Origin of the sequence: Streptomyces sp. 378, from assembly GCF_030124145.1 — a bacterium.
In the GTDB taxonomy this organism is placed as follows: Bacteria; Actinomycetota; Actinomycetes; order Streptomycetales; family Streptomycetaceae; genus Streptomyces.
Window position 1 is genome coordinate 1 of sequence record NZ_JASKMS010000028.1, and the last position, 108,461, is coordinate 108,461.

Consider the following 108,461-nt stretch of genomic DNA (forward strand, 5'->3'; position numbering starts at 1 on the left):
CCTTACAGCGCCGATGGTACTGCAGGGGGGACCCTGTGGGAGAGTAGGACGCCGCCGAACAATTCTTGTGAAAACCCCCGCATCTTCGGATGCGGGGGTTTTCTGCGTTTCACGCCTTTCAGGACGGCTGCACCAGCTTGGTGTCGTATGCCAAAATCACTGCCTGAATGCGATCGCGCGAACCCGTCTTCGCGAGGATGCGGCCCACGTGGGTCTTCACCGTCGACTCCGCCAGGTGGAGGCGGGCGGCTATCTCCGTGTTCGTCCAGCCCTGGCCGATGACCGTGAGGATTTCGCGCTCCCGGTCGGTGAGGGAGGCGAGGCGGGAATCGTCGCCTGTGGCGTCCTCCGCGCCGGGGTCGGCCGGGAGATGGTGGACGTAGGCGTCCAGGAGGCGGCGGGTCAGGCTGGGGGCGACCACCGCGTCGCCCGAGGCGACCGCGCGGACGCCGGCGAGGAGTTCCTCGGGCTGCGCGTCCTTCACGAGGAAGCCGGAGGCACCCGCGCGCAGGCCGGCGTAGGCGTACTCGTCCAGGTCGAAGGTGGTGACGATCAGGATGCGGGTGCGATCCCCGGCGGCGGTGATGCGGCGGGTCGCCTCGATGCCGTCGAGGCCGGGCATCCGGATGTCCATGAGGACGACGTCGGGGTGGAGCTCGGCCGCCATGCGGACCGCTTCGCTGCCGTTCGCCGCCTCACCCACGACCGTCATGTCGTCCTGGCTTTCCAGCAGCATGCGGGAGCCGAAGCGCTGGAGTGGCTGGTCGTCGGCGATGAGGACGGTGGTCACTGCGGGTATTCCTCCGGGAGGTGTAGGCGGACGCGCCACCCCCGCTCCGGGTGAGGGCGTGGGCCGGCCTCAAGTGTGCCGCCGTACAGGGCGGTTCGCTCGCGCATTCCGGGTAGTCCGCGACCGTCCCGGGAGGTGCCGGTGGTGTGGCTGCCGTGGCCTGTGTCGGTGATCGTGACGGTGACGGCGGCCTTCTCCTCGTACGACAGGGCTATGTCCGCGGTGGTGTCGGGACCCGCGTGTTTCAAGGTGTTGGTGAGGGCTTCCTGGATGACGCGATAGACGGTGAGCTGGCGGCCCGGGGGGAGAGTGGGGCTGCCGTGGGTGGTGACGCTGACGGGGAGGCCTGCGGCGCGTACGCCGTCGAGGAGCCGGTCGAGGTCGGTGAGACCCGGCTGGGGAGCCAGGTCCGCCTGTTGTTTCTCTTCCTCGCGCAGGACGTCGAGGAGGCGACGGAGTTCGGTGAGGGCCTGGCGGCTGGTGGTGGCGATGGCGTCGAGGGCCTGGGCGGCCCGTTCGGGCGATTTGGCGGCCGCGTACCGGCCGCCGTCGGCCAGGCCGGTGATGACGGAGAGGTTGTGGCCGATGATGTCGTGCATCTCGCGGGCGATGCGGGCCCGTTCGGCGGCGGTGGCGAGCTGGGCCTGCTGGTCGCGTTCGGTCTCCAGACGACGGGCTCGGTCCTCCAGGGCCGCGGTGTAGTTGCGGCGGGTGCGGACCGTGACGCCGATGAGGGCGGCCACCGCGGTGGACATCAGATGCGAGCCGATCTGCTGGTCCCAGCTGCCCTCCCCGTGGCGGAGGACCGAGACGAGGACCGGGGTGATCACCACGGCCGTCGCCCACCACAGGCCGCGCAGGGGGCGGCGCAGGGCGAGATGGTAGACGAGGACCAGTTGGAGCAGGGCCGCCTGGAGGGCGGCGCCGGTCCAGGCGTCGACGAGGGCGAACGGGACCATGAAGGCCAGAGCCACGGCGGGACGGGTGCGGCGCCACAGCAGCGGGACCGAGAGGCCGAGACTCAGGGTGAGGAGCAGCCAGCCGGGCACGTCGAGCTGGTGGGCGTTGTGGCGCCAGCCGCCGCCGGCGTAGTCGATCAGGGCGGCGGTCACCCAGAAACCGGTGAAGTGGAGGTCCCACAGCAGCGGGTGGCGTCGGTCGAAGGCGCGCACCTTGTGCGCGAGGCGCTGGGCGTACTCGGTGAGGGGCTCCGGCGCCCGGTCTTCCGTCACGAGGTCCATCGTGAGGGTTCCGGCGTCCGGCGTCACACGTCTCGGCGGCGCAGGACCAGCGCGGCCGACGCGAGGACCGTCGCCGTCCACAGGACCATGGCCGCCAGGGCGGTGCCCGGGGAGGCCGCTCCGGGCAGGGGGTCGGCCGTGGTGAGGGCTTCCAGGGCCTTGCCGGGGAAGTGGCGGACGGCGTCGTCGACGACGGCGTACGGGAGCATGGCCAGGATCTCCGGGAGGATCATGACGAGGCCGATGAAGGCGCCGATGGCCATGGGGACCGAGCGGAGCAGGGCGCCGATGCCCAGGGCCAGCACGGCGAGGAGGGTGAGACCGGCCGCGTTGCCGGCGAGGGCGCGCAGGACGCCCGGGTCGCCGAGGGAGGCCGCCTGGTCGGTGCCGGAGAGGAAGGACTGGGCCAGGGGGAAGGTGAGGAGGTTCGTCGCCAGGGTGAGGGGGAGGGCGACCGCGGCCAGGACGGCGGCCTTGGACCAGAGGACGGGCAGGCGGCGTGGAACGGCTGTCATGGTGGCGCGGATCTGGCCTGTGGAGTACTCGCCGGCCGTGGCCAGGATGCCCAACACCCCCAGGTTGATCTGGGCGAACTGGGTGCCGAGGAGGACGAAGACGACCGTGTCCATGCCGCCTTCGCCCGTGCCGTCGTAGGCGGCGCCGAGGCCCGCGCCCATGGCGGCGGTGAGGGCGCTGGTGACGGCGAGGGTGTTCCAGGTGGAGCGCAGGGTCCAGAACTTGTGCCACTCGGAGCGCAGGACGCGGGCCGGGGTCACGCGGTAGGGGAGGGCCGCCGTGGTCATGCCGCTGCTCCTTGCGGGGTCGCCGGGTACTCCACCGCGTCCCGGGTGAGGTCCATGAAGGCCTCCTCCAAGGAGGCGGTGGTGGGGGTCAGTTCGTAGAGGGGGATGCCGTGGGCGGCTGCCGTGGTGCCGATGTGCCGGGCGTCCGTGCCGCGGATGTGGAGGGTGCCGGGGGTGCCGGCGGTGATCTCCACGCCGGGGGTGGTGAGGAGGTCCACGAGGGCGGTGGCCTCCGGGGTGACGACCTTGGTGGTGCCGGCGCCGCAGTGGCGTAGGAAGTCGGTGACGGTGGTGTCGGCGAGGAGGCGGCCGCGGCCGATGATGACGAGGTGTTCTGCGGTGAGGGCCATCTCGCTCATCAGATGGGAGGAGACGAAGACGGTGCGGCCCTCCGCGGCGAGGGATTTGAGCAGGTTGCGGATCCAGCGGACGCCTTCCGGGTCGAGGCCGTTGACGGGCTCGTCGAGGAGGAGTGTGGCCGGGTCGCCGAGGAGGGCGGCGGCGATGCCGAGCCGCTGTCCCATGCCCAGGGAGAAGCCCTTGACGCGGCGGTGGGCCACGTCGGTCAGGCCGGTGAGGGCGAGGACCTGCTCGACCCGGGTGCGGGGGATGCCGTGCGTGTGGGCGAGGGCGCGCAGGTGGTGGTGGGCGGTGCGGCCGGGGTGGACCGAGCGGGCCTCCAGCAGGGCGCCGACCTCGGTGAGGGGCGCGGGGTGGGTCGCGTAGGAGCGTCCGGCCACGGTGGCGTGGCCGCGGGTGGGGGCGTCGAGGCCGAGGAGCATGCGCATGGTGGTGGATTTGCCGGCGCCGTTCGGGCCGAGGAAGCCCGTGACGGCGCCGGGGCGGACGGTGAAGGACAGGTCGGTGACGACCGTCCGGTCGCCGTAGCGTTTGGTCAGTTCGTGTGCCGTCAGCATGCTTCGATGCTCGTGGGCACGGGGGCCGCGGGCGTCGGACCGGCGGGGGTAATCGGGGTGAGGGGCGTCGTACCCGGGTACTACCGTGTCCGCATGAGCTATGTGATCCGGTCGGTCCGTGCCGGCGAGTGGCCTGCGGCGAAGGAGCTGCGGCTCGCGGCGCTGCGGGATCCGGTGGCGCACCTGGCGTTCCTGGAGACGTACGAGGAGGCCGCGGCCCGGCCGGACTCGTTCTGGCGGGAGCGGACGGCCGGGGCCGCCGAGGGCGCGGACAAGGCGCAGCAGATCATCGCCGAGGGGCCGGACGGGCGATGGGTGGGGACCCTGACCGTGCTCGTGGAGGAACCGGGGACGACCGACTGGGCCGGGTTTCCGGTGGAGCGGAAGCAGGGGCATGTGGTCGCTGTGTTCGTGCGGCCCGAGGAGCGCGGGAGCGGGCTGACCGAGGTGCTGTTCGACGCGGCGCTGGAGTGGGCGTGGGGGCGGGGCCTTGAGCGGGTGCGGCTCATCGTGCACGAGGAGAACGGGCGGGCGCAGCGGTTCTACCGGCGGGTGGGGTTCCTGCCGAGCGGGGTGACGGTGCCGTTGGGGGACGTCGGGGAGCGGGAGTTGGAGTTCGTCCTCGAGCGCGGCGCTGTGGGAACGCCCTTCTCAGACCGGTAGTTCGTCGTGCGGCCAGCGGGCGCGGCCCTGTTCGCGGGACCGGAGCAGGGCCAGGGTCGGCATGCCCCGGTCCGCTCCGGTGGCCAGCAGCTCCGGGAGTTGGGGAAGCGGGGCCACGGCCGCGACGTCGTCCAGGACGAGCGTCATTGGTGGGTCGAGGCGACCGGCCGATGACCGTTCGGCCATGTGCCGGCCGCGCTCGACCACGCTCGAGACGAGGGCCGTCAGGAGGGGCATGGCGCCCGGGTTCGTCCTGGGGTCCTCGATGGATTCCCCCACCACATAAAGCGTGCCCCCTTCGTGGACGAAGGAATCCAAGGCGAGGGCATCAGTTCGGTTGGGAGTGCAGGCTTCGCGGATGTTGACCGTGGAGAGGGCCGTGAGGGCGCGGGTGGTCAACTGCTGGGCCATGTCGCGTCGTTCGGGGTGGGCAGTGAGGGCGCCTTCGAGTTCACCGGCGGAACCGGGGGCGGCCTTGGGGTTGGTGCGCAGGATGCGTACGGCGTCCTGGAGCTGGGTGCCCTGGGACCAGCGGTGGACATGGCGGATGGTGCGGCCGTCGATCGCGGCGGCGTGCAGGTAGCTCCGCAGCAGGGTGGCGGCGGTGTCGCTGACCGCCTGGTCGAGTTTGGCGGTGGGGCGGACGGGGGTGAGCAGGGCGGTGGCCCTTCGCGTCGCCGTGTCCCGGTCCTCGCAGCCGGCGGTGGGGGACCAGTGGAGGCGGGACGGGGTGTCGCAGAGGTGGGTGGGGTCGTAGAGGTGGGTGGGGCCGAGTTTGGCTCTGGCGTCCTTGGTGTCCTGCCAGACGGAGGGGTTCGAGGTGACGACGAGAGCGGGGCCCTCGGCGTCGCGTACCGCCTGGGTCGCGGTGGCCTGGCGGGTCTCCCTCGGGGCCACGAGGATTCTTTCCCGTTCGCCCACCTGTTCCTGCGCGAAGAGGGCTGCCGGGGTGGTGGGGATGGCCGTCGCGGGTGCGGTTGTCTGCGGGGCGGGCGTTGCCGTCGGATGCGGGGGGCCGCCGGGCGCGGGCGTGGGTTCCAGGACGTGGGTGGGCTCGGGGGCCGCACGGCGGGGGGTGGGGACCTCGTGCGGTGTGGTCGTCGTCGGGGCGTCGTGCTGGACCGGTCGCGGGACGTCGTGCTGGACCGGTCCCTGTACGTCCTGCTGCGCGGGTCCCGGGGCGTCGTGCTGCGTCGGCGGTCCCGCTGCGTACGTCGCCTTCTCCGCCCGGCGCCACGCCCGGACCGCTCGCCACCGGGCCAGCGTGCCCATCACGAACACCGTGAGGACGACCAGGATCATCAGCTGGCCGATGAACAGGCCCCAGAACAGGCCGTAGCCGGAGAGTTCGCCGGGGGGTGTGCCGGGCCAGGCGCCCGGGATGTCGTGGGGCTCGGCGATGAGGCCGCGCATCGCCGGCGGGGTGCGGGTGAAGGTGACGCCGGACGGCCAGGAGCCGTGGGCGAACAGGGCGGCGAGGCCCGTGGCCGTCCACACCAGCACGGTCATGCCGAGGAGGAACGCGAGTATGCCGACCAGCAGGCCGTCGGGGATGCCCCCCTGGGTGCCGCGCCGGGTGTGGCGGTCGTCCGGTCTCACGCGTCCTCCCCTTGCGCCTACGCCACCGTCGATTCGGAGTCGCCCAGGTGGTGTTCCACGAAGGCCGCGGCCCGTTCCTCCGCCTCGATCTCGGCGGCGCGCAGGGCGTCGTCCGCGAGGTCGGCGGAGGACTGGGTCATCGCGCGGTCGGTGAACACCAGGGGGCGTTCGGTCTCCGTGACCAGGTGTTTGACGACCTGGACGTTGCCGTTGACGTCCCAGACGGCGATGCCGGGGGTCAGCGTCGGGATGATCTCCACCGCCCACCTGGGCAGCCCCAGCACCCGTCCCGTCGCCCTCGCCTCGTCGGCCTTCTGGGCGTAGATCGTCCTCGTCGACGCCATCTTCAGGATCGCCGCCGCCTCCTTGGCCGCCGCGCCGTCGACGACGTCCGAGAGGTGGTGGACGACCGCTACGAAGGACAGGCCCAGGCGGCGGCCGAACTTCAGCAGGCGCTGGAAGAGCTGGGCGACGAAGGGGCTGTTGATGATGTGCCAGGCCTCCTCGACGAGGAAGATGCGCTTCTTCCGGTCGGGGCGGATCCAGGTGTGCTCCAGCCACACGCCGACGATGGCCATGAGGATGGGCATGGCGATGGAGTTGCGGTCGATGTGGGACAGGTCGAAGACGATGAGCGGGGCGTCCAGGTCGATGCCGACCGTGGTGGGGCCGTCGAACATGCCGCGCAGGTCACCGTCGACCAGACGGTCCAGGACCAGGGCGACGTCCAGGCCCCAGGCCCGTACGTCGTCTATGGCGACGTTCATCGCCTCGGCCGACTCGGGCTCGGGGTGGCGCAGCTGCTCGACGATGTCGGTCAGGACCGGCTGGCGGTCGACGATCGTCTCGTTGACGTAGGCGTGCGCGACCTTGAGGGCGAAGCCGGAGCGCTCGTCCAGGCCGTGGCCCATCGCGACCTCGATGATCGTGCGGAGCAGGGCCAGCTGGCCCGTGGTGGTGATCGCGGGGTCGAGCGGGTTGAGGCGGATGCCCATGTCCAGGGCCGCCATCGGGTCCAGCCGGATGGGGGTTATGCCCAGCTCCTGCGCGATGAGGTTCCACTCGCCGACGCCGTCCTCTCCCTGGGCGTCCAGGACGACGACCTGGCGGTCGCGGAAGCGGAGCTGGCGCAGGACGTACGTCTTCTCCAGCGCCGACTTGCCGTTGCCGGACTCCCCGAGGACCAGCCAGTGGGGGGCAGGCAGTTGCTGGCCGTAGAGCTGGAAGGGGTCGTAGATGTAGCCCTTTCCGGAGTACACCTCGCGGCCGATGATGACGCCGGAGTCGCCGAGGCCGGGGGCGGCGGTCGGGAGGTAGACCGCCTGGGCCTGGCCCGTGGACGTGCGCACCGGGAGCCTGGTCGTCTCCACCTTCCCGAACAGGAAGGAGGTGAAGGCGTCGGTGAGGACGGACAGCGGATCCCGCATCAGGTCCTACCTCCGAATGCCGGTGGCGAAGGGAAGGGTGTTCACGAAGGCGCGGTGGTGCTCGCGGTCGCACCACTCCAGCTTCAGGTACGACTTTCCCGCCGAGGCCCTTATCGTCCGCTTGTCGCGGGCGAGGGCGTCGGGGGAGCGCGAGGAGACGGTGATGTAGCCGACGAGGTTCACCCCGGCGGCGCCGCTGGCGAGGTCCTCGCCGCGCTGGTCGAGCCGGGAGTTCGCGGCCACGTCGCGCGGGTCGACGGTGCGGTTCATCTTGGCGGCGCGGGAGGCCTCGGCCTCGTCGTTGGTCTTCTCCGTCAGCATGCGCTCGATGGCGACCTCGGTGGGTTCGAGGTCCATGGTGACGGCGACCGTGCGGATGACGTCCGGGGTGTGCACGAGGAGCGGGGCGAGGAAGTTGACGCCGACGGGGGTCATCGGCCACTCCTTCACCCAGGCGGTGGCGTGGCACCAGGGGGCGCGGGTGGAGGACTCGCGGGTCTTGGCCTGGAGGTAGGTGGGCTCCATGGCGTCCAGCTCGGCCGGCCAGGCGTTGCGTTTCGTCATCGCCTGGATGTGGTCGATCGGGTGGTCCGGGTCGTACATGGAGTGGATCAGCGAGGACAGCCGTCCCTGGCCCAGGGGCTGCCGGACGCGGATGTCCGCCTCCTGCAGGCGCGAGCAGATGTCGGTGAGCTCGCGGGCCATGACGACGGCGAGTCCGGCGTCCCGGTCGACCTTGCCGCCGTGGGCGCGGGCGGCGCGGGCCATGGCGTTGGCCTCGGCGGCGAGGTCGCGGGTGTAGTGCATGCAGGCGACGAGGTAGGCGCGGTGCTGCTCGCTGCTGGTGGACACCATCGACTGGAGCTGGTCGTAGGACCCCTGGAGCCACGGCAGGGCCTTGTCGTCGCCGCGGACGGCGACGTCCTTGGCGTGGGCGTCCGGGTCGGCCGGGAGGGTGCGGGCCAGCATCTGGATGCGGGTGACGAAACCGTCGCCGTTGGCCACGTGCTTGAGCAGGGTGCCGAAGCGGTCGACGAGGGCCTCCTGGTCCTCGCTGTCGCGCAGGCCGACGCCCGGGCCCTCGATCTCGATGGCGGCGGTGACGGTCTTGCGGTCGGCGTGCAGGAGCACGGCGATCTCGTCGGGGCCGAAGGGGGCGGCCAGCCAGGTGATGCGGCCGATGCCAGGGGGCGGGCCGATCTCCACCTCGCGGCCGTCCAGCCGGGTGCCGGCCTCGATGACGGCGGAGCGGTAGGTGGTGCCCCGCTTCAGGGTCCGCTTGTAGCTGCGGTTGATCTCGAACCACTTGTAGAAGGTGCGGTGCTTGTAGGGCACGTACACCGCGGCCAGCGCCAGCATCGGGAACCCGGCGAGCAGCACGATGCGCAGGGACAGCACCGGGACGAGGAGCCCGCACATCATGCCGAGGAACGCGCCCACGACGATCAGGGCGATCTCGCCGGTCTCGCGGTTGCGGCCGATGATCGCGTTCGGCCGGGCGCGGCCGATCAGATACGTCCGGCGGGGCGTGACCGGATGGGACACGTGGGACTCGGTCGTCAACGCCCTTCACCTCCCGTGCGGTTGGTACTGCTGTTGCGGGTGTTGCTGGCGTGGGGGGTGTTGACGGGGCTGCTCGAACGGGGGGCGGGGGCGGCGGAGGGGACAGATCCGCCGCCGCCGTTCGAGGTGCGCGCACTGTGCGCGGCGACTCCGCCGGAGGCGGGGTTGCTGGGGCGGGGGGCGGAGGACTGGCTGCCTCCGCCGTTGTGGTCGGCGCGGGAGCTGTGGGTCTTGATGCCCTGCGCGACCAGGGACGCCGGGGAGCTGATGACGGCCGCGGCCTTGCCCTCGGCGCCCCGCATGATGCGGTTGTTGCGGGAGCCGGCGATCTCGTCGCCGAAGCCGGGTACGAAGCGGTAGATCATCGCGCTGGCGAAGATGGCGAGCAGGATGATGGCGAGGCCGGAGACGACGGCGGAGAAGGCGTCGGGGCCGTCGTCGGCGGAGAGCGCGCCGGCGAGGCCGAGGACGATGACGATGACCGGCTTGATGAGGATGACCGCGATCATGATGCCGGCCCAGCGGCGGACGTGGCCCCACAGGTTCTTGTCGACGAGCCCGGCGTAGACGACGGTGCCGAGGAGGGCGCCGACGTAGAGCAGGGCGGCCCTGATGACGAGCTCCAGCCAGAGGACGCCGGCGGCGAGGATGCTGACCAGGGAGACGACGATCAGCATGATCGGGCCGCCGCCGATGTCCTCGCCCTTCTTGAGGGCCTCGGAGAAGGTGCCGAAGAACGCGTCGGTCTGGTCGCCGGTGGCTTTGGCGAGGACCTCGGTGATGCCGTCGGTCGCGGAGACGACGGTGTAGAGGATCAGGGGGGTGAAGGCGGAGGCCAGCACCGTGAGCCACAGGAAGCCGATGGCTTCGGACAGGGCGGTGGTGAGGGGGACGCCGCGCACCGCCCGCTTGGCGACGGCCAGGAGCCAGAGCAGGAGCGTGAGGATCGTCGACGCGGCGAAGACGACGGCGTACTGCTGGAGGAACTTGGGGTTCGTGAAGTCGACGTTGGCGGTCTCCTTCACGGCGTCGCTGAGCTTGTCGACGGTCCAGGACGCGGCGTCGGCACAGCCCTTGGCGAGGGAGGAGAGGGGGTCGAGGGTGGAGGCCGGGTCGAGCCGGGAGGTCCCGCTGCCGCTGCCGCTGCCGGTGTCGCCCTCGCAGATTTCTCTGGCCTCGCCCCTGAGGAGGTCGCAGGCGTTGTTGCTGGGTGAGGGGCTGGGGCTGGGGGTGGGCGCGGCGAATGCACGGGTGGCCAGCAGCACCGTGGCCGTCTGCACCGCTGCGACCGCGGCGCCGAGTTTGAGTACGTGATGCTTACCGGGCATAAGTGAACCCTCCGTACCCCTCGACGGCCTTGCTCATGTCCTCCGCGGTGGAGGCCCTTTGGTCGCGCCCGACCGGGACCGGACCGTCCTTCTGGGTGAAGCCGGTGACCTTCCAGTCACCGTCGACCCACTTCAGCTGGTAGGTCGTGGTGTACCAACTCTCCGTCACGGGGTTCTTTGAGCCCTCACCTGACAGGCCGAAGAGGGACGTGTACCAGAGCGCGACCGAGGCTGTGCTGTTGTTGTAGGAGGTGACCTTGGTACCGACCGGGACGACGCGCGAGACGAAGGTCTGGCCGCCGGGCGCGGTCCCGTCCTTGGTGAGGCCGAGCTTCTCGAGGAAGCTCTCCTGTGAGTAGACCTGATCGAACTCGGGGAGTTGGGCGGCGGCGACATCGGGTGCGTACACGGTGTTGACGATCGCGTGCCGCTTTTCGAGTTGGTACATGTCGGCCGACCCGAGGGCGACGCCGTAGTTGGTGGCTGCGGACTGGGCGCCCTGCTCTGTGTGGGCGTAGCCCGTGGCGATGTCGCCGGTCTTGGACGTGACCGGCTGCTGTCCCGTGGGCGCTGTCGCCGAGCTCTCCGCCTTGTCACTGCCGGAGCCACCGGCCTCGCTGCCGCCGCCCCCCCGGTTCGCGAAGGCGATCGCCGCGATCAGGAGGACCACCACGCCCACCACCGTGACCAGACTGCGGGACGAGCCGCGGCGGCGGGGGTCGCCGAAGGCGTCGCCGGAGTCGGGCAGGCGGGTGCGGGTCTGGCCCGTGCCGGCGTAGCCGCCGGAGGACCCGTGGTCGTCACCGAGACTCATGCCGCGTACGCCCCCTCGATGTCGTGCGGAAACGCTTCGTACCGGTCGTACTTCTCATACTCCTCGTACGACGGTAGCCGCGCTGGTTCCCGCGCGGGCGCGGTGTGGTGACTCGACATCAGGGAGACGCAACCTCAGCCGGTGGGCACGACGGGCGGGTGGGATGGAGAGGGAGCCGGGTGCGCCCGGCGGGCGGACGGTGCCCGGGCTATACGGCCATGCCGTACACGATGGTGAACAGCGTCCCGAGTGAGCCGATGATGAAGACGCCCGTCAGACCCGCGATGATGAGGCCCTTGCCCTGTTCCGCGCTGAAGGTGTCCCGCAGGGCGGTGGCTCCGATGCGCTGTTTGGCGGCGCCCCAGATGGCGATGCCGAGGCAGAGCAGGATGGCCACCGCCATCACGACCTCGATCATCACCTTCGCCTCGTTGCCCAGGTTGCCGAAGGGGCCCCAGTCCGGAGCGATCCCGCCGATGATGGTGTTGATGTCTCCCTTGTCGGCCGCAAAGAGCACGTAAGTCACCGCCCCTGTTGGGTAGTCCGCATCCTCTGCGGGCATGCAGAGGTCAGGCCTCATTCTCGCCGACAATGATGCTGTCGGATGTCGACTTGGCGTCATTGTTTGGCGGAATTCGTACGAACACCTTGCCACCGTTCCGCGCCGGGCCCTAGTGGGGGCGACGGGCGGTGCGCGAAGGATCGTATGGTCACTCTGTGTATCACGGCAGGTCACACCGGGCAATGAGGCCTGAGCGGAACCTGGTGTGCGGTTCCGTCGTTGTGCCGCTCTTGCGGCCTTTTTCACCTTTGACAGCTGTTTCTGACGGCTGGTCGGGTGAGTGGTCGCGCCGGTGTTCTCCGGGTGAAGGCTACCTGGCAAGGCGAACGGGTCGCGTCGGGGTTGCCGCAGCCCGTGCATTCCGCGGCCGGCTCCGGGCCCCCACGGCCCTGGGCGCCGTTCCGCAGTGACGTTCCGTCATGGGTGGGGAGGCGTCAGCCGGTGGAGGCGCCAGGCCCTTTCGGGGTGCCCGGACCGGTCGGGCCGTCGTAGCCCGTCCGGGCGGTGCGGAAGCAGCCGGTGGCGCGGCTGCCGTTGCTGCCGCCGGTGACGTCGTTCAGGGCGGTGGTGTTCGCGTAGGGGAACTTCGCCGGGTAGGAGCCGGTGGGGTGCCCGCCACAGCCGCCGCTCCGGTGAAGCGCGTCCTGCCCATCGCCGTGGTCCCCGTCGCCCTCCTCGCCGCGTCCACCGCGACCGCCGACGACGGGGCCGGGCCCTTCGGCGTGACCGTCACCGCGCGGGACGCCCGGGTCGGGGTCCTCGTCCCCGCCGCACGGGCGGCCCGGCCGGCCGGCGGGCACTTCCGCACCGCGTCCGTGGTCGACGCGCCGCACCGGAACCTGATCGTCACCGCCGCGCACTGCCTGGGGGGCGACGCGGGGCTGGTTTTCGTGCCGGGCTACCGCGACGGGTGGGCACCTTACGGGGACTGGACGGTGGTGCGGCGCTTCCTGCCACGCGGGTGGGTCGGGGGACGGCACGAGGACGGCGACGTGGGGTTCGCCGCGGTCGCCGCGCGGGGCGGTGCGGGGGTCGAGGACGTGGTCGGCGGCGACCGGTTCGTGACCGGTACGGCCGCGGGGGTCACCGCGGTGACCGTCAGCGGGTACCCGACACCCGCGAGACGCCCGTCCGCTGCACCGCCGGGCAGGCCGCGCACGGCCGCGCTCAGCAGCGCATCGTGTGCCCCGGCTTCGGCGGGGGGACCAGCGGCAGCCCCTGGGCGAACGGCGACGGCAAGGTCGTCGGGGTCCTCGGCGGGCACGACCAAGGCGGCACGATCCCGGGCGGCCCCTACAGCGTGGTCCTCGGCGCGGAGGCGGAGCGGCTGTACCGGGAAGCGGCCGGAGAACCGTGACGCGCCGCGATCCCGTGCGCCTCCCGGATCCACCGTTGCCCTCGCCGTGCTGCCCGTGCCGTGCCCCGTTCCTCCGTCCGCCCCCGACTCTCCTCCCCGTGATCATTCCCGGGCGTGGCGCCCGCCTCTACACTGACCCACGGACTCCTGGGCGGCGAGGGGCGGTTGACGGTGCGTAAGGCATGGATCGTGGCGAGTGTTGCGATCAGCTCCGCCGTGGCCTTCGTCATGTTGCTCGTCGTCGGGGTCTACCTCGTCGCCGGGAACCTGGCCAACGGCGTGGCCGGTGGGACGAAAGCGTTGGCCAAGGGGTCGGTGCCCGCCGCGTACGCGGCCACCGTGCAGAAGTGGGGCAACCTCTGCCCCGCCATCAGCCCGGCCCTGCTCGCCGCCCAGCTCTACCAGGAGAGCGGCTTCAACCCGAGAGCCCAGAGCCACGCCGCCGCGCAGGGCATAGCGCAGTTCATCCCCGGCACCTGGGCCAGTCACGGCATCGACGGCGACGGCGACGGCGACCGCGACGTGTGGGACCCGGCGGACGCGATTCCCTCCGCCGCCTCCTACGACTGCGAACTCGCCTCCTACGTGAAGAAGGTTGGCGGGAATCCGACCGAGAACATGCTGGCCGCCTACAACGCGGGGGCGTACGCGGTGATCAAGTACGGCGGTGTGCCGCCGTACAGCGAGACCCAGAACTACGTGAAGCGGATCACGGCCCTCTCGGAGAGCTTCGCCGCGCCCGCCGGGCGGGTCGACCCCTCCGAGCAGGCCGCCGGCGCGATCGAGTACGCGCAGAAGAAGCTCGGCACGCTCTACCTCTGGGGCGGCACCGGTACCGCTGAGCAGGGCGGACGCTTCGACTGCTCGGGACTGACCCAGGCCGCCTATGCGAGCGTGGGCATCAAGCTGCCGCGCGTCGCCAACGACCAGTACAACGCCGGTCCGCACCCCTCGCGGGACGAACTGCTCCCCGGCGACCTCGTGTTCTTCTCGGACGACCTCACCAATTCCCGCGCCATCCGGCATGTCGGCATTTACGTCGGAGGTGGGTACATGATCGACGCGCCCCGGACCGGCGCCGTCATCCGATTCGACCCGATCGACACGCCTGACTACTTCGGGGCCACCCGTGTCACCGAAGATGGCGCGAAAGCACTGCCCACCACGGTGTGAACCGTGTGTAAACCAACCCCCTGAGCTGCGAAGACGTGTCTCTCTTCGATAACGTCTGCGTGATCATTCGGTGGAGTGTGGAACGTATCAGCGGGGACCATGCGTTCCTGTTGACGTAGCCGAGCAGACGTTCATCGGCACGTGTCCTGCATACGTGCGGCGGAAGCGGATCTACAACCACGGGGGTGGCGGGAGCGGCGCACGCACAGGTGCGCCGGGAGAGACGACGAAGGGGCCGCAGCACCATGGCTGGACTCGCCGATTCCGGGTCGAACCCCGACGTCGACCTGCTGTACGACATCAATGGCCTGGCCAAGGACGCGCCGCCGTGGTTCGACCGCGTCATGGAGTTCGTCGGTGAGTACGGGCTGCTGCTCGCCATCGTCCTGCTCGTGCTGGGGTGCTGGTGGACCGTCAGGCGGCGCGGGGACGAGGATGCCGCGTCCACCGTCGCGGCGCTGATCTGGGCGCCGCTGGCGGCGGGCATCGCCGTACTGGTGAACGTGCCGATACGGGGATTCGTGGAGCGGCCCCGCCCGTTCCTCGACCACCAGGGCCTCGAGGTGCTCGTCAAGGGCAAGACCGACTACTCGTTCGTCAGCGACCACGCGACGATCGTCATGGCGCTGGCCGTCGGCCTGTTCGTCGCCAACCGCAGGTTCGGGCTGGCCGGGCTGGTGCTCGCGCTGTTCGGCGGGTTCATCCGCGTCTACATGGGCGTGCACTACCCGACGGACGTCGTCGGCGGGTTCGCGCTGGGGACGGCAGTGGCGCTGCTGTTGTCGCCACTCGCCATGGCCCTGCTGACGCCCGTGGTGCGGGCCGTCGAGCGGTCGCCCCGGGCGGGGTGGCTGGTGCGCGCCAGAGGGCGGGCCGACGGGGAGGACACGGTGATTCCCGAGACGCGCAGTGAGCGCGCCTCGGAGAGGGACCTCGCCGCCTGACGCGGAGGCGCGAGCCGCTCACAGCGCCTGGGGAAAGGCGAAGAAGCGGTCGGGGTCGTACTGGTTCTTCAGTGTGGTCAGGCGGGTCGCCGCGTCTCCGTAGTACGCCTTGCGCCAGTCCGTCAGGGTCGGGTCGGTGTAGTTCTGGTAGGCCGCGCCCGAGGCGTGGGGCCGCATGGCCTGGTGGGCGGAGGCCAGCCAGGCGCGGGCCGTCGCACCGCTCGTCCCGGCTCGCCAGGCGGCGATGTACTGGGCCAGCATCCGCGAACGCCGGTGGACGAAGGCCGTGGACGTGGGGGAGACGCGGTTGACCGCTCCGCCGAGGGCGGTCAGTGCGATGCTGCCCGTGCCGCCGCGCACCGAGCCGATCTGCGACAGCAGGGCGCGGATGCCGGCCGGGGACAGCGAGCGGTCGAAGAAGTCCGAGGCGGCGGCGTACGTCTCGCGGCCGAGCGCGCCCTTCGGGGAGCGGCCCGGGGTCGAGCCGGGCAGATGGCACTGCGCGTCCGTCGGGAACGAGGAGCAGCCCGCGTACACCTCCATCGACTCCTCGTACGAGCGGCGCTTCAGGGAGACGCTGCGGGCCGGGGCGCCGACACGGTCGGCGAGACGGTCCACGGCGTTCTTGAGTTCGCCGTGGGTGCCGAGGGAGAAGGCCGCGACCGAGACGGTCGGGGTGCCGCCCGCGGCGTTGGCGAGGTGGAGCGACGACCAGATCTCTTCGGGCTGTGACGGCCCCCACTCCTGCCAGGCCTGCACCACCGCCGCCGCCTTCGACCAGGGCCAGGACAGGTACGCCGAGACGCCCTGCGGCGCCGGATGCGTCCGGAAGCGCAGCTCCGTGACGACACCGAAGTTGCCGTTGCCGGCGCCGCGCAGGGCCCAGAAGAGGTCCTTGTTCTCGCGGGAGTCGGCGGTGAGCTGTGTGCCGTCGGCGGTGATCAGGGTGGCCTGGGTGAGGCTGTCGCAGGTCAGGCCGTAGGCGCGGGAGACCACGCCGTGGCCGCCGCCGAGGGTGAGGCCGGAGACGCCGACGGTGGGGCAGGAGCCGGCGGGGATCGTGACGCCCTTCGCGGCGAGGGCCCGGTAGACGTCGATGAGTTTGGCGCCGGCGCCGACCACGGCGGTGGTGCCGGAGGCCCGGACGCGGTTGAGCTTCGAGACGTCGATGATCAGACGGCCGTCGCCGGAGGACCACCCGGCGTAGGAGTGGCCGCCGTTGCGGATCGCCACCCGCAGGGCGTGGGCGCGGGCGTAGGCCAGGGTCGTGCGGATGTCGTCCGGATGGGACACGTACGCGACCGCGGCGGGCTTCAGGCTGTCGAAGCGGGTGTTGTAGAGCTGCCTGGCCGCGGGCCAGTCGGCGTCGCCGGGGCGGATCAGGGGGCCGTCGAGGTCCCGCGCCAGGGCGGCCCAGTTCGCGGCGGTGGACCGTGAGGTGGTGGCGGTGCGCACGGCGTCGGTGGCGGTGGCCGTGGCCCCGGAGCGGGTGCCCGACGGGGTGCAGGCGGTGATGAAGGGGTTCGCGGCCATGGCGATGGCTGCCGTGCCGGCGGTGAGGATCGTGCGCCGCTCCATGGGGCCTCCCGGTGGTTCCGTCCTGGGGGACGGGGCGATGGGGGGTGCGGGTTCCATGGTCCGACGCCTGGCCTCGGCGGCGTCCGCCGCGGGCATCAACCCGTCGCGTGCTTCTCCGCGTCCGTGCGCGCCTGGCTTCTCGCTCTTCTCGCCGGGCCGCGCCACCCGCAGGTGCAGTGAGCCACGCAGAAATGACCCTTCTCCATGGTCGTCGTGCGGTGTTCGGGGAGGTTGGGGGGAGGTTCCAGCCCGTCCTGCTGCGCCACGACGACAACGTTACCCATCACAGGTGAACGGTTGGTGCGGTGGTCGGGGCGGACTGGCGTGACGGGGGCACATACCCGTCGTTAACCGGAACAACGAGGGGGCCCGTGACGGACGTACCGGCTGGGGGTAGGCAGGCGATGACTGGGCGGCAGCGGGAACGGCGGCACAGGCGGACGGGTGCGGCGTTCGTCGCGGCCGGGGTCCTGGCCGGGGCGGGGCTGGGCACGGCGGGGTGCGCGGGCGGCGACGCGGTCGCCGGGGACTCCGGGGGCGGGGACGCGGTCGTCGCGCTGCGGCAGGCCGCCGACCGGCTCACCGACGCGGGGAGCTCCAAGGCCCGTACGTCGATGGAGATGGCCGCCGGCGGGACGCGGGTCACCATCCGGGGCGCGGGGGTGTACGACTACCGCGAGCGGAGGGGGCGGCTCAAGGTGCTGCTGCCGCAGGATCCCGCGGGGGCCGCCGAGCGCCGGCCGATCACCGAGCTGCTCGCGCCGGGCGCGCTGTTCATGAAGAACCGGGGCGCCGGAGTGCCCGCGGACAAATGGGTGCGGGTGGACACGCGGACCCTGTCCGACGGCAACCTCGTCACCGGCGGGGCCACCGATCCGTTCACGGCGGCCGAGGTGCTGCTCGGGACACGGACGGCGACGTACGTGGGCAGGACGGAGGTCGCGGGGACCGGGGTGCGGCACTACCGGGGGACGGCGGACCTCTCCGACGCGGCCCGGCGTGCCTCGGAGGGGAACAAGGGATCCCTGAAGGCGGCGGCCAAGGGGTTCGCCACCGCGGACGTGCCCTTCGACGCCTACCTCGACGACGAGGGGCGCATCCGCAAGGTCAGGCACCGGTTCAGCTTCCTCAACGGGCAGCAGAAGAGCCCCGTGGCCGTCGCTTCCACCACCCTGCTCTACGATTTCGGGGCCTCGGTGCGCGTACGGTTGCCGCACGCCGACGACATCTACGCGGGCAAGATCGCCGAGGAGTGACCGGCGTGAACTAGCCCGTCCGTGCCATGCGCGGTGTGTAGGCCGCTCCCTACTCTAGGAAGTCGGTGACGGCAGAGACGAGGTGATGCACGTGGCTCCGGTCGGCGGTACGGCAGTTCAGGACCACGTGGCCCTCGCCGAGATCGAGCTGTGCGGGGAGCTGATCATCGCGGCCTCGGCGGCCCAGGAGCGGCTCAGTTTGGAGAGCATCGACGAGGTGCTGAAGGTGGCCGAGGAGCGGGAGTCCGCACGGCGCTGAATCCGGGCGTCCCGCGAGCCCGGGCCCGGGTCAGGTCCGCAGCATGCGGGCGATCGCCTGGGTCGCCTCCTTCACCTTGGCGTCGATCTCGTCACCGCCCTTGAGGGCGGCGTCGGCGACGCAGTGCCGCAGGTGCTCCTCCAGCAGTTGCAGGGCGAAGGACTGCAGGGCCTTGGTGGAGGCGGAGACCTGCGTGAGTATGTCGATGCAGTAGACGTCCTCGTCGACCATGCGCTGCAGGCCGCGGATCTGGCCCTCGATACGGCGCAGGCGCTTGAGGTGCTCGTCCTTCTGCTGGTGGTACCCGTGCACACCGTGGTCATGATCGGGCGCCGCGTTCGCACCGGCGGTGCCGGGGGTGACTGGGGTGACATCTGTTGTGTCGGTCACGTCCGTCATCGCTTCCTCCTGGTGGGCAGAGGGCCGACATATACCCCTGGTGGGTATATGGTACCGAACTTTGCTGGGTATACGGCCCTGGAACCGCCCCCGTGCTCACCACCGTGCCCCATGGGCGACACTGGTGGGCGGCCGATAGCCGTGGCCGGATGTTGCGCCTAGCATCGGCCTGACCGAAACCGAAGCACCCCGAGGACCCCACGTGCGCTTTCGTCTGACCCCCAGGGAGACGAGCTTCTACGACATGTTCGCCGCCTCCGCGGACAACATCGTCACGGGCTCGAAGCTCCTCATGGAACTGCTCGGGGCGGACACACCCGCCCGGGCCGAGATCGCAGAGCGTATGCGGGCAGCGGAACACGCAGGTGACGATGCCACGCACGCGATCTTCCACCAGCTGAACTCCTCGTTCATCACGCCGTTCGACCGCGAGGACATCTACACCCTCGCCTCGTCCCTCGACGACATCATGGACTTCATGGAGGAGGCCGTCGACCTGGTCGTCCTCTACAACGTCGAGGAACTGCCCAAGGGCGTCGAGCAGCAGATCGAGGTCCTGGCGCGCGCCGCCGAGCTGACGGCCGAAGCGATGCCGCACCTGCGGACCATGGAGAACCTCACCGAGTACTGGATCGAGGTCAACCGGCTGGAGAACCAGGCCGACCAGATCCACCGCAAGCTCCTGGCGCACCTCTTCAACGGCAAGTACGACGCGATGGACGTCCTCAAGCTGAAGCAGATCGTGGACGTGCTGGAGGAAGCGGCGGACGCCTTCGAGCACGTGGCGAACACGGTGGAGACCATCGCCGTCAAGGAGTCCTGAACCTTTCATGGACAACCTTGCTCTGGTCGTGACCATCGGGGTCGCGCTCTTCTTCACGTACACCAACGGCTTTCACGACTCGGCGAACGCGATCGCCACGTCCGTCTCGACCCGTGCGCTGACGCCGAGGGCCGCGCTGGCCATGGCCGCGGTGATGAACCTCGCCGGCGCGTTCATGGGCTCCGGTGTCGCCAAGACGGTCAGTGAGGGCCTGATCCAGACACCGACGGGGTCGAAGGGGATGGGGATCCTCTTCGCCGCGCTGGTGGGCGCGATCGTCTGGAACCTCATCACCTGGTACTTCGGGCTGCCCTCGTCCTCCTCGCACGCGCTGTTCGGCGGGATGGTCGGTGCCGCGCTGGCCGGCGGGACGACGGTCTACTGGCACGGGGTGCTGGAGAAGGTCGTCCTCCCCATGTTCATCTCCCCGGTGGTCGGTCTGCTGGCCGGCTATCTGGTGATGACCGCCATCATGTGGCTCTTCCGGAACGCCAACCCGCACAAGACCAAGAGGGGTTTCCGGATAGCGCAGACCGTCTCGGCGGCCGGCATGGCGCTCGGGCACGGTCTGCAGGACGCGCAGAAGACCATGGGCATCGTGGTGATGGCGCTCGTCATCGCCGATGTCGAGGACTACGGCGATCCGATTCCCGTGTGGGTCAAGGTCGCCTGTGCGGTGATGCTGTCGCTGGGAACGTACGCCGGTGGATGGCGGATCATGCGGACCCTGGGGCGGAAGATCATCGAGCTGGACCCGCCGCAGGGCTTCGCGGCGGAGGCGACGGGCGCGACGATCATGTTCACCTCGGCGTTCCTGTTCAGGGCGCCGATCTCCACGACCCATGTGATCACCTCCGCGATCATGGGCGTCGGGGCCACGAAGCGGGTGAACGCCGTGCGGTGGGGCGTCGCCAAGAACATCATCCTGGGGTGGTTCATCACGATGCCGGCGGCCGCACTGGTGGCCGCGGCGTCCTACGGGATCGTGCAGCTGGCCTTCCTGTAACCGGCCCGGCACCGCCGCGGACGCGAAAAGGCCCGCCCCCGGGAGCCGGGGGCGGGCCCTTTTTCGGCCTCGCGGTGGCACCGCCATGCAGCACCGCGAGGAGACTCGGCGGGCCGGATCAGCCGAAGCGGCCGGAGATGTAGTCCTCCGTGGCCTGGATCGACGGGTTGGAGAAGATGCGCTCCGTGTCGTCGATCTCGATGAGCTTGCCGGGCTGGCCGACCGCCGACAGGTTGAAGAACGCCGTGCGGTCGGAGACGCGCGCCGCCTGCTGCATGTTGTGCGTCACGATGACGATCGTGAAGCGCTCCTTCAGCTCGCCGATCAGGTCCTCGATCGCCAGGGTGGAGATCGGGTCCAGGGCCGAGCAGGGCTCGTCCATGAGCAGGACGTTCGGCTCCACCGCGATCGCCCGCGCGATGCACAGGCGCTGCTGCTGGCCGCCCGACAGGCCCGAGCCGGGCTTGTTCAGGCGGTCCTTGACCTCGTTCCAGAGGTTCGCGCCCTTGAGGGACCGCTCGACGATGTCCGACAGCTCGTTCTTCTTGTAGTTGCCGTTCAGCCGCAGGCCCGCCGCCACGTTGTCGAAGATCGACATCGTGGGGAACGGGTTCGGCCGCTGGAACACCATGCCGACCTCACGGCGCACGGACACCGGGTCGATGCCCGATCCGTAGAGGTCCTCGTCGTCGAGGAGCACCTTGCCCTCGACCCGGCCGCCCGAGGTGACCTCGTGCATCCGGTTCAGCGTGCGCAGGAACGTCGACTTGCCGCAGCCGGACGGGCCGATGAACGCCGTCACCGAGCGCGGCTCGACGGTCATCGAGATGTCCTCGATCGCCTTGTGGGAGCCGTAGTAGGCGGTCAGTCCGCTTACGTCGATTCGCTTGGCCATGACTACTTCACTTCCAGACTCAGTCAGTCGCTGTATGGCCGCTTCAGCGACCGGTCTTCGGGGCCTTCCAGCGGGCGATGCCGCGGGCCGCGAGGTTCAGCACCATGATGAACGCGATGAGCGTCAGTGCCGCCGCCCAGGCACGGTCGTAGGCCGCGCCGGAGCCACCGCTGTTGGCGTACTGCAGGTAGATGTACATCGGCAGCGAGGCCTGCGGGTCCTTGAAGGGGTTGGCGTTGATGAAGTTCGTACCCCAGACCAGCAGCAGCACGGGAGCGGTCTCTCCGGTGATGCGCGCGATCGCGAGCATCACGCCGGTGGTGATGCCGCCCAGGGACGTCGGAATGACGACCTTCAGGATGGTGCGCCACTTCGGCACGCCCAGCGCCAGCGACGCCTCGCGCAGCTCGTTGGGGACGAGCTTGAGCATTTCCTCCGTGGAGCGGACGACCACCGGGATCATCAGGATGCACAGGGCCAGCGAACCGGCGAAGCCGGTGGGACCGAGGTCGAGCATCAGGACGATGCTGAGGATGAACAGACCCGCGACGATCGACGGGATGCCCGTCATGACGTCGACGAAGAAGGTGACGGCCTGCGCGAGCCTGCCGCGCCCGTACTCGACGAGGTAGACCGCGGTCAGCACACCCACCGGCACGGAGATCAGGGTGGCGATGCCCACCTGCTCCAGCGTGCCGAGGATGGCGTGGTAGATACCGCCGCCGGGCTCGCTGTCGGCGACCACGCCCATCGAGTGGGTGAGGAAGTACATGTCGAGGACCTTGACACCGCGCTTCACGGTCTCCCAGATCAGGGAGATCAGCGGGATGACGGCGAGGAGGAACGCGACCCACACCAAGCTGGTCGCCGTCCGGTCCTTGGCCTGCCGCTTGCCCTCGACGCGCGCGGAGATGGCGTACGACCCGAGGACGAACAGGCCTGCGGCGATCAGGGCCCACTGGATGTCGCTGTGCAGCCCGGCCGCGGCGCTGACGCCGAGACCGAGGGCGATCGAGCCGGCGGCCACCGCCCAGGCGAACCACTTGGGCAGGGTAGCGCCGCGCAGGGAGCTCGGGCGCTTGCCGGAGAGGGTTGCGTTGCTCATGCGTTGGCCCCCGAGTACTCCTTGCGGCGGGCGATGATCAGGCGGGCCGCGCCGTTGACCAGCAGGGTGATGACGAAGAGCACGAGACCGGACGCGATCAGCGCGTCCCGGCCCAGCTCGGTGGCCTCGTTGAACTTGCTGGCGATGTTCTGGGCGAAGGTGCCACCGCCCGGGTTGAGCAGGCTGGTGGTGATGTCGAAGGTCGGCGAGAGCACCATGGCGACGGCCATGGTCTCGCCGAGCGCGCGGCCGAGGCCGAGCATCGAGGCGGAGATGACGCCGGAGCGGCCGAAGGGCAGGACGGACATGCGGATGACCTCCCAGCGCGTGGCGCCGAGGGCGAGGGCCGCCTCTTCGATCATCTGCGGGGCCTGGCGGAAGACCTCGCGACTCACGTTGGTGATGATCGGGAGGATCATGATCGCGAGCACGATGCCGACGGTGAACAGCGAGCGGGCGGCGCCGCCGTTCCACTGGAAGAGGCCGGTCCAGCCGAGGTAGTCGTCCAGCCAGCCGTAGAGCCCGTCCAGGTGCGGCACGAGCACGAGGGCGCCCCACAGGCCGTAGACGATGGACGGCACCGCGGCGAGCAGGTCGACCACGTACGCGATGGGGCCGCCGAGCTTGCGCGGGGCGTAGTGCGTGATGAACAGGGCGATGCCGACCGCGATCGGCACGGCGATGACCATGGCGATGATCGACGAGACGATGGTGCCGTAGGCCAGGACCGCGATGCCGAAGACCGGCGGCGTGCCGCTGGGGCTCCACTCGAAGGTGGTGAAGAAGTTGGCCTCGTCCTTGCTGATCGCGAGGGCGGCGCGATAGGTCAGGAAGGCCGCGATGGCGGCCATGATCACCAGCACGAGGATGCCGGACCCGCGGGAGAGGCCGAGGAAGATCCGGTCTCCGGGACGGGTGGCGCCGCGCGCGGCGCGCTTCTGCTCGGCCTCGGACGGCTTGGGTGGTGCGCTGGGATTCTGTGTCGTTATGTCCATCAGGTTCTCCGGTCTGCGGAGCCGTCCCGTGTGCGGGAGGGCTCCTGGCGGCGGTGCACCGGACGATGCGGCCCAGCCCCGGTCGGGACCGGGCCGCACACTCAGGTCAGCTCAGGCCGTTGATGGTCTCGCGGACCTTGGTGATGACCTCTTCGGGCATCGGGGCGTAGGCGGCGTCCTCCAGCAGGCCCTGGCCGTCCTCCGACGCCATGTAGCCGAGGAAGGACTTGACCGCGGGCAGCGTGTCGGCCTTGTTGCCCTTGTCGCAGACGATCTCGTAGGTCACCAGCGTGATCGGGTAGGCGCCCTCGGCCTTGGTCGCGTAGTCGAGCTCGAGGGCGAGGTCCTTGCCGGTGCCGACCTGCTTGGCCGCTGCGATGGCCTGGGTGGCGTTCTCCAGGGTGGCCTCGACCGGCTTGGAGGCGCCCGTGTCGATGCTGACCGTCTTCATGCCGTCCTTGGCGTAGGAGAGCTCGAAGTACGAGATCGCGCCCGAGGTCTGCTTCACCTGCTGAGCCAGGCCGGAGGAGCCCTGCGCGGACTGGCCGCCCTTGGCCTCCCAGGCCTTGCCCGGCTCGTACTTCCAGTCCTTCGGCGCGGCGGCCTTCAGGTACTTGGTGAAGTTGTCCGTCGTACCGGACTCGTCCGAGCGGTGGAAGGCCTGGATCTTGAGGTCCGGCAGCGTGGCGTCGGGGTTGAGCTCCGCGATCGCCGGGTCGTTCCACTTGGTGATCTTGCTGTCGAAGATCTTGGCGAGGGTGGGCGCGTCCAGGACGAGGTTGTCGACGCCCTCCACGTTGTAACCGATGGCGACCGGGCCGCCGACCATCGGGATGTCGATGGCCTGGCCGCCGGTGCAGACCTTCTTGGACTGCTCGACCTCTTCGGGCTTCAGCGCGGAGTCCGAGCCGGCGAACGCGGTCTGGCCCTGCAGGAACGCGGTGATGCCCGCGCCCGAGCCGGTCGGGTTGTAGTTGACCTGCACGCTCTTGCAGGCCGCGGTGTACTGCTTGACCCACGCGTCGATCGCGTTCTTCTGCGCGGAGGAGCCCGACGCCTGCAGCTGGCCCTTGGCGTCGTCGCACTTGATGTTGCTCGGCGCGGCGGCGTTGGAGGAGTCTCCGCCCGGGTTGCCGGTGTCGTCGGAGCCGCACGCCGTGAGGGCCAGGGCGCCGGAGACGGCGAGAGCACCGAGAGCGAGGGCCCGCCGGTTCATGCGCTGAAGCTTCACTTGAGTTCCTTCCAAGAGCCGCCGTCCTGAATCGGCGGCGTGCGAAGTCTGAGTGACGCTGACGCGGTCGCACCGAGCAGGCGCGGCTCGCGTCGGTAAGGCCGAAATTAGGCAGATCAGGTGAAGGCGCCGATGGCCGCACATGAACGAGGGGTGAACCCCTGCCTAAGGCCTGGTGAGGTCACGGAATGCTTACGGGGAGAACGCGACGGCATCGCGCTGTCGCGGACGAAACGGGACCGTCCGGTCAGCCGGCGGTCCGGGGCAGCCGCAGAACGGCCAGCAGTTCGTCGACCAGGGGCCGGTCGTCCGGCCGGGTGAGACGGGCACGCGCGGTGGCGGGCGCCAGCCACAGGACCCGGTCCACCTCGTCCGTCGGGGAGAACGCGCAGGACAGGGCCTCGGCCGCCCAGTAGCGGACGTGCTTGGGACGGCCGCCGGCCAGATAGCGCTGGTCGGACAGCTCGGCGCCCGGCTCGGCCCGGCAGCCCGTCTCCTCCGCCACCTCGCGCAGGGCAGCCGCGAGTGCCTCCTCGCCGGGCTTCAGCTTGCCCTTCGGCCAGGACCAGTCGTCGTATTTCGGCCGGTGGACCAGGCACAGCTGCAACGCGCCGGTGGCGGAGCGGCGCCACAGGACGCAGCCGGCCGCCCGGACGGTGGTGTCGGGGACATCCGCGCTCATCCGGTGCTCACCACCTCTGTCTGCCAGCACTGCTGGAACGCGAAGCGCGCCGCCTCCACCTCGTGCCGCTGGTCGGCGTGGAGCACGCCCAGGGCGTACGCCGTGGCGGGAGCGATCCGGGGGGTGCGGGCCGCCTGGGCCGCCGCCGCACCCGCCTCCGAGGCGTCGCGGTGCCGGTTCAGGGCCTGTCCGGCGGAGAGCAGGCGCAGGTCGACCACCGCGTTGCCCTGGGGGCCGCTGACGGCCTCGCGGGCGTAGCGGTGCAGGCGCAGCAGCAGGCGGACCTGGTGCCACGGGGCGTCCTGCGGATGCGGGACCGTGTCCGGGGACAGGCCGTGGACGAGGGCCGCGGCGTTGTACGGGTTCCCGGCGGTGACGAGGGGGAGGGCGGCCACGGCGTCGGCGAGGCGGTCCTGGGCGGCGGTGGCGAGGGGGCGCAGGTCGGTGTCGCCGGCGGCCTTGGTGAGGGGGACCTCGCTGGCCAGGACGGCGACCTTGTCCGCGACGGCGTGGAAGCGGCTGCTGCCCAGGGCTTGCAGGGCCGTGGAGTGGGCCCGGGTGCGGGCGAGGGTCAGCTGCCGGTCGAGCAGGGCGCCCGCCTTGGCGGCGCCCACGGTGAGATTGCCGCGTTCCTGGGCGGGGTCACCGGCCTTGGCGGGTGCCGTCGCGCCCGCTCGCGCACCCGTCTGCGCCGGAAAGGCCGTGGAACCCGACAGGCGGTGCAGCGCCGTCAGCAGGCGCTCCAGCCGGGCCGTGTACGCGTGCTCCATGGCCAGCGTCCCCGACACCCAGGCGAGTTCGGGGCGCATCGCCTCGCACCAGTCGGTGTCGAGGAGGGACTGGAAGGTGTGCAGGCTGGCGCTGACGCGGCGGGCCGAGCGGCGCAGGGCGCGGGCCGCCTCGGCGGATCCCTCCGAGCCGTTCGCCCCCGACCCCGTCTCCCGGTGCAGGCGCAGCGCTCGGAGGAACTCCGTGGCCTGGGCCCGCAGATAGCCCGCGAGGGTGTCTCCGGTGGGGGCGGGCCCGGCCAGGGGGCTCGTCGGGTCAAGGTGTCGCTGTGCCACGCCGGCGCCTCCGGGCGTCTATGAGCATCTCCTGGACGTTGCGCAGGGGCTGTCCGTCCGCGTCGGTCGCATGCCGGGTCCAGTCGCCGTCCGGGCCGAGGTGCCAGGAGGCGGTGGAGTCGGACATGCCGGTCTCCAGCAGCCGGTTCAGGGCTGCCCGGTGGGCCGGGTCGGTGACCCGGACCAGGGCCTCTATCCGGCGGTCGAGGTTGCGGTGCATCATGTCGGCGCTGCCGAACCACACCTCGGGCTCGCCGCCGTTGCCGAAGGCGAACACCCGGGAGTGCTCCAGGAAGCGGCCGAGGATCGAACGGACCCGGATGTTCTCCGACAGGCCCGCCACGCCCGGGCGCACCGCGCAGATGCCGCGCACCCAGATGTCCACCGGCACGCCCGCCTGGGCGGCGCGGTAGCAGGCGTCGATGACGGCCTCGTCGACCATCGAGTTGACCTTGATGCGGACGTACGCGGGGCGCCCCGCACGGTGGTGCTGGACTTCCTTGGTGATCCGCGAGACCAGGCCGTCGCGCAGCGACTTGGGCGCCACGAGCAGCCGGCGGTAGGTCTCCCGGCGCGAGTAGCCGGACAGGCGGTTGAAGAGGTCCGAGAGGTCCGCGCCGACCTGGGGGTCGGCCGTGAGCAGCCCGAGGTCCTCGTAGAGGCGGGCCGTCTTCGGGTGGTAGTTGCCGGTGCCGACGTGGCTGTAGCGGCGCAGCGTCTCGCCCTCCTGGCGGACCACCAGCGACAGCTTGCAGTGGGTCTTCAGGCCGACCAGGCCGTAGACCACGTGGCAGCCGGCCTCCTCCAGCTTGCGCGCCCACTTGATGTTGGCGTGCTCGTCGAAGCGGGCCTTGATCTCGACCAGCACCAGGACCTGCTTGCCGGACTCGGCGGCCTCGATGAGCGCGTCGACTATCGGGGAGTCGCCGGAGGTGCGGTACAGGGTCTGCTTGATCGCGAGGACGTCCGGGTCGCCGGCCGCCTGCTCCAGGAAGGCCTGGACGGAGGTGGAGAAGGAGTCGTACGGGTGGTGCAGCAGCACGTCCCGCTCGCGCAGCGCGGCGAAGATGTCCGGCGGGGACGCCGACTCGACCTCGGCGAGATCGCGGTGGGTGCCGGCGACGAACTTGCGGTACTTCAGCTCGGGCCGGTCCAGCGAGGCGATGCGGAACAGGCCGGTGAGGTCCAGCGGGCCGGGCAGCGGGTAGACCTCGGCCTCGCCGATCTTCAGCTCGCGCACCAGAAGGTCCAGGACCTCGCGGTCGACGGACTCCTCGACCTCCAGGCGCACCGGCGGCCCGAAGCGGCGCCGCATGAGCTCCTTCTCCAGGGCCTGGAGGAGGTTCTCGGCGTCGTCCTCCTCGACCTCCAGGTCCTCGTTGCGGGTGAGGCGGAAGGCGTGGTGCTCCAGGACCTCCATGCCCGGGAACAGCTCCTCCAGGTGGGCGGCGATGACGTCCTCGATGGGGACGTAGCGGCCCGGGGAGCTCTCCAGGAAGCGGGACAGCAGCGGCGGCACCTTCACGCGGGCGAAGTGCTTGTGGCCCGTGACCGGGTTCCGTACGACGACGGCCAGGTTGAGGGACAGACCGGAGATGTACGGGAAGGGATGCGCCGGGTCGACCGCCAGCGGGGTCAGCACGGGGAAGATCTGGTGCCGGAACAGGGTGAACAGGCGGGCCTGCTCCTTCTCCTGCAGTTCGTTCCAGCGGACCAGGTGGATGCCCTCCTCCGCGAGCGCGGGGGCGACGTCCTCGTGGTAGCAGGCGGCGTGCCGGGCCATGAGCTCGCGCGAGCGGGCCCAGATCATCTCCAGCACCTCGCGGGGCTGGAGGCCGGAGGCGGAGCGGGTGGCCACGCCGGTGGCGATACGGCGCTTCAGTCCGGCCACCCGGACCATGAAGAACTCGTCCAGGTTGCTGGCGAAGATCGCGAGGAAGTTGGCCCGCTCCAGCAGGGGCGTGTTCGGGTCCTCGGCGAGCTCGAGGACCCGCTCGTTGAACGCGAGCCAGCTGCGCTCCCGGTCCAGGAACCGACCCTGGGGCAGCTGGGGCCCGTCGTACGGCGATTCCTCGTACGCGTCGAGGTCGGCGTCGATGTCCGGTTCCAGATCGGAGACCGCTGCCGACACCGTGTGGGGGCGGTGGGCTGCTATGGAGCCCACGGAGGGCTGCGCGTGCTGGACCTGTGCCTGGGTCTTCGGCTGGCTCATGGACCCATTCTTCCGCGCCGCGAGCATCACGGGCGCGTCGGACAGCGCGGGCGGGAGCGGGGGTGTCACATGAGTGCTCCCGTTTCCCTCGGGACCCTCGCGGGGCGGGGAAGGCTCTGGCACGGCGGGATTCATTGGCCGAGCTTCGCAAGCTCGTCTGAATCAACGGTTACGGGGACATGACGTGCGGGATAGCGGGGGGCGGCTCGCGGGGGTCCGCGGGGCCGGGTGAGGGGGCCGGGCGGCTGCCCACAGGCTGTGGACGGCGTTCGGGGGCGCCGCACGTCCGGGAGTGTCCCCGAGAGGCGGGCCGTGCGTCCGTCCCCCCGGTGGAAGGACGCGCGGACCGGGTTCAGGGCAGGCGGCGGGCCAGGAGGAGGAAGGCGGCGGCGGTCGCGGTACCGGCCACGGTCGGCAGGAGGCCGGTGCTGTATCGGCCCGACGCCGGGCCCTGCTCGTGTCGGTGCGGGACGAGAGGTGGGTGGTGGTGCACGGCCGGTGGGCGGCGCCGTACGACCGGTGGGCGGTCGTGCCGGCGGTGGCGGTGCCGCTGGGCGTGCTCTGCGCGCTGGAGCCCTGACGACGGCGGGTCCTGGGACGGCTGGTTCTCCGGTAGGAGATCGCACGCCGGGTGGTTGTGCAGTGGGCCGGGCAGGGGGCCAGGAAGGTGGGATCTCTCGCCCCTCCGACAGCCACCCGTTGTGCCGCTAGGCTGCCCTTGTGGATCTGAAAGCCGTACGCGCCTTCGTCGCCATCGCCGACTCCGGGCAGTTCCAGAAGGCCGCCGTGGACCTGGCCCTCACCCAGCAGGCCGTGTCCAAGCGGATCGCCGCGCTGGAGAAGGACCTCGGGGTGCGGCTGCTGGTCCGTACGCCGCGAGGGGCGGAGCTCACCATCGACGGGCAGGCCCTGCTGCCGCACGCCCGGGTCGTGCTCCAGGCCGAGGAGCGGGCGATGGCCGCCGTGCGGCCCGGGGACCGGGTGCTGCGGGTGGACGTCGTGGGACGCCGGGCCGCCACCGGCGGGCTGGTGCAGCACTTCCACCGGGCGCACCCGGACATCGCGTTGGACGTCGTCACGCTGTTCGACGGGGAGACGGCCGTGACCGCTGTGCGGGACGGGGCCGTCGACGCCACCTTCCGCGCCGTCACCATGCCCGGGCAGCGGCTCCCCGACGGCATCACGGCCACCCCGGTCCTCGACGAGCCGCTCCAGCTGTGCGTCGGCCCCGGCCACGCGTTCGCCCGGGCCGACCGGGTGACACCCGCGCAGCTGGCCGGGCACCGGATCTGGATGCCGGGCAACGTGCCCGGGACCGAGTGGCACGCCTACTACGAGGAATTCGCCGCGGCCTTCGGGCCGGCCATCGACACCATCGGGCCCAACTTCGGCCTGGAGGCGCTCCTCGACACGATCGCCGGCTCCCCGACCGTGGCGACCATCCTCAGCGAACGGACCCCGCACGTCTGGCCCGTCGCCCACGACCTGCGGCTCGTGCCGCTGCGGGACCCGGTCCCCGTCTACCCGCACTCCCTGCTCTGGCGCACGGACAACCCGCATCCGGGCTTGCGTGCCCTGCGTGACTACTTGACGGCGACCCGTCCGCCGTCCCCGAAGGGCGAGACCTGGCGTCCGGCGTGGGCGCGACGCCCGCCTACCCGAGCTGCTTTTCCCTCAGCGTGAAGGACTTGGGCGTCCCGCCCGGCTGCGGTTTGCCCTCCTTGCGTCCCACCACCCGGTAACCGGCCTCGCGGTAGTACGCGTTGAGCGGGGCGTTCGTCGCCAGGCAGTCCAGGCGCACCGCCGTGCGCCCCGCCGCGGCCACCCGGCCCTCCGCGGCGGCCAGCAGCAGCCGCCCCGTCCCGGGCGCCGCGGCGGTCCGGTCCACCATCAGCCGGTGCACGTATCCGGCCACCGGTGGCTGCGGCCCCCAGGCGTCCTCGTCCTGCCACCACAACTCCCAGGCACCCGCGAGACGTCCGCCGGACTCCGCGAGCCAGACCTCGCCGTCGGCCATGACCCGACGGAAGTGGTCCTCGTCCAACTCGCCGGGACGCCACTGCCCGGTGATGCCGCGGGCCGCCATCCAGCGGGCCGCGTCGTCCCGGAGAGCGACGAGCGCGGGCAGGTCGGAGCCGGTGGCGGGCCGGACGTGGAGCGCACGCGTCCGCGGCACGGCTCAGGTCTCCGTCCGGTACATCAGGTCCACCTCGTGCGTGACGAACCCCAGCCGCTCGTACACCGACACCGCCGCCTTGTTGTCGGCGTCGACGTAGAGCATCGCCGTCGGCAGGCCCTGCCCCGCCAGATGCCGCAGCCCGATCGTGGTGAGGGACTTGCCGAGGCCGCCACCCTGCGCGCCGGGGCCGACGCCGAGGACGTAGACCTCGCCCAGGCCCTCCTCGGCGTGCACCTTGGTCCAGTGGAAGCCGACCAGTTCGTCGCCGCGGAAGGCGAGGAAGAACCCGGCGGGGTCGAACCACGGCTGGGCCTTGCGGTCGTCGAGGTCGCGCTGGGTGAGGGAGCCCTGCTCGGGGTGGTGGGCGAAGGCGGCGGCGTTCACCGCGAGCCAGGCCGCGTCGTCCTGCCCGGGGACGAAGGTGCGCACGGTGACGCCCTCGGGGAGCACCGGGTCGGGCGCGTCGAAGCCGGTCAACGGCCGCCGCATCTGGCGCAGTTCACGGAAGAGCGTCAGGCCGAGGACCTGTGCGAGGTGCCGGGCCGCGGAGTGCCCGCCGTGCGCCCACACCCGCAGCCGCTTGCCCGACGCGGCCAGCAGCGCGCACCCGAGCGCCCGGCCGTGCCCGTGTCCGCGGTGCCCGGGATGCACCACCAGCTCGGCGGCCGGCGGCTCCACCGGGTCCGTGTCCTCCAACTGGGCATAGCCGACGAGTTCTCCGCCGGCGGTGAGCAGGAGATGGGACACGCCCTCCCGCTCCCCGCCCACCCGTCTCCCACCACCACCCTCAACGGAGTCGCTTCGCGACGCCCTGAAGTGCTGCAACTGCAACCGGCCCTGTTCGGACACCGCCTGCTGCCCGTCGGTCCGGGTCGCCTCCTCGAGCAGTCCGAGCACGGCCTCGGTCTGCTCGCCGGAGAGCGCGGCAAGGGTCTCGATCGAGCGGGGTCGTCCGGGCCGTACGGTGTCGTCGCTGGTCATGCGTACGAGGGTACGGCGCACCACCGGCAAAACGGCGGCAAAGAAGCAACCAGGTCGTAACCACGAAACACCTGTCGCGCTACGCGCGTTGACTCTAGGCTGCGCCGGACGGCATCACCGTCCGAGCTAAACCGACAGCAGACCCTCAGGGGGGCGCATGCCAACCACTTCACCGGCGCATCCGGAGCGCCGGAGACGCCGTACGAACCGTTTCGTCGCTCTCGCCGCCGGTGTGGTCACCGTCGGCGCGCTGGCCGCCGCGGCGTTGCCGGGTTCGGCGACCGCCGGGGAGGGCCACCGCAAGGGCGGGCACTGGCCCGGCCGCTACCAGGACGTGCAGCTGCTGTCCTTCAACGACCTGCACGGCAACCTGGAGCCGCCGACGGGCTCGTCCGGCCGCGTCACCGAGCACCAGCACGACGGCACCACGAAGACCATCGACGCCGGTGGTGTCGAGTACCTCGCCACGCATCTGCGGCAGGCCCGCAAGGGCGAGAAGTACTCCATCACGGCCGCCGGCGGTGACATGGTCGGCGCCTCCCCGCTGATCTCCGGGCTGTTCCACGACGAGCCGACCATCGAGGCGCTGAACAAGCTCGACCTCGACGTCACCTCCGTCGGCAACCACGAGTTCGACGAGGGCGCCAGGGAACTGGCCCGTCTGCAGAACGGCGGCTGCCACCCGAAGGACGGCTGCTACACGGACGAGAAGTTCACGGGCGCCGACTTCCCCTACCTCGCGGCCAACGTCCTCGACGAGAAGACGAAGAAGCCGATCCTCAAGCCCTACTGGGTGTGGAAGAAGAGCGGCGTCAAGGTCGGCTTCATCGGCGTGACCCTGGAGGGCACTCCGGACATCGTCTCCGCCGAGGGCGTCAAGGGCCTGTCCTTCAAGGACGAGGTCGAGACGATCAACAAGTACGCCAAGGTGCTCCAGCGGCAGGGCGTGAAGTCGATCGTCGCCCTCATCCACGAGGGCGGCTTCCCGGCGTCGACGTCGTACAACTACGACTGTGACGCCCCGGGCGCGGGCGACGGCATCTCCGGCCCGATCGTCGACATCGCCAAGAACGTCACGCCGCAGGTGGACGCGCTGGTCACGGGCCACACCCACAGCGCGTACGTGTGCAGCATCACCGATCCGGCGGGCAAGCCCCGCATGGTCACCTCGGCCGCGTCCTTCGGCCGTCTCTACACGGACACCACGCTGACGTACGACCGCAGGACCGGCGACATCGCCCGTACGGCGGTGAAGTCCGCGAACCGCGTGGTCACCCGGGACGTTCCCAAGGCGCCCGACATGACCGAGCTGATCAGCAAGTGGAACACGCTGGCCGCGCCCATCGGCAACAAGCCGATCGGCTACATCTCCGGCGACATCGGCAACACCGGCACCGAGTCCCCGCTCGGCGACCTCATCGCCGACGCGCAGCTCGCCCACGGCAGGCAGCTCGACCCGGAGACCGACCTGGCGCTGATGAACCCGGGCGGTATCCGCGCGCCGCTGACCTACGCGGCCAAGGCCGGTGAGGGCGACGGTGTCGTCACCTACGCCGAGGGCTTCACGGTCCAGCCGTTCGCCAACACGGTGAACCTCCAGGACTTCACGGGCGCGCAGCTGATCCAGGTGCTCAAGGAGCAGGTGTCCGGCCCGAACGCGGCGGCCCCGAAGGTGCTTCAGGTCTCCTCCGGCCTGACCTACACGCTGGACCTCACCAAGTCCGGGCCCGACCGGGTGGTCACGGACAGCATCAGGCTGAACGGCGCGGCCGTCGACCCGGCGGCCACCTACCGCGTCGCGACGAACAGCTTCCTCGCGGGCGGCGGTGACGGCTTCCCGACCCTCGGCCAGGGCACGAACGACGTCGTCGGCAGCGACGACCTGAGCGCCCTGGAGCAGTACCTGACGGCGAACTCCTCGGCGTCGAACCCGATCGCCCCGCCGAAGGCGGACCGCATCACGATCGTGAAGTAAGTCGCATACCCGGGGTTCGAGTTGCGGGTGGGGGAGGTGCGCATGATCGGATGGATCGATGCGTACCCCCCACCACGTAGCTGCGCATCCCCGTCCGAACCCGTACGAGGAGCTCGCCGCCCTCGATGACGGGCCTCTGGAGGAGACCCCTCTGGAGGAGTTCCTCGCGAAGGAACCGGACGCGGGCGCCGAGGACTCCTGGACTCCGCCGGACCACCGCCGTGGCGGCAGGCGGCGCAGGAAGAATCGTTTCGCTGGCTTGCCGCTCGCGGTGAAGGCGGTGGTCGGCCTGGTCGTCCTCGCCGCCTTCACCACCCTCGCCGACCGCTGGGCCGTGCTGTACGCCGAGCACCGCGCCGCGGACACCCTGAAGGACCGCCTCGACCTGGCCGCGGCGCCCGAGGTGGAGATCGGCGGCTTCCCCTTCCTCACCCAGCTGGCGGACAAGCGCCTGGAGTCGGTGAAGGTGACCGTCCCGGACGTCGCCGCCGACCGGGTCTCCCTGGCGAAGGTGTCGGCCACGGCCCACGACATACGCCTGGACACCGACGGCCTCACCTCCGTACGCGGCGCCCACGTCCCCCGCTTCGAGGGGGAGGTCAAGCTGGCCTTCGCCGATCTCAACCGCGAACTCGGCGCCTCCCAGGTGACGTTCACCGGCGCGGGCCATGACCGGGTCCGGGCGACCGGCACCCTGCCCGTCGCCGGCCACGACCTGCGACTGCGGGCCGAGGCCAGGATCCGGCGGCAGGGCGAGCGGGGCATCTCCACCGAGATCGGCAACATGCGCCTGGACATCGGCGACCTGGCCACCTACCGCCCCGGCACCCGCGCCTCGGAGGGCCTGCACCTCACACCCAAGGGCACCGCCGACCTCGCCCGGCAGACCCGCAAGGCCAGGGCGCTGCTGTCGGTCCCGGCCATCGTGCAGCGGATGGGCGTGCCCGAGGCGACCGTGCGCGAGGCGCTGGCCGACGACGGCAAGCTCGCCGAGCTGACGGGCTCCCCGCGCTTCGCCCGCCAGGCCGCCCGCCTCAACCTCATCGACCTGGCCCTGGACCACCCCGGCGTCATGCGCCGTCTGGGCCTCGACCCCGAACTGCTCGACTCCCTGGCGGGCCTGACCCGCCCGGTGCTGGCCGACCGGCTGTCCCTGGCGTTCGAGCTGCCCGAGCCGGAGCAGGGGAACGTGCGGCTGCGGGAGGTGCGCGTCCAGGAGGACGGCATCCGGGTGCGGGTGTCGGGATCGGGGCTGAACGTCGGCTCCTAGCCTGGGTTCTTGATGAAATTTGGTGTGCAGATGTGTTGACCTCTGTTTGAGTCCTCTTCTAGTTTGCGGGAGCCAACGAGCCGCCGATCTGTACTCGAGGTTCGCTCGAACGTACCGCTCAGAAGGGGACGTCGTGTCACGAAAGACCCACCGGGGGACAGCCGGACTGGGGGCGCTGCTCGCCTGCGCCACGGCATTCGGCGGGGCCCTGGCCCCTCCCGCAGCCGCCTCCCCCGCCCACCGTCCCGCCACCCCGCCGCCCGTCAGCGACTTCAAGGGCGTCAACTGGGCCGACCCGCGCGACAACTTCGCCCACGACGCGGTCGTGCCCTCGGGCCTGTCCGCGTCCGACGGCTACGCCACCACCTACGCCAAGTCCAAGGCGATCATCAGCGGGTTCTCCGAGCTCGGCGCCAACACCGTCCGCCTTCCGGTCAACCCGGCCTCGGTGAACGGCCCGTTCTGGAAGTCCTACCGGGGTGCGATCGACGCCGCCACCGCCCAGGGCTTCAAGGTCATCCTGGGCTACTGGGAGGCCGACGACGCCAAGGACGGCAAGATCGACGACCGGGCCTCATGGAACCGGATGTGGGCGCGGATCTCCTCCGCCTACGCCCGCGACTCCCAGGTGTACTTCGAGCCGATGAACGAGCCGTTCGGCTACACCGCCCAGGAGTGGACCGACATCGCCGCGAAGTGGGTGAGGACCCACCGCAACGTGCCCCGCGACCGGATCCTGATCGGCGGTTACAAGTACAGCGAGGACGTCAAGCCGGTCTGCGCCGACCCGCGTCTGAAGGGCACCCGCCTGGCCCTGCACAACTACGGCTTCTGGCACACCGACTGGACCAGCGTCGACCAGTGGAAGGCGGACTTCAAGAGCCGCATCGGCGACTGCGCCTCGCGCACGATCCTCGACGAGTTCGGCGCCTCCATGACCACCGGCCTGGACTACAACGGCCCGGTGGGCAGCTCCAACGAGGTCGCCTACATCCAGGCCGCGACCGACACCATCCGGGAGTTGGGCCTGGGCTCGGTCTACTGGCCCGGCCTGCGCAACGGTGACACCTACTCCCTCACCACACTCCAGGGCACGGGCACGAACCTCAGCCTGTCGGTGAACAACCAGAGCGCCCTGGACCGGCTGCACTGGGCCTGGAAGCAGTAGTCGTCCCCCGCAGCACCGTGGTGGCCCTTCCGGGTCCGGCGCCGCTCGTCAGCCGGACCCGGAAGGGAGCCGTTCAGGACGCCGAAGGCGTCCAGCCCGCGAGCCAGTCCGCGACCTCCTGGTTCGCGGCCTGTGCGTCGGTCAGATGAGGACGGTTGGTGCTCGCCGGGCCCGCACCGGGGCCGCGGTTGCCGTACTCGGCGAACCGGTCGTCCTTCCACGAGAAGCCGCTCATGTCGGTCCACGGCGTGGACTTGATCGCGGCGCTGAGGTTGGTGTTCCGGACCGTGGTCTGCGGATCGAGGGAAGCGTCCCCGCCCGCGTGCCAGGGCCGGCCGAGGTAGAAGGTCCCGGCCGAGACGTCGCCGTTCACCGTGGAGTTGGCGATCAGGAAGCCCTTACGGTTCGCGGCGGTGCTCGGCGCGGTGATGTACCCGGCCGAGGTGCCGTTCCAGCGCTTCTTCAGCGTGATGACGGACCTGTCGACGACGGCCGTGGCCCGGCCGAAGATGAAGTCGACGTTGCCGATGACGTAGGAGTTGGCGACGTACACCCGGCCCAGCCGGTCCTTCGACGCGGTGTCGAGCAGCAGCGTGTCCTGGTCCCCGCTGACGATGATCCCGTCCAGGAACACCTTGTCGGCGGCGGTCCGCAGCGCCACCGCCTGCTGCCCGCTGAGGTTCTGGTTGGCCTTCTCGTCGAAGTCGTTGGAGATGGTCAGGTTGCGCGCCTGGAAGTCGTCGGCCTCGACGGCGACGGTCGCGCTGCCGCCGGTGCCGTAAGTCCCGCCGCCGGGCTTCGGCGTGCCCGACGCGTTGTTGTAGACGATCGTCGTGTCCTTGCGGCTGCTGCCGGTGCCCCGGATGGTGACGTGCGGCTTGTTGGAGGGCACCTTCACCAGTTCCCGGTACGTCCCCGGCTTCACGGCGATCACGACACGCGAGGGGTTGTTCGCCGGTACGGCGTTCACGGCGGCCTGCACGGTGCGGTACTGGCCGCTGCCGTCCTGGGCGACGGTGAGGGTCGTGGCCGCCGCGGCCTTGGTGGAGGCGGCGGTGGAGGTGGTGCCGATCGAAGCCCGCGGCCCGGCCTGGGACTTCAGGAGCGCGGGAAGGGCGTCGGCCTTGTCGAGGGTGTACGAGTAGTACGCCTTCGGATCGAAGGCGCTCCCGCCCCCGGACTCGTTGCGCCCGCTGGTGCCGGAGAAGACGTTGCCGCGCTGCACGATCGCGGCGCCGCTGTCCTTGATGACGGGGTTGTTGACGCCCCGGAAGAGGGAGTTCTCGAGCACCATCTTCGTGCCGCCGCGCGCGTAGTTCCCGTACGCCGACTTGATGGCGGTGCCCGGGGCGTCCTCCAGGAAGTTGTTGTAGAGGTGCGCGTGGGCGGCGTTGTCGGTGGACGGGTTGCGCTGCTCGGTCTCGCGGATCCAGTTGTGGTGGATCGTGATGTCGGTCTTGACGTTCTGGGTCCAGCCGATGCCGAAGGTCTTGTTGTTGTCGCTCAGCCTGTTCCAGGACACGGTGACGTTCGTGCTGTCCTTGCGGACATCGATGAGCCCGTCGGCCATGTGCCGCAGATCGTTGTGGTCGATCCACACGTGATGGGCGCCGTCCATCTGGATGGCGTCGAAGTCGTGGTCCTTGTCGTTCCAGATCCCCTGGTACGCGTCCCGGATGGTCAGGTTCCGGATGATCACGTTGTGGACGCCCTGGCCGAGGAAGAACCCGCCTCCGACGATGTGCCCGGCGGTCCCCTGCCCCACGATGGTCTTGTCGGACTTGACCTTGATCTCTTTCCCGACCGGGTTCATCGTGATGGTCCCGGCGACCACGATGACGTAGGGCTCGGCGGCGGTCGCGTACTTCTCCAGATCGGCGAGCGTCTTGACCGTGACGGTCTTCCCGCCCCGGCCGCCGTACGTGCCGTTCTGCCCGAGGGAGTTGACGGAGGCGAACCCGTCGGCGGTGGCGGCGGCCCAGGCGGGGGCGGCGGCGGAGGCCTGCTGGACACTGCTGCCGAGGACACCGAGGTCGGCGCCGTAGGTGAAGGTACCGGCGGCGGTCAGGGCCAGGGGGACCCCGACCGCCAGGGCGGTACGGCTTCTGCGACGGCGGTGCTGGGCCTTGCTGCGCGGCTCACTCATACGGCGATCCGTTCCGTGTGGGGGAATGACCGCTGATCAGTCGCCGCCCCACACGGAAAGGTTGCCGGGGTATCCGGCTTATTTGGTGCAGGAGTTGGGGTCGAGTTTCTCCTCGACCTTGTCCTCACGGCCGTCCGGCCGGCCGCTCGGGAGGAGCTTGTCGGAGATGCCGTCGATGTAGTAGCCGTGGCTGTAGATGGTCTGGTAGCCCCGGTCACGCCAGCTGTGCACGGTCCGGTCGCCGTCGCCCTTGTTCCACTCGTAGTCCTCGACGTGGAAGACCGGGTTCACACGCACCACGCGCTGGTACGGCGTCCAGGTCACGGCGACCTGACGGCACGGCGGAACGGTCTTCTCGCTCCGGGTCTCGAACCTGGACTCCTTCTCCCAGCCCCACTCGTATCCGGCGCTGCCGCCCACGGTTCCGCTGAAGATGCTCTTGGCGAGGGAGAGGCTGATGGAGCCGCCGACGCTCTTCTTCGCGAACGTCTTGGTGCTGTAGCTGCTGACGAAGGTCTCCTTGTCGTCGGCGGAGCCCTTGTTGCCGATCCACCGGGACGTGCGGACGGTGTCGCCCTTGACGGACCAGGTCGAGGCCTCGGCGTAGCCGCACCAGCCGCGGAACAGCTCCCACGGCCCGGCGGGCTTCCACAGCCCGAAGACGTCCCGGAGGTACTCGTCCTGGGTCTTGAACTCACCGGTGTCGACGTTCAGGGCGCCGTACACGCCCGTCAGGCTCGTCTCCTGGCTGCAGAGCCGCTCGATCATCCGGTCGGTGTCCCCGGGGTCGACACCCCGGATGTTGGTCGCCCCGGCGGGCCCGGCCGAGGCGGTTCCCGCGCCGGCCAGCAGACCGGTGACGGCGAGGGCGGTGGATGCGGCAACTATGCCGCATTTCCTGAGAGTTGATGTGCGGAAGAGACGCATGTGGGGGGCTCACTCCTGCTTGCGGTGCTGTGACGGCGTCGAAGATGCCAGAACAGAGGCAGAGATGCGCGCTACTGATGGGTATGACAGGACATCGACAGCTTGCCGGATGGTGTGTCCTGCCTTATAGGTATTCGCCCCCACGGCTGACCGCGACCCGCAGTACGTCGCCCAGGGACTCCACGGCCCGGGTCAGAGCGAACCGCACGGCGCTTTCACCGGCCCTGTGGTCCCCGAGTACGGCTCGGGCTCCCGCGAGCACCTGCTCGGCGGAGGCGAGTTGAGCGGCCTCGACGTCATCGGCGAGCCGCGAGAGCAGGCTGTCGGGGTTGTCGGTGCTGAGGTAACAGGGCTTGCCGTCGGCGCCGGCCCAAGGGAGCAGCCTCATGCGTAGACCTCCAGGGCGTGCAGGTACGGCCGGACGAGAGGGGTGTCCATGGCGAGGGGCTCCACGTGGAGAGGCCGGGGGAGCCGCACGGGCGGGGGCAGTGGCCGCGGCGGGGGAGGCGCGGTGGCCCGATGCCGCCCCCGGGCGGGCAGCAGGAGCCGTACGAGGGCGAGTAGGAGGGACTCGCAGAGTTCGGTGATACGCAGGCGCACGGAAGCGTCCCATCTCAGGGCAGGGGGACAGGGTGTGACGAGCGGTGATCACCGTTCGTGCCCACATCGTCACCGCATGCCCCTACGCTGCGGAAGAGGCCAGGCGTTGCCTGGCGGCCCAGGCAACGGTGAGGGGTGACGTGGTCGAAGTGGTTGACGGAGGACGGGCCGTTCTGGGGCGGACGCTGAGGTTTCTGCGGGAGAAGGAGGGCAAGTCGCTCGGGCAATTGGCCGAGGACACCGGCTACGACAAGAGTTACTTGAGCCGCCTGGAGTCAGGCGAGCGACTGTCCAAGCTGGCCGTCATGGAGGACCTGGACAGCTACTACGGGTGCGGTGACCTGCTGGTCTGCCACTGGAAGATCGCCCGGTACGACGCCTTCAAGAACAAGTACAAGAGGTACATGGCGCTGGAGGCGACAGCGCGTCTCCTGCGGGTGTACACACCGAACGTGCCTGGACTGCTGCAGACGGAGGAGTTCGCCCGGGAGGTGTTGTCTGGCCCTCAGACAACACCTGGCAGCAATGAGGAAGTCGAGGAACAGGTGGCCGCGCGCATGGGGCGGCAGCTTCTGCTGAGTAAAGATCCGGCACCCGACGCCCGGTTCATCATCGACGAGTCGGCATTGCGTCGCCCCTCGGCCAGCCCGGATATCTGGAAGGGTCAGCTGCTGCGCATCGAAGCCGTCGCGCAGCAGCCGAACATCAACATCCAGGTGCTCCCGTTCTCCGCCGGAGTTCACCACCTCATGGGCAAGGGTTCTCTGACGCTGCTGTGGCAGAAGGACAGCAGCGCAGTGGCCTACGCGGAGGGTCATAGCTTTGGCCTGTTGATGGACGATCCGGAGGAAGTCCTGGACCACTGCTTGTCCTACGATCGGTTGAGGGATCTGGCGCTGTCCCCGTCGGACTCGCTGGCGTTCATCAGGGACGTACTGGAGGAGCACGGATCATGATGCCCACCCTCGATCTCACCACGGCCGTCTGGCGCAAGTCGTCCTACAGCGACGGTGGGGCCAACAACTGCCTCGAAGTCGCCGACAACTGCCCCGGCACAGTCCCCGTCCGCGACAGCAAGCGGCCCGACGGCCCGATACTCGTGTTCGGCGTCAGCCCTTGGGCTTCGTTCCTCACCTACGTCACGAAGTAGGGGGATCCTCCGGCGGTGGCACCGCCGCCCCCGGCAGTCGTACCGTCGCCACCGTGCCGCCGCCGTCCGCCGGGGACAGGGACACCTCGCCGCCCGCCTGCTGCACCGTGCGTGCCACGATCGACAGGCCCAGGCCCGAGCCCGGCAGCGCCCGTGCGCTCGGGGAGCGCCAGAAGCGGTCGAAGACGTGGGGGAGTTCGTCGGCGGGGATGCCCGGGCCGTGGTCGCGCACCGTGAGGACACCCTCGGACAGGCGGACCTCGATCGTGCCTCCCTCCGGGCTGAACTTCACCGCGTTGTCCAGGATGTTCACCACCGCCCGTTCCAGGGCGGAGGGTTCCGCCCGGACGAACCAGGGCTCGATGTCCGCCGTGATCGTCAGCTCCGGCCCCCGCAGCCGGGCCCGCCGCAGCGCCGATTCGACCGTGTCCTGCCAGGCGACGATCTGGGTCCGGCCCGAGTGCTGGCCGGTGTCGGGGCGGGACAGTTCCTGGAGGTCGCCGATGAGCGCGGCCAGCTCCGTCATCTGGGCCTTCACCGACGCGAGCAGTGCCTTGCGGTCCGCCTCGGGGAGGGGGCGGCCCGTTTCCTCACTGCGGGTGAGGAGTTCGATGTTGGTACGCAGGGAGGTGAGCGGCGTGCGCAGCTCGTGCCCCGCGTCCGCGATCAGTTGCTGCTGGAGGTCACGGGAGCTGGCCAGGGCCGAGGTCATGGCGTTGAAGGAGTGGGACAGCCGGGCGATCTCGTCCTCGCTGTCGTCCTCCACGGGGATGCGGATGTTCAGGTCCTCCGTGCGCGCCACGTGCTCGACGGCGTCCGTCAGCTTGTCGACGGGGCGCAGCCCGGCCCGGGCGACGGTCAGGCCGGCGGCTCCGGCGCCGAGCACTCCCACGCCGGAGACGAGCAGGAGGATCAGCGCCAGCTCGTTGAGCGTGGACTGCGTTCCCTTCAGCGGCAGGGCGATGACGAGGGAGTGGTCGGCGGCGACGACCGGGGGCAGGTCCTCCTCCTTGATGACGACCGCCGTCGTCAGGACACGCAGCTTGTTGCCGTGGTCGTCCGTGCCGTCGCGGATGCGGCCCTGGTTCGGGTCGGGATTCCTGGCCACGGCCTTGTCGTCGCCGGTGACGCGCACCTGGGTCGTGGAGCTCGGGAAGAGACACAGCTTGCCGTCGGCGCGGACCAGTTGCCCGTAGGTCTTGGGCCGCGACCCGATGCCCAGCGAGTCGGAAGGCGTCTGAAGGCACTCGTGGGTGAGCGCCTGGAACTCGCCCGGACGCAGCGGCGCGACCGACGACTTCAGGTCGTTGTCGATCTCGTCGTACAGCTTCCCCTGCACGATGAACCAGCAGGTCACCGACACCGCCGCCACCGCGAACGCCACCGCCGCCGCCACCAGCAGGGCCAGTCGTGAGCGGATCGGCAGGGAGCGGAACCGCCGTACGACCGAACTCACTCCGCGCCGCCCTGCCGCAGTACGTAACCCACGCCCCGCACCGTGTGGACGAGGCGCGGTTCCCCGCCCGCCTCGGTCTTGCGGCGCAGGTACATCACGTACACGTCCAGGGAGTTCGACGACGGTTCGAAGTCGAAGCCCCAGACGGCCTTGAGGATCTGCTCCCGGGTGAGGACCTGGCGCGGGTGGGCCATGAACATCTCCAGGAGGGTGAACTCCGTGCGGGTCAGCTCCACCTGGCGTGCGCCCCGCGTGACCTCGCGGGTGGACAGGTCCATGCGCAGGTCGGCGAAGGTGAGCGCGTCCTCGTCGGCCGGGTCGGCCGCCCCCAGGGCCGCCGCGTAGGAGCTGCGGCGCAGCAGCGCGCGGATGCGGGCGAAGAGTTCGTCGAGTTCGAAGGGCTTGACCAGGTAGTCGTCGGCGCCCGCGTCGAGGCCGGTGACACGATCGCCGACCGTGTCACGGGCCGTGAGCATCAGGATCGGCGTGGTGTCGCCGCCGGCGCGGATGCGGCGGGCCGCCGTCAGGCCGTCCATGCGCGGCATCTGGATGTCGAGGACGACCAGGTCGGGCCGGTAGACCGCCGCCTTGTCCAGCGCGTCCGCGCCGTCGACGGCGACCTCGGTCCCGTACCCCTCGAACGCGAGGCTGCGCTGGAGCGCCTCGCGTACGGCCGGCTCGTCGTCGACGATCAGGATGCGCTGCGGGTCACGGTCGTCGTCTGCGGGGCTCATGGGTCGGGGTCCTCGGGGGTGAAGGGGGGCGGGGGTGCTGCGGTGCCGCTCTCAGCGTCGCATGTCGGCGGGCGGCGACGGGAGGAGCGTCAGCCCCGCGACGCCCTGCGTCGGTCCTTCGCGGACCGGCTCGTCCTCCGGGTCGCCGTGGCCGCCGTCGGCGCCACCTCCGTCGTCCGGCCCGTCGCCGGGTGCAGGACGGACGCCACCGCGAGGGCCGGCCCGATCCCCGCCGGCTCCCCGTCCGGCTCCGCGGGTGCGATCCGCTGGAGCATCGCCGCACTCCTCGCCGTCCGTTGCTCGAACTCAGTCGGTCGCACCCGCCCGCAGCTTCGCGAGGTCGGCCTTGACGGTGTCGATCGGGATGGCGAAGCCCAGGCCGACGCTGCCCGCGTCGGAGGACGAGGAGGCCTGGCTCGTGGGCGAGTACATCGCGGAGTTGATCCCGATGATGTTGCCGTTCATGTCGATGAGCGCCCCGCCGGAGTTGCCCGGGTTGAGCGACGCGTCGGTCTGGAGCGCCTTGTACGTCGTCGTGCTGGACCCGGTGTCGCCGTTGAACTGGCGTCCGCCGAACTCGAACGGCCACTGGCCGCCCTGCCCCTGGCCCTGCCCCCACTGCTCCTGCTCCTGGCCCTTCTCGGTCGGGACGGTGACGTCACGGTCGAGGGCCGAGATGATGCCGCTGGTGACGGTGCCGGACAGCCCTTCGGGGGAGCCGATCGCCACGACCTGGTCGCCGACCTGGAGCCCGGCCGAGTCGCCGAGCGTGGCGGCCTTCAGGCCGGAGGCGTTCTCCAGCTTGATCAGCGCCAGGTCCTTCTTGCTGTCGGTGCCGACGATCTTCGCGGTGTAGGTCTTGCCGTCGCTGGTCGTCGCCTTGATCTGGGAGGCGCCGGCGACGACGTGGTTGTTGGTGACGATCTCGCCATCGCTCGTGATGATCACGCCGGAGCCGGTGGAGGACCCGGCGTTGGAGTCGGCGCTGATCTCGACGATGCTCGGGCTGACCGCCTTCGCGACCCCGGCGACCGTGCCCTTCTGACTGGACGGGACCACGTTGGTGCTGGTGGAGCTGGAGGCGACGGTGTCGTTGCCGGTCAGTTCCTGGATGCCGTAGGCGGTGCCGCCGCCTATCGCCGCCGCCACGATCGCCACGGCGGCGATCAGGGCGAGGGGGCCACGGCCGCGCTTCCTCGGATGCGGAGCGTGTGCCGGGGCGTACGCCGGCGGGGGCGGCCACTCGGGGTTCACCGGGGCCTGCTGACCCTCGTAGGGGTTCTCGTACTCGCCACTGCGGTGGAAGCTCTCGGTCATGGCACCGAGCTTGTCGCCCGACCATGAGAGGTTCCTGAGCGCTCTCTGAGAAGCCCGACAGAACCTCGTATGCCCGATATAAAGAGGCGGCCCGGGGCTCGACCGCCGGAGGCTACGCGCAGCCGCAGGAGTGCCGGGTCACCAGCCGTGAGGGGAACACCTTCAGCCGCTCCCGCCGGGCCCCCGCGACCCGCAGCCCGTCGTCGAGGACGAGGTCGACGGCCGCCCGGGCCATCGCCGGACGGTCGGAGGCGACCGTCGTCAGGGGCGGGTCGGTGAGCGCCGCCTCCTTGATGTCGTCGAAGCCGGCCACCGCCAGCTCGCCGGGGACGTCGATGCGCAGCTCGCGCGCCGCGCGCAGCAGACCGATCGCCTGGTCGTCGGTGGAGCAGAAGATCGCCGGTGGGCGCTCGGGGCCCGAGAGGATCTTCAAGGCGGCCTGGTAGGCGTCGTAGCGGTTGTAGAGGGCCTCGAAGAGGCGGCCCTCCGTGGAGATCCCGGCGTCGTCCATCGCGCGGCGCCAGCCCTCGACGTGGTCGGAGACCGGGTCGCCGACCGCGGGCGTCTCGGCTATGCCGCCCATACAGGCGACGTACTCGTAGCCGTGCTCCAGCAGATGGCGGACGGCGAGCTCGGCGCCGCCCAGGTCGTCCGTGACGACGGCGACGTCGTCGATGGCCTCGGGCCGTTCGTGCAGCAGCACGACCCGGGCGTCCCAGGCCTCGATCTCGGCGGCGGCCAGGTCATTGAGCGCGTGGCTGACGAGGATCAGGCCGGAGACGCGCATCCCCAGGAAGGCCCGCAGGTAGTGGACCTCGCGCTCGCCCACGTAGTCCGTGTTGCCGACGAGGACCATCTTCCCGCGCTCGGAGGCGGCCTGTTCGACCGCGTGCGCCATCTCCCCGAAGAAGGGCTGGCGGGCGTCCGGGATGATCAGGCCTATGAGGTCCGTGCGCCGGGACGCCATCGCCTGGGCCACCCGGTCGGGCCGGTACCCCAGTTCCTTGATCGCGGCGAGGACACGCTCGCGCGTGGCCGGGGCGACCGGCCGGGGTCCGTTGTTGATGACATAGCTGACCACGGCAGTGGAAGTCCCTGCCAGCCGCGCCACATCATCCCGAGTCACCTTGGCCACGCGCGGAGTCTACGCGGATATACCTGCTCCGGGCAGGGCGTAAAGGAGGTTCCGTACGATATCCCGACCGCCGTCCGGGGCACCCCGTGGGGAAGCGATGCCCAGGTCGGCGGCGCGATACGCCTCCTCACGCCTCGGCGCGGACCTCGACGGCGTCCAGGGCGGCCGACTCGTCTGTCTTGTCCGTCTTTGTCCGGGCCGCCTTGGCCTTCGCCTCCTCGGCGGCGCGCTCCACCTTCTCCGGCGTAACGAATCGATAACCGACGTTCCGGACGGTGCCGATCAGCGACTCGTGCTCGGGGCCGAGCTTGGCGCGCAGCCGCCGTACGTGCACGTCGACCGTGCGCGTACCGCCGAAGTAGTCGTAGCCCCAGACCTCCTGGAGCAGCTGGGCGCGGGTGAAGACGCGGCCGGGGTGCTGCGCGAGGTACTTCAGGAGCTCGAACTCCTTGAAGGTGAGGTCGAGGACGCGGCCCTTGAGCTTGGCCGAGTAGGTCGCCTCGTCGACCGACAGGTCGCCGTTGCGGATCTCCATGGGGGAGTCGTCGCTGACGATCTGCTGCCGGCCCATGGCCAGGCGCAGCCGCGCCTCGACCTCCGCGGGCCCTGCGGTGTCGAGCAGGACGTCGTCGATGCCCCAGTCGGCGGTGACGGCGGCGAGGCCGCCCTCGGTGACGACGAGGACGAGCGGGCAGCCCGGCCCGGTGGAACGCAGCAGCTGACAAAGGCTGCGGACCTGTGGCAGATCGCGTCGGCCGTCGACGAGGATGACGTCGGCGCCGGGGGTGTCGACGAGGGCGGGGCCCTCCGCGGGAGCCACACGCACGTTGTGCAGGAGCAGGCCGAGGGCGGGGAGCACCTCCGTCGACGGCTGGAGGGCGTTGGTCAGGAGCAGCAGAGAACTCATATGTCTGGTTCCTCCTCGGTCCCTGCGAGGACGTTTGTTGGCACAGCACCGCTCTGCGATCCCGAAGGCCCCGTACACCTGCGGTTTCCCGCGTCGTATACAACGCTTCCGAAAGCACAAAAGGACCCGGGGGCTACGTTGCCCGAGTCCTCTGCCCAGCAGAATAGCCCACATGAGCTCTGGTCCGGCAGGTCATGTGGCGCGTTCCACCGATCGTCCGCACTCCGAGACGGCTGCTGGAACGCCTGTTCGCACGTCGTCGAGGACGTTTCTGCGCACTTCCGACGGCGTGACGATCGACGCCGTGTACGACCCGGGTCCCGCTGTATACGACGCCTCCGGGAGACCTTCCGGTCACCCCGTGTTCGTCGTCGCCCACGGTTTCACCGGGGCCGTGGACCGGCCGCACGTGCGACGGGTGGCACAGGCCTTCGCCCGGTACGGGGCGGTCGTCACGTTCTCCTTCCGGGGCCACGGGGCGTCCGGCGGGCGGTCCACGGTCGGGGACCGGGAGGTGCTCGACCTGGCGGCGGCGGTGCGGTGGGCGCGGGAGCTCGGGCACGCGCGCGTGGGCACGGTCGGGTTCTCGATGGGCGGCTCGGTGGTGCTCCGGCACGCGGCGCTGCACCGGGAGCAGACCGACGCGGTGGTCTCGGTCAGCGCACCGGCCCGCTGGTACTACCGGGGGACCGCCCCCATGCGGCGGCTGCACTGGATGGTGACGCGGCCCGAGGGGCGGGTGGTCGGCCGGTACGGCTTCGGGACGCGCATCCACCACCGGGCCTGGGACCCGGTCCCGCTCTCCCCGGTCGAGGCGGTGCCGAGGATCGCTCCCACCCCGTTGCTGATCGTGCACGGCGAGGCCGACGGCTACTTTCCCGTCGACCACCCGCGGATGCTGGCCGCCGCAGCGGGTGACCAGGGCGAACTGTGGCTGGAGCCGGAGATGGGACATGCCGAGCACGCGGCCGGTGACGAACTGCTGGCCCGGATCGGGGAGTGGGTCTCGGGCCGGGCGGGCTAGCCTGACGGGGTTCACCGTCGGGTGAGCCCGTGGTGAGACCGGTGTGAGTCCACCGCGACGTGCGATTGAGGAAGCAGATGCCAAAGGTCACGGTCCGCTACTGGGCCGCCGCCAAGGCCGCGGCCGGGGTGGCCGAGGAGCCGTACGAGGCGGCCACGCTCGCCGAGGCGCTCGACGCGGTGCGCGAGCGGCACCCCGGTGAACTCGAACGCGTCCTGCGGCGGTGCTCGTTCCTCGTGGACGGCGACCCCGTGGGCACCCGCGGACATGAGACGGTACGGCTGGCCGACGGCGGCACGGTCGAGGTGCTCCCGCCGTTCGCAGGAGGATGAGCGATGACCAACCAGCCGAACGACGGTTACGGCCCCTACGACCCCTACGACCCGTACCGGTCCCACGGGCAGCGGCAACAGCCGCAACAGCCGGAGCAGCAGCATCCGCAGCACTACCCGCAGCAGCCCCAGGCGCCGCAGGCGTGGCCAGGACAGGGCCACCAGGGCTACGACGACCCGCACGCGGCTCAGCAGTACACGCAGCAGTGGCAGGGCCAGACCTGGGAGACGCAGACGCACCAGCCGGTGTCCGCGCCGGTGACGGCGGAGGAGACGGCGTACCCGCGAGCCCAGACCCCTCAGGTCCCGCAGCGGCCCCGGAGCCCGCAGGGGTACGCGGCTCCGGCCGACGACGACGCCCCCGGCACCGCCGCCTACGGCCCGGCCACCGTCGGCGGGAACACGCGCATGACGGACGCCCAGCGGGCCCGGGCGGAGGGCCGCTCCCCGATCATCGAGCCCGGGATGCAGCCGGCCGCGCTGACGGCGCTGCTCGGGCTGCTGCTGGCCGGTGCCGCGGCGGTCGGGACGTACGCGCTGCTCGTGCCGCTGGTGATCCTCCAGGCCGTCACCGCCGCGGGCTGGTTCCGGCTGAACGGGATGTGGCCGGCCCGGCAGGGCATCGCGGTGGGCTTCGCGGGCGCGCTGGCCGCGGACGCGGCGCTGCTGGCCTCGGGCCGCTCCCCGTCGGCGATCCTCGGCACGCTCGGGGTGTGGGTGCTGCTCGCGCTGGTCCTGCAGCTGCGGTCGCACGCCGACCCGGACGAGCGGATGTACGGACTGATGGCGACGGTCGCGGCCTCGGCGCTGGCGATCGTGGCGGGTGGCTACCTCGCGGCCGCCGCGGACGCGGTGACGGTGGGCGCGGTGGCCGTGGCGGTGGCCGTCCCGGCCCGCGCGCTGCCGCTGCCCACGCCCGCCTCGGTGGTGGTGTCCCTGCTCGCGGCGGCGGGTGCGGGCATCGCGGCCGGGTCGTTCACGGACCTCGGCACCTCCGGGGCCCTCCTCGGCGCGGGCGCCGCCGTCTGCGCCCTGATCGGCCACCGGGTCGCGAGCTACGACTACCCGTCCCGCTTCGTCCACTTCACGGCGGGCGTGGCCCTGCCGCTGGCCGCGGCGGCACCGGCGGTGTACATCCTGGGCAGGGCGCTGACGTAGATCCGGCCGCGACCGGACGCCGGGCGCCCGCCCTGTCACAGACGATCAACAATCCTCCGGTTCCTCTTCCCCGCAGGGTTACCCTCGCGCCAGGGACGGCCGTCCGGTCGTCGGAGACCGCCGTCTAACCGTGGGTGGGGAAACACCGCAATGCGAGCACTGCGCATACTGCTGATCTTCGTCGTGATCCTGGGCGGGCTCTTCGTGATCGCCGACCGAGTCGCGGTCGGCTTCGCCGAGGACGAGGCCGCCGACCGGCTGAGGGCGACGGAGAACCTGTCGGAGACCCCCGACGTGTCGATCAAGGGCTTCCCGTTCCTCACCCAGGTCGCGGGCGGTTCCCTGGACGACATCGAGGTCGGCATCAAGAACTACGAGGCCGCCGCGGGCGACGGCGGCCAGAAGATACGGATCGACGACCTCCAGGCCGACATGAAGGGCGTCGAGTTCTCCGGGGACTACAGCTCCGCCACCGCCTCCACCGCCACCGGCACCGCGACCATCGCCTACGACGAGCTGCTGAAGACGGCGAAGTCCGAGCCGACCCAGGTCGCCCCGGGCGTCACCGCCGAGGTCGTCGGGCTCTCCGACGGCGGCAACGGCAAGATCAAGGTCACCGTCGAGGCCACGGTCCTCGGCACCAGGCTGCCGGAGCCGGTCTCCGTGCTGAGCACGGTGAAGGTCGTGGACGGCACGGTCCGCGTGCACGCCGACGGGCTGCCCAAGTTCGGCGGTGTCGACATCGCCGAGAACCGCGTCCGGGCGATCACCGACTTCCAGCAGAAGATCGACGGCCTGCCCGGCGGCATCGAGCTGGACACGGTCCAGGCGGCTCCCGACGGCGTCGAGATCACGGTGAAGGGTTCGGACGTCCGCCTGGCCGGGTAGGAAGGCGCACGGCGGACCGACCAGCACTGTCCGGTGGGCGAGACGGCGATGTCCGCAGCGTAGCTGCGGCGGGCGCGCGGTCGGCCGGACGCCGTGCGGGGAGCGCCCCGGCAGCCCCACCTATCCCAAATGGCGGATTGTCTCGTCTCAGCATGCGACACGCCGGTGACACGCCCGCCCGACCGTCCCTACGATCGACGCTATGAAGCGACAGGCGGACCTCACGAAGCGGCGGGCAGTAGACCTGTGCCGCGTCGCCGCCATGCTCTGTCGCACCTTCTGAGCGATCGCGTCGGCAGTCGCGCCGACGCGCGCATCCCCGCAGCCCTGCATCCAGGGCACCCGTGCGCCGCCCTGCCTCAAGGGCGCGCCCCGCAGATCTCGCACGCCCCGCCGTAACTGCCCCGGAGGAGAAGAAGCATGAGCCGCAACGACGTCCTGGTCGACGCCGACTGGCTCCAGGAGCACCTGGACGACCCGACCATCGCCATCGTCGAGGTGGACGAGGACACGTCCGCCTACGAGAAGAACCACATCAAGAACGCCATCCGGATCGACTGGACCCAGGACCTTCAGGACCCGGTCCGCCGTGACTTCGTCGACCAGGCCGGCTTCGAGAAGCTCCTGTCCGACAAGGGCATCGGCAACGACCACACCGTGGTCCTCTACGGCGGCAACAACAACTGGTTCGCCTCCTACGCCTACTGGTACTTCAAGCTGTACGGCCACGAGAGCGTCAAGCTCCTCGACGGCGGCCGCAAGAAGTGGGAGCTCGACGCCCGCGAGCTGGTCGCCGGCGACGAGGTGCCGGAGCGTCCGAAGACGGACTACAAGGCCAAGCCCCAGGACACGTCCATCCGCGCCTTCCGCGACGACGTCGTGGCCGCCATCGGTGCGCAGAACCTCGTCGACGTGCGCTCGCCCGACGAGTTCTCCGGCAAGCTGCTCGCCCCGGCCCACCTGCCGCAGGAGCAGTCGCAGCGCCCGGGCCACGTCCCGTCCGCCCGCAACATCCCGTGGTCCAAGAACGCCAACGACGACGGCACCTTCAAGTCGGACGAGGAGCTCAAGGAGCTCTACGCCGAGGAGAGCGTCGACCTGGCCAAGGACACCATCGCCTACTGCCGCATCGGTGAGCGCTCCGCGCTGACCTGGTTCGTGCTGCACGAGCTCCTCGGTGTGGAGAACGTCAAGAACTACGACGGCTCCTGGACCGAGTACGGCTCCCTCGTGGGCGTGCCGATCGAGCTCGGCGCCAACAAGTAACCAACCCCGACCTTTCCAGACTTCAGGAGTACGACATGTGCGGTGCGAAGGCCGGCGGCCCCGACGCCTCGACGATCAAGCCCGGTGAGACCACCATCCAGGGTCAGGTGACCAAGGACGGCGAGCCCGTGGTGGGTTACGTCCGTCTGCTGGACTCGACCGGCGAGTTCACGGCCGAGGTGCCGACCTCGGCGACCGGACAGTTCCGCTTCTACGCGGCCGAGGGCACCTGGACCGTCCGCGCCCTCGTGCCCGGCGCCACCGCCGACCGCACGGTCGTCGCCCAGCAGGGCGGCCTGGCGGAGGTCGCGATCGCCGTCTGACGGCGCTCGGTCCCGCAAGGGCCGCACCCCTCGGGTTGGACGCCTGGGGTGCGGCCCTTCGGCCTGCCCGGACCTACGCTGGACGTATGTACGCACGGCGGCGTCACACGTACTTCGCGATGATGGGCCTCTGCATCGGCCTCTTCGTCCTGGCCTGGGGCGTCGTCCGCCTGTGGTCCGTACCCGTCGCCGTCGGGATGTGCGTCGTCGCCATGGTCATCCCGCCCGTGGCGGCCATGGTCGCGAACCGGCGCGGGCCGGAGGACCGGTGGTGGGACGACCCCTCCGGGGACCCCGAGTCCGACGAGTGGTGGGACGAGCTGGACGGCAAGAAGCGCCGGTACTGAACCGGCCGGGGGAGGACCCCTGCGCCTGGCGGCGGCGACTCTGCGGAAGCGCCTCAGTAGACGAGCGCCTGCGTCCCGTCCGCCATCGCCTCCTGGACGAAGACCTGCGCCCCCGCGATGCGGACCCCCTTGATCACGTCCTGCTCTGTGATCTCGCGGCGGGCCGCGCACTGCGTGCACAGGGTGACGCGGCCGGCGGTGAGGAGGGAGTCGAGCAGGTCGGGCAGGGGCGCCGCGTGCGGCAGCTCGAACTCGGCGGCCCGGCCGGGCAGGGCGAACCAGGCGGACTCCCCGGTCAGCCACAGGGAGACGTCGACGCCACTGGCCACGGCGACCGCCGCCACCGTGAAGGCCTGAGAGCACCGCTCGGGGGCGTCGGCTCCCGCCGTCACCTTGATCACCAGCTTCTTCGCCATGGCCGAATCGTAATCAACGCCCGTGCAACCGCGGGCGCCGACCGGGGGTCTCCTGTGCGCGCGCATACGGAATGCGCGACTCACGTTCTGTGGGGGGAACGTCTTGGAACTGGACGAAGAAGTGGCAGCCGTGCCCACGCCCGGGCCGCGTCGCCGTCGGCGGCGCACGGCCGTGCTGATCGGTGCCGCCGCCGTGCTGGGGCTGGTCGGCGGCAGCTGCGCCGGCTACCTCATACAGGTGCACCGCGCGCCCACGAAGCTGCCCTCGCTCTCGCAGCCGGCGCTCGCGCAGGCGAAGGGCGAGGGGCCCGAGCCGCTGTCGGCCGCGCGGGACCGGCGGGTGAAGACGGACGGCGACCTGCGGAAACTGCTGCTGAAGAAGCCGCGCGGGGCCCGGGACGCGGCGTATCTGATGGGTGAGGACGGCTGGCTGGACCTGGCGGCCTACGCGGAGTTCTACGACAAGCCGGGCGAGATGTTCGGCGAGATCGTCGGCGACGAGTTCCGGCGCGCGGCCGTCACCGGCTGGCTGGTCGGCCGCACCCACGAGGTGGAGATCCGACTGGTGCAGTTCCGGCAGGAAGAGACGCTCGCCGCCGCGGAGAACGTGGACAGCGCCCAGTACTGGCTCGAGGACGAGGAAGGCACCGACAGCTGGGCCGTCCCCGGCACCGGAAACGGGCGGGTCTACGTCCACACGAGGCCCGACACCAAGCCCGGATACGTGCCCTTGTACACCGCCGAGGCACACGCCTGGCGCGGCGACATCGTCCTGGAGATGTGGATCACGGACACCAAGCCGATCCCCAAGGCGAAGATCATGGACCTGGCCCGGCGGCAGATGGAGCGGCTGTGAGTGACAACCAGAAGGAGCCGGTCGAGCCGGTGGGGGCGGGGACCACGTCCCAGCCCGTCCCTGAGCTCCCTGAGAGGCCCGTACGCCGCGCCCGGGCCGCCGCTGTCGCCTTGTCCGCGCTGCTGGCGGTCGCCGTCGTCGGCGGGGCGGGGTACACCGTCGTGGCCGTGAACGGCGCCGACCGGGACGCGGGCGCGCCGGTCTGGGCGTTCCCCGAGCCCAGAAGGGAGGCGGAGGCGGGGAAGAAGGCCGCCCCCTCGGAGCTCGCCGGCATGCTCGTGCCGTACGGGACCAACGGCTGGGGGCCGGGCCCGGACCTCGGCGAGTACGGCCCGGACACCGCGCTGAGCGGGCGGAAAGCCACCGCCCTGCGCAAGGAGGCCCTGAGCGGCCTGCCGCGCACTCAGCGCAAGCGGCTGGAGAAGGCGGTCGACGAGCAGCGCATCACCGGCATCGCCATGCGCAGCTACCTCAGCACCACGAAGCTCTCCGACGGCTTCACCGACGAGGCGTTCGCCGTGCGCGTCGAGCTCTCCCAGAGAGAGAACCGGGACGCCGTCCGGGACGCCTCGCGGTCGCGCGGCGCGTTCCTCGACGCGTTGGACGTCTTCCGAGCGGGTCCGAAGATCGAGGGCCACAAGAACGCCTCCTGCTTCCTGCCGCCGAAGGACGACGACGAGGAGCTGGAGACGATGCTCTGCTTCGGGCACGTCGGGAACGTCCTGGTCACCATCGTCGCGGACGGCGCGAAGCCACTCGACACCAAAGGGGCCGCGATGCTGTTCCGCGAGCAGCTCGACCGCATCTCCGAGCCGGGGAAGGCGATATGACCGAGGAGCAGCGGACCCCCCCGCGACCTGCGGAGAAGGTGCTCCCGGAGACACCTCCGGCGCCCTCGGCGCCCCAGAAGCCCCCGGTGTCCCCCGAGCCCCCGGCACCCCAGGGGCCCTCGATGTCCCCGGCGTCCTCGGCACCCTCAGAGCCCCCCGCGCCCCCCGCGCCCCCGGCATCTCAGGCGTACCCGGCGTCCCCGGCACCCTCGGGACCCCCGGCACCCCCCGCACCCGTGCGCAAGGACCGCGGAGTCCTGTGGGCCGCCCTGCGCTGGACGGCCGCCGTGGCGGTCTTCGCGGTGGTCGGCGCGGCCACGGCGTACGGTGTCACGCGGCTGGAGCGGACCGACGTACCCGGGCTCTCGACGGAGTCGGACGGGCGCTGGGATTACCCGGTGCTCACCAGGCCGCCGCTGCCCTCAGGGAGCCCGGGCCCCTTCGCCGAGGCCAACACGGCCGGCACGCACCACGCCGACCTGCGATCCCTGCTTCTGCCCGCTCCTGCCGGAGCCGAGGAGGACAGGACGCTGCGGGGTGCGGACGGCTGGCTGGCGCAGAAGGACTTCCTGGCGGAGTACGCCGCGAAGGACGACCGCGCGGAACTCGGGCAGCACCTCACCGACCACGGGCTGCGGCACATCGCCGCTCGCGGCTGGAGCATGCCGGACGGCACGCGTACGCGGATCTATCTGCTCCAGTTCGACACCGCGGCGGTCGTGGACGCGCTGCTCGAGCCTTACCTCGCTCCCTACAGCGCGCCGAAGCTCCCTCTGCGCGGCGCCGCGACGTCCGCCAACGACGAGACGTTCCCCCAGGAAGCCCTGGTGGAGGACGTCCAGCGCGTGGTCTACGACGAGGCCAGGCCGTACGGCGGCGAACAGGTCCGCCACGCCTACCTCGCCGCCGGTGACACCCTCGCGCTGGTCGTGCAGTCCCGGAAGGGCGGCGCGCGGGCCGTGCCGTTCCAGCAGACGGTGACGCTGCAGAGCCAGCTGCTCGGCTGACGTCCGCGAGGGCGCACCTCGCCAAGAGCCCCGGGACCCGGCCGCGTAAGCTGGGCTCGGCCCTGTGCACCCATTCGCACCCCGCTCAAGGAGCACCCCGTGGAGATCTTCTTCGAAATCCTGTTGGTCCTGGTCGCCGTCGGCGTCCTCGCCTTCGCCGGACTGACCGTGAAGAAGCTGTACCAGGGCCAGCGCTGACCCCCGTCTAGGAAGTTCCCATGATCGAGATCCCGTCCGACCTCCACAAGGACCTCGTCCCGCTCGCCTTCCTGCTGGGCGACTGGGCGGGCGCCGGCGTGCACGACTTCCCCGGCTCCGAGAAGTGCAACTTCGGCCAGGAGGTCGCCTTCACCCACGACGGCCGGGACTTCCTGGAGTACCGGTCCCACAGCTGGGTGCTGGACCAGGACGGCAACAAGGTCCGCCCCCTGGAGTCCGAGCACGGCTACTGGCGGATCGACGCCGGCCGCAAGGTGGAGGTGACGATGACCCGTGACGACGGCGTCATCGAGATCTGGTACGGCGAGCTGGCCGACAAGAAGCCGCAGATCGACCTCGTGACGGACGCGGTGGCCCGCACGGCCGCCTCCCAGCCCTACACCGGCGGCAAGCGGCTGTACGGCTACGTCAAGAGCGACCTGATGTGGGTCGGCGAGAAGCAGACCCCCGAGGTCGAGCTGCGTCCCTACATGTCCGCCCACCTGAAGAAGGTCGTCACCCCGGAGGAGGTCGAGCGCTGGGCGAAGGCCCTGCCCGACGACATGCCGGACGACGGCATCGCTTTCTTCAAGTAGTCCTAGACTCAGGGGTGTGGTGAGCACCGACTGGAAGAGCGATCTGCGGCAGCGCGGCTACCGGCTGACCCCGCAGCGGCAACTCGTGCTCGAAGCCGTGGACACCCTGGAGCACGCGACCCCCGACGACATCCTCGTGGAAGTGAGGAAGACGGCGTCGGGGGTCAACATTTCCACGGTGTACCGGACGCTGGAGCTCCTGGAGGAGCTCGGCCTGGTCAGTCACGCGCATCTGGGGCACGGCGCGCCGACGTACCACCTCGCGGACCGGCACCACCACCTCCACCTGGTCTGCCGCGACTGCCAGAACGTGATCGAGGCGGACGTCTCGGTGGCCGCCGAGTTCACCGACAAGCTGCGGCAGACGTTCGGCTTCGACACCGACATGAAGCACTTCGCGATCTTCGGCCGCTGCGAGGACTGCACTCTCAAGGCTTCAACTACCGAGTCGTAGGCTTACGGATATGAAGAGCCCCCTGCTGACCCTGCCCGGCGCCGTCCCCGCCGAGGGCGTGGACGAAGCCGTCGCCGCCCACTACGGCGACCTGTTCCGTGAGCAGCGTGCCCTCGCCGACGGCACCGGATTCGTGGACCTCTCGCACCGGGGGGTCGTCGCCGTCACCGGCGAGGACCGGCTCGCCTGGCTGCACCTGCTGCTCACCCAGCACGTCAGCGACCTCCCGGCGGGCCGGGCCACCGAGGCGCTGATCCTCTCCGCGAACGGCCACATCGAGCACGCGCTGTACCTGGTGGACGACGGCGGGACGGTCTGGGCCCATGTGGAGCCGGGCACCCAGGAGGCGCTGATCGCGTACCTGGAGTCGATGAAGTTCTTCTACAAGGTCGACGTCGCCGACCGCACGGACGACATCGCGATCGTCCACCTCCCGGCCGGCTCCATCGCCGAGGTCCCCGAGGGCGTCGCCGTACGGGAGACGCCGCACGGCCGGGACCTGTTCCTGCCCCGTGCCGACCTGGAGTCCTACGCGGCGCAGGCCGGGCCGCCCGCCGGGATCCTCGCCCACGAGGCGCTGCGCGTGGAGCAGCACCGGCCCCGCCTCGGTTTCGAGACCGACCACCGCACCATCCCGCACGAGCTGGGCTGGATCGGCTCGGCGGTGCACCTGCAGAAGGGCTGCTACCGGGGTCAGGAGACGGTCGCCCGGGTGCAGAACCTCGGCAAGCCGCCGCGCCGGCTGGTCTTCCTGCACCTCGACGGCAGCGAGGTCCATCTGCCCGCGGCCGGGACGGAACTCCGGCTCGCCGAGGACGGCCCCGAGGGTCGCAGGATCGGCTTCGTCACGACGTCCGCACGCCACCACGAACTCGGCCCGATCGCCCTCGCCCTGGTGAAGCGGAACGTGCCGGTGGACGCGCCCCTGGTGGCCGGTGACACGGCGGCGGCCCAGGAAGTCGTCGTCGAGCCGTAGGACCCTCCTGGTGGATCTTCGGCCCCGACGCCTGTCATTCTTTCGGGTCAGATGTCGAGCTGCACGGTGAACGGGCCGTCGTTCGTCAGTGATACGCGCATGGCCGCACCGAAGCGGCCTGTGGCCACCGTCGCGCCCAGGGAGCGCAGCTGGGCGACGACCTCGTCGACGAGGGGCTCTGCCACCTCGCCGGGGGCGGCGGCGTTCCAGGTGGGGCGGCGGCCCTTGCGGGCGTCGCCGTAGAGCGTGAACTGGCTGATCACCAGGAGCGGGGCGTCGATGTCGCCGCACGACTTCTCGTCGTGCAGCATGCGGATCGACCAGAGCTTGCGGGCCAGCTGGGCCGCCTTCTCCTTGGTGTCGTCGTGGGTGACGCCGACGAGGACGCACAGTCCCTCGCCTTCGATCGCCCCCACGGTCTCGCCGTCCACGACGACGCTCGCGCCGTCCACCCTCTGCACCACTGCTCGCATGCGTCCATCATGCAGGGCGGTGACATCGGCGCCGCGGGTGGTCGGCGGATGGCCCGAAAGGGTGGTTTGCGCGGACGCCAACAGCCCCTGCACGGCCGTATTTTGCTGCTATACCGCCCAACTGGGGTCTATCGGGGGCACTCGTTCCCATAGCGGCCACTCAGGGTGGCACGATGCTTGCACACACCGGTCGAGGGGACGGTTGAGGCACATGAGCACATCAAGCACCGGACAGCAGCAGGCGGCTGTCTGGTCGACATACACGGGGAGGGGCGCGTCGGAGTACCACCGGCCGCCCACACAGCGCACCGACAGCCCGCCGCTGCCTTCGGACAGCCCCGAAGACCGGCTGCCCGCGCTGAGCCTGCCCGAACTGCGCACGCTGCGCCGCGAGGCCCAGCGCGACGAGGCCGACCTCAGCTATCTGCGGCGGCTGCTCCAGGGACGGATCGACATCCTGCGCGCGGAGGTGGCCCGGCGCGCCCCGGCGGGCGCTGCCTCCACCGCCGTGCCCGAGGAGGCGTCGGTGGTGGAGCGGCTGGCGGACATCCTGCGGGACGCCCCGGCCCGGCACCGCTCCTCGGCCCGTCATCTGACCCTGGGCACCCCGCAGGGCGAGGAGTCGCGGCGGCTGGCCGCGGAGATGCTCGCCGAGGTCGAGCTGTCCGACCTGGACGCGCGCACGGACCTGGAGCTGAACACGGCGATGGGACGGCTCGAACGCCACGAGCAGCAGGTCTCCCGGCGTCGGCAGCGGCTGCAGCGCACGGCCGACGAGTGCAGCGCGGAGATCGCGCGCCGGTACCGCGAGGGGGAGGCGCAGGTCGAGGACCTGCTGGTGTGAGCCGTTCCCGGGCCCGGGGAGGGTCGGCGGTCGGATATGCACGCGACGGTCGTTCCCGGGCCCGGGGAGGGTCGGCGGTCAGAGCTTCACGCGACGGTCGTTCCCGGGCCCGGGGAGGGTCGGCGGTCGGATCGCGCACGCGACGGCCGTCCCCCGACCCGGGGAAGGCCGGTGGTCGGGAATTCGCGCGACACCGACCGGCCCTCCGCCTAGCGTGACGCCATGACCCCCATGTCCCGCGCCGACGACATCGACGTACGCCCGATCGCCGAAGCCGAGTTCGCCGACTGGCTGCGTGCCGTGAACACCGGCTTCCTGCGGGCGGCCACGCTCACGGAGGAGGAGATCGAGGGCCGGCGCGAGCGGTTCGTCGAGGGCCGCTACCTCGGAGCCTTCGACCGCGGCCGGTGCGTGGCGACCTTCCGGTCCTTCGACCAGCAGCTCACGGCCGTGGGCGGCGCGGGCGTCCGGGCCGACGCGATCACGGGCGTCACCGTCACCGCCACCCACCGCCGCCGCGGGCTGCTCAGCCGCATGATGGCGCGGGACCTGGCGGCCGCGAAGGAGCGCGGGGACGTCGTCGCGACGCTGATCGCCGCCGAGTATCCGATCTACGGCCGGTACGGCTTCGGTCCGGCGGCCTGGACGTCCGAGTGGACGATCGACGTGCCGCGCGCCGGCCTCGACGCCCGCTGGGCGGGCCCGGCGGGCGGCGGGCGGATCGACCTGGTGGACGGCGAGGACATCCGCAGGCTCGGCCCCGAGCTGCACGAGCGGCTGCGCCGCGGCCGGCCCGGCGCCATCGACCGCGACGACATGTGGTGGAAGATGAACACCGGCGCGGTGCGGTGGGACCCGTCGTGGAAGCAGCCCTTCTTCGCCGTGTACCGCTCGCCGTCCGGCGAGGTCGAGGGCATGGCCGCGTACGAGGTGGACGACACCTGGGGGGACGCCAAGCAGCCGCTGAACACGGCGACCGTGAAGTGGCTGCTCGGGGTGACCCCGAACGCGGAACGCGCGCTGTGGGAGTACCTCTGCTCCATCGACTGGGTCGTGAAGGTGAAGAGCGGCTGGCGGGCGCCCGACGACCTGCTCCCGCACCTCCTGCCCGACCCGCGGGCGGCCGCGATCACCTCGCTGGCGGACTGGCTGTGGGTGCGGATCCTGGACGTCGCACGGGCGCTGGAGGCGCGGACGTACGCGGGCCGGGGGACGCTGGTGCTGGAGATCGCCGGGGTGGACGGGCTGACCGGCGGGCGCTACCGGCTGGAGGCCTCACCCGAGGGGGCGTCCTGCACGCCGACCACCGAGAGCGCCGAACTCGAACTCGGACTGGGCGAGCTGGGTGCGCTGTGGCTCGGGGACGAGTCGGCGGTGCGGCTGGCGGAGCTGGGGCGGGTGCGCGAAGAACGAGCGGGCGCCGCCCGGAAGGCCGACGCCCTGCTGCGTACGTCCAGGCGGCCTTGGTGCCCGGACATGTTCTGAGCCGCTCCCTTCTACCGGCGTGCTGGGACCCGCATCCGTAGCGAGCTGTTCAGTTGTGGTTGTTGTGCGCTGGTGCCGATCCGGCGGGACTCCAGGCTCCCCTCCGGAAGGGAGTCCCCTGGCGGGTGGCCAACCTCCTGAAGGTCTGACCATGTTCCCGAAGTTGGTGACCAACTTCACTGTACTTATCTCCGCTTGGAACCGGCTCATAACCACCTTTCCTTGAACTGCCGCAAGATGGCGGGAAGTTGTACTGTTCAGGTGTGGACCCGGAACACGACTCCGTCACTGGACGGAAGAGGTCGCAACGGCCACAGAGAACACATCACGAGGTGGCCGACGAGCTGCGCGCCCGGATCAGGTCGGGGGCGCTGCGGCCGGGTGCACGCATGCCCACCCAGGCCCAGCTGGCCCACGAGTTCGGTGTCGAGCGCGGTGCCGTGCGCCAAGCGCTGCGCATCCTGCAGTCCGAGCGGTTGCTCACCAATGTGTCCAAGGGCAGCCCGGCGACCGTCGCTCCCGACCCCGTCGGCGCGCTGACCGGCCCGGAGGCCCCGCCGCTGCCCACCACGGTGGCCCTCGCGCCCCGGATAGCGACGGCGTTCGCCGCGGAGCACGTCGAGATCGACGCCGTGTGCCTCACGTCCATCTCCCTCACGCTCGCCATCGGTGAGCCGCTGCGACAGATCCACGCCGGACGGCTGAAACCGGCCAAGGTCGACGTCCGGGTGCTGCTGCCGAGCCGGGACATCGACCTGGCCTTCCCGGTGCCGGTCGAGGCGCGCGGCGACGACCGGGTGCACGAGCGGTGGCTGGCGATGCGCAACGCACAGGGGCAGGTCCTCCAGCACAACCTGCTGGCCCTGCGCGCCACCCATGGCATCGATGTCCGGGTCACGTTCCGGGCGCTGCCCTTCACCCCGCCGGTGAAGCTGTACCTGCTCAACGGCGCGGAGGCGCTGTTCGCGTACTACACGCTGACGCGCCGGGAGGCCGAGGCGGAGCGGGAGCAGCCGGCGATGTACGACGCCCAGGGCACCCAGTCCATGCTGTTCGCCTTCCGGCAGGGCGCCGGGCTGCGCGACACCACGTTCGTGGAACAGTCGCATCTCTGGTTCAACGCACTGTGGGAGACGATCAGTTCGGAGCTGACGCTCACGGGCTGACGTCTCCCACGGGTCGTTGCGGGGTGGCGCGGTGACTCATCGGGCGGGCCCCGTCATCAGCAGCGCGAGCACGACGGCTCCCGCCGAGCTGACGGCCGGGCTCTTGGCCTTGACGCCGACGGTGAGAAGGATCAGGCCGACGATGCCGGCCGGACCGTACCTCCACTGGACGAGCTGTTCGAAGGCGACGACGAAGGCGGCGGAGAGGAGAGCGAGGGTGGGCATCGGTGTTCCCCCTTCGGAAGTCCGGAAGCAAAACTTCCGCCAACTCCGAGAAGTTGGCAACCAACTCTGATTAAGTTGTCCCCACTTGGCCCCTAGTCATAAACAACTTTCAAACAACTCCCGCCAGATGGATCAGAGTTGTAGCGTTTGGTCGTGACCCAGGAGAGCGTGGCGGAGAACGTGGCAGTCAACGGCAGCAGAAGGTCCTCGCCCCAGGAGATCGCCGACAACCTGCGGGAACGTATCCGCGCCGGTGAGCTCAAGCCGGGGGACCGCCTGCCCACGCAGGCCGAACTCGCCGAGGAGTTCGGCGTGGAGCGCGGCGCCGTCCGCCAGGCCCTGCGCGTCCTCCAGGAGGACGGACTCCTCACCAACGTCAGCAAGGGCAGCCCGCCGCGGATCGCCGCCCCGGCCCCCGCCCGCGGCGAACCCCAGCCGACCATGGTGGGCCTGGCCCCGCGCCTGGCGCAGGCGTTCTCCGCCCCACACGTGCGCATCGACGTGGTCTGCCACACCGCGGAGACGCTCATGGTCGCCATCGGCGAGCCGCTGCGGCTCATCCACGAGGGCCGCATCCGCCCCGAGTCGATCGACGTCCGCATCCTGGTCCCCTCCCGGGACATCGAACTGGCCTTCCCCGTCCCGGTCGAGGCCCACGGCGACGACAACCCGGTCCACCGGCGCTGGCTGGCCATGCGCAACGCCCAGGGGCAGGTCCTCCAGCACAATCTGCGGGCGCTGCGTTCCACGCACGGGATCGACGTCCACGTCACGTTCCGGGCGCTGCCCTTCACCCCGCCGGTGAAGCTGTACCTCCTCAACGAGGAGGAGGCCCTGATCGGCTACTACATGCTGACCAGGCGCGAGGAGGAGTGGGGGAGCCGGACCCTGGACATGTACGACGTCCTCGGCTCCCAGTCCCTCCTCTTCTCCTTCGCGCAGCGCACGGGCCGGCGGGACGCGTCGTTCGTGAAGGAATCCCAGAAGTGGTTCAACGCCCTCTGGGAAACCATCACGACGGACCTGACACTCTCCTAGTGACTTCTGATGCGACCCAGACCGGTGCGGTGCCTTTCGAGACCGGGAACGATCCGAACCAGCTCCGCGATCTGATCAGACGTGCCCGTGTCGTGCTGTGGGACTTCGACGGGCCCATCTGCCGCCTGTTCGCCGGGCACTCGGCGGAGCGGGTGGCGAGCGACCTGGTGTCCTGGCTGGAGGGCCGCGGTCTGCACGGCCTGCTCACCGACAGCGAGCGCGAGTCCCTCGACCCGCACGTGGTCCTGCGCGCCGTGGACCGCCGGCACCCCGGCAGCGACCTCGTCGCCGAGCTGGAGGAACGTCTCACCCAGGAGGAGCTGCGGGCCGCGTCCTCGGCGTGGCCGACCGCGTACGCGGACCCACTGATCCGCACCTGGACGGCGGTGGGCTCCCGCCTGGCGATCACCACGAACAACTCACCCCGGGTGGCCCGCACCTACCTCGCGGGCCGCGGCCTCGCCGGCTGCTTCGCCCCGCACATCTACGGGCGCACCCAGGACCTCCACCGGCTGAAGCCCGATCCGCACTGCCTCAACCGGGCGCTGCGGGCCATGGGGGCCGCCCCCGGTGACGCGCTGATGATCGGTGACACCCCCTCGGACCACGAGGCGGCGGGCCGTGCGGGGGTGCCGTTCCTGGGCTACGCGCGTAACGAACGCAAGGCCAAGATCCTGAGGGACGCCGGCGCCGACCGGGTCCTCGTGTCCCTGGCGCCGCTCTTGGACCTGCTGCGCGCGTGAGCGGACGGCCGGGGAGCAATGGGCCCGGGTGTAGCATTCCGGCACCGCGCAAGGAATTGAGTCGAACGCTCACCCCCGCTCGTATGTGACGAGGCCGACCGGCCCCACCCGAACGAGTTCACGCAGCCTCATGCCGATGGGTGGCAAGCACCCGTAATGGCTCTCTTCGCCATGCGCGTCGTCGGCCGCGAACCTACCGTTTGCCATACCGTCCTCCCTTCTCGCACTTCCGGAGCGGCCCGTGGGCGCACCTCCTCGTCCCCGCCCTCTTCCCGGGGAGCGCGCCCCGCACGACGCCACCTTCCGGGCCTTCGTGAAACTCGCCGCCGAGCGGGGGCGGGAAAGCGGCGGCCACCACCACCGGAATTACGTCTTCCCGCTGACCGAGGGCATGGCCCGGATGGTCGGCGGTGAGGCGGGGACGTCCGTGACCGTGCGGATCCGGCGCCCGGACGCGCTGCGTGTGGTCATCCGGACCTGGCAGGACGAGACCGGCCTGCTCGACGCCGTCCGGGGGGCCCTGCCGCACGCGCCGCGATGTCTCGTGAAGCGGGGTGACATCGCGATCCACAGCTTCGCCGAGGGCGTGCCGCTGTCCGGCGTCTGCGACCACGGCAAGCCCGTCGACACCCTGACGATCAAGGCGCTGGCCGGTCTGCTGGCCCGGACGGCACAGGTGCGGCGCGGCGCGCTGCCCGCCCTGCCGGCCGTCTGGCCCCGCAACGACACCGACAGCCAGGGGTTCCTGCGGACCCTGGCCCACCTAGCGGACCAGCAGATCAGACGGCCCAACCAGGACGGCTTCGGCGGGTTGTTCGCCGCGCTGGGCATCCCCGAGGACGCCCTCGCCCAACTGGCCGGGCGGGTGCCCGCCATGGCCCGGCGGCCGTACAGCCTGCTCCACGCCGACCTGCACCGCGACAACGTGATCGTGTCGTACGCGGGCGACCCGCCCCTCGTCTGTGTCGACTGGGAGCTGGCGACCTACGGCGACCCGCTGCACGATCTCGCGACCCACCTCGTGCGGATGCGGTACCCGGCCCACCAGTGGGCCGAGGTGGTCGACGCCTGGGCCGAGGCCATGCGGGAGGTCCGTCCCGCGGCGGTCAACGGCCTGGCCAAGGACCTGCGGCACTACCTGGCGTTCGAGCGGGCGCAGTCCGTCTTCCCGGACGTGATGCGTGCCGCCAGGTCCCTGGAGGAATCGTTCACGCGGACGAGGGAGGAATCGTTCACGCAGACGAGCCTGGACGACGCGACGGCCGAGGTGCGGCGGGCCCTCGACGCGGCGGCGGAGCCGCTGCGGCTCGTCGGCGTGCCGAGGGAGGGCGAGATCCGCCGGGCCCTGTTCCGCTGGCTGGTGTCGCGGACGAACGGGGGCATCAGGGACCGTGCGTGGATCGCGAAGGCGTCCGAGTGGCGGCCCGACCGGCGGATGCCCGAGCGCCCCGATTTCCCGCCCGCCGCGGTCCGGGAGGCCCTGCTGGCGGAGGGAGCCGCGCCCGCGGGCCGGGTGTTCAAGGGCACCGCGCATCTGAACACCGTGGTGTCGGTGCCCGGCTTCGACGCTCCCGTGGTCGTCCGGCGAAAGCTGGCCGAGGTGTGCCGGCGGGAGCGTGGCTTCCTCAGCGAGCACGCCGTGCTGCGCGCGATCGAGGAGTCGTCCGTCGGGGTGGCGGCGCCGCGGGTGCTCGCCCTGGGCGAGACCTACCAGAGCGACACCATCGCCCTCCACACCTACGTCGGACCGCGGGATGTCGACCGGCCCCCCAACCACCCGGTGCACGGCCTGCTGCCGCACGAGGCGGACGGTCTGGTGGACCAGTTGTGCGCCCTGACCCGCGTCCGGTACAAGCAGGTCGACCCGGCCGCCGGCGAGGGCGCGTTCCACCGCTGGCTCCGGGACCAGCTGATCTCCCTGGTGCGGGACCTGCCGAAGGAGTCGCAGCAACTCGCCCGGTACCTCGGGCTGCCCGACGCGGACCGGTTGCGGCTGATCCTCTCGCGGTACGAGGTGAGCCACCGGGAACCCGCCCTGCTGCACGGTGACCTGAACCCCTGGAACCTCGTACGGCGCGACGACCGGCTGGCGCTGACCCTCATCGACTGGGAGATGGCCGTCGTCGGCGACCCCCTCTACGACCTCGTACGGCACATGCACCTCACGCCGACCCGGCCGGAGATCAGGGACCGTATGTTCCGCCGCTGGGAACGCCGGCTGCCCGCCGAGTACACCCGCGACTGGCGCGAGGACTGGCGGGTGTACCGCCGGCTGGAGATCGTGCGGTCCGCCTATGTCGACCTGGACCGCATCGTGACCGGCGCGAGCATGGACGCCCCGAACGTCCGGCGGGCGGTGGACTCCTACGCGGTGACGCTGGCCGTGGCCACGGGCTCGCTCGGCCTGCCGGTGCGTTCAACGGCGAACCCGTGTCTGGCCCGCGCTCTGGCCTGATCCCGCTTCTGCGTAGGCTCCCCGTATGAGCACCCCCGGCCTGCGTGAGCGCAAGAAGCGGCGGATGTACGAGACCGTGTCGGACATCGCCGTGCGGCTCTTCATGGAGAAGGGGTTCGAGGCGGTGTCCGTCGCGGAGGTGGCGGCGGCGGCCGAGATCTCGAAGCCGACGCTGTTCCGGTACTTCCCCGTCAAGGAGGATCTGGTGCTGTACCGGATCGCCGACCACGAGGGGGAGGCCGCGCGGGTGGTGGCGGCGGCCGAGGGTCCGGCCGTGGAGGCGTTGCGGCGGCATTTCCTCGAAGGGCTCGACCGGGGGGACCCGGTGACCGGGCTCAACGACCACCCCGACGTGCTCGCCTTCCACGCCCTGCTCTACGGGACGCCCTCGTTGGTCGCCCGGGCGCACACGCACCAGGAGCGGTCGGAGGCCGCGCTCGCCGAGGTGCTCGGAGGTGATCTGGACGCGCGGCTGGCGGCCGGGCAGATCATGGCCGTGCTGCGGGTGCTCGCCCTGGAGAACTGGCGGCGGATCGCGGCGGGGGAGCGGGTGGCGGACCTGCGGCCGGACGCGGTGGCGGCGGCGGAGCGGGCGTTCGGGTGGCTCGCGGCCGGAATGCCGCCCCGCCTCCAAGATGATACTCGGTAAATTATTTAACTCGGTCACTTTTTCGCGTACGCTCGGTGGAATGACCTCGACCGAGCCCGCCCTTCAGCACGTCCTCGCACAGGAACGCGCCCACCACGAACGCTGCCGGACGGCCCTAGCCTCGATGGTCGAGGGCGCCGGTGAACAGGTCGCCATCGGGGAGGACGTCTCCGCGTCCGGGGCCGACGCCGAAGTCCTCGGGCACCGGCTGCGCAGCCGGGCGAAGGCGCTGCGGGAACTGCCCGAGGGGCCGCTGTTCTTCGGGGCCCTCCAGGGCGGGGACGGGCCGTTGCACCTCGGGCGGCTGCGCATCTCCGAGCACCCGGCCGAACCGCCCCTCGTCGTCGACTGGCGCGCGCCCGTCTCGCGCGCCTTCTACCAGGCCTCGGCGCGGGACCCACAGGGCGTGGCGGTGCGCAGGCGCTTCGGATGGGCGCCCGGCAGCCGGGGCGACTCCGGCGATCTCACCGGCCTGGAGGACGAGCACCTGGGGCGGGGTGAGACGCGCGACAGCGAGATCGTCGCCCGGGAGATCGAACGGCCCCGGGTCGGGCCCATGCGGGACATCGCCGCCACGATCCAGCCCGAGCAGGACGACCTCGTAGACGGGGAGTTGCGGGAGCGCGCGACCACCGTCGAGGGCGTGCCCGGCGCGGTCGTCCAGGCCGTGCGGGACGCCCTGCGGCGGGAGGGCTCGGTCGGGATCGTCGCGGCGGACGCGGACGTTCCGCGGGTGCGGGCGGCCCTGGACGCGGCCGGCATCGAGGCGGCGGGCCCGGACGACGTCGGGGCGCCGGTCTCCCTGGTGCCGGCGAGCCTGGTCAAGGGCCTCGAGTACGACCATGTCGTGGCCGTCGAACCGGCGGCGATCGCCGAGGCGGAGGAACGGGGGCTGCACCGGTTGTACGTGGTGCTGACCCGGGCGGTGTCCCGGCTGGAGGTCGTGCGGGGGAGGCCACTGCCCTTCTAGGGAAGGGTGGTTGGGCCAGGGAGGGGTGGATAGGGTCCCTGCCATGGCTGATGTCGACGCGTTCACGGACATACCCACGACCACACTGGCCGATCTGCTGGGCCGCGGGCAGGTGATGGACCTCGGGATCCGGCCGCTGTGGGGCCCGGTGCCCCGGGTGGCGGGCCCGGCCTTCACCGTACGGTGCCCTCCCGGCGACAACCTGATGCTGCACGCCGCGATCCACCGGGCCGGGCCCGGTGCGGTCGTCGTCGTGGAATCGGGCGACCTGGACTACGCGCTGGCCGGCGGCAACGTCTGCGCGGTCGCGCGGCGCCGGGGCGTCACCGCGTTCGTCGCCGACGGGCTGATCCGCGACCTCGCCGAGGTGCGGGACATGCGCTTCCCGGTGTTCGCCCGCGGTGTCATCCCCATCCCCGGCACCAAGTCGGCCGCCCGGCCGCTGAACGAGCGGGTGCGCTGCGGCGGGGTCACGGTCGACGCGGGCGACACGGTCGTCGCCGACGAGGAGGGCGTCGTGGTGGTCCCCGGGGCCCGCCGCGAGGAGGTGCTGGCCGCGGCCCGGGCGAAGCTGGCGAAGGAGGCGGCACAGACCCTGGACGCGTGGGAGTCGGCCCACCGCACGCGGATCGACGAGATCCTCGCGGAGCAGGGGTTCGAGGCCTGACCGGCACCGGCCGGACATCGCTTCCGGCGCAGTGGCCCGGCCGTTCATGCTGGTGCCGAGAAGGGCCCTCCCTCCGTGAACGACAGCCGGTGGAAGCGTTCGCCGATGTGCCGGTGGGTCGCCGCGTCCGGGTGGACGTGGTCGGGGAGGGGGAGGGCGGTGGCGTCCGCCGCGCCGTAGAGGTCGAGGCCGTCGAGGTAGTGCAGGTTCGGGTCGTCGGCGGCGCGCTGCCGGACGATGCGGGACAGTTCCTCGCGGATCACGGTGAGGGTGAGCTTGCCCATGGCCGTCTCCGCCGGGTCGCCCATGGCGGCGAAGAGGAGGCGGCCCTCGCCGAGCGCCTGACCGTCGGGGGCGGTCGGGCCCGGCGTGTCCTCGTGGAGGGCGCAGTGGATGGGCGACACGAGCAGCAGCGGAGTCTCGGGATGTCCCTCGCGGATCGTGTCGAGGAAGCCGTGCACGGCCGGACCGAAGGCGCGCAGCCGCATCGCGTCCTGGTTGACGATGTTGATGCCCATCTTGACGCTGATCAGGTCGGCCGACGTGTCCCGCATGGCGCGCGCGGTGAACGGGTCGAGCATCGCGCTGCCGCCCAGTCCGAGGTTGATCAGTTCCACCCCGCCGCGCAGCGCGGCGATCGCGGGCCAGACGGCCGTCGGGCTCGCGGCGTCGGAGCCGTGGCTGATCGAGCTGCCGTGGTGCAGCCACACCCGGCGGCCCCGGTCCGGCGCGGGCAGGACCGGGGCGTCCGTGCGCAGGGCGACCAGTTCGGTGGTCTCGTTGTGCGGCAGCCAGATCTCGACCTCCTTGTCGCCCTCGGGCAGGTCGGTGAAGCGGACGGTGCCGACCGGGCCCGGCGTGAGCTCGCCCTCCCAGGTGGTCAGGTCGACGGTCAGGACGTTGCCGCCGGTGCCCGAGGCATGCCCGGCCGGGCGGCCGTCGACGAGCAGGTCGTACAGCCCGTCCGGGCGCGGCGGGAAGCCGGTGTACTCGCGTTTGGTGCGCAGCGTGTCCAGCTCGACGACGCTCGCGGCGCTGCGGAAGGCCAGACGTACGCCGGAGGGCTGGGCCTCGGCCATCGCCAGCTGGGCGTTGGTGTTCTGCGCGCGGGCCCGGGCCGGGAGGCGGTGGGGAAGCAGGCCGTGCTCGGTGCGCTCCACGTCGAGGGCGCCGCGCAGCAGGTCCGCCGTGAGGGGCGTGGTGATCCAGTCGTGCTCGGTGTGCATGGGTGTCAGCCTCGGGGATCGGTAGGGGCCGCGGGCCGGTTCCGCAGCAGCGTGTCGAGGGCGTCGAGGATCCGGGCCCAGCAATCTCGGTGTCCGGCGTCGCGCGGCTGAAACCGTCGCCGGGCCACGCGGGCCGGGCGATCAGGCGTCCTGGGGGCCCGGCGGGCGGGCCGGCTGAGTTTCGGGTCGGTGTCCACACCGACCACCGTGCCGCGCGGGAGCGGCGGGGTCGTCTTACGCCGGGAGTGCACCGGGATACTGGCGTCAGAGTATGGGCGGGTGTCACTGCGGTGGCGGCGGAGTGCGGGCGTGTGTCACTGCGGTGGTGCCGGACTACGGGCGTGTGTCACTGCCGTCGCCTAGGTTCACGGCATGACCGAGCCCTCCCACCTCACCGCTGTCCGCGTGTCCTACGACACCGTCGCCGCCGACTACGCCCGGCGCGTCATGGAACCGGCTGAGCTCGACCCGGTGTCGCGCGCGATGCTCGCGGCCTTCGCCGAACTCGCAGCCCCCCTCGGGCCGGTCGCGGACCTGGGCTGCGGCCCCGGCAAGGTCACGGCACACCTGGCCGCTCTGGGAGTACCGGTGTTCGGCGTGGACGTGTCGCCGAGGATGATCGAGCTGGCCCGGGCGGCGCACCCGGAACTCCGCTTCACCGTCGGCTCGATGACCGCCCTGGACATCGGCGACGGCGAACTCGGCGGCGTCCTCGCGTACTACGCCACCCACCACACCCCGCCGCGGTGGCTCCCGACCGTCTTCTCCGAGTTCCACCGCACCCTCGCCCCCGGTGGTCGCCTGATGCTGGCCGGCCATGTCGGCGACGGCGAGCACCTCCGCCCGACCCACGCCTACGGCGGCCACCCGGTGTCCTACGAGTCGTACCTCCTCCCACCCGACCGCATCACCGAACTGCTCCAACAGGCCGGGCTGGTGGTCACGACCCGGGTGGTGCAGGAACCGGAGGGCGCCTCGAAGAGGCGGGCGGGGACGTTCTTGGCGTACAAGCCGGAGTGACGCCGACGGCCATCAGACCGGCCGCTCGTGCACCCACACGCGTAGCGGTCCGACGGCTTCGAAGCCGTACCGGAGGGCGGCCGCCAGGTCGGCACCCTGCTCGTAGCCCACGACGGGCAGAGGGGGGAAGAGCCGGCCGACCGCGCGCAGGACCAGGGGCCAGGCCGCGTGGGGCGGTCCGAAGACGTTGGACACCCCGACCACATGAGCACTGCGACTGGCCACCGCGCCGCAGACCACCCGCCCGTCGGCGGATCGCCCGGCGAGCACGAACGTCTCCGGATCATCGAGCACCCCCGGCCGGAAGAGGCCCGCGTTCCCGCCCCCGTCGTCCCAGGCCAGTGCCCAGTCACGCAGCGCGCCCGGATCACTCACGGCATCCCATGCGAGATCCGGCGCCGTGACGGGAACACCCGCCGGACGATGGATCCACTCCGCCTCGAACAGCACCCGGAACCCGGCCCCGGTCAGATCGAGGTCGGCGAAACTGTCCTTCACCGAGGCTCCGGGCGAGACCGTGTCGATCCGCGCCACGAGCGCCTCCGGGTCGGCTCCCGGCTCCAGCGTCACGGCGTCGGGGTAGTACACCGGCGTACGCCGAGCGGCGGCCCACGCCTCGCCCCCGAACGCACTCGCCACCCCGTGCGCCCGGCCCATCACCGCACACCACTCGGCGTTGCTGCGGGCGGCGGCGCGGATGAGGGCCTGCTGGGGAGTCGTCACAACGCGGATCAAATCGATGGCCGGACCGGTCCGTCCACCGATTTGATGATTGCCGCCCCCGACCACTGCTGGAAGGACTCCCCCTGTGCCTGTCTCCCCTCCTGACTCCGGACCGGCCGTCGCGCTCCTGCGCGGGCTCGGCGCGGCGGACATCGCCCATCCGGGCGGCACCCTCCTCGCCCACCTCACGCGGGTACAGCGACGACTCGCCGCGTGGGGTGCCCGCCCGGCCCTCCAACTCGCGGGCCTGTGCCACGCGTTCTACGGAACCGACGGCTTCCCCGAAGCCCTGCTGCCCTTGGATCGCCGTGACGAACTCGCAGCGGCGGTCGGTGCCGAAGCCGAGGCCCTGGTGTACCTGTATGCCTCATGCGATCGCGGGGCCACCTATCCGACGCTCGCGGATGCCGACGGACCCTTTCATGACCGGTTCACCGGCCTGAGCCACATCCCGGAGCCGCAGTCGCGGCGCGACTTCGCCGAGTTGTCCGCCGCCAACGAGACCGACCTCGCTCGCCTCGACCCCGCGTTCCGCGACCAGTGGGGACCCGAACTCCTCAGCCTCTTCACCCGCATCCGCCCCCTGCTGAGCCAACCGGCCTGGACGGACTGTCAGGAGGTGCTGGCCGGATGATGCTGAGCGCGATAACCCTGGACTGCGCGGATCCGCCGGCGCTCGCGGCGTTCTACCAGCAGGCCACCGGGCTGGAACCGCATCCGAAGTCGAACGCCGACTTCGCCGCGCTGCGCAGCGAGGGCGGACTCTCCCTTGGCTTCCAGCGGGTCGACGGCTACCGGGCACCGAGCTGGCCCGACCAGGAGGTTCCTCAGCAACTGCACTGCTGCTTCAGGGTCGAGGACCTGGACGAGACCGAGGCGCGGCTGGTGGAGTTGGGCGCCGGCAGGCCGGAGGACCAACCGAACCCGGGCAGGTGGCGGGTGCTCACGGATCCTGCGGGGCATCCCTTTTGCATCGTCGGGGGCTGAGCGAACGGCTCGGCCGCCAGGGGAGAGGCGGGGTTCAGCTGCTCGGGTCGCCCTCCTCGGGCACGTCGCCGGTCGGCTGTTCGACGACGAAGGAACCCTTGCCTCGCACGGTGACGATCAGGCCGCGCTCGCGGAGTTCCTGTGCGGCTCGTCGCGCGGTGAGTCGTGCCACGCCGTACTCGTCGGCGAGGTGGTTCTCGGAGGGGATCGGCCTGTCCGGCGCCAGCTCGCCGGACGCGACCTTCTCGGCGATCACGTCGGCCAGCTGCACGTAGAGCGGTCTGGCACTCATAGGGTCCAGCGAGGTCTTCGGCGCTTCGCTATCGCTCATACGTCCAACGTAGAGCGGTAGCGACCTGCCCGATCGGGTGGATCCCTCTGCACTTGTATGTAGAGGGCTATATGCAGGTGTAGCGTCATGGACGGAAAGGCCCCGGCGAGGTGGCTAGACCTCCCGGGGCATGGCCAACGCTTAGCAAGGAGCGTCAGCATGCACGACCTTATCGCCCCCGCCCTCCATTGGCTGCGCCTCCTCTTCGCCCCCGGCACCGGCAAACGGCGTCGGGGACGTCGGCACCTCGCCCTCGTCGGTTGCCCCTCCGCCCCCCGGCCACCGCAGCTCCCCCGCCACCGCTCCCCGTACGGCCTGCACGGTCCTCTCGACGGCACCGCCTGCGTCCTCGTCCGCCCCTACCTCGCCGCCGACCTCGGGATCGATTTCGACCAGCACCTGACCGGCGCGCGGAAGGTGGCCGCCTGATGGGACGCCGCACCGGTCAGACACACGTCACGCCGTCACCCCGGCTCCTGCCCTGGCTGTCCCCCGAGGGCAACCCCTGTTACCTGGTGACCGACGACAACGGCAGCCGCCTCTCCCGTCTCGCCGACGACCTGGAAGCCGTCCAGCTCGCCACAGGCACCGACGTGCTCGGCCTCGCCCGCAAGGTGCTGGCCGACCCGGCCTCGCCGTACACGGAGGTCCGTTTCGCCGGCCTCCGTCTCGCGGAGTGCCTGACCGACGCCCTGCGTGTCGCCGAGTCCCGGGGGATGCGCGTGCCGGTACCGGACAGTGAGGACACAGGGGAGAACTGACGTCGGTTCACGCGGGAGAGGTCGGTGAGACTGAGCACGATAGGTGTCGTCATCCTTCCGTCCCGACCTGCCCTTTCGTGAAGCTCTGAGCGCGACATCTGTCGCCGAACTCGCATCGTTCCTGACGTGATCCGCGCTCTTTGCAGGCAAGTTGTCGTCAACTTCGAAGATCGCCCCTCCCAGGGGAGGCGTGCGGCTTCCCTGGGAACATGAGCGATATCCGGGACTCCTTGTGGTCCCATCGCTGTACGTGGACGGACCTGCTGGTCCCGGTCGGGCTGGACGCGGGACGGGGAGGCATGGACCTGTCCGATGGGTGGACGGCGACGTGGAAGTACGCCGGGGACGAGATCACGGGCCCGGTCCGCCACCTGGAGCAGGTGCCGGTGGCGAGCCGCGGGCCGATGCGGGGGTTCACCTGGCGGCGGGAGCAGCGGCACCGGCCGGTCTGGAGTCGCTGGTGTCCACGGGGCGGCTGCACAGGTTCGAGAGTCTCGAAGAGGATCAGCTGCTGGTAGCGGTGCCCTGTGCTCACGTCATGGAGACGACGACCTTGCCGGCTTTCGGGCGGCCCTTTTCGACGTACTCCATGGCCTGAAGGGTCTCGTCGAAGGGGAAGACCTGGTCGACGACGGGGCGGATCTTCCCGGTGTCGATGAGGGGGGTGAGTTCGCGGAGTTGGTCGCCGCTGGCCTTCATGAACAGGAAGGAGTACGTGACACCGAGACGCTTGGCCTGGCGCCGGGTCTTGGCGCTGAGCGCGGCGATGCCCAGGCGGAGCACCAGGTTCGAGCCGAGTTCGCGGGCGGTGGCCGGGTCGGGCGGGCCCGCGACGGAGATGGCCAGGCCGCCGGGCTTGAGGATGCGCAGGGACTTGGCGAGGTTCTCGCCGCCGAGGGAGTCCAGGACGAGGTCGTAGCCGGTGAGGAGTTCGGAGAAGTCCTGGGTGCGGTAGTCGATGACCTCGTCCGCGCCGAGGTCCTTGACGAGGTCGATCTTGGCGGTGCTCGCGGTGGCGGCCACGTGGGCGCCCAGTGCCTTGGCCAGTTGGATGGTGATGGATCCCAGGCCGCCGGCGCCCGCGTGGATGAGGACCTTCTGGCCCGGCTGGACGTTCGCCCGCTCGACCAGGGCCTGCCAGGCGGTCAGCGCGACCAGGGGGAGGGAGGCGGCCTCGGTCATGGTGAGCGTGGCGGGCTTGGGGGCCAGGTCGTCCTGGTGGACGGCGAGGAGTTCGGCGAAGGTGCCGATGCGGTCCTTGTCGGGCCGCGCGTAGACCTCGTCGCCCACGGCGAAGCGGGTGACGGACGATCCGACGCGGACGACGGTCCCGGCGAGGTCGTTGCCCAGGACGAGCGGGAGGCGGTAGGGCAGGATCTGCTTGAGGTCACCGTCGCGGATCTTCATGTCCAGTGGGTTGACACTCGCCGCGTGGATCTTGACCAGGACGTCGTCGGCGCCCACCTGGGGGTCGGGTATCTCGGCGGCACGCATGTTGGACGCGTCACCGTACTTCTCGACCATGAAGGCCTTCATCGTCATCTCCGTTTCGGGCGTCGTCGGGACACCCCGCCAAATTAGATTGCGACAATAATCTAAAAACCAGACTACGATAGATGTCAGTCGACATCCAAATGGGAGGTGGCCATGGGCCGCGTATCGCAGGCGCAGGCGGAGGAAAATCGCAGGCGGGTGGTGGACACTGCGTCGCGGCTGTTCCGGGAGCAGGGCACCCGCGTCAGCGTCGCCGATCTCATGAAGGCGGCCGGCCTCACCCACGGTGCCTTCTACAAGCAGTTCGTCTCCAAGGAAGCGCTCGTCGATGAGGTCGCCGCCCACGCCTTCGATGAGTTCGCACGGCGCTTTGCGGCCGGGCTCGAGCGGCACGACGGGCAGCGGGATGCCGCTCAGCGGGCCCTGATCGACGCCTACCTCTCCGTCGAACACCGTGACAACGCGGCGGACGGCTGCCCGGTCGCGGCTCTCGCCATCGATATCGCGCGCGAACCCGAAGGCCGCGAGGCGCGCCGTACCTACGCGGAGGGCGTGGCCGACTTCGCCGCGTTCCTCGCCCCCGCCGAGGCCGTCGGGGGCGGCGAGAGCGGCCTCGCCCGGCTGTGCACCCTGGTCGGTGCTCTGGTCCTGTCCCGGGCCACCCAGGGCTCCCCGTTCTCCGAGGAGATCCTCGCCGCCGCGCACGCGGCCCTGACGGAAGCCGGCTGACCGGGGGCCCGGCATCGGGCGCCGCGCGGCGTGTGTGCACCGGTCACACCCGCGAGGTGACGCGGGGCCCGAGGCTTCCCTGCTCGCGGCCTGATCGATCTGGCGTAGTTCCGTGCTTCCTACGGCAGTTGTCGTGCGAATGCGACACCTATCGTGCTCAGGCTCAGTCGGCCCCCGCGTGGCGTGGCGCACTTTTGCAAGCGGGTGCTTGCAATAGTTAGCGGGGTGTTGCACTGTGGGCGCATGGCATCGCTCAACGTCGGCAATCTCGGTGACTACCTGCGCGAGCAGCGGCGCACGGCGCAGCTGTCGCTCAGGCAGCTCGCCGATGCCGCCGGGGTGTCCAATCCGTATCTGAGCCAGATCGAGCGCGGGCTGCGCAAGCCGAGCGCGGAGGTGCTGCAGCAGGTCGCCAAGGCGCTGCGGATCTCCGCCGAGACGCTGTACGTCCGGGCCGGGATCCTCGACGCCGAGCGGGACCGGGACGAGGTGGAGACGCGGGCCGTCATCCTCGCCGACCCGACGCTCAACGAGCGGCAGAAGCAGGTGCTGTTGCAGATCTACGAGTCCTTCCGCAAGGAGAACGGGTTCGGGACCGGCGACGGCTCGGACGCCCCGGACGGCTCGGGCGTCACGGGTGTCGTCGGTGTCGTCACCGGGGACGGTGCGGTGAGTGTCGACGGGGACGCTCCCGACGCCGGTACCGGGATACCGGGGACCGGCCCGGCCGACGGCGATCAGCCCGCCCGGCGCCGCAGCCGCAAGAGCACCGGCAGGAGCACCGGCAAGAACGACGGCGGTACGACCGCCACCCGCCGTCCCCGCGAGGGCGCCGGCGGCAGCGACACCGATCCGCAGCAGACGGCCGGCTGAGCCGGACCAGGGCACCGGCCGTACCGCCGCGGATCACACCAACCCTCAGCCGAACCCTCAAGCGAGACAGAATCCGGGAGGACCATCACCATGGCCATCACCGACGACCTGCGCAAGACCTTCAGCGACCCGACCCCGCTCTACTTCGCCGCAGGCACCGCCGACCTCGCCCTTCAGCAGGCCAAGAAGGTGCCGGCCCTGGTGGAGCAGCTGCGTTCCGAGGCCCCCGCGCGGATCGACGCCGTACGCAACACCGACCCCAAGGCCGTCCAGGAGAAGGCGTCCGCCCGGGCCAAGGAGGCCTCCGTCCGCGTCAAGGAGACGCAGGAGACCCTCCAGACCAAGGTCACGACGTTCATCGGCTCCCTCGACGCCGACTTCAAGAAGCTCGGCAGCAACCTCGACGCGGACCTGAAGAAGTTCGGCGAGAACGCCCAGGACTTCGCGCTGCGCGGCGTCGGCGTGGCCGCCGAGTACGCCGTCAAGGCCCGCGAGACCTACGAGAAGGTCGCCGAGCACGGCGAGCAGGCCGTTCGCACCTGGCGCGGTGAGGCCGCCGACAGCATCGAGGACGTCGCCGAGGGCGTCGAGGAGCTGGCCATCGCCGTCGAGCCGAAGAGCCAGCCGGTCGAGGTCAAGGAGGAGCCGGTGAAGCCCGCCGGTGCCGCCGTCCCCGCCCCGGCCAAGAAGGCGCCCGCCGCGAAGAAGGCCCCGGTGCGCAAGACCACCACCGCCAAGAAGCCCACCCCGCCGGTGAAGTAGGACGGCGGAGCGATCACACACGGACGGGCCGGGCACCCTGGGGGTGTCCGGCCCGTTGTGCGGGTACGGTGACCGCGTAGGGACGAGCCGAGTCAGGTGGTGGGCGTTGTGCTGATGCAGGGCTTCGCAGGGTTGATGTGGCTTCTGAGCATGGCCCTGATCATTTTCAGTGGTTTCGCGTTGTTCGACGCGGCCGTCCGCCGGGAGGACGCCTACCGCGCGGCCGACAAGAAGACCAAGCCCTTCTGGCTGATCGTCCTGGCGATCGCCTTCGTGGTGAACCTGCTCTTCCCGATCCTGTCGTTCCTGCCGATCATCGGCCTCATCGCGACGATCGTGTACATGGTCGACGTACGGCCCGCGATCCGCGCGCTCCCGGGCGGCGGCCGCAGCCGGCGCGGCTCCAGCAGCGACGGCCCCTACGGCCCGTACAACGGCGGCCGGTAAGTACCCTGCGGCGGCCGGTAAGCAGGTAAGCACCCCGCGGCGGCCCGAGCGTCCGGTCCGGTGCCTTCGGCGTCCGGCGTCCGGCCCGCTGCCGACGGCGTCCCGCCCCGTGCCTACGGCACCCGGTCCAGCAGCAGAACCGCCACGTCGTCCGTCAGCTCGCCGCCGTTGAGCTCACGGACCTCGTTCACCGCCGCCCGCAGCAGCTGCTCGCCCCGCAGACCCTCGGCGAACTGGCGGCGGACCATCTCCGTCATGCCGTCCTGGCCGAGCCGTTCCCGGCCCTGGCCGATGTGGCCCTCGATCAGGCCGTCGGTGTAGAGCATCAGGCTCCACTCGGCACCCAGCTCCACCTGCATCCGCGGCCAGCGGGCGCCGGGCAGCAGGCCCAGGGCCGGTCCGTTGTTGTCGTACGGCAGCAGGCGGGCCGGTTTGCCCGGGCGGGCCAGCAGCGGCGACGGGTGACCCGCCAGGCACAGGCCCGCGCGGCGCCCGTCCGGCGCGATGTCCACCGTGCACAGGGTCGCGAAGATCTCGTCGTCGGCCCGCTCGTGCTCCAGCACCTGCTGGAGTGTGCCCAGCAGCTGGTCGCCGCACAGCCCCGCCAGCGTCAGCGCGCGCCACGCGATCCGCAGTTCCACCCCGAGGGCGGCCTCGTCCGGGCCGTGCCCGCAGACGTCGCCGATCATGGCGTGCACGGTGCCGTCCGGCGTCCGCACGACGTCGTAGAAGTCACCGCCGAGCAGGGCGCGCGAGCGGCCCGGGCGGTAGCGGGCGGCGAACCGCAGTGAAGAGCCCTCCAGCAGTGGCGTCGGCAGCAGACCGCGCTCCAGGCGACGGTTCTCCTGCGCCCGCAGCCGGCCCTCGGCGAGCCTGCGCTCGGCCGACTCGGAACGCTTGCGCTCCACCGCGTAGCGGATCGCGCGGCTCAGCAGCCTGCTGTCCAGCTCGTCGCGGAAGAGGTAGTCCTGGGCGCCCACCCGCACCGCCTCGGCGCCGCGCTCGGCGTCGCCCGACGCGGTCAGCGCCAGGACGGCATGCCGGGGCGCGAGCTCCAGCACGTGCTTGAGCACGGCGAGCTCGTCCTCGGAGTCGCTGTGGCCCGGCGCGGGCAGCGCCAGGTCCAGCAGAATGCAGTGGACGTCGTCGGTCAGCAGCCGTCCGGCCTCGGTCAGATTGCGGGCCGTGCGGACGCGGATCGGCTTGCCCGCCTGGTCGAGCATGTCCGGCACGATCGGCGAACCGGCCGGGTCGTCCTCGATCAGCAGCAGCGTCAGGTTGGTGTGGGCGGTGTGGTTCTCCACCTTGTCCGTGGTGTTCCCGGCGGCGTCCGGCGCGCGGCCCTCCGGCGAGGTGTCCTTCACGGGCTCCTCGGCGGATCCGGCGCGCGGGGACGCGGCCTGCGCCTGACCACTCTCCGCGGCCGGGATCGCTCTCTGCCGCGGTATGGGTACGGGCATCGTCTTGGGTTCCTTCCCTCCCCCCGAGGGCATGGCGGGGGCGAGGGACCTCGACCCACCGACGGGGACCATAGCGGGTGTCGGCGCCGCATAGGAATGGTGTGAGCCACGCCGCTGCGCCACCGGCCAGTGTCATATGCCGCGATATGCCCCGCAGTTGGACAGCTCGGAGATGCTGCGGGGATGACGAACGTCACGTCGGCGCGCGGGGCGCGCGCCGGGGGGCGTGCGGTGGGTCACGTGGGCCAGGTCACCGCGGGTGCCCGGTATCCGGTGTGTCTCGTCCGGCCGCCGTCCGCGATCAGTTGGCGCCGACGTCCGGGCGCACCACTCCGAGGATGGGCATGGTCCCGGCCCCCGCGATCGTCACGGTCCGCCCGGGCCGCGGCGCGTGCACGATCGCCCCGTCACCGATGTACATCGCGACGTGGCTGGCGTCACCGAAGTAGATGACGAGGTCGCCGGGCCGCATGTCCTGGACGTCGATGTGCCGCAGCTGCTTCCACTGCTCCTGCGAGGTGCGCGGAATGCCGCGGCCGGCCGATATCCAGGCCTGTGACGTCAGCCCCGAGCAGTCGTACGTCTCCGGGCCCTCGGCGCCCCACTGGTACGGCTTGCCGATCTGCGCCGTGGCGTACTCCACGGCCTTCTTGCCCTGCTCGGAGGCCTTGCCGTCGATCTCGTCGAGGATGCCGGAGTCGAGCCAGGCGGTCTGTGCCTTGTTCGCGGCCTCCTTCTCCAGCTCGGCGAGACGCTCCTGCTCCTCCTTCCGGAGGGCGGATTCGAGCTTCTCCGCCTGCGCGATCTGCTTCTCGAGCTTCTTCTGCGCGGCGGCCTTGGCCTTGCGGCCCGCCTCCAGCTTCGTCCACTGCGCGGAGGCGTCCTTGGCGTACTGCTCCAAATCCTCCTGGGTCCGGGTCACTTCGCCGAGCAGGCCCTTGGTCGCGTGGTGGCCCTGGCGGACCCGGCCCGCGCCGTCGAGGAAATCCTGCGGATCGTCGCTCAGTGCCAGATGGGCCTCGGGTGGCAGCCCGCCGCCGCGGTACTGGGCGGCGGCCGCGGCTCCCGCGCGGTCCTTCAGCTTCCGCAGCTTCTCCTGGCCCTTGACTATCTTCTCGGCCAGTTCCACGACCTCGGCGGACTGCTTGTCCGCCTTCTCCTCGGCGGCGTTGTACTCCTCGGTGGCGCGGCCGGCGGCGCGGTACAGCTCGTCGAGCTTCTTGCGCACGGCTTCCAGGTCCTTGCCGGGCGTGAGCGCCGGACCCGCGCTCGGGGTGGGTGAGGGGGTGGGGCTCGCGAATGCCGTGCCGGGTACCGCCAGCACCGTGACCGCGCAGACCACGGCCACCGCCGTCGCGATCAGGCCACGCTTGCCCGTGCCCATACCTCGTCCCCCAAACTGATTAACCGTCAGTAACGTGCGGTTTCGCCTGGGGATGCTGCCATGTCGGCTCGGAAAGCGACAGAGGTAGTACTTCCCGCCACCCCCTCGCCGGTATGCCCCGGCATGAAGATCTCCCAGATCCCCCCGCCTGTGTGACGAAGGACTGAGAGAGATCGTTCCGGCCGGGCCCGCCCCGTCCACGGGCTGCGGAGCCAGGCGCCGGGTCGCGGGAGTCAGGCCGCCGGGGCGAAGGGGCCAACTGAAGGCGTCAGGCCCCGGGCCGAAGGCGTCAGGCCTCGGGCCGGAGGAGTCAGGCGCCGGGCGGGAGGCGTCAGGCCTCGGGCCGGAGGAGTCAGGCGCCGGGCGGGAGGCGTCAGGCCTCGGGCCGGAGGAGTCAGGCGCCGGGCGGGAGGCGTCAGGCCTCGGGCCGGAGGAGTCAGGCGCCGGGCGGGAGGCGTCAGGCCTCGGGCCGGAGGAGTCAGGCGCCGGGCGGGAGGCGTCAGGCCTCGGGCCGGAGGAGTCAGGCCTCGGGCCGAAGGCGTCAGGCCTCGGGCCGGAGGAGTCAGGCCCGGGCCGTTGAGGTCAGGCGTGCGGGGCCAAGGCCTCCCACCGCACCGTCACTTCTCCCTGGCGCCACCGCATCGGCCCGTCCGTCACCGGCCAGTCGGCCGTCAGGTCCCGTACCGTCCGGATCCAGCGCTGCCGGGCGCCGTAGGAGGCGTAGGGCGCGGCGGCCGCCCAGGCACGGTCGAAGTCGCGCAGGAAGGCGTGCACCGGCTCGCCGGGGACGTTGCGGTGGATGAGCGCCTTCGGCAGGCGTTCCGCGAGGTCCGAGGGGCGGTCCAGGGAGCCCAGCCGGGTCGCGAAGGTGACCGTGCGGGGTCCCTCCGGGCCGAGCGCGACCCACACGTGCCGGCGTCCGATCTCGTCGCAGGTCCCCTCGACCAGCAGCCCGCCCTGCGAGCCGGTCGCCGGGTCGGCCGCCGCGAGCCGCCCGCACAGCCGCTGCCATACGGCCGCGACCTCGCCCTCCTCGTACTGCCGCAGTACGTTCGCCGCGCGGACGAGCAGGGGCCGCTGCGGGATGGGGATCTCGAAGCCGCCGTGCCGGAAGACCAAGCCCGTCCGCTCGTAGGGCAGCGCCGCCGCGACCCGGGCCGGTTCGATCTCGACGCCCACCACGCGCGCGCGTGGCGCGACCGTGCGCAGGCGGTGCAGCAGCTCGACGGCCGTCCAGGGGGCGGCGCCGTACCCGAGGTCGACCGCCACCGGGTCGGCGGCGCGGCGCAGCTCGGCGCCGTGCGTGGCCGCGATCCAGCGGTCCATGCGGCGCAGCCGATTGGGATTGGTCGTCCCGCGCGTGACCGTGCCCAGGGGTCGGGTCGCCGCGCGGGATGTCATACGTACGAGGTTAAGGGCCCTCGGCTCCGGTCAGGGGGCGAGGTGCCGCCGCCAGTGGGCGGGACGCCCGGAGCGAGGACGGTCACTCAGTCCTGGCGGACGACGTCGCGGCCCGGGCCGCCGGAGAGTGTGTCCCTGCCGGGACCGCCGTGCAGCCTGTCGTCACCGCTGTTCCCCCACATCAGGTCGTCACCGCCGTTGCCGTACAGGACGTTGTGGCCCCGGCCGCCGTGGAGCTCGTCGTTGCGGTCCCCGCCGGAGACCGTGTCGTCGCCGTCGTCGCCGCGCAGGATCTGGTCGCCCTTGCCGCCGCGGAGGATGTCGGCGCCCGCGCCGCCGTCCACGAACGAGCCGCCGCGGTCGGAGCGGAGGGTGTCCGCGCCGTCGCCGCCGCCCGCGTATGCCAGGGCGCCCGCCGTGAGGGTGTCGGCCAGGGCTGTGCCGAGTACCGGCGCCAGGACCGATGCGCGTAACGGGCGGTGGCGTCGGGCGGAGCTAGCGGGCATGGGAATCCTCCGTGAGGCAGTCGAGGCGTTCGAGATGTTCGAGGCAGTCGAGGCAGCGAGGCATTCGCGGCGGTCGTGGATCCTTCTGTGGGGGTGACTGGCGCGGTGGGCGCCCAGGTCTCCGTTCCACCGGAGTCGTCGGACGGAATTCACCTTCTGGTCACGCACCCGGAGCCGACGGGGCCCACGCCCTCCCGCCCTCGAACGGTTGAGCGACCAGCGGTAATGTTTCGGTAAAACTCCCGAATCAGGAAATGGAGTTCCTCCTTCCGGTGTTGGACCCCGTCGGAGGGCGCCGTGCGCTCTGCGACAGGCATGCCCCGAGCGAGGAGGAACGCCACGTGAGCCAGTACATCGGCAGGCTCGGCCGGCGCTCCGCGTCGTCCCCCGCGCGCCTGCGGCTGCACCGCAGGCCACGCCGCGTCGCGATGCTCTCCGTGCACACCTCCCCGCTCCACCAGCCGGGCACCGGCGACGCCGGCGGCATGAACGTCTACATCGTGGAGCTCGCGCAGCGCCTCGCCGCGCAGGGCGTCGAGGTCGAGATCTTCACGCGCGCGACCGCCGCCGCCCTCCCCCCGACCGTCGAGCTGGCCCCCGGCGTCCTCGTCCGGCACGTCGACGCCGGGCCCTACGAGGGCCTCAACAAGGAGGACCTCCCCGCCCAGCTGTGCGCCTTCACCCACGGCGTGATGCAGGCCTGGGCCCATCACCGCCCCGGCCACTACGACCTGGTCCACTCCCACTACTGGCTCTCCGGCCACGTCGGCTGGCTCGCCGCCCAGCGCTGGGGCGTCCCGCTGGTGCACGCCATGCACACCATGGCCAAGGTCAAGAACGCCAACCTGGCCGACGGCGACACCCCCGAACCGGCGGCCCGTGTCATCGGCGAGACCCAGATCGTCTCCGCCGCCGACCGCCTCATCGCCAACACCACCGAAGAGGCCGACGAACTGGTCCGGCACTACGCGGCCGAGATCGACAAGGTCGCCGTGGTCCATCCCGGTGTGAACCTCAGCCGCTTCTCGCCCGCCGACGGCCGCGCCGCCGCCCGGGCCCGGCTCGGCCTGTCCCAGGACGCGCTGATCCCGCTCTTCGCGGGCCGTATACAGCCCCTCAAGGCCCCCGACGTGCTGCTGCGGGCCGTCGCCGTCCTCCTCGACGAGCGCCCCGAGCTGCGTTCGCGCATCCTCGTGCCCGTCGTCGGCGGACCCTCCGGCAGCGGTCTCGCCAAGCCCGAGGGCCTGCAGAAGCTGGCCGCGCGCCTGGGCATCGCGGACGTCGTACGGTTCCGCCCGCCGGTCGGTCAGGAGCAGCTGGCGGACTGGTTCCGCGCCGCTTCCGTACTGGTCATGCCCTCCTACAGCGAGTCCTTCGGACTGGTCGCCATAGAGGCGCAGGCGGCGGGCACCCCGGTGCTCGCGGCGTCGGTCGGCGGTCTGCCGGTCGCCGTACGCGACGGGCACACCGGCTTCCTCGTCCGCGGGCACGATCCGGCCGACTACGCGCGCGTGCTCGGCGCTTTCGCCGACGACCCGGAGCTGACCACCCGGCTGGGCGGGCAGGCCGCCCGGCACGCCCAGTCCTTCGGCTGGGACACGGCCGCCGCCGCGACGGCCGACGTCTACACGGCCGCGATGCAGGCGCACCGCCGTCGCGTACGCTCGCTGTATGGGTGAAACCGACCAGGAACAGCGTGCGGCCCAGGTCGTCGAAGGAGTGCTGAAGGACGCCGAACTGGAGTGGGAGAGCCCCCAGCCCGGCACCTACGTCGCGCAGCTTCCGGGCAGCCGCAAGCTCAAGACCACGGTCTCCCTGATCGTCGGCCGCCACTCGCTGTCCCTGAACGCCTTCGTCATCCGCCACCCCGACGAGAACGAGCAGGGCTTCCACCGCTGGCTCCTGGAGCGCAACCTCAAGCTCTACGGCGTGAGTTACGCCGTCGACCAGCACGGCGACGTCTACCTCACCGGCCGCCTCTCCCTGTCCGCCGTCACCGCCGACGAACTCGACCGTCTGCTCGGCCAGGTCCTGGAGGCCTCCGACGGCGCCTTCAACACCCTCCTGGAGCTGGGCTTCGCCTCGGCGATCCGCAAGGAGTACGAGTGGCGGGTGTCGCGGGGGGAGTCCACGCGCAACCTGGACGCGTTCGCCCACCTCACGCAGCGCCCCGAGCGCTAACCGGCCCGGTAACGCCCCGGCGGCACACCGACCAGCCTGCGGAAGTGCCGCGTGAGGTGCGACTGGTCGTAGAACCCGGCCGCCACCGCCACCTCGCCCGGTGAGCGCCCCTCCAGGAGCAGCCGCCGGGCGCGCCCGACCCGCAGGGACGTGAGGTACTGGTGCGGGGCGATGCCGTAGGCGGTGCTGAACGCCCGTACGAGATGGGCGGGATGGGCGCCGAGCAGCCCGGCGGCCTCCCGCAGTGCGACGCCCTCGACGATCCGCTCGTCCAGCAACTCGCGCAGCCGCCGCGCGAGAACGGGGTCGACCGGCCGGGCGGAGACGGGATCGCCCCGCAGATGTCCGCGCAACCGCTCCCCGACGAACAACAGCCTGCTCTCCGCCTCCAGTTCCTCACCGGGTTGTGCCAGCGCGCCGTGCAACTGCCCCACCCGCCGCCGCAGCAGCGGATCGCGCACATCGGGCCGGTCGACGGCGGCCCTGATGAACTCGTCCCCGAGATGAGTCCCGTCGAGGTACAGCACCCGCTTGCGGAAGCCCTCCGCAGTGACGGGGGAGCCGTTGTGCGGAACGTGCGGCGGCAGCAGCGACACGGTGTCGTGCGGGGTGCCGTGCTCGTGCCGGTCGAGGTCGTACCGCACGGCGCCGGCGTCCACGATCAGCAGCGTCCAGGCGTCGTGGACGTGCATCGGATAGGCGTATTCGGTGAACCGCGCGTGGAAGACCTCGACGACACCCTGGACGGCGGGCCGCCAGGCGGAGACGGTCCGCTGCCGGTCCGGCACGTTCGTGCGCGGGGACTTCGGTGTCGGTGCCCTGGGCGGGGAGGCCATGCAAAAAACGTACAAGACCCCGGCAGGGGCCGCCGGGCACGCTCGGACCATGGACACGATCACCGAACCCCTGCGGCCGGAGCCGATCCGATTCGACACGAAGATCGCCGTGCTGCTGCGCGCGGACCTGGAGCCCTGGCAGCGCCTCAACGCAACATCGTTCCTGGTCAGCGGTTTGGGAACCCGCCTTCCCGAGGTGATCGGCGAACCGTACGAGGACGCGGACGGCGTGCCCTACCTTCCCATGTTCCGCCAGCCCGTCATGGTCTTCGAGGCCACGAAGGAAACGCTGACCACCGCCCACGCCCGCGCCCTCTCCCGCGCCCTGCCCCGCGCGCTCTTCACCTCCGACCTCTTCTCCACGGGCAACGACCGCGACAACCGCGCCGCCGTACGGGCCGTGCCGACCGCGGAACTGGACCTCGTGGGACTCGCGGTCCACGGCCCGAAGAACGCCGTGGACAAGGTGGTGAAGGGGGCGCGGATGCACCCGTGAGCACCGGGCGCGGGCGCGAGGACGACCAAAGTCGCGGGCGGGTAGACCAACGGCCGACGACAGGGCGGTGGCCTCCCGCGGAGACTCCTGCCATGGAGGAAGCCAGGAACGCTCCCGCGCGCAAGAACCCCCGGACGCAGGCGGGCCAGGCGACGGAACTCGCCGAATCGGCCTGGGCCATCGTGCTCTTCTGTGTCGCCTGCGGAGCCGTGGCGGGCGCGCTGCTCCCGCTCCTCGCCCGCCTGCTGCTCGCCCTGCCGTGGGCACCGCTCGAAGGCCCGGCGGAACTGCTGACCTCGGTCCCGGAACCGGCCCTCAGCCTCGGCACGATCGCGGTGGGCGTGCTCGGCGGCCTGCTGCTCGGCCTCTCGGCGGCACACGAGTCGCTGTCCGTCCACGTCTGCGACACCCACGTGACCCTGACCATCAGGGACAGCGCCCGGGAGTTCACCCGCGAGGAGATCTCCGTGTTCTTCCGGGACGGCAGGCAACTGGTCCTGCTCGCCCCGGACGGCCTCGAACGCGCGCGGGAGCACTGCGGCCTGAACTGGCGGCGCCTCACGGACGCCCTCACCGCACACGGCTACGCCTGGGAGGAACAGGACCCGTACCACGCCGAGTTCCGCCGCTGGGTGCCCGGCACCCCCGGTCTGCCCGCGGGCGCGGACGCCCTGCTGCAGGCCCGCGCCCGGGCCCGCGAGGACGAGCACGCCGGCGAGGCCCGGGAGCTGCGCGGGGAACTGCTGCGGTTGGGTGTGGTCGTGCGGGACGAGGAGAGGCGGCAGTACGTCCGGGTCGTGACCGGGAGCCGCGCGGCCTGAACGGGCGGCTCCTCAGGGCGTACAGGCCGCGGCGATCGACAGGCTCTTCTCGTACAGGTGGTGGCGGGTGATCCGTCCGCCCTCGACGGTGAGCCGCAGCGCGAAGGGCCCCGAGAAGGACTTGCCGGTCGCCCGGACGGTCCCGGAGAGATGCCCCGTCAGCACGGCGTCCGTCCCGTCGACCAGGAAGGTGTCGACGGACGCGCGGGCGTCCTCGGGGACGGTGTACCGGGCCAGCTCATCGGCCTGCGCCGCACATTCCGCGGCGGTGGACCGGGGCCGGATCCAGGGGACGGCGGGGTTCTCGGCGAGCATCCAGTCGACCTTGTCGGCGAAGAGCGCGGTGAGGCCCTCGGTGTCTCCGGCGAGGCGGAGTTCGAGGAACGTCCGGACGGTGGAACGGGTGGCTTCCGCGATGTCGGCAGGCGTCATGGAACCCAGCCTGCCGGGGCGACCGGGGTGCGTCGATTACCTGGGAGGTAAACAGGGCCACCGCTGCTGGTGGGTTCGGGGCGGGTTCGGAGTGGATCCGGGGCGGGCCCGGGGATGGGGGGCCCGGGGATGGGGCCGGAGGGGATCCAGGGCGGGCCGCGGTGGACCCGGGGATGGGTCTGGTGGATGGGTCTGGGGAGGTCCCCGAAAGGGTCTGGGGAGGTCCCCGGACGGGGCTGGGAGAGGCCGGGGGTGGGCTCGGGAGAATACCGATCCTAGAATCGAACGTATGAACGATACAGAGTCGCGGCTCGCGCTGCTCCGCTTCCTGGAGCGCGTGCAGGAACGCGACCTGGCACGCACCCGTCGGTGGATCGCGGACGAGGAACGCCGCCAGGCCGAACGCCGACGCGGCCTCCTGGCCCGCCCGCCCGCGCCGGACTGGCTGATCGAGCGCGGCCTGTCCGGGCAGGAAGCGGTGTACGTCCACGTCGGGGGCTGCTGGAACGCGGGCGGGCGCAGCAAGGGCGTCGACCGCGACCGTGCCCGGCGGGCCCTCGCCGACGGGATCAAGGCCTGCCCGCAGTGCCGTCCGGACACGGAACTCGGCTTCGTGGACGGCTAGAGCGGCCGTAGCGGAGCGGCCCGCGTCATCTCGGGGCGGAAGACCGGAACTCTCCGGCTCACCCCGCACCGACCTCCGGCTGCTGCCGCGCCCCCACCGACGGCTCGGCCACCTTGTCCTCCCCCGGCACCTGCCGCATGAGCACGGCGTACCCCGCCCCGGCCGCCGTCCCCACCACCGCGCACAGCCCCCACAGCCACTCCGCCCCGAACCGGTCGATGACGAACCCGGACAGCAGCGGGGCGACGAGGGCGGCCACGGACCAGGACATCGTGTACATGCCCTGGTAGCGCCCGCGCCCCCGCACCGGCGACAGCCGTACGACGAGACCCGTCTGCGTCGGCGCGTTGACGATCTCGGCCAGTGTCCACACGCACACCGTCATGGCGATGACCCCCACCGACCCCGCGAAGGCGGTGAGCGCGAAGCCGTACCCCGCGAGGACGGACGAGACGACCAGCAGCCGGCGGGGGTCCCGGTGTTCGATGAAGCGGGTGACCGGGATCTGGAGGACGACGATCAGCACGCCGTTCACGGCGATCGCCATGCCGTACTCGGCCGGAGTGAAACCGGCCTCTCCCATCGCCACCGGCAGCCCCACCGACCCTTGCTGGAAGATCAGCGCGACGAGGAAGGACAGCCCGACGACGCTCATGAACCGCCCGTCGCGCAGTACGGTGCGCAGGCTCACGGAGTCGCCCCGGACGCCCGCCGTCACCGGCGTCTCGACGGGCTTGGACTCCGGCAGCCGAAGGAAGACGAGGATCGCGCAGAGCATCGTCATCCCCGCCTCGATCAGGAACCCGGCGCGGTAGCTGACCTCGGCGATGAATCCGGCGGCCATGGAGGACACGGCGAAGCCGAGGTTGATGGCCCAGTAGTTGAGGGAGAAGGCCCGGATACGGTCCTCGGGCCGGACGATGTCGGCCATCATCGCCTGCACGGCGGGCCGCGAGGCATTGCTCGCCATGCCGACGAGGAAGGCGACCCCGGCGATCGAGACCGGGTCGCGCACGAAGCCCAGCAGTGCGACGGACGCGGCGGTTGAGGCCTGCGCGATCAGCAGGGTCGGCCGCCGGCCCAGCCGGTCGGTCATCACCCCGCCGCCCAGCGAGGAGATCACCCCGCCCAGCCCGTGCAGGGAGGCGACCAGACCGGCGTACGTGGCGGAGTAGCCGCGGTCGACCGTCAGGTACAGCGCCATGAAGGTGGCGACGAACGCGCCGAGCCGGTTGACCAGCGTGCTGGTCCACAGCCACCAGAACTCGCGCGGGAGACCGGAGACCGTCTCCCGGACGGCACGTCGGGCACGCAGGGCGTACGGCATGGATCCCCCGGAGGCAACTGATGACGGCGTCGCTCGTGAGCAGCGCTCGCGGGCAGCGCGTGCAAGCCCGCGTGTAAGCAGCGCTGTCAGCATGCGCAAATTACAAGCCGTCCATCGCCGCAGGCCACTCAATTAACAGATCCAGTCAAACGTCCGCCTGCCGGGCAGCCACGCGAACGGGCGAAAGCGTGGATTACGCTCTGAGGCATGGCCGACGCACCGTACAAGCTGATCCTCCTCCGCCATGGCGAGAGCGAGTGGAACGCGAAGAACCTGTTCACCGGCTGGGTGGACGTCAATCTCAACGAGAAGGGCGAGAAGGAGGCGGTCCGCGGTGGCGAGCTCCTGAAGGACGCCGATCTCCTCCCCGACGTGGTCCACACCTCCCTCCAGAAGCGCGCGATCCGCACGGCCCAGCTGGCCCTGGAGGCCGCGGACCGCCTCTGGATCCCGGTCCACCGCTCGTGGCGCCTGAACGAACGCCACTACGGCGCCCTCCAGGGCAAGGACAAGGCCCAGACCCTCGCCGAGTTCGGCGAGGAGCAGTTCATGCTGTGGCGCCGGTCCTACGACACCCCGCCCCCGCCGCTGGACATCGACGCCGAGTACTCCCAGTTCTCCGACCCGCGCTACGCGACCCTCCCGCCGGAGCTGCGCCCGCGCACGGAGTGCCTGAAGGACGTCGTCGTCCGCATGCTCCCGTACTGGTTCGACGCGATCGTCCCCGACCTGCTGACCGGCCGCACGGTCCTGGTCGCGGCCCACGGCAACTCGCTCCGCGCCCTGGTCAAGCACCTGGACGGCATCTCCGACGCGGACATCGCGGGCCTCAACATCCCCACCGGCATCCCGCTCTCCTACGAACTCGACGCCGAGTTCAAGCCCCTGAACCCGGGCGGCACCTACCTGGACCCGGACGCGGCAGCGGCCGCCATCGAGGCGGTCAAGAACCAGGGCAAGAAGAAGTAAGCAGCGCTGAAGAAGCCCCCTGCCTGCGGGTTGTCCGCTGGTAGGGGGCTTCGCAAGCCTCCGGCGCACTCACCAGTCAGGCAAGGGAGTTGTTTCCCTCGTCGGAACGTGGACCCTCGGGGCCGAGGCGATACTCGTCCCGCTCGCGCCAGCCTTTCCCGTCCCAGGTGATGAGTTGCACCGTGTCGACCTCGCACCGCAGCGGCAGCAGTGGTGCGAGGTCGGACTGCAATGTGTCGTACGCCGCGTCCTGGGTCGCCGGGCTCTCGTGGTTCGCGATCGTCAGGTGGGGGTCGAGGCCGGGGCCGAAGATCCCCCGGTACGGCACCAGTTCGGGCCAGCGCCGGGTGAGGTCCGTGGTGAGGGCCTTGACCGGGGCGTGAGGGTGCGGGTCGAGGTAGAGGACACCGGGGTAACGGCCGAAGCCGGCGAACGTCAGGGTGAACGGAGGGTGCCCGGCGAGGATGCCGGACAGGTCGCGGTGGGCCGGGTCGTCCAGACGGCTTTCGTGCACGAACGGATAGAGCACCGTCACATGGGCCGGGAATCCGGCCCGGACCAGCGGATCGGCCTCCGGAATCCTGATGGTGAGCGCCGTGTCGCCCGGTATGTCCGGCCACCCGTCCGACGTCCGCTCGCTCCGCGCCCCGCTCTCCTCCGCGATCACCACGCTTCTCATGATCACAGGAGTGTTGACGGGGGTCTTCCACGACGTGGGAAGAAGCCCAGCCCTCCAACCCCCGCCCTCCAACCCCCGCCCTGTCCTCTCCTCATGGTGCTTGTTCGGACGGCCACGTCGACATCGCATCGACATCGCGGGATGCGGACGCCTGACGGGCATGGGCTGATGGTCGAGGCCGCGCAAATCGGCTGACAGCCCGAAGCCGGGCAGGTCCCGACCGGGCCCCGATATTCGGTGGCGGCCCGGCCCCGCCCGGTCCACCATGCCCGCATGGCCTCAGGCGAGCACACCGGCGAAGCAGTGGCGTCCGCAGCCTCGGATCCGACTCGGTGGACACGGGCGACCGTCTACCCGGACATGTGGGTCGACCCCGAGATCGACGGCCGCGTCGGGCAGTGAGCCCCCTCCGGAAAAAACTTCGGGGGCGATGTCGAGAACCCGCGCCCGGCTCCGTCCCCGGGGTGAAGGCGGCCAAGATGGGTCGCACCAGCACCGAGGAGAACCACGATGGCCAAGTACCTGCTTCTGAAGCACTACCGCGGCGCCCCGGCGGCGGTCAACGACGTACCCATGGACCGGTGGACGCCGGAGGAGATCTCGGCCCACGTGCAGTACATGCAGGACTTCGCGGCGCGGCTCGAGAAGACCGGAGAGTTCGTCGACGGCCAGGCGCTCGCCCCCGAGGGTGCGTGGGTCCGGTACGACGGTGAGGGGCGTCCGCCGGTCACCGACGGCCCGTTCGCCGAGACCAAGGACCTCATCGCCGGCTGGATGATCATCGACGTCGACGGCTACGACCGTGCCGTCGAGCTGGCCGGCGAGCTGTCGGCGGCCCCCGGGGCGGGCGGCAAGCCGATCCACGAGTGGCTCGAGGTGCGCCCCTTCCTCACCACGCCCCCCACCATCACGGAGTGACCCCACCCATGGACGAGGCGCTGCTGCGCAGCTCACACCCGGCGTGCTCACGATCCTCGTCCGCCGCGGAGCCGACTTCGCGGCGGCCGAGGACGCCGTGCAGGAGGCGCTGATCGAGGCGCTGCGCGTCTGGCCCGCCGATCAGCCGCGCGACGCCAAGGGCTGGCTGGTCACCGTGGCCTGGCGCAAGTTCCTCGATCAGTCGCGGGCCGACAGCGCCCGCCGCCGGCGTGAGAACCTCGTCGAGGAGGAACCGGCGCCCGGGCCCACGCCCGACGTGGACGACACGCTCCAGCTCTACTTCCTGTGCGCCCACCCCTCGCTGACGCCGTCGTCGGCGGTCGCGCTCACCCTGCGCGCCGTCGGCGGTCTCACCACACGGCAGATCGCCCAGGCCTACCTGGTTCCCGAGGCGACGATGGCGCAGCGCATCAGCCGCGCCAAGCGCACCGTCTCCGACGTGCGGTTCGAGCAGCCCGGCGATGTCGCCACCGTGCTGCGTGTCCTCTACCTGGTCTTCAACGAGGGCTACTCCGGCGACGTCGACCTCGCCGCCGAGGCCATCCGGCTCACCCGGCAGCTCGCGGCCCGGATCGACCACCCCGAGGTGGCCGGGCTGCTCGCCCTCATGCTGCTCCACCACGCCCGGCGCGCCGCCCGTACCGCACCCGACGGCAGCCTGGTGCCGCTCGCCGAGCAGGACCGCGGCCGGTGGAACACGTGTCTGATCGCCGAGGGCGTCACGATCCTCCAGGCGGCCCTGGCCCGCGACCGGCTGGGCGAGTTCCAGGCGCAGGCCGCCATCGCGGCCCTCCACGCGGACGCGCCGACCGCCGAGGAGACCGACTGGGTGCAGATCGTCGAGTGGTACGACGAGCTCGCGCGTCTGACCGACAGTCCCGTGGTGCGGCTCAACCGGGCGGTGGCAGTCGGCGAGGCCGACGGCCCGCGGGCCGGCCTCGCGGCGCTCGCGGCCCTGGACGACTCGCTGCCCCGCCACACCGCGGTGGCGGCATACCTCCACGAGCGCGACGGCGACCTGGACACGGCGGCCCGGCTGTACGCCGAGGCGGCGCACAAGGCTCCCCACCTCGCCGAACGCGACTACCTGACCCGCCAGGCGGCCCGCCTCAACGCCGGCCGGCGCCGCTGACGGGCCGCGTGCGGCGGCAGGTCACCGCACCGTCAGCGGCACGGGGTGCACCTCGTCCGCCTTGTGCCCGGCGCGCTCGTGAATGCGCTGGACCGCTTCGGCCGAGGGGGCCTCGGAGAGGCAGTAGACGTGCCCGGACTCCGGGTCCGCCCAGGCCATCTCGAAGTGGACCTGCTCGTCCTTCTCAATCGCGAGGTCCGCGTTGTGGGCTTCACGCAGCTGTTCTTCCGTGATGCCTTCCATGCCGCGATGTACATCCATGAACTTGGGCATGCCTCGGGTCTCCTTCCTGGCACGGCGCTCGCCCGCGCCACCTTGCCTCCCCTTCATGCTCCGCCCGTAGGGCCACCCGGGCGACTCCAGGCCCGCGGTCCAAGGTCCACGGCCCGACGCCGTAGGGCCCCGGCGACACCGCCGGAGCCCTACAGGTTCCGCGAACAACGTGCCGGCGTCAGCCGCACTGGCAAGGGCTGCCCGACTGGCAGCCGCAACCGCACCCCGATCCGCAGCCGCACGCGGCGATCAGGGGCAGGCTCCTGATTTCGGCGGGCTGCTCGGTCTCGCGCTGCCGGGCGGGGTCGGGCGTGGTGCTGGGGGATTCGGACATGGGTCCCTCCTCGAGGCTGGTGCCTGTGCCCATTGGACGCCCGTCCCGCTGGGCGCATCAACGGCGCACTGAGGCGCCCGCGCGCCCCAGCCGGTCCCCGCCCGCCCCCGGCAGCAAGACGCGTCCGCCCCGGGCTGGGAGACCGGTCCGCCCCGGCTGGGCAGCCGGTCCGTCCCCGGCCGGGACACCTGTCCGTCCGCCCTCCACCGCGAGCGGCGCGGGCACCGGCCGCGCCGGCGACCGGTCCGCCCTCACCGGGAGACCCGTCCATCCGGGCCGGTCCCCGGCACCCGCCCCACCGGCGCCCGCCCCCGGCGCGGCACGGCGCCCTGGCCGATCCCCGCCCGCCCCCGGCAGCAAGACGCGTCCGCCCCGGTCCGGGAGACCGGTCCGCCCCGGCTGGGCAGCCGGTCCGCCCCCGGCCGGGAGACGCCTCAGCCCCCAACCGGAGACCGGTCCGCCCTCACCGAGAGACCCGTCCGCCCGGGCCGGTCCCCGGCACCCGCCCCACCGGCACCCGCCCCCGGGGCGCGGCGCGGCGCCCGGGCCGGTCCCCGGTGCCCCCCGGCTCGGCGCCCCGTCAGGCGCTCTCCGCCCCCGAGACCGCCTGGATCTCCGGCTGCGCATCCGCCTGGAGCTCGTCGGCGTGCTCGCCCGTCACCAGGTACACCACGCGCTTGGCGACCGACACCGCGTGGTCGGCGAACCGCTCGTAGTAGCGGCCCAGCAGCGTCACGTCCACGGCCGTCTCGATGCCGTGCTTCCAGCGGTCGTCCATCAGGTGCTGGAACAGGGTGCGGTGCAGCAGGTCCATCTCGTCGTCGTCCTGCTCCAGCTGGAGCGCCAGGTCGACGTCCTTGGTGATGATCACCTCGGCGGCCTTCGCCATCAGGCGCTGCGCGAGCTGGCCCATCTCCAGGATCGTGGCGTGCAGGTCGCTCGGGACCGCGCGGTTCGGGTAGCGCAGGCGCGCGAGCTTCGCCACGTGCTGGGCGAGGTCGCCCGAGCGCTCCAGGTCGGCCGACATCCGCAGCGACGTGACGACGATGCGCAGATCCGTCGCCACCGGCTGCTGACGGGCCAGCAGGGCTATGGCCCGGGCCTCCAGGTCGTGCTGGAGCTCGTCGACCTTCTGGTCGGCCTCGATGACGTTCTCGGCCAGCTTCAGATCGGAGTCGAGCATGGCGGTCGTGGCGCGCCCGATCGCCGACCCGACCAGCCGGGCCATCTCCACCAGACCGTCGCCGATCGAGTCCAGTTCCTCGTGGTACGCGTCCCGCATCAGGCTTTCCCTCTCGTGCGTCTCAGTCAGGGGTCCAAGGGCCGGGGCCACCGGTCAACCGGCGGTACGACCGTCGTACTACCAACGGTCCGAACCCCACGCTCCCACGTTCCGGCCCGTACGCGTCCGTTTCCGTCATCCCAAATGAACCAATACTGGCTCCAAGGTGAACTCTGGGCGACGAGTGTTCGAGCTCGCACCCCGACGGCTGTGGAGGGTGCCCGAGCCATGCCTAACCTGGGTGCATGGACGTGAACGCGGCGGTCGCCGCAGCGGCAGCGATCGCCGGGGTGCTCACCGGCGTCATCGCCATGCTCGCGTTCCGCTGGAGTGAGCGCGAGCAGAGCCGCCCCACCCGTAGCTCCCTGCACACCGACGCGGTCCTTCCGCCGGGCGTGGACACGGTCCTGTCGGTCCTCAGGTCGTCGGCCGTCGTTCTCGACGAGGCGGACGCCGTGGTCAAGGCCAGCTCGGCGGCGTACGCCCTCGGCCTGGTCCGCGGCGGCAAGCTCGCTGTCGAGCCGATGCTGCGGATGGCCCGGGACACCAGGCGGGACGGCGAGATACGCCAGGTCGAGCTGGATCTGCCACGGCGCGGCACCGGACGCGGAGAGGCCCTGGCCGTCTCCGCGCGGGTCGCGCCGCTCGGCTCCCGGCTGGTGCTGCTGCTCGTGGAGGACCTGACCGAGGCCCGCCGTATCGAGGCCGTCCGGCGCGACTTCGTCGCCAACGTCAGTCACGAGCTGAAGACGCCCGTCGGTGCCCTCTCGCTGCTCTCCGAGGCCGTGATGGACGCCTCCGAGGACCCCGAGGCGGTCGAGCGGTTCGCCGGGCGCATGCAGATCGAGGCCACCCGGCTCACGAACCTGGTGCAGGAGCTCATCGACCTGTCCCGGGTGCAGAACGACGACCCGCTGGAGGACGCCGAGCCGGTGCGCGTCGACGAGCTGGTCGCCGAGGCCGTCGACCGCTGCCGGCACCAGGCCGGCGCCAAGCAGATCACCATGGCCGCGGGAGGCGCCGCCGACCTGAACGTATGGGGAAACCGCGGCCAGCTCGCCGCCGCCCTCGGCAATCTCGTCGAGAACGCGGTCAACTACTCGCCCGCCCGCACCCGCGTCGGCATAGCGGCCCGCAGGGTGCACGCGCCCGGCGGGGAACACATCGAGATCGCCGTCACCGACCAGGGCATCGGCATCTCCGACAAGGACAAGGAGCGCATCTTCGAGCGCTTCTACCGCGTCGACCCGGCCCGCTCCCGTGCCACCGGTGGGACGGGACTGGGGCTGGCGATCGTGAAGCACGTGGCCGCCTCGCACGGCGGGGAGGTCACGGTGTGGAGCGCCGAAGGCCAGGGCTCCACCTTCACCCTGCGGCTGCCGGAGGCCGGTGCGGCCCGCGACCGCGCACATCAGCAGCCCGCCCGAGAGATACGCGCAGGAGGCGCGGGCCTCGACGAGGAGGCCGGGCGGTCCACCCTCACATCCCCCGAATCAACCGCGTACGAAACGCTTCCCGCCCCGGAGGTCCTTCCGTGACCCGTGTGCTCGTCGTCGAGGACGAGGAGTCCTTCTCCGACGCCCTGTCGTACATGCTCCGCAAAGAGGGCTTCGAGGTCGCCGTCGCGACCACCGGGCCCGACGGACTCGACGAGTTCGAGCGCAACGGCGCCGACCTCGTCCTCCTCGATCTGATGCTGCCCGGCCTGCCGGGCACCGAGGTGTGCCGTCAGCTGCGCGGTCGTTCCAACGTTCCCGTGATCATGGTGACCGCCAAGGACAGTGAGATCGACAAGGTCGTCGGTCTGGAGATAGGAGCCGACGACTACGTCACCAAGCCGTTCTCCTCGCGCGAGCTGGTCGCTCGCATCCGTGCCGTACTGCGCCGCCGCGGCGAGCCCGAGGAGGTCACTCCGGCGGCCCTGGAGGCCGGACCGGTCCGCATGGACGTCGACCGGCACGTGGTCACCGTCGGCGGCACCAAGATCGACCTGCCGCTGAAGGAGTTCGACCTGCTGGAGATGCTGCTGCGCAACGCGGGCCGGGTGCTCACCCGCATGCAGCTCATCGACCGGGTCTGGGGCGCCGACTACGTCGGTGACACCAAGACCCTCGACGTCCACGTCAAGCGCCTGCGCGCCAAGATCGAGCCGGACCCGGGCGCCCCGCGCTACCTGGTGACGGTCCGCGGTCTCGGTTACAAGTTCGAGCCGTAGACCGGCCGCGCACGACGGACGCACGAAGGGCGGGACCTCTCTCCGGAGAGAGGTCCCGCCCTTCGTGCGTCTGCTCAGTGCCCGGCGCCCGCGCTCGCCGAGGCCGCGTCGGTCGGCGTGCCGGACGCCTCGGGGCCACCCGGCGTCTGGCCGGCGGCGGGGCTCTCCGGCGCGCCCGACTCGCCCTCGGCGGGAGAACCCGACGGCGACGCGGAGGCGCCCGGCGCGGCCGGCACCTCGGTCGGGCCCCACTCCTTGAAGTAGTGCTCGGCGGGGACGACGAACGCGCGCAGGCTCACGGCACCCGTCTCGCTGAAGGTGAAGGTGACCTTCTGGGCGTTGCCGTCCTGCACGGCCTCACCGCTGTTCGGCACGATCGCCGTCGCGTTGTCCTTGCCGCCCAGGACCAGGGAGCCGCCGGGCGGGATGCTGAGGCTGCCGCCCTTGGCGGGCTTGAGCTCGGCGGTCTTGCCGGTGCCGGGGAGGGTGATGGACTCCAGCGTCTCGGCGCTCTCGCCGGAGTTGAAGAAGGTCGCGGAGATCGCGGCCGGGCCGGTCGACTCGGGGTCGGGCTGCGTGATCACGATCGCGTTCTGGACCTTGATGTCACCGACGCTCGTGGCCGCGTTGTCCGGCTGGACCTGCAGGGTCTGGGCGTTGTTGCCGGCGCCGCACGCGGCGAGCGAGGCGATCGAGAACGCGGTGACGGCGGCGGCGAGGGCACCGCGTCGAAGGCTGCGGCTCACGGCGGAGGCAACTCCTTGACTCGAGCGGAGCGGCCGGTGAAGCCGCCCTAAGTGTCTGTCAGCGGGCCTTAGGTTACCGAGCCGTCCCTGCCGCGCCGCACCCGACCCCCCGGCACCACTGATCCGCGCCCAAGTCGCGGATGACTCCTGCGTCACATTGGGGCGGTGCTCGTCCGCCATTCGCATAAGAGTCCGGGGCAGTGCCGCAGATTTTCCGTGAAGGAATGCGGGGCCACCTGGGAATTGATCACCGGTGGTCCGTCCGGGCGGCTCGTGATCAATTCCGGATTCGACCGGAACCCGGCTCGGGCCTCCGAACGGAGTAGCGGAAGTCGATCACATGGAACCGGACATATGGGGATGTTCGGCCGTCTGGAGGATGCTCCGGATGCGTGTAACGTACGCGTTTCCCTCACCCCGGAGAGCCGCTCCCACCTGCGAATACCTTCTTCCACTCCCTGTCCGAAGCACGTTCCTGTCGGAGTTGTCAAGCCCCGAGATACGCCCTGACCTGCGAAAACGCCATTCAGAACCCGGGATTTCCGTGTTACCCTGGATAGCCACGGAAGGGGTACCTGTCACATGACGTTCAAGGTTGGCGACACCGTGGTCTATCCCCATCACGGGGCCGCGCTGATCGAGGCTATCGAAACTCGCCAGATCAAAGGCGTGGACAAGACCTACTTGGTGCTGAAGGTCGCCCAGGGCGACCTGACGGTACGTGTGCCAGCGGACAATGCGGAGTTCGTCGGCGTGCGTGATGTGGTCGGTCAGGATGGGCTGGACCGGGTCTTCGAGGTGCTGCGCGCACCGTACGCAGAGGAGCCCACGAACTGGTCCCGCCGCTACAAGGCAAACCTGGAGAAGCTCGCCTCGGGCGATGTCATCAAGGTCGCGGAAGTCGTGCGTGACCTGTGGCGTCGTGAGCGCGAGCGTGGACTCTCCGCCGGTGAGAAGCGCATGCTCGCCAAGGCCCGCCAGATTCTGGTGAGCGAGCTCGCCCTCGCGGAGAACACCAACGAGGACAAGGCCGAGGCCCTGCTCGACGAGGTGCTCGCCTCCTGAGGTGAAGCCCGTCGCTCAGCGCTCTGCTGATCAAGCGCGCGCCTGCACATCGAAATGCCGCGGTGCCCGATGACGAATTCCCGTCGCCGGGCGCTGCGGCATGTTCGCACTCCGACGCCGATGCGCCGCCACCCCGGGTTGTGTTATCACTCACGCCCCGATGCTTGGTGGTGCTTGGTGTGCCGGGCCCGGGCAGCCGGCTCGACCGGCGTCACGGAAGGGTCCGGTCGAGCGCGTCGCGCCCGGCACTCCTCCAGGCCATACCCACGCCAGGCCAGCACACAAACCTGACAGGAACCGATGTCTGAAGATTCGCGTCCCTCGCCGTCCGCCGCCCCCTCCAGGGCCCGCACGGCGGCCGTGATCCCGGCCGCCGGCCGGGGTGTACGACTCGGCCCGGGCGCCCCCAAGGCGCTCCGCGCGCTGGGTGGCACCCCCATGCTGATCCACGCGGTCCGCGCGATGGCCGCCTCCCGCGCCGTCTCCCTGGTCGTCGTCGTGGCACCGCCCGACGGCGCCGCCGAGGTCAAGTCACTGCTCGACGCGCACGCCCTGCCCGAGCGGACGGACTTCCTCGTCGTCCCGGGCGGGCAGACCCGCCAGCAGTCCGTGAGACTCGGCCTCGACGCGCTGCCGCCCGGCCACGACATCGTGCTGGTGCACGACGCGGCCAGGCCCCTGGTCCCGGTGGACACCGTCGACGCCGTGATCGAGGCCGTACGGGACGGCGCCCCGGCCGTGGTCCCGGCGCTGCCGCTGGCCGACACCGTCAAGCAGGTCGAGCCCGCCGGCACCCCCGGCGAGCCGGAGCCGGTCGTCGCCACGCCCGAGCGGGCGCGGCTGCGGGCCGTGCAGACCCCGCAGGGCTTCGACCGGGCCACGCTGGTCCGGGCGCACGAGACGGTCACCGGCGAGGTCACCGACGACGCGGGCATGGTCGAGCAGCTCGGCCTCACGGTCGTGGCCGTCCCCGGTCACGAGGAGGCGTTCAAGGTCACCCGTCCTCTGGACCTGGTCCTCGCTGAGGCGGTCCTGGCCCGCAGGAGGCTCAACGATGGCTTCTGACGCGTCCGTGCCCGGACCCGTGCTCCCCCAGGTCGGCATCGGCACCGACATCCACGCCTTCGAGGAGGGCCGCGAGCTGTGGTGCGCCGGCCTGAAGTGGGAGGGCGAGGGCCCGGGCCTGGCCGGTCACTCCGACGCCGACGTCGTCGCCCACGCCGCCTGCAACGCCCTCTTCTCCGCCGCCGGCCTCGGCGACCTCGGGCAGCACTTCGGCACGGGCCGCCCCGAGTGGTCGGGCGCCTCCGGAGTCACCCTCCTGACGGAGGCCGCGCGCATCGTGCGCGGGGCGGGCTTCCGGATCGGCAACATCGCCGTACAGGTGGTGGGTCCCCGCCCGAAGATCGGCAAGCGCCGGGACGAGGCGCAGAAACTGCTGTCGGAGGCGGCCGGAGCCCCCGTGTCGGTGTCGGGTGCGACGACGGACGGGCTGGGCTTCCCCGGCCGGGAGGAAGGGCTGATGGCGGTGGCCACGGCCCTGGTCGTGCGCGTCGGCTGAGGGCGAGGGGCCCGGGAGGCCGATGGCCGATGTCACGAATACGCGCGCCCCGAGGGGAAGGTCCTGAGGCACACCCCGGGGCCCACTACCCTGGAGTGGTGACTATTCGCCTGTACGACACCAGCGCCCGGCAGATTCGTGACTTCTCCCCGCTCCGGCCGGGTTGCGTCTCGATCTACCTGTGCGGTGCCACCGTGCAGGCCGCCCCGCACATCGGGCACATCCGTTCCGGGCTGAACTTCGACATCATGCGCCGCTGGTTCGCCTACCGCGGCCACGACGTCGTGTTCGTGCGGAACGTGACCGACATCGACGACAAGATCATCGCCAAGTCGGCCGACCAGAACCGCCCCTGGTGGGCCATCGGCTACGAGAACGAGCGCGCGTTCAACGACGGCTACCACGCCCTCGGCTGCCTGCCCCCGACCTACGAGCCGCGTGCCACCGGCCACATCACCGAGATGGTCGAGATGATGCGCGGCCTCATCGAGCGCGGGCACGCCTACGAGGCCGACGGCAACGTCTACTTCGACGTGCGTTCCTTCCCGGAGTACCTGGCGCTGTCCAACCAGGAGCTGGACAACCTCCAGCAGCCCTCCGGCGCCGGTGAGACCGGCAAGCGCGACCCGCGGGACTTCGCCATGTGGAAGGCGGCGAAGCCGGGGGAGCCCAGCTGGGAGACACCGTGGGGCCGCGGCCGTCCCGGCTGGCACCTGGAGTGCTCGGCGATGGCGCACAAGTACCTCGGTACCGCCTTCGACATCCACGGCGGCGGCCTCGACCTGGTCTTCCCGCACCATGAGAACGAGATCGCCCAGGCCAAGGCCTACGGCGACGAGTTCGCCCGGTACTGGCTGCACAACGCCTGGGTCACCATGAGCGGCGAGAAGATGTCCAAGTCGCTCGGCAACTCGGTCCTGGTCAGCGAGATGGTCAAGCGCTGGCGCCCCATCGTGCTGCGCTACTACCTCGGCACCCCGCACTACCGCTCGATGATCGAGTACAGCGAGGAGGCCCTGCGCGAGGCCGAGTCGGCGTTCGCGCGGATCGAGGGCTTCGTGCAGCGCGTGGTCGAGAAGGCCGGCCCGGTCGAGCCCGCCGCCGAGGTGCCGCTGACCTTCGCCGAGGCCATGGACGACGACCTGGGCGTGCCGCAGGCGCTCGCCGTGGTGCACACCACCGTCCGGCAGGGCAACAGCGCGCTCGCCGCCGACGACAAGGAAGCGGCCGTGGCCCGGCTCGCCGAGGTCCGCGCGATGCTCGGCGTTCTCGGCCTCGACCCGCTCGACCCGCACTGGGCCGGCGAGGGCGACCGCGGCGAGACTGTGCTCAACCAGAGCGTGCACGGCGTGGTCGACACCCTCGTCCGCATGGTCCTCGACCAGCGCGAGGCGGCGCGGGCCCGCAAGGACTGGTCCACCGCGGACGCCATCCGCGACCAGCTGAGCCAGTCCGGCCTGGTCATCGAGGACAGCCCCCAGGGGCCGCGTTGGAGTCTCGGCCCGCGCTGAGACCGGCCCCACAGCTGATCGACTGTGCCGCCCGGGCCTCCGGGCGGCACACTGCAGAGACGGAACAGACGTACACAGACGTACGTACGAACACTTCACGGAGACGGGTAGCTCATGGCCGCGAACAACCGCCGCATGTCCGGCAAGAAGGGCGCGCAGGTCGGCAGTGGCGGCCAGCGACGCCGGGGCCTGGAGGGCAAGGGTCCCACCCCGCCCGCCGAGATGCGCAAGGGACACAAGAAGAACCGCGTCGCCAACGCCAAGGCGAAGCAGTCCGTGCGCCGGCCCGTGGCCCGTGGCCGCGGCGGCAAGGGCACGTCCGAGCTGGTCGTCGGACGCAACCCGGTCCTGGAGGCGCTGCGCGAGGGCGTCCCGGCCTCCACGCTCTACGTCCAGCAGTTCATCGACAACGACGAGCGGGTGCGCGAGGCCCTCCAGGTCGTCGCCGAGCGCGGCGGTATCAACCTCATGGAGGCGCCGCGCCCGGAGCTGGACCGGATGACCAACGGTCTCAACCACCAGGGCCTGGTCCTCCAGGTCCCGCCGTACGAGTACGCCCACCCGGAGGACCTGGCGGCCGCCGCCTACGACGACGGTGTGGACCCGCTGATCGTCGCGCTCGACGGCGTCACCGACCCGCGCAACCTCGGCGCCGTCGTCCGCTCCGTCTCCGCCTTCGGCGGGCACGGCGTCGTCGTCCCCGAGCGCCGTGCGGCCGGTATGACGGCCGGTGCCTGGAAGACGTCCGCCGGTACGGCGGCCCGCACCCCGGTCGCCCGCGCCACCAACCTCACCCGGGCGCTGGAGGCCTACAAGAAGGCGGGCATCACGGTCGTCGGCCTGGCCGCCGACGGCGAGGCCGAGCTGGGCGACCTGGCGGCTCTGGACGGCCCCGTCGTCATCGTCGTCGGCAGCGAGGGCAAGGGGCTGTCCCGGCTGGTCGGCGAGACCTGCGACCACCGGGTGCGCATCCCGATGCCGGGCGGCGCCGAGTCGCTCAACGCCGGTGTGGCGGCCGGGATCGTGCTGTACGAGGCGGCCCGTCGCCGACGCTGAACAGGTGTCCGGAACTTCACCCGTACGGGGTAATTCCGGTGTCATCGGGGCGACGAGGACAAGCTTGACGGGGTCCGGACAGATCCGGCGGGTCAAAGCAGTGTCCTAACCCGACGTCACTCGGTTAGATGAGTGTGGACACCAGAACACCCCGCACACCCACGGGGGACCGCTCGTCGGGACTCGACGACGCTCCCGCGCTGAGCATGGTGAAGGTGCCGAGCGACCCGGCGCAGGTCATCGTCAACCACGCGAGCTTTCGCGTGCAGTTGGGCGTTTCGACGCGTCGCGTCCAGTCCCCCCGGGTCGCACGGCATCTGACCGCCACCGAGGACACCACCCGCGTCCCCCTCGTGGGGGGCGGGGCGGACGGGGCCACCGCCCGACGCCGGCCCGTCGTCTGGAGCGGCAGATCCGCGCCGGACGACACCGGCGCGCACCGGCTCCTTCAGGCCGTGCGGCACGAGAGTGTCCGCCACGCCGACGAGTCCGCCTCCGCCTCCGACACCGGAGCCACCCAGGTCATCTCCCGCGTGGGCCCGGGCTACGACGATCCGGGATACCGGGGCGCCGGCCACAGCGGCGACGGCTACGCGGGTGACGGCTACGAGGGCGACCTCGCCCAGACCGTCGAGACCCCGGTCGTCGGCCCCCAGCGCACCCACGAGCCCGCCGACGGCACCCGGCTGCTGCCGCCCATGCGCACCGTCGGCAGCGCCTACGACGAACCGGGGTACGGGGACGGCGACTTCGAGGAGTCCGCCACCGGCGCGGACACCGTCGGGCGCCGGGCCAAGCGGCACGGCGACGACCCGGCCCGGCACGTCTACTACCCGGGCCGCCGGATGAACCTCGGCGTCGTCCTGCTCCCGCTGCGCGTCTTCCTGGGCTTCATCTCCATCTACGCCGGCATGGGCAAGCTGTGCGACCCCGTCTACTTCGACGGCGGCAAGCGCGGCTCGATGGTCAAGTGGCTCAACACCCTGCATCCGTGGGAAGTCGCCGAGCCGCTGCGCCAGTTCGCCCTCGAGCACCCGATCGGCGCCGGCCTGGTGATCGCCTTCGCGCAGGTCATCGTCGGCGTCCTGACGGTGCTGGGCTGCTGGCAGCGTGTCGCCGCCTGTCTGGGCGCCCTGCTGTCGGCCGCGCTGCTGGTCACGGTCAGCTGGAAGAGCGTCCCCGTCTACCAGACGCCCGACATCATCTACCTCGCCGCCTGGTCCCCGCTGATCATCGCCGGCGCTCCCGTCTACTCCGTCGACGGCCGACTGGCCGGCAGCGCCTGGCGTCGCCTCGGCCCCCGCGCCGACATCTGGGACCTGCGCCGCTACGTGCTGCGCCGCGGCGCCCTCGTCACCGCCATCGCCACCGGCGTCACCCTGCTCGTCGGCTCGCTGCTCGGCGGTGCCGTCCGCGACGCGGACCGGGTCGTCGTCCCCGGCCCCGGCGAGGCCCCGCGCAACGAACTGCCCGGCTCCCCGCTCCCGGGCGAGCCCGTCAAGCGGAAGGAGAAGCGGACCCCGTCGTTCTCCTCCTCGCCCACCCAGGGCGCCACGGCCGGCTCGGCCAGCCCCAGCGCGGGCACCACGACCAGGCCCGGCGCCACCCGCGACACCGGCACCGTCACCGGCGGTTCCCCGAGCCAGACCCAGGGCACCGCGGGCCAGGCACCGCCCCAGCAGTCCACCCCGGCCGACCAGGCCCCGAGCACCACGACCGGCCCCACCTCAGGCGGCGGCACGGCAACGGGCGGCACGGGCTCGACCGGCGGCACGGACGGCGGCGACTCCTCCACGGGCCGCTCCACGGGCCGCCCGGGCTTGGTGGGCGGGTTGCTGGGCTGACACCCGACCGGAACGCCGGAAGGCCCGGAAGGCCCCGCATCACGCAGATGCGGGGCCTTCTCGCGGGTAGGGGGACGAGGGCCTCAAGCGGCGCGGGGAACCGCGCGACAAGCCACGACGAGCGGTCAGCCGCCGACGGGGCAACCGGCCGAGCTCTCAGTGCCGACATCCTTGACGGCAGTCGGGCTTCTTGCGGACCGGTGCGAGTGGTGGAGCTTCAGTGCCCCGGTGTCGCCGGTTTCTTGGCGGGATCCGTGAGCCCTTCGCGGACCGGTGCGACCGGCGGAGCTCTCAGCGCGGCAGCGCCGTCGGCATCCTTGGACGGCAGTCAGGCCCCTCGGGGACCGGTGCGAGCGGTGGAGCCCGAGCGCCCCGGTGTCGCCGGCTCCTTGATGGGACCCGTCAGGTTCCTCGGGGACCGGTGCGAGAGGTGGAGCTCTCAGTGCCCCGGTGTCGCCGGTTTCTTGGCGGGATCGGTGAGCCCTTCGCGGACCGGTGCGACCGGCGGAGCTCTCAGCGTCCCAGCGCCGCCAGCTCCTTGGCCGCCTCGGTCAGGTCCTTCGCCGTGTCGATGGCCCGCCAGTACGACCCCTGGGGGATCGTGAACCCGGCCAGCCGTCGCTCGCGGGCGAGATGAGGGAACGTCGTCCGCTCATGGTCGCCCCGGTGCGGCAACAGCCCGGCGAACTCGGGGGAGAAGACGTACACGCCGGCGTTGATCTCGAAGGTCGACGGCGGTGCCTCGATGAAGTCGGTGATACGGCCGAAGCCGTCGGTCCGCACCGCGCCCCACGGCAGCCGGGGCCGGGCCAGCGCCAGGGTCGCGAGGGCGTCCCGCTCGGCGTGGAAATCGGCCATGTCCCGCAGCGAGAACCGCGTCCAGATGTCCCCGTTCGTCGCGTACCAGGGCTGGTCGGGGTGGGGCAGATGCGCTGCGGCGTACTTGAGGCCGCCGCCGCGTCCGAGCGGCTCGGGCTCGACGACCGTCGTGACGGAGACGGGCAACTCGGCCGTCTCCAGCCACTTCTGCAGCACCTCGGCGAGATGGCCGCACGAGACGACGACGTCCGTCACCCCCTCGTCGGCGAGCCAGGACAGCTGATGGCCGATGATCGGCGCCCCCGTCCCGGGGATCTCGACCATCGGCTTGGGCCGGTCGTCCGTGTACGGACGCAGCCGGGAGCCCTGGCCACCGGCCAGAACGACGGCTTGAACGGGGCGGGACGCGGCGCTCGTATCGCTCATGGACACGAACTGTACGTGGCGTCCCGCCCGGGACTGCGGCCGACGACGCTTCCCGTCGGCCGTGACGGACTTCCCACCCGGTGGCAGGGCGGTGGGCTCAGCTGTGCGCGGCGGCGACGCCGGTGGCGAAGGCGGTGTCGCAGACCGGGCGGGCGTAGGACTGGGCGCGGGTCGGGCCGTAGACCCGGACGGCGGCCTGGCCGAGGGCGCGGGCGATGGAGGCGCAGTGTTTCGCCAGCGAAGGGCGGCCGTTGACGGCCTGCTGGAGGTGGGTGAGGGCGACGCCCGGGTTCTCCTCCTGCAGTTCGGTCAGCAGCTTGTCGCGCAGGACGTCCTGGGGGGCGCGCTTGGCGGCCTGTGGGGTGCCCACGGAGGTGTTCGCGGCGGTGAGCACCGGGTCGGTGGAGTTCCCCGACCAGTTGACTCGGGTGACCGCGAGGGTCCCGGAGAGCACCAGGACGACGGGCAGGACGAAAGCGAGGGTGCGGCCGATCCGGCGGGCGGGGCCCCGGCCGCGTCGCGTCTGTTGGTTCATGGAGTGCTTCACGCGTGTGAGGGTAGCGCCCCGTAATGGTTTGTAGACATTTAGTCACCGGTATGGGGGATGAGAGAGTGCCACTTTCCGGGTAAGGCGTTGACGCACACTGCTCGAAACGTCCGGTCTGCCGGGGTGTTTGTCGACAACGAAGAGGGCCCCGCAGCGCGCTGCGGGGCCCTCTTCGTCAACCTGGGTGATTCACCCGGGGGTTGTGCGATGCCGGTTGATCAGTCGGACAGGCGCGCACCGGTCGACGTCGCGAACACGTGGGTCTCGCCGGCGCGGGGCACGACGTGCAGCTGGCTGCCCTTCTCCGGGACGTCACGGCCGTTGACGCGGACGACGAGGTCCTTGGACTCGTCGCCGACCTTCGCGGTGCCGTAGACGTACGCGTCGGCGCCGAGTTCCTCGACGACGTTGACGGTGACGGCGAGGCCCTGCTCGATGTCCGACACCTCGAAGTGCTCGGGGCGGACGCCCACGGTGACGGTCTTGTCGGTGGCGGCGGCGATCGCGTCACGCTGCACCGGGACGACCGACTTGCCGAACTTCACGCCGCCGTCGGTGATCGGCACCTCGACGAGGTTCATCGCCGGGGAGCCGATGAAGCCGGCCACGAAGAGGTTGGCGGGCTTGTCGTACATGTTGCGCGGGGTGTCGATCTGCTGGAGCAGGCCGTCCTTGAGGACCGCCACGCGGTCGCCCATCGTCATGGCCTCGACCTGGTCGTGGGTGACGTAGACGGTGGTGATGCCCAGGCGGCGCTGGAGCGAGGCGATCTGCGTACGCGTGGACACACGGAGCTTGGCGTCCAGGTTGGACAGCGGCTCGTCCATGAGGAACACCTGGGGCTCACGCACGATGGCGCGGCCCATGGCGACACGCTGGCGCTGACCGCCGGAGAGGGCCTTCGGCTTGCGGTCCAGGTACTCGGCGAGGTCGAGGATCTTCGCGGCCTCCTCGACCTTCTGCCGGATCTCCGCCTTGTTGACGCCGGCGATCTTGAGCGCGAAGCCCATGTTGTCGGCGACGGTCATGTGCGGGTAGAGCGCGTAGTTCTGGAACACCATGGCGATGTCCCGGTCCTTGGGCGGCAGGTGCGTGACGTCGCGGTCGCCGATGCGGATGGCGCCGCCGTTGACGTCCTCGAGCCCCGCGAGCATGCGGAGCGAGGTGGACTTGCCGCAGCCGGAGGGGCCGACGAGGACGAGGAACTCGCCGTCCTCGATGTCGATCTCCAGCGCGTCGACGGCGGGCTTGGTGGAACCCGGGTAGATCCGGGTCGCCTTGTCGAACGAGACAGTGGCCATGGTGAATGAACCCCTTCTACCGGCAGGAACGTGCCGGACGATCCGAGTAGGAAGGCGGTGCCACGACGGTCATTCCGTTGTGGTGTAGTCCACGCGTGTGAACTGGCTCAGGACGGTACCCGGCGTTCACACGTATGTCAGTAGTTCCGAGCGTGTGAACTTCGCGGAAATTTTCGAAGCGGCGTCTCAGGGCTGTCCGTAACGGTCCGCGAGCACCGCGACCGCCCGGGCGACGGCCTGCCGGAGGGCGGGAGGGCCGAGCACCTCCGCCTCGGTGCCGAGCCGGAGCAGGTCGCCCACGGCCACCGCCTCCGACTCCACGGTCAGCTCCACCTCGACCCAGCCGTCTCCGTCGGGCGGTCCCGCGCTCTCCAAGGCCCGTACGCCCGCCGCGCCGAACCACATCGGCAGCAGCCGCCGCGCGCGGGGTGAGATCCGCAGCCGCGCGGTGTCCTGCTGGAGTGCGGCCTCCAGACGCCGGGAGGAGTCGGCCCAGTAGGTGGCCAGGCCGAACCCCGCGGGCCGCTCGAAGATCTCCCCCGTCTCCTCCACGGCCAGGACACGCGACACCCGGTAGGTCCGTACGGTCTCCTCCGCCAGCGCCACCAGGTACCAGATGCCGCCCTTCAGGACGAGCCCCAGCGGACGCACCTCCCGGCGCACCTCGCCGCGCCGGCGCCGGTAGTGCAGCCGCAGCACCCGCCGCTCCCACACGGCCCCCGCGACGGCCTCCAGGCACGGCACCGGGTCGGCCTCCCGGAACCAGGCGGGCGCGTCCAGATGGAACCGTTCCTGGACCCGCCGCGCCTGCCCGGACAGCTCGGCCGGCAGGGCCGCCTGCACCTTCAGCTGGGCACTGGTCAGCACAGCTCCCAGTCCCAGGTCCCGCGCGGGCCCGGGCATCCCGGCGAGGAACAGGGAAC

116 protein-coding genes and 2 pseudogenes (1 of these 118 running past the window's edge) are annotated in these 108,461 nt (G+C 71.2%); 63 read left to right on the forward strand and 55 right to left on the reverse strand.

Translation table 11 applies throughout. The features are described 5' to 3' along the window. Positions 1 to 118 precede the first annotated feature (118 nt). Genes QNO09_RS29935 through QNO09_RS29950 form a run of 4 tightly spaced genes read right to left on the reverse strand, consistent with a single transcriptional unit; the run spans position 119 to position 3,751 of the window. Positions 119 to 790, reverse strand: a complete 672-nt coding sequence (locus QNO09_RS29935) for a response regulator (protein ID WP_283973384.1) — start codon at positions 788 to 790, stop codon at positions 119 to 121. Beyond that, entirely contained in the window at positions 787 to 2,031 is a 1,245-nt protein-coding gene (locus QNO09_RS29940) for a sensor histidine kinase (protein WP_283973385.1), read from the reverse strand. The genes QNO09_RS29935 and QNO09_RS29940 overlap by 4 nt, the downstream gene beginning before the upstream one ends. A gap of 23 nt (positions 2,032 to 2,054) precedes the next feature. Continuing rightward, positions 2,055 to 2,834 carry an ABC-2 transporter permease gene (locus QNO09_RS29945; RefSeq protein ID WP_283973386.1) on the reverse strand — a complete coding sequence of 260 codons (780 nt, stop codon included), beginning with the start codon at positions 2,832 to 2,834 and terminating at the stop codon, positions 2,055 to 2,057. After that, a complete protein-coding gene (locus QNO09_RS29950) occupies positions 2,831 to 3,751 on the reverse strand; it encodes an ABC transporter ATP-binding protein (protein ID WP_283973387.1) in 921 nt (306 codons plus the stop codon). Before QNO09_RS29950 ends, QNO09_RS29945 begins: the two co-directional genes overlap by 4 nt. Before the next feature lie 93 nt (positions 3,752 to 3,844). Here QNO09_RS29950 and QNO09_RS29955 point away from each other — a divergent pair, with 93 nt between their 5' ends. Continuing rightward, entirely contained in the window at positions 3,845 to 4,414 is a 570-nt protein-coding gene (locus QNO09_RS29955) for a GNAT family N-acetyltransferase (protein ID WP_283973388.1), read from the forward strand. Here the strand turns inward: QNO09_RS29955 and QNO09_RS29960 are convergent. The 7 genes from QNO09_RS29960 to QNO09_RS40075 form a co-directional block, all read right to left on the reverse strand. Further along, positions 4,403 to 6,013 carry a TraM recognition domain-containing protein gene (locus QNO09_RS29960; protein WP_283973389.1) on the reverse strand — a complete coding sequence of 537 codons (1,611 nt, stop codon included), beginning with the start codon at positions 6,011 to 6,013 and terminating at the stop codon, positions 4,403 to 4,405. The genes QNO09_RS29955 and QNO09_RS29960 overlap by 12 nt on opposite strands. A 17-nt stretch (positions 6,014 to 6,030) precedes the next feature. Then, the gene (locus QNO09_RS29965; RefSeq protein ID WP_283973390.1) at positions 6,031 to 7,440 is read right to left on the reverse strand and encodes an ATP-binding protein; all 1,410 of its coding nucleotides are present in this window, start codon (positions 7,438 to 7,440) and stop codon (positions 6,031 to 6,033) included. Positions 7,441 to 7,446: 6 nt separating this feature from the next. Beyond that, on the reverse strand, positions 7,447 to 9,003 hold the full coding sequence (locus QNO09_RS29970) for an SCO6880 family protein (protein WP_283973391.1): 1,557 nt from the start codon (positions 9,001 to 9,003) through the stop codon (positions 7,447 to 7,449). Then, positions 9,000 to 10,331: a hypothetical protein gene (locus QNO09_RS29975; RefSeq protein WP_283973392.1), complete on the reverse strand. Its 1,332-nt coding sequence runs from the start codon at positions 10,329 to 10,331 to the stop codon at positions 9,000 to 9,002. Before QNO09_RS29975 ends, QNO09_RS29970 begins: the two co-directional genes overlap by 4 nt. Then, entirely contained in the window at positions 10,321 to 11,145 is an 825-nt protein-coding gene (locus QNO09_RS29980) for a DUF8175 domain-containg protein (RefSeq protein WP_283973393.1), read from the reverse strand. The genes QNO09_RS29975 and QNO09_RS29980 overlap by 11 nt, the downstream gene beginning before the upstream one ends. 208 nt (positions 11,146 to 11,353) lie before the next feature. Beyond that, positions 11,354 to 11,662: a DUF8827 family protein gene (locus QNO09_RS29985; RefSeq protein ID WP_102913377.1), complete on the reverse strand. Its 309-nt coding sequence runs from the start codon at positions 11,660 to 11,662 to the stop codon at positions 11,354 to 11,356. Between the two features lie 479 nt (positions 11,663 to 12,141). Continuing rightward, the gene (locus tag QNO09_RS40075; protein WP_502962361.1) at positions 12,142 to 12,540 is read right to left on the reverse strand and encodes a hypothetical protein; all 399 of its coding nucleotides are present in this window, start codon (positions 12,538 to 12,540) and stop codon (positions 12,142 to 12,144) included. 347 nt (positions 12,541 to 12,887) lie between these two features. Between QNO09_RS40075 and QNO09_RS40080 the strand changes: the two genes are divergently transcribed. The 3 genes from QNO09_RS40080 to QNO09_RS30005 all read left to right on the forward strand — a co-directional run bounded on the left by QNO09_RS40080 (position 12,888) and on the right by QNO09_RS30005 (position 15,181). After that, on the forward strand, positions 12,888 to 13,064 hold the full coding sequence (locus QNO09_RS40080) for a hypothetical protein (RefSeq protein ID WP_502962362.1): 177 nt from the start codon (positions 12,888 to 12,890) through the stop codon (positions 13,062 to 13,064). A 228-nt stretch (positions 13,065 to 13,292) separates the two neighbouring features. Next, positions 13,293 to 14,237: an NlpC/P60 family protein gene (locus QNO09_RS30000; RefSeq protein ID WP_451522803.1), complete on the forward strand. Its 945-nt coding sequence runs from the start codon at positions 13,293 to 13,295 to the stop codon at positions 14,235 to 14,237. 245 nt (positions 14,238 to 14,482) lie between these two features. Next, complete coding sequence (locus QNO09_RS30005) at positions 14,483 to 15,181, forward strand: phosphatase PAP2 family protein (RefSeq protein ID WP_283973395.1); 699 nt, start codon at positions 14,483 to 14,485, stop codon at positions 15,179 to 15,181. Positions 15,182 to 15,199: 18 nt separating this feature from the next. Here QNO09_RS30005 and QNO09_RS30010 read toward each other — a convergent pair whose 3' ends face one another. After that, complete coding sequence (locus QNO09_RS30010; RefSeq protein ID WP_283973396.1) at positions 15,200 to 16,759, reverse strand: FAD-binding oxidoreductase; 1,560 nt, start codon at positions 16,757 to 16,759, stop codon at positions 15,200 to 15,202. Positions 16,760 to 17,163: 404 nt separating this feature from the next. Between QNO09_RS30010 and QNO09_RS30015 the strand changes: the two genes are divergently transcribed. Beyond that, entirely contained in the window at positions 17,164 to 18,015 is an 852-nt protein-coding gene (locus QNO09_RS30015) for an SCO4651 family lipoprotein (protein WP_283973397.1), read from the forward strand. 91 nt (positions 18,016 to 18,106) lie between these two features. After that, positions 18,107 to 18,274: a hypothetical protein gene (locus QNO09_RS30020; protein ID WP_283973499.1), complete on the forward strand. Its 168-nt coding sequence runs from the start codon at positions 18,107 to 18,109 to the stop codon at positions 18,272 to 18,274. A gap of 30 nt (positions 18,275 to 18,304) precedes the next feature. On the opposite strand, the gene QNO09_RS30025 is transcribed toward QNO09_RS30020, so the two are convergent. Further along, a complete protein-coding gene (locus tag QNO09_RS30025) occupies positions 18,305 to 18,673 on the reverse strand; it encodes a metal-sensitive transcriptional regulator (protein ID WP_283973398.1) in 369 nt (122 codons plus the stop codon). A gap of 202 nt (positions 18,674 to 18,875) precedes the next feature. On the opposite strand from QNO09_RS30025, the gene QNO09_RS30030 reads away from it, so the two are divergent. Then, entirely contained in the window at positions 18,876 to 19,496 is a 621-nt protein-coding gene (locus tag QNO09_RS30030) for a DUF47 domain-containing protein (RefSeq protein ID WP_283973399.1), read from the forward strand. Positions 19,497 to 19,503: 7 nt separating this feature from the next. Continuing rightward, a complete protein-coding gene (locus QNO09_RS30035; protein ID WP_283973400.1) occupies positions 19,504 to 20,502 on the forward strand; it encodes an inorganic phosphate transporter in 999 nt (332 codons plus the stop codon). 118 nt (positions 20,503 to 20,620) lie between these two features. Here QNO09_RS30035 and pstB read toward each other — a convergent pair whose 3' ends face one another. The 7 genes from pstB to QNO09_RS30070 all read right to left on the reverse strand — a co-directional run bounded on the left by pstB (position 20,621) and on the right by QNO09_RS30070 (position 28,821). Next, positions 20,621 to 21,397 carry a phosphate ABC transporter ATP-binding protein PstB gene (gene pstB / locus QNO09_RS30040; protein ID WP_150481732.1) on the reverse strand — a complete coding sequence of 259 codons (777 nt, stop codon included), beginning with the start codon at positions 21,395 to 21,397 and terminating at the stop codon, positions 20,621 to 20,623. Positions 21,398 to 21,440: 43 nt separating this feature from the next. After that, the gene (gene pstA, locus QNO09_RS30045) at positions 21,441 to 22,502 is read right to left on the reverse strand and encodes a phosphate ABC transporter permease PstA (RefSeq protein WP_283973401.1); all 1,062 of its coding nucleotides are present in this window, start codon (positions 22,500 to 22,502) and stop codon (positions 21,441 to 21,443) included. Continuing rightward, positions 22,499 to 23,497 (reverse strand): phosphate ABC transporter permease subunit PstC, encoded by a 999-nt coding sequence (gene pstC / locus QNO09_RS30050; protein WP_283973402.1) that lies wholly within the window; start codon positions 23,495 to 23,497, stop codon positions 22,499 to 22,501. Before pstC ends, pstA begins: the two co-directional genes overlap by 4 nt. A gap of 106 nt (positions 23,498 to 23,603) precedes the next feature. After that, positions 23,604 to 24,728 (reverse strand): phosphate ABC transporter substrate-binding protein PstS, encoded by a 1,125-nt coding sequence (pstS, locus tag QNO09_RS30055; protein WP_283973403.1) that lies wholly within the window; start codon positions 24,726 to 24,728, stop codon positions 23,604 to 23,606. Positions 24,729 to 24,975: 247 nt separating this feature from the next. Next, complete coding sequence (locus QNO09_RS30060) at positions 24,976 to 25,410, reverse strand: NUDIX hydrolase (RefSeq protein ID WP_283973404.1); 435 nt, start codon at positions 25,408 to 25,410, stop codon at positions 24,976 to 24,978. After that, positions 25,407 to 26,474, reverse strand: coding sequence for a CHAD domain-containing protein (locus QNO09_RS30065; protein ID WP_283973405.1), 1,068 nt, complete (start codon positions 26,472 to 26,474; stop codon positions 25,407 to 25,409). Before QNO09_RS30065 ends, QNO09_RS30060 begins: the two co-directional genes overlap by 4 nt. Then, the gene (locus QNO09_RS30070) at positions 26,455 to 28,821 is read right to left on the reverse strand and encodes an RNA degradosome polyphosphate kinase (RefSeq protein WP_283973406.1); all 2,367 of its coding nucleotides are present in this window, start codon (positions 28,819 to 28,821) and stop codon (positions 26,455 to 26,457) included. Before QNO09_RS30070 ends, QNO09_RS30065 begins: the two co-directional genes overlap by 20 nt. A 585-nt stretch (positions 28,822 to 29,406) precedes the next feature. Here QNO09_RS30070 and QNO09_RS30075 point away from each other — a divergent pair. Beyond that, positions 29,407 to 30,369 (forward strand): LysR family transcriptional regulator, encoded by a 963-nt coding sequence (locus tag QNO09_RS30075; protein WP_283973407.1) that lies wholly within the window; start codon positions 29,407 to 29,409, stop codon positions 30,367 to 30,369. On the opposite strand, the gene QNO09_RS30080 is transcribed toward QNO09_RS30075, so the two are convergent. Beyond that, a complete protein-coding gene (locus QNO09_RS30080; protein WP_283973408.1) occupies positions 30,341 to 30,862 on the reverse strand; it encodes a GNAT family N-acetyltransferase in 522 nt (173 codons plus the stop codon). The genes QNO09_RS30075 and QNO09_RS30080 overlap by 29 nt on opposite strands. Positions 30,863 to 30,865: 3 nt before the next feature. Beyond that, positions 30,866 to 31,846 (reverse strand): mycothiol synthase, encoded by a 981-nt coding sequence (mshD, locus tag QNO09_RS30085; RefSeq protein ID WP_283973409.1) that lies wholly within the window; start codon positions 31,844 to 31,846, stop codon positions 30,866 to 30,868. A 157-nt stretch (positions 31,847 to 32,003) separates the two neighbouring features. Between mshD and QNO09_RS30090 the strand changes: the two genes are divergently transcribed. From QNO09_RS30090 to QNO09_RS30100, 3 genes are all read left to right on the forward strand, one after another. Beyond that, positions 32,004 to 33,821 carry a bifunctional metallophosphatase/5'-nucleotidase gene (locus QNO09_RS30090; RefSeq protein ID WP_283973410.1) on the forward strand — a complete coding sequence of 606 codons (1,818 nt, stop codon included), beginning with the start codon at positions 32,004 to 32,006 and terminating at the stop codon, positions 33,819 to 33,821. Positions 33,822 to 33,879: 58 nt separating this feature from the next. Next, positions 33,880 to 35,091 carry an LmeA family phospholipid-binding protein gene (locus QNO09_RS30095; RefSeq protein ID WP_283973411.1) on the forward strand — a complete coding sequence of 404 codons (1,212 nt, stop codon included), beginning with the start codon at positions 33,880 to 33,882 and terminating at the stop codon, positions 35,089 to 35,091. A 133-nt stretch (positions 35,092 to 35,224) separates the two neighbouring features. Continuing rightward, a complete protein-coding gene (locus QNO09_RS30100) occupies positions 35,225 to 36,259 on the forward strand; it encodes a glycoside hydrolase family 5 protein (RefSeq protein WP_283973412.1) in 1,035 nt (344 codons plus the stop codon). Between the two features lie 73 nt (positions 36,260 to 36,332). On the opposite strand, the gene QNO09_RS30105 is transcribed toward QNO09_RS30100, so the two are convergent. The 4 genes from QNO09_RS30105 to QNO09_RS30120 form a co-directional block, all read right to left on the reverse strand. Next, positions 36,333 to 38,405, reverse strand: coding sequence for a pectinesterase family protein (locus QNO09_RS30105; protein WP_283973413.1), 2,073 nt, complete (start codon positions 38,403 to 38,405; stop codon positions 36,333 to 36,335). Between the two features lie 78 nt (positions 38,406 to 38,483). Next, positions 38,484 to 39,332 (reverse strand): hypothetical protein, encoded by an 849-nt coding sequence (locus QNO09_RS30110; RefSeq protein WP_283973414.1) that lies wholly within the window; start codon positions 39,330 to 39,332, stop codon positions 38,484 to 38,486. Between the two features lie 124 nt (positions 39,333 to 39,456). After that, complete coding sequence (locus QNO09_RS30115) at positions 39,457 to 39,720, reverse strand: hypothetical protein (protein WP_283973415.1); 264 nt, start codon at positions 39,718 to 39,720, stop codon at positions 39,457 to 39,459. Next, a complete protein-coding gene (locus QNO09_RS30120; RefSeq protein ID WP_283973416.1) occupies positions 39,717 to 39,932 on the reverse strand; it encodes a hypothetical protein in 216 nt (71 codons plus the stop codon). Before QNO09_RS30120 ends, QNO09_RS30115 begins: the two co-directional genes overlap by 4 nt. A 140-nt stretch (positions 39,933 to 40,072) precedes the next feature. On the opposite strand from QNO09_RS30120, the gene QNO09_RS30125 reads away from it, so the two are divergent. Then, positions 40,073 to 40,888, forward strand: a complete 816-nt coding sequence (locus tag QNO09_RS30125) for a helix-turn-helix domain-containing protein (protein ID WP_283973496.1) — start codon at positions 40,073 to 40,075, stop codon at positions 40,886 to 40,888. Then, positions 40,885 to 41,082 carry a DUF397 domain-containing protein gene (locus QNO09_RS30130; RefSeq protein ID WP_283973417.1) on the forward strand — a complete coding sequence of 66 codons (198 nt, stop codon included), beginning with the start codon at positions 40,885 to 40,887 and terminating at the stop codon, positions 41,080 to 41,082. Before QNO09_RS30125 ends, QNO09_RS30130 begins: the two co-directional genes overlap by 4 nt. On the opposite strand, the gene QNO09_RS30135 is transcribed toward QNO09_RS30130, so the two are convergent. The 6 genes from QNO09_RS30135 to QNO09_RS30160 all read right to left on the reverse strand — a co-directional run bounded on the left by QNO09_RS30135 (position 41,072) and on the right by QNO09_RS30160 (position 46,631). Further along, complete coding sequence (locus QNO09_RS30135) at positions 41,072 to 42,538, reverse strand: HAMP domain-containing sensor histidine kinase (RefSeq protein WP_283973418.1); 1,467 nt, start codon at positions 42,536 to 42,538, stop codon at positions 41,072 to 41,074. The genes QNO09_RS30130 and QNO09_RS30135 overlap by 11 nt on opposite strands. Then, on the reverse strand, positions 42,535 to 43,272 hold the full coding sequence (locus tag QNO09_RS30140; protein ID WP_283973419.1) for a response regulator transcription factor: 738 nt from the start codon (positions 43,270 to 43,272) through the stop codon (positions 42,535 to 42,537). Before QNO09_RS30140 ends, QNO09_RS30135 begins: the two co-directional genes overlap by 4 nt. Before the next feature lie 89 nt (positions 43,273 to 43,361). After that, a complete protein-coding gene (locus QNO09_RS30145) occupies positions 43,362 to 43,547 on the reverse strand; it encodes a hypothetical protein (protein WP_283973420.1) in 186 nt (61 codons plus the stop codon). A gap of 31 nt (positions 43,548 to 43,578) precedes the next feature. After that, positions 43,579 to 44,589: a S1C family serine protease gene (locus QNO09_RS30150; RefSeq protein ID WP_283973421.1), complete on the reverse strand. Its 1,011-nt coding sequence runs from the start codon at positions 44,587 to 44,589 to the stop codon at positions 43,579 to 43,581. A gap of 112 nt (positions 44,590 to 44,701) precedes the next feature. Beyond that, positions 44,702 to 45,724 (reverse strand): LacI family DNA-binding transcriptional regulator, encoded by a 1,023-nt coding sequence (locus tag QNO09_RS30155; protein WP_283973422.1) that lies wholly within the window; start codon positions 45,722 to 45,724, stop codon positions 44,702 to 44,704. Between the two features lie 127 nt (positions 45,725 to 45,851). After that, positions 45,852 to 46,631, reverse strand: a complete 780-nt coding sequence (locus tag QNO09_RS30160) for a winged helix-turn-helix transcriptional regulator (protein WP_283973423.1) — start codon at positions 46,629 to 46,631, stop codon at positions 45,852 to 45,854. Positions 46,632 to 46,803: 172 nt separating this feature from the next. Here QNO09_RS30160 and QNO09_RS30165 point away from each other — a divergent pair, with 172 nt between their 5' ends. The 8 genes from QNO09_RS30165 to QNO09_RS30195 all read left to right on the forward strand — a co-directional run bounded on the left by QNO09_RS30165 (position 46,804) and on the right by QNO09_RS30195 (position 51,969). Beyond that, complete coding sequence (locus QNO09_RS30165; protein WP_283973424.1) at positions 46,804 to 47,655, forward strand: alpha/beta hydrolase; 852 nt, start codon at positions 46,804 to 46,806, stop codon at positions 47,653 to 47,655. Between the two features lie 77 nt (positions 47,656 to 47,732). Further along, positions 47,733 to 47,987, forward strand: coding sequence for a MoaD/ThiS family protein (locus QNO09_RS30170; protein ID WP_283973425.1), 255 nt, complete (start codon positions 47,733 to 47,735; stop codon positions 47,985 to 47,987). A 3-nt stretch (positions 47,988 to 47,990) separates the two neighbouring features. Beyond that, complete coding sequence (locus tag QNO09_RS30175) at positions 47,991 to 49,145, forward strand: hypothetical protein (RefSeq protein WP_283973426.1); 1,155 nt, start codon at positions 47,991 to 47,993, stop codon at positions 49,143 to 49,145. Positions 49,146 to 49,295: 150 nt separating this feature from the next. Next, on the forward strand, positions 49,296 to 50,033 hold the full coding sequence (locus tag QNO09_RS30180; protein ID WP_283973427.1) for an LmeA family phospholipid-binding protein: 738 nt from the start codon (positions 49,296 to 49,298) through the stop codon (positions 50,031 to 50,033). A 202-nt stretch (positions 50,034 to 50,235) separates the two neighbouring features. Next, a complete protein-coding gene (locus tag QNO09_RS40085) occupies positions 50,236 to 50,316 on the forward strand; it encodes a putative leader peptide (RefSeq protein WP_350310325.1) in 81 nt (26 codons plus the stop codon). Positions 50,317 to 50,453: 137 nt separating this feature from the next. Beyond that, positions 50,454 to 51,299, forward strand: a complete 846-nt coding sequence (locus tag QNO09_RS30185) for a sulfurtransferase (protein ID WP_283973428.1) — start codon at positions 50,454 to 50,456, stop codon at positions 51,297 to 51,299. Between the two features lie 35 nt (positions 51,300 to 51,334). Further along, positions 51,335 to 51,622 carry a DUF1416 domain-containing protein gene (locus QNO09_RS30190; protein WP_003991226.1) on the forward strand — a complete coding sequence of 96 codons (288 nt, stop codon included), beginning with the start codon at positions 51,335 to 51,337 and terminating at the stop codon, positions 51,620 to 51,622. Between the two features lie 86 nt (positions 51,623 to 51,708). Further along, a complete protein-coding gene (locus tag QNO09_RS30195) occupies positions 51,709 to 51,969 on the forward strand; it encodes a DUF3099 domain-containing protein (protein WP_283973429.1) in 261 nt (86 codons plus the stop codon). A gap of 53 nt (positions 51,970 to 52,022) precedes the next feature. Here the strand turns inward: QNO09_RS30195 and QNO09_RS30200 are convergent, their stop codons facing one another. Then, a complete protein-coding gene (locus QNO09_RS30200; protein ID WP_175433350.1) occupies positions 52,023 to 52,385 on the reverse strand; it encodes a DsrE family protein in 363 nt (120 codons plus the stop codon). 130 nt (positions 52,386 to 52,515) lie between these two features. On the opposite strand from QNO09_RS30200, the gene QNO09_RS30205 reads away from it, so the two are divergent. The 6 genes from QNO09_RS30205 (at position 52,516) to ygfZ (ending at position 57,302) form a co-directional block, all read left to right on the forward strand. Continuing rightward, on the forward strand, positions 52,516 to 53,241 hold the full coding sequence (locus QNO09_RS30205) for a hypothetical protein (RefSeq protein WP_283973430.1): 726 nt from the start codon (positions 52,516 to 52,518) through the stop codon (positions 53,239 to 53,241). Continuing rightward, the gene (locus QNO09_RS30210) at positions 53,238 to 54,071 is read left to right on the forward strand and encodes a hypothetical protein (RefSeq protein WP_283973431.1); all 834 of its coding nucleotides are present in this window, start codon (positions 53,238 to 53,240) and stop codon (positions 54,069 to 54,071) included. The genes QNO09_RS30205 and QNO09_RS30210 overlap by 4 nt, the downstream gene beginning before the upstream one ends. Positions 54,072 to 54,193: 122 nt before the next feature. Then, positions 54,194 to 55,078: a hypothetical protein gene (locus QNO09_RS30215; protein ID WP_502962363.1), complete on the forward strand. Its 885-nt coding sequence runs from the start codon at positions 54,194 to 54,196 to the stop codon at positions 55,076 to 55,078. Positions 55,079 to 55,296: 218 nt separating this feature from the next. Continuing rightward, on the forward strand, positions 55,297 to 55,872 hold the full coding sequence (locus QNO09_RS30220) for a heme-binding beta-barrel domain-containing protein (protein WP_283973433.1): 576 nt from the start codon (positions 55,297 to 55,299) through the stop codon (positions 55,870 to 55,872). A 16-nt stretch (positions 55,873 to 55,888) separates the two neighbouring features. After that, positions 55,889 to 56,326 carry a Fur family transcriptional regulator gene (locus tag QNO09_RS30225; RefSeq protein WP_003991221.1) on the forward strand — a complete coding sequence of 146 codons (438 nt, stop codon included), beginning with the start codon at positions 55,889 to 55,891 and terminating at the stop codon, positions 56,324 to 56,326. A 10-nt stretch (positions 56,327 to 56,336) separates the two neighbouring features. Beyond that, entirely contained in the window at positions 56,337 to 57,302 is a 966-nt protein-coding gene (ygfZ, locus tag QNO09_RS30230; protein WP_283973434.1) for a CAF17-like 4Fe-4S cluster assembly/insertion protein YgfZ, read from the forward strand. A gap of 47 nt (positions 57,303 to 57,349) precedes the next feature. Here ygfZ and dtd read toward each other — a convergent pair whose 3' ends face one another. Continuing rightward, positions 57,350 to 57,775 carry a D-aminoacyl-tRNA deacylase gene (gene dtd / locus QNO09_RS30235; RefSeq protein ID WP_283973435.1) on the reverse strand — a complete coding sequence of 142 codons (426 nt, stop codon included), beginning with the start codon at positions 57,773 to 57,775 and terminating at the stop codon, positions 57,350 to 57,352. Positions 57,776 to 57,986: 211 nt separating this feature from the next. Between dtd and QNO09_RS30240 the strand changes: the two genes are divergently transcribed. From QNO09_RS30240 to QNO09_RS30250, 3 genes are all read left to right on the forward strand, one after another. Then, on the forward strand, positions 57,987 to 58,619 hold the full coding sequence (locus tag QNO09_RS30240; protein ID WP_283973436.1) for an RsiG family protein: 633 nt from the start codon (positions 57,987 to 57,989) through the stop codon (positions 58,617 to 58,619). Positions 58,620 to 58,850: 231 nt separating this feature from the next. Further along, entirely contained in the window at positions 58,851 to 60,104 is a 1,254-nt protein-coding gene (locus QNO09_RS30245) for a GNAT family N-acetyltransferase (protein WP_283973497.1), read from the forward strand. A gap of 248 nt (positions 60,105 to 60,352) precedes the next feature. Further along, on the forward strand, positions 60,353 to 61,270 hold the full coding sequence (locus tag QNO09_RS30250) for a FadR/GntR family transcriptional regulator (protein WP_283973437.1): 918 nt from the start codon (positions 60,353 to 60,355) through the stop codon (positions 61,268 to 61,270). Positions 61,271 to 61,306: 36 nt separating this feature from the next. Here QNO09_RS30250 and QNO09_RS30255 read toward each other — a convergent pair whose 3' ends face one another. Further along, positions 61,307 to 61,495, reverse strand: a complete 189-nt coding sequence (locus QNO09_RS30255; protein ID WP_283973438.1) for a hypothetical protein — start codon at positions 61,493 to 61,495, stop codon at positions 61,307 to 61,309. A gap of 147 nt (positions 61,496 to 61,642) precedes the next feature. Here QNO09_RS30255 and QNO09_RS30260 point away from each other — a divergent pair, with 147 nt between their 5' ends. The 6 genes and pseudogenes from QNO09_RS30260 (at position 61,643) to QNO09_RS30285 (ending at position 68,017) form a co-directional block, all read left to right on the forward strand. Continuing rightward, complete coding sequence (locus tag QNO09_RS30260; protein ID WP_283973439.1) at positions 61,643 to 62,533, forward strand: winged helix-turn-helix domain-containing protein; 891 nt, start codon at positions 61,643 to 61,645, stop codon at positions 62,531 to 62,533. Beyond that, entirely contained in the window at positions 62,533 to 63,276 is a 744-nt protein-coding gene (locus QNO09_RS30265; RefSeq protein WP_283973440.1) for an HAD family hydrolase, read from the forward strand. The genes QNO09_RS30260 and QNO09_RS30265 overlap by 1 nt, the downstream gene beginning before the upstream one ends. Before the next feature lie 241 nt (positions 63,277 to 63,517). Further along, entirely contained in the window at positions 63,518 to 65,731 is a 2,214-nt protein-coding gene (locus QNO09_RS30270) for a phosphotransferase (protein WP_283973441.1), read from the forward strand. A 25-nt stretch (positions 65,732 to 65,756) separates the two neighbouring features. Further along, positions 65,757 to 66,380 (forward strand): TetR/AcrR family transcriptional regulator, encoded by a 624-nt coding sequence (locus QNO09_RS30275; protein WP_283973442.1) that lies wholly within the window; start codon positions 65,757 to 65,759, stop codon positions 66,378 to 66,380. A 40-nt stretch (positions 66,381 to 66,420) separates the two neighbouring features. Beyond that, positions 66,421 to 67,050: pseudogene (locus QNO09_RS30280) on the forward strand (AAA family ATPase); the annotation flags it as partial. 343 nt (positions 67,051 to 67,393) lie between these two features. Further along, on the forward strand, positions 67,394 to 68,017 hold the full coding sequence (locus tag QNO09_RS30285) for an RraA family protein (protein WP_283973444.1): 624 nt from the start codon (positions 67,394 to 67,396) through the stop codon (positions 68,015 to 68,017). A 44-nt stretch (positions 68,018 to 68,061) separates the two neighbouring features. Here the strand turns inward: QNO09_RS30285 and QNO09_RS30290 are convergent, their stop codons facing one another. Next, positions 68,062 to 69,243: a GDSL-type esterase/lipase family protein gene (locus QNO09_RS30290; protein ID WP_283973445.1), complete on the reverse strand. Its 1,182-nt coding sequence runs from the start codon at positions 69,241 to 69,243 to the stop codon at positions 68,062 to 68,064. A gap of 372 nt (positions 69,244 to 69,615) precedes the next feature. On the opposite strand from QNO09_RS30290, the gene QNO09_RS30295 reads away from it, so the two are divergent. Continuing rightward, positions 69,616 to 70,263, forward strand: a complete 648-nt coding sequence (locus tag QNO09_RS30295; protein WP_283973446.1) for a class I SAM-dependent methyltransferase — start codon at positions 69,616 to 69,618, stop codon at positions 70,261 to 70,263. 12 nt (positions 70,264 to 70,275) lie between these two features. On the opposite strand, the gene QNO09_RS30300 is transcribed toward QNO09_RS30295, so the two are convergent. After that, positions 70,276 to 70,920, reverse strand: a complete 645-nt coding sequence (locus tag QNO09_RS30300; protein WP_502962365.1) for a hypothetical protein — start codon at positions 70,918 to 70,920, stop codon at positions 70,276 to 70,278. A 151-nt stretch (positions 70,921 to 71,071) separates the two neighbouring features. On the opposite strand from QNO09_RS30300, the gene QNO09_RS30305 reads away from it, so the two are divergent. Then, complete coding sequence (locus QNO09_RS30305) at positions 71,072 to 71,620, forward strand: DUF6817 domain-containing protein (protein WP_283973448.1); 549 nt, start codon at positions 71,072 to 71,074, stop codon at positions 71,618 to 71,620. Continuing rightward, on the forward strand, positions 71,617 to 71,973 hold the full coding sequence (locus QNO09_RS30310) for a VOC family protein (RefSeq protein WP_283973449.1): 357 nt from the start codon (positions 71,617 to 71,619) through the stop codon (positions 71,971 to 71,973). The genes QNO09_RS30305 and QNO09_RS30310 overlap by 4 nt, the downstream gene beginning before the upstream one ends. A 34-nt stretch (positions 71,974 to 72,007) precedes the next feature. Here QNO09_RS30310 and QNO09_RS30315 read toward each other — a convergent pair whose 3' ends face one another. Continuing rightward, a complete protein-coding gene (locus QNO09_RS30315; RefSeq protein ID WP_283973450.1) occupies positions 72,008 to 72,265 on the reverse strand; it encodes a GntR family transcriptional regulator in 258 nt (85 codons plus the stop codon). A 198-nt stretch (positions 72,266 to 72,463) separates the two neighbouring features. Between QNO09_RS30315 and QNO09_RS30320 the strand changes: the two genes are divergently transcribed. Then, positions 72,464 to 72,733, forward strand: coding sequence for a hypothetical protein (locus QNO09_RS30320; RefSeq protein WP_283973451.1), 270 nt, complete (start codon positions 72,464 to 72,466; stop codon positions 72,731 to 72,733). Continuing rightward, a complete protein-coding gene (locus QNO09_RS30325; RefSeq protein ID WP_283973452.1) occupies positions 72,733 to 73,065 on the forward strand; it encodes a BTB/POZ domain-containing protein in 333 nt (110 codons plus the stop codon). The genes QNO09_RS30320 and QNO09_RS30325 overlap by 1 nt, the downstream gene beginning before the upstream one ends. A gap of 531 nt (positions 73,066 to 73,596) precedes the next feature. On the opposite strand, the gene QNO09_RS30330 is transcribed toward QNO09_RS30325, so the two are convergent. After that, positions 73,597 to 74,601 carry an NADP-dependent oxidoreductase gene (locus QNO09_RS30330; protein ID WP_283973453.1) on the reverse strand — a complete coding sequence of 335 codons (1,005 nt, stop codon included), beginning with the start codon at positions 74,599 to 74,601 and terminating at the stop codon, positions 73,597 to 73,599. A 111-nt stretch (positions 74,602 to 74,712) separates the two neighbouring features. Between QNO09_RS30330 and QNO09_RS30335 the strand changes: the two genes are divergently transcribed. From QNO09_RS30335 to QNO09_RS30350, 4 genes are all read left to right on the forward strand, one after another. Continuing rightward, positions 74,713 to 75,288: a TetR/AcrR family transcriptional regulator gene (locus tag QNO09_RS30335; protein ID WP_283973454.1), complete on the forward strand. Its 576-nt coding sequence runs from the start codon at positions 74,713 to 74,715 to the stop codon at positions 75,286 to 75,288. A 243-nt stretch (positions 75,289 to 75,531) separates the two neighbouring features. Beyond that, positions 75,532 to 76,161, forward strand: a complete 630-nt coding sequence (locus QNO09_RS30340) for a helix-turn-helix domain-containing protein (protein WP_283973455.1) — start codon at positions 75,532 to 75,534, stop codon at positions 76,159 to 76,161. Positions 76,162 to 76,251: 90 nt separating this feature from the next. Continuing rightward, positions 76,252 to 76,923 (forward strand): hypothetical protein, encoded by a 672-nt coding sequence (locus QNO09_RS30345; protein ID WP_283973456.1) that lies wholly within the window; start codon positions 76,252 to 76,254, stop codon positions 76,921 to 76,923. A gap of 114 nt (positions 76,924 to 77,037) precedes the next feature. Continuing rightward, positions 77,038 to 77,370 (forward strand): DUF2516 family protein, encoded by a 333-nt coding sequence (locus tag QNO09_RS30350; RefSeq protein ID WP_283973457.1) that lies wholly within the window; start codon positions 77,038 to 77,040, stop codon positions 77,368 to 77,370. Positions 77,371 to 77,483: 113 nt separating this feature from the next. On the opposite strand, the gene QNO09_RS30355 is transcribed toward QNO09_RS30350, so the two are convergent. The 4 genes from QNO09_RS30355 to QNO09_RS30370 all read right to left on the reverse strand — a co-directional run bounded on the left by QNO09_RS30355 (position 77,484) and on the right by QNO09_RS30370 (position 82,121). Beyond that, positions 77,484 to 78,830 carry a PP2C family protein-serine/threonine phosphatase gene (locus QNO09_RS30355; protein ID WP_283973458.1) on the reverse strand — a complete coding sequence of 449 codons (1,347 nt, stop codon included), beginning with the start codon at positions 78,828 to 78,830 and terminating at the stop codon, positions 77,484 to 77,486. A gap of 301 nt (positions 78,831 to 79,131) precedes the next feature. Next, positions 79,132 to 80,214, reverse strand: coding sequence for a C40 family peptidase (locus QNO09_RS30360; RefSeq protein WP_283973459.1), 1,083 nt, complete (start codon positions 80,212 to 80,214; stop codon positions 79,132 to 79,134). A gap of 582 nt (positions 80,215 to 80,796) precedes the next feature. Then, a complete protein-coding gene (locus tag QNO09_RS30365; protein WP_283973460.1) occupies positions 80,797 to 81,615 on the reverse strand; it encodes a class I SAM-dependent methyltransferase in 819 nt (272 codons plus the stop codon). Between the two features lie 86 nt (positions 81,616 to 81,701). Beyond that, the gene (locus QNO09_RS30370) at positions 81,702 to 82,121 is read right to left on the reverse strand and encodes a calcium-binding protein (RefSeq protein WP_283973461.1); all 420 of its coding nucleotides are present in this window, start codon (positions 82,119 to 82,121) and stop codon (positions 81,702 to 81,704) included. Between the two features lie 341 nt (positions 82,122 to 82,462). Here QNO09_RS30370 and mshA point away from each other — a divergent pair, with 341 nt between their 5' ends. After that, complete coding sequence (gene mshA / locus QNO09_RS30375; RefSeq protein WP_283973462.1) at positions 82,463 to 83,800, forward strand: D-inositol-3-phosphate glycosyltransferase; 1,338 nt, start codon at positions 82,463 to 82,465, stop codon at positions 83,798 to 83,800. Further along, positions 83,793 to 84,302, forward strand: coding sequence for a type III secretion system chaperone family protein (locus QNO09_RS30380; protein ID WP_283973463.1), 510 nt, complete (start codon positions 83,793 to 83,795; stop codon positions 84,300 to 84,302). The genes mshA and QNO09_RS30380 overlap by 8 nt, the downstream gene beginning before the upstream one ends. Here QNO09_RS30380 and QNO09_RS30385 read toward each other — a convergent pair. After that, a complete protein-coding gene (locus tag QNO09_RS30385) occupies positions 84,299 to 85,138 on the reverse strand; it encodes a helix-turn-helix transcriptional regulator (RefSeq protein ID WP_283973464.1) in 840 nt (279 codons plus the stop codon). The genes QNO09_RS30380 and QNO09_RS30385 overlap by 4 nt on opposite strands. Positions 85,139 to 85,187: 49 nt before the next feature. Here QNO09_RS30385 and QNO09_RS30390 point away from each other — a divergent pair, with 49 nt between their 5' ends. Together QNO09_RS30390 and QNO09_RS30395 are read left to right on the forward strand one after the other, a co-directional pair. Next, positions 85,188 to 85,634 carry a DUF2000 family protein gene (locus QNO09_RS30390; protein ID WP_283973465.1) on the forward strand — a complete coding sequence of 149 codons (447 nt, stop codon included), beginning with the start codon at positions 85,188 to 85,190 and terminating at the stop codon, positions 85,632 to 85,634. A 92-nt stretch (positions 85,635 to 85,726) separates the two neighbouring features. After that, complete coding sequence (locus QNO09_RS30395; RefSeq protein WP_283973466.1) at positions 85,727 to 86,455, forward strand: YqeB family protein; 729 nt, start codon at positions 85,727 to 85,729, stop codon at positions 86,453 to 86,455. Positions 86,456 to 86,467: 12 nt separating this feature from the next. On the opposite strand, the gene QNO09_RS30400 is transcribed toward QNO09_RS30395, so the two are convergent. Further along, positions 86,468 to 86,887: a nuclear transport factor 2 family protein gene (locus QNO09_RS30400; protein WP_283973467.1), complete on the reverse strand. Its 420-nt coding sequence runs from the start codon at positions 86,885 to 86,887 to the stop codon at positions 86,468 to 86,470. A 289-nt stretch (positions 86,888 to 87,176) separates the two neighbouring features. Between QNO09_RS30400 and QNO09_RS30405 the strand changes: the two genes are divergently transcribed. Then, positions 87,177 to 87,512 (forward strand): DUF6233 domain-containing protein, encoded by a 336-nt coding sequence (locus tag QNO09_RS30405; RefSeq protein WP_283973468.1) that lies wholly within the window; start codon positions 87,177 to 87,179, stop codon positions 87,510 to 87,512. 58 nt (positions 87,513 to 87,570) lie between these two features. Here the strand turns inward: QNO09_RS30405 and QNO09_RS30410 are convergent, their stop codons facing one another. Continuing rightward, entirely contained in the window at positions 87,571 to 88,839 is a 1,269-nt protein-coding gene (locus QNO09_RS30410) for an MDR family MFS transporter (protein ID WP_283973469.1), read from the reverse strand. Between the two features lie 207 nt (positions 88,840 to 89,046). On the opposite strand from QNO09_RS30410, the gene QNO09_RS30415 reads away from it, so the two are divergent. Continuing rightward, the gene (locus QNO09_RS30415; RefSeq protein WP_283973470.1) at positions 89,047 to 89,808 is read left to right on the forward strand and encodes a phosphoglyceromutase; all 762 of its coding nucleotides are present in this window, start codon (positions 89,047 to 89,049) and stop codon (positions 89,806 to 89,808) included. A 76-nt stretch (positions 89,809 to 89,884) separates the two neighbouring features. On the opposite strand, the gene QNO09_RS30420 is transcribed toward QNO09_RS30415, so the two are convergent. Then, the gene (locus QNO09_RS30420; protein ID WP_283973471.1) at positions 89,885 to 90,487 is read right to left on the reverse strand and encodes a 2'-5' RNA ligase family protein; all 603 of its coding nucleotides are present in this window, start codon (positions 90,485 to 90,487) and stop codon (positions 89,885 to 89,887) included. Positions 90,488 to 90,760: 273 nt separating this feature from the next. Here QNO09_RS30420 and QNO09_RS30425 point away from each other — a divergent pair, with 273 nt between their 5' ends. From QNO09_RS30425 to QNO09_RS30435, 3 genes and pseudogenes are all read left to right on the forward strand, one after another. Further along, positions 90,761 to 90,889 carry a hypothetical protein gene (locus QNO09_RS30425; protein WP_283973472.1) on the forward strand — a complete coding sequence of 43 codons (129 nt, stop codon included), beginning with the start codon at positions 90,761 to 90,763 and terminating at the stop codon, positions 90,887 to 90,889. 108 nt (positions 90,890 to 90,997) lie between these two features. Next, a complete protein-coding gene (locus QNO09_RS30430; RefSeq protein ID WP_283973473.1) occupies positions 90,998 to 91,405 on the forward strand; it encodes a YciI family protein in 408 nt (135 codons plus the stop codon). Between the two features lie 8 nt (positions 91,406 to 91,413). Then, positions 91,414 to 92,558: pseudogene (locus QNO09_RS30435) on the forward strand (RNA polymerase sigma factor). 21 nt (positions 92,559 to 92,579) lie between these two features. On the opposite strand, the gene QNO09_RS30440 reads toward QNO09_RS30435, so the two are convergent. The 3 genes from QNO09_RS30440 to phoU all read right to left on the reverse strand — a co-directional run bounded on the left by QNO09_RS30440 (position 92,580) and on the right by phoU (position 94,447). Continuing rightward, the gene (locus QNO09_RS30440; RefSeq protein ID WP_053670838.1) at positions 92,580 to 92,831 is read right to left on the reverse strand and encodes an SCO4226 family nickel-binding protein; all 252 of its coding nucleotides are present in this window, start codon (positions 92,829 to 92,831) and stop codon (positions 92,580 to 92,582) included. 178 nt (positions 92,832 to 93,009) lie between these two features. Then, positions 93,010 to 93,165: a hypothetical protein gene (locus QNO09_RS30445; protein ID WP_283973474.1), complete on the reverse strand. Its 156-nt coding sequence runs from the start codon at positions 93,163 to 93,165 to the stop codon at positions 93,010 to 93,012. A gap of 580 nt (positions 93,166 to 93,745) precedes the next feature. Beyond that, positions 93,746 to 94,447: a phosphate signaling complex protein PhoU gene (gene phoU / locus QNO09_RS30450; protein WP_283973475.1), complete on the reverse strand. Its 702-nt coding sequence runs from the start codon at positions 94,445 to 94,447 to the stop codon at positions 93,746 to 93,748. Positions 94,448 to 94,692: 245 nt separating this feature from the next. Here phoU and phoR point away from each other — a divergent pair, with 245 nt between their 5' ends. Both phoR and phoP read left to right on the forward strand, forming a co-directional pair. Further along, the gene (phoR, locus tag QNO09_RS30455; protein ID WP_283973476.1) at positions 94,693 to 95,985 is read left to right on the forward strand and encodes a two-component system sensor histidine kinase PhoR; all 1,293 of its coding nucleotides are present in this window, start codon (positions 94,693 to 94,695) and stop codon (positions 95,983 to 95,985) included. A gap of 5 nt (positions 95,986 to 95,990) precedes the next feature. After that, positions 95,991 to 96,662 carry a two-component system response regulator PhoP gene (gene phoP / locus QNO09_RS30460; RefSeq protein ID WP_020271862.1) on the forward strand — a complete coding sequence of 224 codons (672 nt, stop codon included), beginning with the start codon at positions 95,991 to 95,993 and terminating at the stop codon, positions 96,660 to 96,662. Positions 96,663 to 96,736: 74 nt separating this feature from the next. Here phoP and QNO09_RS30465 read toward each other — a convergent pair whose 3' ends face one another. Next, complete coding sequence (locus QNO09_RS30465) at positions 96,737 to 97,408, reverse strand: copper chaperone PCu(A)C domain-containing protein (protein ID WP_283973477.1); 672 nt, start codon at positions 97,406 to 97,408, stop codon at positions 96,737 to 96,739. Positions 97,409 to 97,990: 582 nt separating this feature from the next. On the opposite strand from QNO09_RS30465, the gene QNO09_RS30470 reads away from it, so the two are divergent. From QNO09_RS30470 to QNO09_RS30495, 6 genes are all read left to right on the forward strand, one after another. Next, positions 97,991 to 98,473, forward strand: a complete 483-nt coding sequence (locus tag QNO09_RS30470; RefSeq protein WP_003953493.1) for a CarD family transcriptional regulator — start codon at positions 97,991 to 97,993, stop codon at positions 98,471 to 98,473. A gap of 300 nt (positions 98,474 to 98,773) precedes the next feature. Then, positions 98,774 to 99,538, forward strand: coding sequence for a 2-C-methyl-D-erythritol 4-phosphate cytidylyltransferase (gene ispD, locus QNO09_RS30475; protein ID WP_283973478.1), 765 nt, complete (start codon positions 98,774 to 98,776; stop codon positions 99,536 to 99,538). Beyond that, on the forward strand, positions 99,528 to 100,034 hold the full coding sequence (gene ispF / locus QNO09_RS30480) for a 2-C-methyl-D-erythritol 2,4-cyclodiphosphate synthase (RefSeq protein ID WP_283973479.1): 507 nt from the start codon (positions 99,528 to 99,530) through the stop codon (positions 100,032 to 100,034). The genes ispD and ispF overlap by 11 nt, the downstream gene beginning before the upstream one ends. Before the next feature lie 98 nt (positions 100,035 to 100,132). Next, positions 100,133 to 101,545: a cysteine--tRNA ligase gene (gene cysS / locus QNO09_RS30485; protein WP_283973480.1), complete on the forward strand. Its 1,413-nt coding sequence runs from the start codon at positions 100,133 to 100,135 to the stop codon at positions 101,543 to 101,545. A gap of 114 nt (positions 101,546 to 101,659) precedes the next feature. Next, on the forward strand, positions 101,660 to 102,601 hold the full coding sequence (gene rlmB / locus QNO09_RS30490) for a 23S rRNA (guanosine(2251)-2'-O)-methyltransferase RlmB (RefSeq protein ID WP_283973481.1): 942 nt from the start codon (positions 101,660 to 101,662) through the stop codon (positions 102,599 to 102,601). Positions 102,602 to 102,729: 128 nt separating this feature from the next. Continuing rightward, positions 102,730 to 104,445 (forward strand): DoxX family protein, encoded by a 1,716-nt coding sequence (locus QNO09_RS30495; protein ID WP_283973482.1) that lies wholly within the window; start codon positions 102,730 to 102,732, stop codon positions 104,443 to 104,445. Positions 104,446 to 104,958: 513 nt separating this feature from the next. On the opposite strand, the gene QNO09_RS30500 is transcribed toward QNO09_RS30495, so the two are convergent. From QNO09_RS30500 to QNO09_RS30515, 4 genes are all read right to left on the reverse strand, one after another. Beyond that, the gene (locus tag QNO09_RS30500; RefSeq protein ID WP_283973483.1) at positions 104,959 to 105,690 is read right to left on the reverse strand and encodes a nucleotidyltransferase family protein; all 732 of its coding nucleotides are present in this window, start codon (positions 105,688 to 105,690) and stop codon (positions 104,959 to 104,961) included. A 97-nt stretch (positions 105,691 to 105,787) separates the two neighbouring features. Then, entirely contained in the window at positions 105,788 to 106,237 is a 450-nt protein-coding gene (locus tag QNO09_RS30505) for a hypothetical protein (protein ID WP_283973484.1), read from the reverse strand. A gap of 218 nt (positions 106,238 to 106,455) precedes the next feature. Beyond that, positions 106,456 to 107,538 (reverse strand): ABC transporter ATP-binding protein, encoded by a 1,083-nt coding sequence (locus QNO09_RS30510; RefSeq protein WP_283973485.1) that lies wholly within the window; start codon positions 107,536 to 107,538, stop codon positions 106,456 to 106,458. A gap of 186 nt (positions 107,539 to 107,724) precedes the next feature. After that, on the reverse strand, positions 107,725 to 108,461 hold the 3' portion of the coding sequence (locus tag QNO09_RS30515) for a helix-turn-helix transcriptional regulator (RefSeq protein ID WP_283973486.1). Its footprint extends 232 nt past the window's final position; the window shows 737 of its 969 coding nt (coding positions 233-969); the start codon falls outside the window, past its right edge; its stop codon occupies positions 107,725 to 107,727.

What these genes read in the sequence shown, in the direction of transcription:
- QNO09_RS30430 (WP_283973473.1), top strand. Translation starts at nt 90,998, where the DNA reads ATGGCCAAGTACCTGCTTCTGAAGCACTACCGCGGCGCCCCGGCGGCG.
- QNO09_RS30410 (WP_283973469.1), bottom strand. Translation starts at nt 88,839, where the DNA reads ATGCCGTACGCCCTGCGTGCCCGACGTGCCGTCCGGGAGACGGTCTCC.
- QNO09_RS30500 (WP_283973483.1), bottom strand. Translation starts at nt 105,690, where the DNA reads ATGAGCGATACGAGCGCCGCGTCCCGCCCCGTTCAAGCCGTCGTTCTG.
- QNO09_RS30360 (WP_283973459.1), bottom strand. Translation starts at nt 80,214, where the DNA reads ATGGGCACGGGCAAGCGTGGCCTGATCGCGACGGCGGTGGCCGTGGTC.
- QNO09_RS30060 (WP_283973404.1), bottom strand. Translation starts at nt 25,410, where the DNA reads ATGAGCGCGGATGTCCCCGACACCACCGTCCGGGCGGCCGGCTGCGTC.
- QNO09_RS30420 (WP_283973471.1), bottom strand. Translation starts at nt 90,487, where the DNA reads ATGAGAAGCGTGGTGATCGCGGAGGAGAGCGGGGCGCGGAGCGAGCGG.
- QNO09_RS30200 (WP_175433350.1), bottom strand. Translation starts at nt 52,385, where the DNA reads ATGGCGAAGAAGCTGGTGATCAAGGTGACGGCGGGAGCCGACGCCCCC.
- QNO09_RS30090 (WP_283973410.1), top strand. Translation starts at nt 32,004, where the DNA reads ATGCCAACCACTTCACCGGCGCATCCGGAGCGCCGGAGACGCCGTACG.
- QNO09_RS30295 (WP_283973446.1), top strand. Translation starts at nt 69,616, where the DNA reads ATGACCGAGCCCTCCCACCTCACCGCTGTCCGCGTGTCCTACGACACC.
- QNO09_RS30300 (WP_502962365.1), bottom strand. Translation starts at nt 70,920, where the DNA reads ATGGGCCGGGCGCACGGGGTGGCGAGTGCGTTCGGGGGCGAGGCGTGG.
- QNO09_RS30315 (WP_283973450.1), bottom strand. Translation starts at nt 72,265, where the DNA reads ATGAGTGCCAGACCGCTCTACGTGCAGCTGGCCGACGTGATCGCCGAG.
- QNO09_RS30215 (WP_502962363.1), top strand. Translation starts at nt 54,194, where the DNA reads ATGTCCCCGGCGTCCTCGGCACCCTCAGAGCCCCCCGCGCCCCCCGCG.
- dtd (WP_283973435.1), bottom strand. Translation starts at nt 57,775, where the DNA reads ATGCGAGCAGTGGTGCAGAGGGTGGACGGCGCGAGCGTCGTCGTGGAC.
- QNO09_RS30000 (WP_451522803.1), top strand. Translation starts at nt 13,293, where the DNA reads ATGTTGCTCGTCGTCGGGGTCTACCTCGTCGCCGGGAACCTGGCCAAC.
- QNO09_RS30240 (WP_283973436.1), top strand. Translation starts at nt 57,987, where the DNA reads ATGAGCACATCAAGCACCGGACAGCAGCAGGCGGCTGTCTGGTCGACA.
- QNO09_RS30470 (WP_003953493.1), top strand. Translation starts at nt 97,991, where the DNA reads ATGACGTTCAAGGTTGGCGACACCGTGGTCTATCCCCATCACGGGGCC.
- QNO09_RS30405 (WP_283973468.1), top strand. Translation starts at nt 87,177, where the DNA reads ATGAACGATACAGAGTCGCGGCTCGCGCTGCTCCGCTTCCTGGAGCGC.
- QNO09_RS30165 (WP_283973424.1), top strand. Translation starts at nt 46,804, where the DNA reads ATGAGCTCTGGTCCGGCAGGTCATGTGGCGCGTTCCACCGATCGTCCG.
- QNO09_RS30350 (WP_283973457.1), top strand. Translation starts at nt 77,038, where the DNA reads ATGCAGGGCTTCGCAGGGTTGATGTGGCTTCTGAGCATGGCCCTGATC.
- QNO09_RS30495 (WP_283973482.1), top strand. Translation starts at nt 102,730, where the DNA reads ATGAGTGTGGACACCAGAACACCCCGCACACCCACGGGGGACCGCTCG.
- QNO09_RS30285 (WP_283973444.1), top strand. Translation starts at nt 67,394, where the DNA reads ATGGCTGATGTCGACGCGTTCACGGACATACCCACGACCACACTGGCC.
- QNO09_RS30220 (WP_283973433.1), top strand. Translation starts at nt 55,297, where the DNA reads ATGATCGAGATCCCGTCCGACCTCCACAAGGACCTCGTCCCGCTCGCC.
- QNO09_RS30195 (WP_283973429.1), top strand. Translation starts at nt 51,709, where the DNA reads ATGTACGCACGGCGGCGTCACACGTACTTCGCGATGATGGGCCTCTGC.
- QNO09_RS30180 (WP_283973427.1), top strand. Translation starts at nt 49,296, where the DNA reads ATGCGAGCACTGCGCATACTGCTGATCTTCGTCGTGATCCTGGGCGGG.
- QNO09_RS30245 (WP_283973497.1), top strand. Translation starts at nt 58,851, where the DNA reads ATGTCCCGCGCCGACGACATCGACGTACGCCCGATCGCCGAAGCCGAG.
- QNO09_RS30320 (WP_283973451.1), top strand. Translation starts at nt 72,464, where the DNA reads ATGCACGACCTTATCGCCCCCGCCCTCCATTGGCTGCGCCTCCTCTTC.
- QNO09_RS30325 (WP_283973452.1), top strand. Translation starts at nt 72,733, where the DNA reads ATGGGACGCCGCACCGGTCAGACACACGTCACGCCGTCACCCCGGCTC.
- QNO09_RS30190 (WP_003991226.1), top strand. Translation starts at nt 51,335, where the DNA reads ATGTGCGGTGCGAAGGCCGGCGGCCCCGACGCCTCGACGATCAAGCCC.
- QNO09_RS30095 (WP_283973411.1), top strand. Translation starts at nt 33,880, where the DNA reads ATGCGTACCCCCCACCACGTAGCTGCGCATCCCCGTCCGAACCCGTAC.
- QNO09_RS30445 (WP_283973474.1), bottom strand. Translation starts at nt 93,165, where the DNA reads ATGTCCGAATCCCCCAGCACCACGCCCGACCCCGCCCGGCAGCGCGAG.
- QNO09_RS30150 (WP_283973421.1), bottom strand. Translation starts at nt 44,589, where the DNA reads ATGACCGAGAGCTTCCACCGCAGTGGCGAGTACGAGAACCCCTACGAG.
- QNO09_RS30425 (WP_283973472.1), top strand. Translation starts at nt 90,761, where the DNA reads ATGGCCTCAGGCGAGCACACCGGCGAAGCAGTGGCGTCCGCAGCCTCG.
- QNO09_RS29945 (WP_283973386.1), bottom strand. Translation starts at nt 2,834, where the DNA reads ATGACCACGGCGGCCCTCCCCTACCGCGTGACCCCGGCCCGCGTCCTG.
- QNO09_RS30255 (WP_283973438.1), bottom strand. Translation starts at nt 61,495, where the DNA reads ATGCCCACCCTCGCTCTCCTCTCCGCCGCCTTCGTCGTCGCCTTCGAA.
- QNO09_RS30290 (WP_283973445.1), bottom strand. Translation starts at nt 69,243, where the DNA reads ATGCACACCGAGCACGACTGGATCACCACGCCCCTCACGGCGGACCTG.
- QNO09_RS30380 (WP_283973463.1), top strand. Translation starts at nt 83,793, where the DNA reads ATGGGTGAAACCGACCAGGAACAGCGTGCGGCCCAGGTCGTCGAAGGA.
- QNO09_RS30395 (WP_283973466.1), top strand. Translation starts at nt 85,727, where the DNA reads ATGGAGGAAGCCAGGAACGCTCCCGCGCGCAAGAACCCCCGGACGCAG.
- pstC (WP_283973402.1), bottom strand. Translation starts at nt 23,497, where the DNA reads ATGGACATAACGACACAGAATCCCAGCGCACCACCCAAGCCGTCCGAG.
- QNO09_RS30175 (WP_283973426.1), top strand. Translation starts at nt 47,991, where the DNA reads ATGACCAACCAGCCGAACGACGGTTACGGCCCCTACGACCCCTACGAC.
- QNO09_RS30385 (WP_283973464.1), bottom strand. Translation starts at nt 85,138, where the DNA reads ATGGCCTCCCCGCCCAGGGCACCGACACCGAAGTCCCCGCGCACGAAC.
- QNO09_RS30025 (WP_283973398.1), bottom strand. Translation starts at nt 18,673, where the DNA reads ATGACGGACGTGACCGACACAACAGATGTCACCCCAGTCACCCCCGGC.
- QNO09_RS30140 (WP_283973419.1), bottom strand. Translation starts at nt 43,272, where the DNA reads ATGAGCCCCGCAGACGACGACCGTGACCCGCAGCGCATCCTGATCGTC.
- QNO09_RS30115 (WP_283973415.1), bottom strand. Translation starts at nt 39,720, where the DNA reads ATGAGGCTGCTCCCTTGGGCCGGCGCCGACGGCAAGCCCTGTTACCTC.
- phoR (WP_283973476.1), top strand. Translation starts at nt 94,693, where the DNA reads ATGGACGTGAACGCGGCGGTCGCCGCAGCGGCAGCGATCGCCGGGGTG.
- QNO09_RS40085 (WP_350310325.1), top strand. Translation starts at nt 50,236, where the DNA reads ATGAAGCGACAGGCGGACCTCACGAAGCGGCGGGCAGTAGACCTGTGC.
- QNO09_RS30510 (WP_283973485.1), bottom strand. Translation starts at nt 107,538, where the DNA reads ATGGCCACTGTCTCGTTCGACAAGGCGACCCGGATCTACCCGGGTTCC.
- ygfZ (WP_283973434.1), top strand. Translation starts at nt 56,337, where the DNA reads ATGAAGAGCCCCCTGCTGACCCTGCCCGGCGCCGTCCCCGCCGAGGGC.
- QNO09_RS30415 (WP_283973470.1), top strand. Translation starts at nt 89,047, where the DNA reads ATGGCCGACGCACCGTACAAGCTGATCCTCCTCCGCCATGGCGAGAGC.
- QNO09_RS30035 (WP_283973400.1), top strand. Translation starts at nt 19,504, where the DNA reads ATGGACAACCTTGCTCTGGTCGTGACCATCGGGGTCGCGCTCTTCTTC.
- pstB (WP_150481732.1), bottom strand. Translation starts at nt 21,397, where the DNA reads ATGGCCAAGCGAATCGACGTAAGCGGACTGACCGCCTACTACGGCTCC.
- QNO09_RS29965 (WP_283973390.1), bottom strand. Translation starts at nt 7,440, where the DNA reads ATGCGGGATCCGCTGTCCGTCCTCACCGACGCCTTCACCTCCTTCCTG.
- QNO09_RS29955 (WP_283973388.1), top strand. Translation starts at nt 3,845, where the DNA reads ATGAGCTATGTGATCCGGTCGGTCCGTGCCGGCGAGTGGCCTGCGGCG.
- QNO09_RS30365 (WP_283973460.1), bottom strand. Translation starts at nt 81,615, where the DNA reads ATGACATCCCGCGCGGCGACCCGACCCCTGGGCACGGTCACGCGCGGG.
- QNO09_RS30400 (WP_283973467.1), bottom strand. Translation starts at nt 86,887, where the DNA reads ATGACGCCTGCCGACATCGCGGAAGCCACCCGTTCCACCGTCCGGACG.
- QNO09_RS30440 (WP_053670838.1), bottom strand. Translation starts at nt 92,831, where the DNA reads ATGCCCAAGTTCATGGATGTACATCGCGGCATGGAAGGCATCACGGAA.
- QNO09_RS30185 (WP_283973428.1), top strand. Translation starts at nt 50,454, where the DNA reads ATGAGCCGCAACGACGTCCTGGTCGACGCCGACTGGCTCCAGGAGCAC.
- mshD (WP_283973409.1), bottom strand. Translation starts at nt 31,846, where the DNA reads ATGACCAGCGACGACACCGTACGGCCCGGACGACCCCGCTCGATCGAG.
- QNO09_RS30330 (WP_283973453.1), bottom strand. Translation starts at nt 74,601, where the DNA reads ATGAAGGCCTTCATGGTCGAGAAGTACGGTGACGCGTCCAACATGCGT.
- QNO09_RS30130 (WP_283973417.1), top strand. Translation starts at nt 40,885, where the DNA reads ATGATGCCCACCCTCGATCTCACCACGGCCGTCTGGCGCAAGTCGTCC.
- QNO09_RS30105 (WP_283973413.1), bottom strand. Translation starts at nt 38,405, where the DNA reads ATGAGTGAGCCGCGCAGCAAGGCCCAGCACCGCCGTCGCAGAAGCCGT.
- QNO09_RS30340 (WP_283973455.1), top strand. Translation starts at nt 75,532, where the DNA reads ATGGCATCGCTCAACGTCGGCAATCTCGGTGACTACCTGCGCGAGCAG.
- QNO09_RS29950 (WP_283973387.1), bottom strand. Translation starts at nt 3,751, where the DNA reads ATGCTGACGGCACACGAACTGACCAAACGCTACGGCGACCGGACGGTC.
- rlmB (WP_283973481.1), top strand. Translation starts at nt 101,660, where the DNA reads ATGGCCGCGAACAACCGCCGCATGTCCGGCAAGAAGGGCGCGCAGGTC.
- QNO09_RS30005 (WP_283973395.1), top strand. Translation starts at nt 14,483, where the DNA reads ATGGCTGGACTCGCCGATTCCGGGTCGAACCCCGACGTCGACCTGCTG.
- QNO09_RS30160 (WP_283973423.1), bottom strand. Translation starts at nt 46,631, where the DNA reads ATGAGTTCTCTGCTGCTCCTGACCAACGCCCTCCAGCCGTCGACGGAG.
- QNO09_RS30170 (WP_283973425.1), top strand. Translation starts at nt 47,733, where the DNA reads ATGCCAAAGGTCACGGTCCGCTACTGGGCCGCCGCCAAGGCCGCGGCC.
- QNO09_RS30145 (WP_283973420.1), bottom strand. Translation starts at nt 43,547, where the DNA reads ATGCTCCAGCGGATCGCACCCGCGGAGCCGGACGGGGAGCCGGCGGGG.
- QNO09_RS30355 (WP_283973458.1), bottom strand. Translation starts at nt 78,830, where the DNA reads ATGCCCGTACCCATACCGCGGCAGAGAGCGATCCCGGCCGCGGAGAGT.
- ispD (WP_283973478.1), top strand. Translation starts at nt 98,774, where the DNA reads ATGTCTGAAGATTCGCGTCCCTCGCCGTCCGCCGCCCCCTCCAGGGCC.
- QNO09_RS30370 (WP_283973461.1), bottom strand. Translation starts at nt 82,121, where the DNA reads ATGCCCGCTAGCTCCGCCCGACGCCACCGCCCGTTACGCGCATCGGTC.
- QNO09_RS30015 (WP_283973397.1), top strand. Translation starts at nt 17,164, where the DNA reads ATGACTGGGCGGCAGCGGGAACGGCGGCACAGGCGGACGGGTGCGGCG.
- phoU (WP_283973475.1), bottom strand. Translation starts at nt 94,447, where the DNA reads ATGCGGGACGCGTACCACGAGGAACTGGACTCGATCGGCGACGGTCTG.
- pstA (WP_283973401.1), bottom strand. Translation starts at nt 22,502, where the DNA reads ATGAGCAACGCAACCCTCTCCGGCAAGCGCCCGAGCTCCCTGCGCGGC.
- QNO09_RS30335 (WP_283973454.1), top strand. Translation starts at nt 74,713, where the DNA reads ATGGGCCGCGTATCGCAGGCGCAGGCGGAGGAAAATCGCAGGCGGGTG.
- QNO09_RS30010 (WP_283973396.1), bottom strand. Translation starts at nt 16,759, where the DNA reads ATGGAGCGGCGCACGATCCTCACCGCCGGCACGGCAGCCATCGCCATG.
- ispF (WP_283973479.1), top strand. Translation starts at nt 99,528, where the DNA reads ATGGCTTCTGACGCGTCCGTGCCCGGACCCGTGCTCCCCCAGGTCGGC.
- QNO09_RS30390 (WP_283973465.1), top strand. Translation starts at nt 85,188, where the DNA reads ATGGACACGATCACCGAACCCCTGCGGCCGGAGCCGATCCGATTCGAC.
- QNO09_RS29975 (WP_283973392.1), bottom strand. Translation starts at nt 10,331, where the DNA reads ATGCCCGGTAAGCATCACGTACTCAAACTCGGCGCCGCGGTCGCAGCG.
- QNO09_RS30345 (WP_283973456.1), top strand. Translation starts at nt 76,252, where the DNA reads ATGGCCATCACCGACGACCTGCGCAAGACCTTCAGCGACCCGACCCCG.
- QNO09_RS30310 (WP_283973449.1), top strand. Translation starts at nt 71,617, where the DNA reads ATGATGCTGAGCGCGATAACCCTGGACTGCGCGGATCCGCCGGCGCTC.
- QNO09_RS30110 (WP_283973414.1), bottom strand. Translation starts at nt 39,332, where the DNA reads ATGCGTCTCTTCCGCACATCAACTCTCAGGAAATGCGGCATAGTTGCC.
- QNO09_RS29940 (WP_283973385.1), bottom strand. Translation starts at nt 2,031, where the DNA reads ATGGACCTCGTGACGGAAGACCGGGCGCCGGAGCCCCTCACCGAGTAC.
- QNO09_RS30070 (WP_283973406.1), bottom strand. Translation starts at nt 28,821, where the DNA reads ATGAATCCCGCCGTGCCAGAGCCTTCCCCGCCCCGCGAGGGTCCCGAG.
- QNO09_RS30275 (WP_283973442.1), top strand. Translation starts at nt 65,757, where the DNA reads ATGAGCACCCCCGGCCTGCGTGAGCGCAAGAAGCGGCGGATGTACGAG.
- QNO09_RS29980 (WP_283973393.1), bottom strand. Translation starts at nt 11,145, where the DNA reads ATGAGTCTCGGTGACGACCACGGGTCCTCCGGCGGCTACGCCGGCACG.